Genomic DNA, 112643 nt, shown 5'->3' on the forward strand with positions numbered 1-112643 from the left:
GCTCGGCCGCCGCGCGCGCCGGCACCGGCCCCCGCGCGATCACCGCGGCCACCGGCTCGCCGACGTAGCGCACCTTGCCCACCGCCAGGCAGGGCTGGTCGGCGAACGCCGGGCCGGTCATCAGCGCGTCGCCGAACCGCTCGTAGAGCTGCGCCCCGGTGACCACCGCGACGACGCCGTCCACCGCCAGCGCGTCCTCGACGTCCACCGATTCGAGGAGCGCATGCGGCCGGGTCGCCCGGTGTAGGACCACGTCCAGACTCGGCCGAAGGGGTTGGTCGGCGGCGTAGCGCAGCTCGCCGCGCACCTTGGCCCGCGCGTCCGTGCGCGCCCACCGCTCACCGACCGCGCCACCAGCGCCGCTGTGAAGTCCGTTGAACATCTGAGTCCTCCTCTCGCGTCGATCCCGGTACCGATCCCCGGGTTGACCCCGCCGTCGGCTGCGCTGCCAGGTCCCATGCCGCACGTACGGCGTCGCGGACCGCGACCAGCCCGAGCCGGCGTTTGAACTCCACCCCGCCCCGCACGTCCGGGATCGGGTCGATGATCTGGTCGGCGGCGCGCTGGGCGGCTTCGAGTACCTCGTCGACCGCGGCCCCGACCGGCACCGAAAGGCTCAGGTACTCGGGTTTTGCGGCCAGTGCGCCGAGCCCCATCCGCAGCTCCCAGCGTTCCCGCCGTCGGCCGGTCGGGACCAGCAGCGCGGCGGCCGAGGCGCATGGCCAGTCGTTCACCGACAGGCTGCTCAGCTTGGCGAACGCCGCCGCCGGGCTCGGCTGTGCCGGGATCCGCACGGCGGTGACCAGCTCGCCCTGGGCCAGCGCGGTCTCCTGGAAGCCGGTGAAGAACTCCCGCACCGGGACCAGTCGGGTGCCACCGGCGGAGGTCAGTTCGACCCGTGCGTCCAGGGTCAACAGTGCGGTCGGTGGGTCCAGCCGATAGTCACCGTGGGCCAGGTTGCCGCCCACGCTCGCGGTGTTGCGCACCCTGGGGTTGGCCACCCGGGCGTACACCTGGGCCGCCAGTGGCGCGAGTCGCCGCACCACCGGGTCGGTCTCCATCCGGCGCAGCGTGACCATGGCTCCGACGCGCAGGCCCTCGGGCGTCTCCTCGATCCGGTCCAGGCCGGGCACCCGGGCGATGTCGACCAGGTCGGAGGCGAACAGCACGCCCTGTTTCAGCAGGATCTGGACCGCGGTGCCGCCGCCGTACACCATCGGCTGGTCCAGCTCCGCCAGCAGCGCGCACACCTCGGCCAGCGTGCCCGGCCGGTGCAGCACCGGGGTGTCCAGTTCCAGCGCGCTCACCGCCGGACCGCCGCGCGCCGGCCGCGCAACAGCGCGAGCAGCCGCCGCCACCAGCCACGCCTCACCGGTCCGGCCGCGTCGGTTGCCGCCGTGTGCTCGGCCGGCGGCGCGCTCAGCTCGCGCACCACGGGGTTGTCCGGCCCGGGCGGCCCCGCGGCGCAGACCCGGGAGAAGTCGGCGACGAACTGTCGCTGCACCTCCTCGGATCGCCGCCGGACGATGGACTCGCCCATTCGGCCGATCTTGCCCCACAGCGCGAGGTCCAGGCCGAACTCCACCAGCGAGGATGCCTGCCCCTGGTCCGTGACGACCAGGGTCGCGTCGACCTTGATCGAGCTGCCCAGCTTCCGGTCCTCACCGCGCAGCAGGGCCCGCACCTCGGCCGGGGCGCTCAGCTCGGTGATCTCGGCGGTGAAGCCCGCGCTGAACCGCACGTGGGAGATCTCGTTGACCAGCCGCCCCTCGTAGTGCTTGTCGTCGACCCTCATCAACTCGACGCAGCCGGGTACGCAGGCGCGCATCGAGTCGGGATCCAGGAAGTGCGCGAACACCCGGTCGCGTGCCGCCGGTACCGGGAAGGACGAAGCTAGTTTCATCAATGACCACCAGGGAGGACGATGTATCTCGTATAGAGGACATTAACATGAGAAACTCGGGCGTCAACCCATGTCGGAGCCCGTCGGATACCGTGATCACGACTGGTGGAATGAGGGAGGAGCGTTCGTGGCGAGCGATGTGCCCGCGGTGATGAACGCGGTGCGACTGCTGGAACGGATCGCGCGCGAGTGGCCCGACCCTGTGTCCACCGGCGTGTTGATCGAGGACCTCCAGCTCAACCGCAGCACCTGCTACAACATCCTGGGCACCCTGCAGCGCGCCGGCTGGGCGGCCACCCGGGGAGACCGGGGCGGCTGGTGGCTGGGGCCGCGACTGCTGACTATCGCCGGTGCCTCCGAGGACTGGACCAGTGATGTCGTCCAGGCGGAGCTCGACGAGCTCGGCAAGCGGCTTGGCTTCGTCACGTTCGCGCTCCGCCGGCACGGGTCGGCCGAGTACTCGGTGCTGGCCAAGGCGGACCACGGTCAGGGCGTGCGGATCACCGTCGGACTGGGCGACACCTTCCAGTTCTCCGCGCCGGCGATCATGCGGGCATTCCTGGCCTGGTCCGACCCTGTCGAGGTGGACCGACTGATCGACCGGCACGGGCTGACCGCGTTCACGCCGGAGACGATCGTGGACCGGGCGGCACTACGCGGCGCACTGGCCGATACCCGACAGCGCGGCTACGGCATCAGTATTCGGGAGTACGACCTCGGGCAGTCCGGGGTCTCCGCGCCGGTGTTCGACGACCAGGGCCGGGTAACCATGGCGCTCTGCTCGCTGGCGTTTGCCTCCGAGCTCAACGAGTCCACCGTGGCGGATGCCGGCGAGCTGATCAAGGAGAGCGGTCTGCGCATCACCGAGCGCATCGGCGGCGCGGCCCCTGTCCGCTAACGCGGGCTCATAGCCCTGTTTAACGCGCATCCACGGACCGAGGCCAGCTCGTCCTTGACGCCGTGTCGAGCGCTGTTTTAACGTTCGGCGCTGCCATCGACTGTCCTGCATGGAGGACAATATGTCCCGTGGACAGGTTTGTTGGCTCGGAAGGCGAACTCGAGGAGGGCCGGTGCACGACACCGCTGTCGCACGTAGTTCCTGGCGCCAGGGAGTGAGCCGCGACCAGTGGCGCTCGCTGATCGCGGCCAACCTCGGCTGGCTGTTCGACGGGTTCGAGACCTACGCGCTGATCCTGACCGCGAGCACGGTGCTGCGCCGACTCGACCCCGGCGCGCCCGCCGGCTCGATCGCCTTCCTCACTGGCGTCACCATCGCGGTGACGCTGCTGGGCTGGGGAATGGGCGGCATCCTGGGCGGCATCTTCGCCGACTACTTCGGCCGTAGACGCACCCTGCTCACCGCGATCGTGCTCTACGCCGCGTTCACCGGTTTCAGCGCGCTGTCCTGGTCCTGGGCGTCGTTCCTGGTGCTGCGATTCGTCACCGGATTCGCCCTTGGCTCAGAATGGGGCACCGGCACGTCCCTGGTCGCCGAGATCTGGCCGAGCAAGGCCAGGGCAAAGGCCGCCGGGCTCATGCAGTGCGGCCTTGGCCTGGGCTTTTTCATCGCATCGGCGTGCTGGTACTTCATAGCGCCGCTCGGCCCAGACTCATGGCGGTTGATGTTCGCACTCGGCGTGCTGCCGGCACTGTTCGCGCTCTGGCTGCGCCGCTCGGTGCCGGAGTCCGAGCAGTGGGCAACAGCCCAGCGCCGCCGTGCCCAGCTGCGCGATCACGCCGCCAAGTCCCCTGGCCAGCTGTCCGCCGAGGACGAGGCGTACACCCGGTTCACTCTGCGGCAGATCTTCGCGGACCCGAAGCTGCGCAGGCTGACCATCCTCGGCTCGGTGATGTCCCTGGTCACCACCCTCGGCTGGTGGGGCATCTCCACCTGGGTGCCGCTGTACGTCGCCGATGTCGCCGCCCGGTCCGGACACAGTGCCTCGCGCTGGGCCAGCGGAGCAGGAATGATCTACAACGTCGGAGCCATCGCCGGGTACATCGCCTTCGGCTTCCTCGCTGACCGGTTCGGCCGCAAACGCACCGTGCTGTTCTACTTCGCCGGCTCGCTGGTACTGACGCCGGTGCTGTTCCTGTGGACCCACGACCTGCGCCTGATCGTCGCGGTACTCATCGTCAACGGCTTCTTCACACTGGGCCAGTACACCTGGATGCCGGTATGGCTGCCGGAGTTCTACCCGACCCACCTGCGCGGCACCGGGGTGGCATTCGTGTTCAACGCCGCCAGGTTCGTCGCGTTCCTCGGTCCGTTGCTCTCCGGCGTGATCATCTCCAAGCTCGGCGGCTACGGCATCGCCGCGACCGTGGTCGGCTCGATCTACCTGGTCGGACTGGTTGTCGCGCCACTGTGCCCGGAGACCCGGGGCCGTCCGCTGCCGGAGTGACCCTCTCGGCATCACCGAGTGCCGCGGCTCGACACGGGGCCCGGAATGCCCGACGCTGCGCGAGGTCCGTCGCAGGCTAGTTGACTGGCGCGTACAGGTGCCATCAGGGAGCCACCGGGACGGACACCGGCATCAGTGCCGGATGCTCATTGACGTTGCTGGCAGTGACGGGCCTGCGTCGGGACAGACCGAACATGCCCAGCGCCACCACTGCCGCCACCGCGGCGACGGCCGTCATACCTGCCGTGCCGCTGGAGGCGACTCGGGCCGCCAGCGCGCCCACGACGGCCGCGGCGGGCAGGGTGAGCAACCAGGCCAGCGCCATGTTTCGGGCCACACCCCACTGGACGGTGGCCCGACGCCCGGCGCCGGCGCCGAAGATGGACCCAGTGGCCACCTGTGTGGTCGACAGCGCGAACCCCAGGTGGGTCGAGGTCAGGATCACCGCGGCGCTGCTGGTCTCGGCGGCGAAACCCTGCGGGCTCTCGATCTCGCTGATCCGCTTGCCAAGGGTCTGGATAATCCGCCAGCCACCCAGCGCGGTGCCCAGTGCGATAGCCAACCCGCAGCTGGCGATCACCCACAGCGGCGGCCCCGCGTCGGCCGGCAACACGCCGACGGTGATCAGCGTCAGGGTGATCACACCCATTGTCTTCTGCGCGTCGTTGGTGCCATGGGCCAGCGCCACCATCGAGGCCGACACGATCTGCGCGTGCCGGAAGCCCTTCCCCAAAATGCGCTGGTTGCCGCGGGAAGTGATTCGATACAGCACATAGGTGGCTGCCAGCGCGACCGCCCCCGCCAAAATCGGCGAGATCACCAGCGGCAGGAGGACCTTGCTCACCACGCTGGAGAACTTGATCGCATCCGACCCGGCGAACACCCAGGTCGCTCCGATCAGCCCGCCGAACAAGGCGTGCGAGGAACTCGACGGCAAACCCAGCAGCCACGTCAGCAGGTTCCACAAGATCGCCCCGACCAGCCCGCCGAAAATCACCACCGGAGTTATCTTGGATTCATCCACCAGACCGCTGGAGATGGTCTTGGCGACCTGCACCGACAGGAACGCCCCAACGAGGTTCAACACCCCGGCCAGCAGCACTGCAACCTTGGGCCGCAACGCGCCCGTGGCGATCGAGGTCGCCATCGCGTTCGCCGTGTCGTGGAAACCGTTCGTGAAGTCGAACAGCAGCGCAGTCACCAGTACGGCGAGCACGATGACAGACATGCTGATCCTCCAAGAACCTGAGCGTGATCTCGGGCACGCTAATCGACACCCTGCTCAGAGGACCCCGCTTGGCCGCGGTGGCGGGTCGGCCGCTGCGATCAACGTCTTGGTCTACTGGTCTAGAGCCGCGGCGAGCGACCTCCCGAAAAGGCCTGACTCGTCGCATGGCCAACTGTCGTCCAACCAGGCGCCCCTCGCACCCGGGTAAGGGACGGGCATACCCCCGGGGCGCACGGCCAGACACACCCGTAGAAATGCACGGGTGCAGCGCAGGTGGAGATCGTCCAATATCGGTGGGCGGCGACCCGATCTGGCCTAGTCGTCGGGGTTCCGGCTGCTTGTTCCTGCTGTCGCGTTGTTGTTCCGTTGGTTGTCGGCGTTCCAGCTGGCCAGGAGGCGGATCGCGTCGGCTTCGGGGGTGCCGGGCTGGGGGGTATAGACGTTGAGTACCTGGCCGGAGGCGGCGTCGACGCGGAAGTTCTCGTAGGGCAGCGTGACCTCGCCGATGAGTGGGTGCCGGAAGGTCTTCGTGCCGGCTCGGTGGGCTCGCACGTCGTTGGTCGCCCAGCGCGTCCGGAATTCACTGCTGCGGGTCGCGAGTTGTCCGATCAGCTCAGTCAGGGCGGGGTCGTCGGGGTGGCGGCCGGCCTCGATCCGCAGCATCGCCACGGTGTCCGCCGCGATCCGGTCCCACTCGGGGAACAGGTCCCGGGCCCTGGGCTCGTCGAGGAACAGGAAGCGGGCGCTGTTCGGCCGTCCGGGCAGGTCGTACATCGGTGCGAGGAGTGCGTGCCCCAGTGTGTTGACCGCGAGGATGTCGAACCGGCCGTTGAAGACCACCGCGGGTAGGTGGTCCATCGAGTCCAGCAGCACCCGGATTCCGGGGGTGACCAGGTCCTTCGCCGCGCGCCGGCTCCGTTTGCGGGCCGCGGGGGTCAGAGCGGCGAGCAGCCGGTCGAGGTGAGCGCGTTCGTCCTCGTCCAGACGCAGGACCTCGGCGACGGCGTCGACGACTCCGGCGGAGGGCCCTGTTGCCTGACCGCGTTCGAGCCGCACGTAGTACTCCGGGCTGACCCCGGCCAGCAACGCGACCTCCTCCCTGCGCAGGCCTTTCACCCGACGGCGGGTGCCCTGGTGAGGAAGGCCGGCGTCGCTTGGGGTGACCCGAGCGCGGCGGGTGGTGAGGAACTCGCGGACCGCCGCCCGCGCGGCCTCCTTCTCGTCCATGAGATCGAGGGTAGGCCCGGCCCACCTCCCGGACGGGGTCCCTGTGAGTACCCCTTTTCGCAGTGCCTGCCCAGTCGTGGTGAACCGATGTTGGCTGGACGTCGGCGAGATCGAGATCGAGAACCGCCCTCGCCGCTCACCTCTGATGCACCGTCCTTCGACACCCTCGAGAAAGAAACGAGTTCTCCGATGCAGCACGCCACACTCGGGAGCCTGCGGGTTTCCCGGATCGGCCTGGGCGCCATGACCATGGCCGGGACCTACACCTCCGGCGGCGGCCTCGACGACGCCGAATCCATCCGCACCATCCATCGCGCGCTCGACCTGGGCGTCACCCACATCGACACCGCTGAAAGCTACGGCCCGTTCCACAGCGAGGAGATCGTCGGCCAGGCGCTGCAGGGCCGGCGCGACCAGGTCGTTCTCGCCACGAAGTTCGGCATCCTGTCCCATTCCGGTGCCGGCCTGTTCGACAGCAGCCCGGCCAACATCCGAACTGCCGTCGAGGGCTCCCTAAAGCGTCTGCGCACCGACCGGATCGACCTCTACTACCAGCACCGGGTCGACCAGAACACCCCCATCGAGGACGTCATCGGCACCGTGACCGAACTGATCGCCGAAGGTAAGGTCCTGCACATCGGCCTGTCCGAGGCCTCGCCGGACACGATCCGCCGCGCCCGCGCCGTGCACCCGATTGCTGCGTTGCAGACCGAATATTCGCTGTGGACCCGCGACCCCGAGACCGAGTTGCTGCCCCTGCTGCGTAAGTGGGGCATCGGCTTCGTTCCCTATGCGCCACTCGGGCACGGGTTCCTGACCGGCCAGATCCGCACCCCGGACGACATCCCCGACGACGACTGGCGCAAGACCAATCCGCGCTTCCTCGGCGAGGCCTTCGCCGAGAACCTGCGGATCGTGGAGGAAGTACGGAACATCGCGACCGAAACCGGCGCCACCCCGGCACAGATCGCCCTGGCCTGGCTACTGCCCCAGGGTGGGGACATCGCCCCCATCCCCGGCACCCGGCGAGTCGCTCGCGTCGAGGAGAACACCGCCGCCGACGGCGTCGTCCTGACCGTCGACCAGTTGCGGCGGCTCGACACCCTCACACCGGCCACCGGGGCCCGACACGACGAGTTCAACGAGGCCACGATCGACCGCTGAACCCAGCATCGACCAGTGCACCGCAGGATGAACGCGTACTACCGGGCATTGCCACTCTGCGATCCGGGCAAGCCGCAACCGAATCGCCACCCGGGAGACGCGAACGCATGAACACGCCACCATCGCCACCCGGAGCGGAGAGGACTGACGGATCATCCGTCCAGATCGGCGCTCTCGTTCCGCTGACTCGGCCTGGCTGGGTCGAGGCGGGCCAGCACTTGCTCGCTGGACTCGAGCTGGCCGTCAGCGAGGTCAATGACGCCGGCGGGATCGTCGGAAGCCATTTCTTTTGGCGGGTCGCGGGTATTCTTGACTGATCCGTCCAGAACCGGCTATGTTCTGGGCGAATCAGTCAAGAGGCCTCGCAGCTACCGCTGCGGCACATGGGCCGTCCCGAGGAGGTCGCGGTGAGCAGCAATATTCGAGCGATGATCGCGGACGTCGAAGTCGACAACCTTGACGCCGCCATTCCCTTCTATCGCGAGTTGGCCGGGGACGTCGAAGTCAGGCGATTCCCCTACCTCGAGCTGGAGTTGGCATTGGTGGGCCCGTTTCTGCTGTACTCCGGCCCGCTGGAAAAGTACGTGTCACAGACTGCGACCGTCGTCGTCGAAACTTTGAATCCTGTGCTCGAAGCGCTGAGCAAGGCGGGCGGCGAGGTACTGGAAGCCCCGAACGAAGTACCCAACGGGACGCGGATCGTGGCTCGCCACCCTGACGGCTCCGTCTTCGAGTACATGCAACCGCACACATGAACACCGTGGTCACGCCGCCGGGGAACTGAACGGCAATCATTCGTACCGCAGCGCCTCGATGGGTTCGAGCCGCGCGGCGCGCCAGGCCGGGTAGCCGCCGGCGATCAGGCCGATGAACAGGCTGATGGTGAACGCGACCGCGACCGGTGGGACGGACAGCACCGGGTCGAATGTGCTGAGGAACCCGCGGGTGCCCAGCATCGGGATGAGCACCTTGGTGGTAAAGATCAACCCGACGCCCAGCACCGCACCGAGAACGCCGCCGAGGCCGGCCAGAGCGATCGCCTCCATGACGAACTGGGTGAGGATCGCGGAATCGCTCGCGCCGATCGCCTTGCGGGTGCCGATCTCCCGAGTCCGGTCGGTCACCGAGACCAGCATGATGTTCAGCACGCCGATACCGCCGACCAGCAGGGAGATCGCTGCGATCGCCGGCACGAAGTTGGTGATCAGGTTGATCAGGTCGACGAACGTCTTCATCCGGGAGCCCTGGTCCTGCACCTGGAAGTCGGCGTACTTGGGGTCACCGATCTGGTGCCGGTCCATCATCAGCTGGGTGATCTGCGCCTCGACGCCCTTCACCGCGGGTACGTCGGTGCACTTCACCACGATCGAGCTGATCTCATCGCCGCCGTCGCCGTAGCCGAACACGCCGGAGCGGGCAGCCTTCATCGGCATCACGATGGCGTTGTCGCCGGCCTTGCCGTAGGACGGCATCAGCCCGATGACCGTGAACAATGCATGGCTGAGCCGCAGCGTCCCGCCCAGTGCCGCGGTCGGGTCCGGGCCGAAGAGCGCGGTCGCGATGTCCGGGCCGAGCACCGCCACCTTCGCGCCGGATCGCGCCTCCTGCGGGCTGAAGAACCGTCCGACGGACACCGCCTTCTGATTTGCGGACAGGAAGTTCGCTGTGGTCCCGGTGACCGAGGCCGAGGTGAAGTGCGCGGACGGGACGGACGCGGTGACCGCCTTGGAGATCTGGCCGGCCGCCCCGGTGGATGCCCCGGTGACCTGCGGGACCAGCTCGGACACCCCCGGAACCTTGGCGATGGCCAACTCGTCGCGGTCGGTCAGCGGCTTCGCCGGTGGGCCGCCGGGGATCGGTGACACCTTGGGCACCACTGTGATGCTGTTCGCGATCGGTGCGATGGCCGCGTTGACCGAGTTGCCGACGCCCTGACCGAACGAGGTCAGCAGGATGACGGCGGCCACCCCGATGATCAGTCCGAGCATGGTCAAGCCGGAACGCAGCTTGTTCGAGCGTAATGCTCGGAACGCGATGGACACGATGTCTCGCATGATCACTTTACTGGGGCCCTCCCGGTCCGGTGTGGCGGCGACCATATTGATGTCCGCTGTCCGCAACCTGTGAACCGGCTGGGAGCTGCCTGCCCCCGCCTACCGCGTTCCCGCCTGCACCTCATCGCCCGCGACTTTCGATACATCAGTCGGGCGGCTCGCGATAGTCAGGCGCCCGACCTGCGTACACGACGTTGCGGGCGCCGATTTCGCGGGGTGCGGTCTGTGATTGAGACAACCTGTGCGCGACTCATAAGTAATTCCTAGTTTTTCTTACGCGCGACACTCTTTCTCATTGTCTCAGCAATTTCTCAGCGCCGAAACGCACAGGTAGTTCTTAAGTACGCGCATCAGTCCCGGTGATCCCAGTGATCTCTCAGTGGCGATCACCTATTGTCGTACTTGGATGCGGTGAGCAATGACGTGGATGCGGTGAGTGACGGCACTTCGACCGAGGAGTGGGATGATCCAGCTTGAGGGCCTGACCAAGTCCTTTCGCATGGCCGAGGGTGAGATGACGATCTTGCACGGCATCGACCTCACCATCGCGGCCGGGGAGATGGTCGCCATCATGGGCCCTTCCGGTTCCGGCAAGAGCACGCTGATGAACATCCTGGGCTGTCTGGATGCCCCGAGTTCCGGCCGGTACATGCTGGAGGGCACCGATGTGACCAAGCTGTCGAAGAGCAAGCTGGCCAAGACGCGGGGTCAGCGGATCGGGTTCGTGTTCCAGTCGTTCAACCTCATCCCGCGCACCGACGCGATGCGCAACGTCGAGCTGCCGTTGGTCTACAACGGGGTGCGCAGCCGGCGGGCGAAGGCGAAGGCCGCGTTGGAGCGGGTGGGGCTCGGGAGCAGGCTGCGTCATGTGCCCAGTGAGCTCTCGGGTGGCCAGAAGCAGCGCGTCGCCATCGCCCGGGCGCTGATCAACGACCCTTCGATCATTCTGGCGGACGAGCCGACCGGTGCGCTGGATACGAAGTCGACCGTCGAGATCATGGAGCTGTTCACCGAGCTGAACGCCGCGGGCTGCACCATCGTGGTGATCACCCACGAGGATGAGGTCGCGGAGTACTGCACCCGGCGGGTGTGGTTGCGCGACGGGCTGATCCGCAGCGACGACAAGGTCCAGAACCGGCGGACGAAGCTCACCACGGTCGGTGCTTGAGTGGGTCCGTCGCGCGCGTAGGCGGCGGGTCGAGACGCAGGGAGGGATCAACGGATGATCCGACTTGAGAAGGTCAGCAAGGTCTATCGCACCACTGACCACGACACCATTGCCGCGCTGCAGGGCGTCGACCTGACCGTCGAGCCCGGAGAGATGGTCGCCGTCACCGGGCCCTGCGGGTCCGGTACCAGCACGCTGATGAACGTCCTGAGTTGCCTGGACCTGCCCAGCGACGGACGCTACCTGCTCGACGGCGCCGACGTGGCCAGGCTGTCGAAGCGTGCACTGGCCAAGATCCGCGGTCGCAAGATCGGGTTCGTGTTCCAGTCGTTCAAGCTCATCCCCAACTCGAACGTGCAGCACAACGCTGAGCTCCCGCTGCTCTACACGCGGGCGAAGGTCCGCCGCCAGCGCGCTCGGGTCGCGCTCGACCGGGTCGGGCTCCGGGGCCACTACGACGACAATCCGGTCGAACTCTTCGCGGCCCAGCAGCAGAAGGCTGTGATCGCCCGAGCTCTGATCAACGACCCGGCGATTCTGCTGGACGATGAACCCACCGGTGACCTCGATGCCGACTCAGCACGCCAGGTCATGGAGCTGTTCGTCGAGCTGAACGAGGCGGGCTGCACGGTGATCTATTCCACCCACGATGAGGACACGGTGGCCTACGCGAAACGGGTGGTGCGGTTGCGCGCGGGACGCGTTGTGAGCGATCAGGCAAACAGGGCACGGCGTCGGCCACGCCACAATCCACCGCAACTCCGAGCAGTGTAGTACCGGACAGGCACAGCTCTGCCGTATGTCGATTGGCGCGTCGATTCCGCGCCTCGCTGTCGGCCATGTCGATCTCAGGTAACTCAAAGCCGTGAGTGGCACCTATCGGATTTTAGATTAGCATCGCTAATTAGAGCGGGAAGTGAAGCGCGATAAGGATCGGAGTGGGGGTGGGCTGCCGTGTCAGATGATCCCGATTCCGCGGTGAGTGCGCTTCGTCACCTCAAGGAGGACTTGGTCCGGACAGTAAGGTTGCCCCCGGTTGACAGCGTGGTCGCTCGGGCCGCGGGTATGAACCGAGCTAATACCGCGGCGACCGCCGCTGTTCTGACAGTTGGCGCGCTCGGTGCGGTCACGGTTATTGCCCAGTCTGCCCTGTCGGGGGGTGTTCCGTTACCTGCCGCGGAGGCGTTCGCGCCCGCTCTTACCTCGCCGGCGATATCTCGCCCCGGCTCGCCCCTGGCGGCTCGGATCCTTGAGCCGAATCAACGTCTGGTTCGACTCAAACCGGGCACGCCGACACCGTCGGGGGCCTCATCAACTGTTCAAGGGCTCCTGGCCGTCCCGGACGACGACCACATCAATCCCGCCGACGAACTGCCGTGGTCGGCCCCGAAGTTTGAGGATGGTGATGACAGGAGTCAGAACCGAGACGACCCCGACCGCCATCACCACGGGGACCGAACAGGGGGCGGGGGCGCACGTCCCAACCGGCTACCCGACAGTCGCCTCATACCCTCGGCGAAGCAACACTCCGACCCGCGTCGCGGGAATCGATCCCCGCGACCAGGGGGTGAGCACGCTGGTAGTGGGCACGATGGCGGCGGGCACAGCGGTGGTGGCGGACACGGCGGCGGACACGGCGGCGGTGGCGGGCACAGCGGTGGCGGTGGACACGGCGGCGGCGCACACGGCGGCGGGCACAGCGGTGGTGGCGCACACGGCGGCGGGCACAGCGGCGGCGGTGGGCACGGCGGCGGCGGTGGGCACGGCGGCGGCGGACACGGCGGCGGCGGGCATAGCGGTGGCGGCGGGCACGGCGGCGGCGGCGGACACAGATGAGTCCGTGATCGTCACTGAAAGATCACCGGGGACCACGCGACGGATGTGCATTCTTTACAATTTCCTGATGGCTTCGCCGCTGAGAAATTATTGGGATCGAGATGTCTCGATCATCACATCATTAAGATCCACCTATGAATCACCTATTAATCGCGCGCGCGCCTGACCATCGTATCGCCAGGCGGCTGGCACTTCGGCCTCGGGCGCGCCTGCTACCGGGCACTACATGCCTGGTTTTGAGCGAAGTTCTCAGTGAGTTCATCTGGATCAGAGATTTCTCAGAGTCTCCCTTTACGGCCTGCCAATCGTCCTTCAGTGTGTACAGGTAGGTGCGCCTAAGCGCGCCGGAGTCGGGGGCCACGCCGGTCTCGCTAATCTGTTCGACGAGGTACCGTCCCATGATTCTGCGTGAGATATTAGTTATCGCACTTCGCGGGTTGCGCGCGCACAAGATGCGTTCGGGTCTGACGATGCTCGGGCTGATCATCGGTGTCGCCGCCGTCATCTTGCTGACTTCGTTCGGGCAGGGAGTTGCGGGCTCGTTTTCCGGCGCGTACTCGACGGTCTTCCGCCACGCTGATTTCCGATCAGCGGCGGTCAAGATCGCGACCACCGAGTACGCCGCCCCCGTGTTGTCGTCGCTAAGGTGTGCACGAGGTCTCCGGTACTGCTGATCTTCTCGGTCGATGATGAGGAAGATAATGACTCGTGACTCCGAGACCCGGGCCCGGATAGAGGAGCACTGGAAGGCCTCCGAGCTCGGGGACATCGACACTGAGCACGCGATCTACGCCGCGGACGCGATCTTGGACTACCCCCAGTCCGGGGAGCGCTTCCGGGGCCGCTCGAAGATCCAGGCGCAACGTGGCGGACACCCGGCCGAGCGCCATTTCACCATCGCCCGGATCTCGGGCAGCGGTGACCTCTGGGTGAGTGAATGCGTGATCACCTATGACGGCGCAACCACCCACTCGGTGAGCATCATGGAGTTCACCGACGGTCTCGTGACGCACGAGACCCAGTACTTCGCCGACCCCTTCCAGGCGGCTCCCTCGCGAGCGGCTCTGGCCGAGCCGATCCCGGCGAGTGTGGCTACCGATAAGCGCTGACGAGCCCGGCGAACGCGTCGAGCGTGCGCAAGGTCTCGCCCTCGGGCTGGGTCGAACGGCGCGGTGATCGTCTACGAGATGCTGATCGACGACGTGGTCGGTCCGGAGTCCATGGTCGTCGGCCTGAAGTAGCTGCTCGCACAGCACGCTCGGTTCGATCGCGGCGGTCGCGACGACCGCGCACTCCCCCACCCCCCGGGCCCGAGATTTGCGCCGCTCCCGCCGCGCTCGGGCGATGCCGTGAGTTGCGCAATATGCACCTGTTGCGCCCCTTGTTACTGTCGTCGCAAATTGGCTCCGCGGGGGGTACGGGATGCGCGACGTCCGACGAACAACCATGGCCGCCGTCGTCTCGCTCCTCGCAGCAATGGCGCTTGCCGGCTGTGGCGGTGGCAGTGGCGCCAAGCCGGACGGGACTCAATGTCGCAAGTTGGACCCGGGCCTGACCTGGTACGGAGACGTTCGGCAGAAGTTGCAGACCGCGATCGACGCCCATAGTTCTTGTACCGGGACGTTTTCCGCCGCCGGCTCCGGTAGCAATCTTCGACTGGGACAACACGGTCGTGAAGAACGACATCGGCTACGGCACCAATTACTGGATGCTGCGCAATGACAAGATTCTGCAGCCGGCAAATCAGGACTGGAAGACGACCGACCGCTATATGACGGACGCGGCGGCAGCGGCCCTGAAGGCGGCATGCGGCACCGATGTGCCCGCCGGCGAACCGCTGAAGACGAGCACCAACACCGCGTGTGCCGACGAGATCGTCGCGATCCTCGATGACAAGACTCGCGCCGGCCAGCCCGCATTTGCCGGCTACGACGCGCGCCGGCTGATCGGCTCGTACTCGTGGGGCACCGCGTTGTCGGCGGGCTATACGGCCGATCAGCTCGCCGAGTTCGCCGACGCCACGAAGAAGGAGAACCTCGGCGCGGTCGAGGGTGCGACGCAGACTGTCGGATCGCAGCAGGTCGACGGCTACATCCGGGTGTACCCGCAGATCAAGGACCTGATCGGCACGTTGCAGGCGAACGGCATCGACACCTGGGTCGTGTCGGCTTCCCCGGAGCCGATCGTGAAGGTATGGGCCGGCGAGGTCGGCGTCGACGCGAACCACGTCGTCGGCGTCCGCAGCGTGTACGAGAACGGCAAGCAGACCACTCATCTGCAGGGCTGCGGCGGTGTTCCCGACGGCGACGACTCGGTCATGACCTACGTCGACGGCAAGCGTTGCTGGGCCAACCAGGCGATATTCGGGGTCAAGGGTCCGGCGGCGTTCGAGCGGCTCCCCATCGAGCGGCGCCAGATCCTGGCGGCCGGCGACTCGGTCACCGATGTCACATTCGTCGGCGATGCCACCGCCGTGCACCTCGTGATCAACCGCAACAAGCCGGAACTGATGTGCCGTGCCTACGACAACGCCGACGGCAAATGGCTGATCAATCCGATGTTCATTGCCCCGAAGAAACAGGTCACGGACCCTTATCCGTGCTCGACGACGGCATTGACGAAGTCGGACGGCACTTCGGCTCCGCTGCTGCGCGACGATGGCAGCGTGGTACCGGACCTGAAGGACACTGTCAGCTGAACCGCGCCCATCTTGACGTGCGCGGCTCTATTCCGGCGCGCCAACTCCGCGTCAGCCGAGGTCGATCTCCGGGTACAGCGGGAAGTCGGTGAGCAGCTCGGCGGCGCGGTGGGAGATCTCGTCCGCGATCTTCGGGTCCAGGATGTGCTGGGCCTTGGACGGCGCGCCCTTCGAGGTGGTGCCGGGCTCGGTGGTGGTCAGCACGCGGTCGATCAGGCCGGCGATCTCGTCCATCTCGGTGGTGCCGAGGCCACGGGTGGTCAGCGCGGGCGTGCCGATGCGGATGCCGGAGGTGTACCAGGCGCCGTTGGGGTCGGCCGGGATGGAGTTGCGGTTGGTGACAATGCCCGAGTCGAGCAGGGCGGACTCGGCCTGGCGGCCGGTGAGGCCGTAGGAGCTGCCGACGTCGATCAGGTTGAGGTGGTTGTCGGTGCCGCCGGTGACCAGGGTGGCACCGCGTCGGATCAGGCCCTCGGCGAGGGCGCGGGCGTTGTCGACGACAGCCTGGGCGTAGTCGCGGAACTCGGGGCGGCGGGCCTCGGCGAGCGCGACCGCCTTGGCGGCCATGACATGCGGGAGCGGGCCGCCGAGGACCATCGGACAGCCGCGATCGACCTGGTCTTTGAGGGAGTCGTCGCACAGAACCATGCCGCCGCGCGGGCCGCGCAGCGACTTATGGGTGGTCGTGGTGACGATCTGGGCGTGCGGGACCGGATCGAAGTCGCCGGTGAGTACCTTGCCGGCGACCAGACCGGCGAAGTGCGCCATGTCCACCATGAGCGTGGCGCCGACCTCATCGGCGATCTCACGCATGATCCGGAAGTTCACCAGGCGGGGGTAGGCGGAGTAGCCGCCGACGATGATCAGCGGCTGGAACTCGCGGGCGGAGTTGCGCAGGGCCTCGTAGTCGATGAGGCCGGTGCCGGGGTCGGTGCCGTAGGAGCGCTGGTCGAACATCTTGCCGGAGATGTTCGGGCGGAAGCCGTGGGTGAGGTGGCCGCCGGCGTCCAGGGACATGCCGAGCATGCGCTGGTTGCCGAAAGCCTGCCGCAGCTCGGCCCAGTCGGCGTCGGAAAGGTCGTTGACCTGGCGGACGCCGGCCTTCTCCAGAGCCGGGGCCTCGACGCGCTGGGCGAGGACGGCCCAGAAGGCGACGAGGTTGGCGTCGATGCCGGAGTGTGGCTGGGCGTAGGCGTGCTGGGCGCCGAAGAGTTCGCGGGCGTGCTCGGCGGCGAGGGCCTCGACGGTGTCGACATTGCGGCAGCCGGCGTAGAAGCGGCGGCCGACCGTCCCCTCGGCGTACTTGTCGCTGAACCAGTTGCCCATGGCCAGGAGAGTGGCCGGGGAGGCGTAGTTCTCGGAGGCGATGAGCTTGAGCATCTCGCGCTGGTCGGCGACTTCCTGGCCGATGGCGTCGGCGACGCGCGGCTCGACGGCGCGGATCACGGCGAGGGCGCTGCGGAACGCGGTGGATTCGGTGGAGAGGGACTGCTCTGACATGTCGGCCTCCGGACGGCGTGTCGTACATGGCGTCACGATTCACGGTTCGGCCCAGGCGCACGGCACAGATTCGCACTCCGGGCCGCTCCCCGATGGTCGATCCCATCCCAGCGCGCCAGTCACGGCCCGCCCGGCAGCCTACCTTGAGCCGGTTGCCACCCGATCAGTCGAGATCTGCTGCCCCGTGCACGTGGGCGTCCGACCTGATGAATTACTCGCTGGTGGCCAGGTGCGGAGCCTTGAACGGCCAGGTGACGCCGCCGTCCACCGGCAGCGCGACGCCACTGACATAGCGGGCTTCGTCCGAGACCAGCCAGGCGACGGCGTCGGCGATGTCGCGCGGCTCGACCCACGGGGGATCACCGCGGCGAGCATCGTCGACCTCCACCCCCGCCCGGACCTCGCCTTCCGCCTTCAGGTCGACACCGGCGGAGCAGCTGACAGGACGCAGAGTGTCAATCCGGGTCCTCGCTGGCAGCGCCCTCAGCCCTCACCAGCTTCCGCCGCCAGACTTGTTAGGTTTGATAATGAACCCAACGGGGAGAAGTAGCTGATGAGAGGTGCGTGACGAGATGCGACGCTTGCTCGCTGGACTGGCCGCCGGAGTTGCCACACTGTCACTGGTGGTGCTGGGCGCCACTGCCGCCGCACCGACCCCCGTCGCCGCTCCCGCCGCCGCCGCCGGCGCATGCCCCAGCGGCACAACGTCGACGCCTGACGGGACCGGCTGTATCCCAACCCAGTAATCCAGTTGTTCCGCGGATCCACGGATACGACGAGTCTCCGGTTCGCCGGATGATCCGTGACGATCGCGGCCTGGTCGTCAAGGACTCCGCGCGCTCGCGTGTCCGTCGGCCCGATCTGGGCGGACGAGCGGCCCGGCACGACAGCCCGACAGCCGTCACGGCTATCACTATGAACCGCTGACCAGCGCAACATCGGTGCCAGGCCGGTAACCGCGGCACGCCCATGCGACAGAGCATCGACCGGATCCGGGACTGCTCAGCCAAGGTGCACGCCGAACCGCTGGCCGACCGACCCTGGCCCACATGCTGGCCGAGGACTACCGGTGACTGCGGGTACCGACGCTGAGGGTACGGCTTGTCCGGGGCCCAGCCGCTCGAGGCGTTCCTGTCCGCGCTGCGTACGACCCCCGAGCGCGTAGACGCACAAACATGGATTCGAGAAATTCAGCGATGGTCCGTCTCGTCTAGTGCGGCTTGACTGAGTCTCATGCCAACGGACGCGCACACCCACGAACTCGCCCTAACACTGGGCGCGTATTCGTAGGTTGACACTTACGTAAGCGCTGACCTACATTGCTGGTCATGCTCGCCGCACCGGACACCGTGGTCGAGCCACGCCGGCGGGAGACCCAGCCGGACCCCGGAGAGCCGCGGCGCAGGAGCGGGACCGAGCCAGCACACGACTTTGGATCTGAACCGGAAGGTGGACAACTCGCAGTGAAAACACCGCCGATCGTGTCGTCGCAGGAGTGGGACGCCGCCCACCTGCAGCTACTGGCGAAGGAGAAGGAGTTGACCCGCGCCCGGGACGCGTTGGCCGCCGAGCGCCGGCGGATGCCGTGGCTTGCCGTGGAGAAGGAGTACGAGTTCGACGGACCGAAGGGCAGAGCGAGCCTGCTCGACCTGTTCGAGGGTCGTCGACAGCTGGTGGTCTACCGCGCCTTCTTCGAACCCGGCGTGTTCGGCTGGCCCGACCACGCCTGCCCAGGTTGTTCCATGATCGCCGACCAGGTCGCCGACGTCGCTCACCTGAACGCCCGCGACACCACCCTCGTCTTCGCCTCACGCGCGCCGCAGCCAGACATCGAGCGGGTCAAGGCACGGATGGGCTGGACGATGCCCTGGTACACGATGACCGGTGACCCTGACAATGCCACCGACAGCGCCTTCGACGCCGACTTCGGTGTCAACGAATGGCACGGTACGAACGCGTTCTTCCGCGACGGCGACAGCGTGTTCCGCACCTACTTCATCAACAACCGAGGCGACGAGGCACTGGGGACCGCCTGGAGCTACCTCGACATGACCGCGCTCGGCCGCCAGGAGGAGTGGGAGGACTCGCCCGAGGGCTACCCCCAGACCGCACCGTACGTGTGGTGGAACTGGCACGACGAGTACGCCAAGGCCAGCGGCCCGTCGGATGAGTACCTCAGCCAGGTGGAGCGCGGCGTGCAGGCGTTCCAATGATCGGGCCGGGTACCGGGAGGTAGCAGGATGCCTGGCTGGCTCGGCGTCGGACTGGCCGCCGCATTCGGGCTGGTGGCGGTGCACCGCGGCCTCCGCCGTGACCTTCCCGGCTCCGTGGCCGCGGCGGGCATGGCCGTGATGTCACTCGGCATGGCTGGCATCGGCACGGCCGTCGTGCACGGGCCGTGGTGGGCCGCCTGGTTCGCGGCGGTGGCGGTCTGGCCGCTGGTCATACCGCCCAGTGCCGGCGTGTGCGGCGGACCGCTGGCCCATCTGCTCGGCGGCGTCGCGATGATCTACATGTGTGCGCAGCCCTTGATGCGGACGATGGGTGGCACCGGGCCCGGGCCGACCGCTGAGACGGTCACGCTGGTCCATGCCGGCCACCACGCGATGGCCGGCATGGGCCCGATCGACCTGCCAGGAGGGCCGATGACCGCCCCCGGCCCTCTCGGCGAAGCGCTGGCCCTGCTCGGCTGGGCACTGGCCTGCTACTTCCTGCTCGGCACGGTCACAGCGCTGACCCGCCGCGATGGCGGCGGCGCATTGATCGCACCCCGGCTCGCGGTACTGGGCGAGGCCATCATGGGTCTCGGGACCGTGGTCATGCTCGTCGCTTCCACCTAGCGTCCTGAGTCCCAGCGGTCCTTGGCCCCCTCGGCTGCAGTGAATCGGCGCGCGGCCAGCCCACACACTCCGAGCGGTGTCCGGAGCCGCACGCGGGCCGGGCTCATCTGCTGGGCATGCCGCCGAGGGTGACGTTGACCCCCAGCCAGGCTGACAGCAGGTTGATGAGCCCGGGGTCTGTCTCCTTGAGCTGCTTGGCGCGAGGCGAGGACTGGGTCCGCTTGATGACCTTTGCGTGGTAGTCGCGGACGAGTTGGACAGCCAGGGCTGAATCCCGGTGCGCGATGGCCTCGACGATGTCCATCCGCGCCCCGTGCAGGGATCCGGCGACCCGCCGCCAATCCTCCGTGCTACCGCCGGAGAGTTCGACGGCGAGCCCGATCTGCATGTCCGTGATGAATCGGCACAGGGCGGCGAGCAGCGGGTTGTGCGAGATCGCGGAGAGGGTCACGAAGTAGTGCTTCAGGGCCGCCGCGGCCGACTCCACATCGACGATCTCCGCCGCCTGATCGGCCGCTGCCCGCAGTCCGGCTATGTCTTCGTCGGAGGCGCGCTCCACGGCCTGCTCGACCGCATAGGCGTTGAGCGCTCCCAACAGACCCAGGACGTCGCCCGCCCCGGTCTTCTCGAACTGGACGACGGAGGCGATGGACATCGCAAGCATGGCGTCACCACGTGCGGTGACGGTGGTTCTACTGCCGTTACGGGTGTTGAGCAGCCCCATGGCGGTCAACACCCGAACAGCTTCCCGGACGGTCGGACCGCTCACGTCGTAGTGGCTCGCCAGCTCACGTTCGGAAGGCAGCTGGACGCCATCAGGCAGTGCGCCGCTCAGAATCTGGCCTCGCAGATCGTCCACGATCTGGTCGGCCACCCGGCCGCGGTACAGCTTCACGGATGGCTGCGACATCGGCATGGTTCGCATCTCCTCGGCTCCCTGCCCCGGACTCGAAGGGCCCACCGCGGCGGTCGTCGCGTCGTCGCGAGCAACTCCGACCGGTGATTCTCAATCGTAAAGCTACTTGGTAGGTAGCGCCAAGCTGACACACAGCTGCAACCGACACCCTTCCTCTCAGTATGAGCTCATCACTCATCTTGTTGCAAACCTACCAAGTAGGTAGGCTCGAACGAAGATCGAAAGCCATGGCGCGGCGGTTCCCGCGTCCGAACGGCAGACACAAACCGAGAACCCAGACGGAGGACTGACATGAAGGTCGCACCATTCGATGAATCCGCGTTTCACCTGGACCACCCGAAGGGCACGGTGTCCTTCAACTACCTGCTCATGGGAGGTTCGCCCGAGTCACTGGAGAACTACCGCTACATCCTCGGCCGCCAGGAAGGGGACTTCCACATGCCCCGGCACCGGCACACCTTCGAGCAGATCCGCCTGCCGCTGGTGGGCGACATGAACCTGGGTGAGCAGGGCATCCTGCACGAAGGTGAGATCGGCTACTTCCCGGAGGGCCAGACCTATGGCCCCCAGGACGACCCTCTGGGCGACGCCAAGCCGGGCGAGCGGCTGCAGTTGGTCCTGCAGTTCGGTGGAGCTTCCGGTTTGGGAATGTCCGGCGGTCGCGGCCGAGGACCGGCCTCGCGGCGCCCGGCGGACGAACGACCGGAACGTCGGTCGATCAAGTTCCCGAGGCCCCGCTACCGGAATGTGGTCGTCATCGACCCCGAGCAGTTCAACTGGCTGCCGCTGCCGGACGTGTCCGGCGTGGAGCGGAAGTACGTCGGAGCGTTCACCGAGCGCGCCTTCTGGATCGAGATGATCAAGATCGACGCCGGAGCGGAGTGGGTCTCCACCTGCGAGGACGCCCGCCGCCTGATCGTCGCTCTCTCCGGCGCCGCCACGGTGGACGACACACCGATCGGCCGGCTCGCCGCGATCCAGGCCGACGCTGGTGACAAGCTGCGCGTCGCCGCCACCGAGGAGACCGTGCTGTACCTGGTCGGTCTGCCCCCGGTCCAGCTGCCGAGCGCTCCGTCGGAACAGTTCGACGTCATCGAGAGCCAGGGCGCGATCCAGTTCGAGAACCCGAAGGACGCCGACTGACCGAATTCACTGTGGACTCGACGCGGAAATAGTGGTGCCCATGGAAAAATCGGTGGAAAAATCGGTGGGAAAATCGACCGAAAGGCTCTCTCAGAACGTCGATCCCGGACGGCGAAACGCACTACTGATCTGCCTCGTCGCCGGATTCATGACCCTACTCGACGTAAGTATCGTCAACGTCGCACTGCCATCGATGGAACACAGCCTGGACATGTCCACCACCGACGTGACCTGGGCCGTCGCCGGCTACGCGCTGACTTTCGGGTTGACACTCGTGCCAGCCGGTCGCCTGGGAGACGTATATGGGCGCAGGAAGCTGTTCCTCACCGGGCTCGCGCTGTTCGCCGCCACCGCGGTGATCTGCGGGGCCGCGCCGAACGCCACCGTGCTGATCGTCGGCCGGCTCTGCCGGGGCGTCTCGGCCGGCCTGCTCGCGCCGCAGGTCATCGGCCTGATGCAACAGATGTACACCGGCCCGAGGCGGGGCAAGGCCCTCGGCTACTACGGCGCGACGGTCGGCCTGTCCACCGCGATCGGACCACTGCTCGGAGGCATCGTCCTGCAGGTTTTCGGAGTGGCTGAGGGATGGCGGTACGTGTTCTACCTGTCGATACCGGTCGTCCTGGTGACTCTCGCCTTCGGGTACCAGGTGCTTCCCGCGGATCAGCGGGGCGGCGTCCGCCACACGCTCGACCTCTTGGGCGCGCTCCTACTCGGGCTCGGCGTACTGACCATCATGCTGCCACTGCTACAGGCGACCGGAGTCGATGCGCAGCCCCGATTCTGGCTGTTCGTCGTGGGGGCCGTATTGCTGGTTGTCTTTGCCTTCCGGGAGCAACGTCTCAGCGCGCGCGGCGGACACCCGCTGGTGGACCTGAAACTGTTCACCATACGCAGTTTCTCCATCGGCACCGTGGTCGCGGCGGCATTCTTCTCCGGGTTCACCAGCATATTTCTGGTCATCTCACTGTTCCTCCAACAAGGGCTCGACTACTCGGCGCTACAGGCCGCGCTGTCGATGTTGATCTTCACGGTCGGCTCCACCGGCTCGGCGATCATCGGTGGTCGAATCGTGCACCGCGTCGGGCGGCGGCCGGTGCTGATCGGCAGCGCGGCGGCAACACTCGGGCTGACCGCGTTGGCCTTGCTGGCGCACAGCTGGACCGGCCCGAACGCCGCGCTAGTACTTGCCGCGCCGCTCCTGGTCGCCGGCTGCGGATGCGGTTTCGTCATCGCGGCGAACCAGACACTCACCCTGCGCGGGATAACCCGCCATGCCGGTGTGGCCGCCGGGGTCTACGAAACCGGCCAGCGGATCGGCACGGCACTCGGCACCGCACTGTCGGGAGCGCTGTTCTTCGGCGAGCTGGCCCGAACGGGCGGGGACTACCACGCCGCGGCCGGGCTCGGCCTGACCAGCTCGGCGGTACTGGTCGGGATCGCTTTCCTCATCACCCTGGTCGACATCCTGCGGCCGGTGCGCCGTGCCACCTCGGCTGATCTCGAAGTCGGTCCCAGATAGTCCCTACTCGCCCCCAAGCTCCCCGGCTAACTTCCTTCAGACGCCGCGGCTCTCCCCCGGGCGCACGACGTCAGGCAGCCGGCTGTTCCCCCTTCTCGGAAGGAGACTCGATGCGGGCCAGCGCTCGGCCGCTGATCCAGGAAATCCCGGTGTCGGGACCTGAGTCCGGGCCCTACAGCATCACGGGTGCCGTGACCACACAGGCAAACGTCGGATTTCAAACCGCTCGGCCCCCGCGACCGCGGCCTCCAGTTCCCAACCAACCGTCACCGAACTACATCGTTGTAACTCTTCAGCGAACGCCGCGAGGTCACCGAATGGGTGAACTGTTGCACGCGTAGTGATCTTTTTGGTGTTATCCACGAGCTGTGGGGTACACCGGAACTACAGATACTTCCCGTTGGTCGCTGGGGAGCGGATCAAACGGACGCGAAGCCGGGCCCGGTCGTCTCGGGGGACGATCCGGGCCCGGCTTGTCTCCACCTCACGCCTGGCCGCTGACCTAGCGACCGCAACCATTGGCGTACGCGCTGGGGAACAGTGCGTTCTGTTCTAGTGACCATCAGGGGTCCACCGCCATCGCACGGTCGGGTCGACCCGCCCAGTGGGACAACGAAGACGTTCGCCGGCACCCGCGACTTCGCCCGTCGCCCGTTCCGAACCGTTGAGCGCGGCCCGTCCTTCCAGCCGAGCGGATCGACCTCTCGCCGGACCTGGCGCAATTCGGCTTGACCCCGCGGATACGCAACGCGCTTCAGGATTGAACATCTAGGGATCCTCGGCGTGGAACGTTGGTAACGCCGCGTCACCGACAAGGCGGCCTGGTGTCGCCCCCGGCGCGTCCATTGTCACCGAGACCAACCTCAGTCCGGTATTTTTCGCCACAATCCAGCCTCAGGTCGACCTCGGCGCATCCCTCACCCCAGTCAGCAGCCTGAGGCAAATCGGCTCCGTCACCGACTGTGACTGTCGCGGCGTTTGCGGCGGGCGGCGGTCTGTCGATCATGACCACGAGCGGTGATCCAGTCGGCTGCATCGCAAGGCTCTGTCGAGGCGGGGCTGACAGGGCCGCCGCGCAGCAGAGCATGCATCATTCAGGACCCTCCTAGGGGGACTCGGGGAGTTCGCCGGTCTCTTTGATCAGGCGGGCCAGGTCGCGGACCTTGATGTTGTTGTTCTGCGACGCCTTGACGATCCGGTCGAAGGCATCCCCTCTGGTGAGGTTGTAGCGGGCCATCACGAAGCCGGTCGCTTCGCCGATGTGCTGGCGGGTAGCGAGCGCTTCGTGCAGGTCCGCGTCGTGGCGGGCACTCGACAGCGCGACCGCCGCGTGGGAGGCGAGGAGCCAGCCGGTGTACTCGGAGGTCTCGGTGAACGCGTTGGTCTGGGAGGAGTAGAGGTTCAGGGCCCCGAGGTCGGCGTGCCCGTGGGTGTAGAGCAGGAACCCCATCATCGAACCGATGCCCACCTCACAGGCCTTCGGCGCGTAGCGGACCCACCGGTCCCCGACGGAGCTCATGTCCGCGATCCGGTACACCGGCTTGCGGTCCTGCTCGGCGTCGAGGCACGGACCCTCGCCGAGCTCGCCCTGGATCCGGTCCGACACCCGGACCACGCCGTCGGTGGCCACCACCGTCTCGACGTGGCCGTCCTGTACGGCCAGGATTCCGGCGGCCTCGCAGCCGTCCACCAGTTCGACCGCATAGGCCACGATGCGTTCGAGGGTGTCGTCCACCGTGGGCTGGGCGAGCAGGTTGCGCGCCATGTCAGCCAGGTCCATCGCGAGCTTCCCAACACCACCGGTATCCAACACCGCACCCCCTTCGCTCTTTGGTTCGGAGGTGAATTATCACCACGCTCGAGCCGCCGACAAGGGGCCTGTGTCGACCGACTCGCCGCCCGCGCTATAAGCCCGCCGCAACCGGTTTCGTCCACGTGGGGGTCGGGGGTCGGTCGTGGGTGCGGTTGACCTGCCCGGCGGAGCAGAGGAGGTCGACGTTTCCCCGGACGGGAGGTGGATCTTCGCCGCCACGCCCCACCAGACGGCGCCCGCACCGGAGACGCACAGCCCCTCCCGGTTGGTCAAGATCGACGCCACCACACTCGAAGTGGTCGGGGACATCGAGCTTCCGTCGGCGAACTCAGCGCTTCGCGTCGGTAACCACGGCAATGTGTACGTCTCCCAGATGACTCCGGTCTGGGGAAAGATGGGCGATTCGAGAGGCGCTCTTCACATTGTCGACTCGGATTCGATGTCCCTCACCGCGAGCGTGCAGCTCGATCTCGAGTCGTTCACGATACGGGAAGCACCGGATGGCGCCACTGTCTGCGTCGCCAACCTTGTTTCCGGCACAATCACTGTCGTCGACCTCGCGGAATCCCGGGTGATACGCACGCTCGAGTGCAGCCGCGACAAAGAATCTCCGCTCGGCGGCACCCACGGACTGTCCTTCGTGTCCTGAGATCGCCCTCGACAGGTAGTCGGTGTCGCGGGACGGGTAGCCGGGTACGCGTGACGCGCCCAGCGGCGTGCTCGACCATGACGGTCCACGCGCACGCGCACCTTCGGCTCGGAGGAGGACCGCCATGCCCATGGTCGTGATGTCGATGTCGATACCCGACGACAAGTTCGACTCCTGGCGAGCGGCGGTCACCGAGATGGCTGGCCGGCGGCGCGACGAGTTCGATGCCGCGCGGCGCCGGCAGGGTATTACCCGACAGGGCGTGTGGGTCCAGCGGACTCCCGAGGGAGCGAGAGAGATCCTCGTGCTGGAAACCGAGGACCCTCGGCGCGCTTTCGAGGAGATGGCCACGTCCGACCAGCCCTTCGACGTGTGGTTGCGGGAGATGCTGATGGACACCTACAAGCTCGATCTGACCGCTCCCGGGGGTCCCTTGCCTGAACAGATCCTGGATTGGTCGGCGAACCGCGACTGATCGCTCCCAGGTCTGCAGGGTGCAGGGCACTCCGGCCCGGGCCAGCCGCCGGGCCAGGTCCTCGGAGTCGCAGTAGAGCACCTCGGCGGAACTGGCCACGAGCAGTGTCGGAGGCAGCCAGGACAGGTCCGCGCGCACCGGGGAGACCGCGGGATCACTGGTGTCCAGATGCCCCGCGAACGACTCCAGTACGAGCTGCAACACCGCCAGCGCCCCCACCGGGTCACGCTTCGCGTTCTCGTGCGCCTGTTTGCCGGTCAGATCCAGGTCGAAGCAGCCGGACAGGGCCACCAGCACGGCGGGCATGGGCAGGCCGTCCGCGCGGGCCCGCAGCGCCGTGGCGAAGGTCAGGTAGCCGCCCGCCGAGTCGCCCATGATCGTGATGTCCCGAGCTTCGGTCCCCCGCTCGAGCAGCCACCGGTAGGCGGTGAGACAGTCCTCGACCTCCTCCTCGAAGGGCACGGCCGGGCCATCCGGTAGTCGACGGACAGGGCGGGGATACCGGCGGCGGCGGAAATCCGCGAGGTCAGCGCGCGGTGGGTGTTGAGCCCGCAGCACAGCCAACCACCGCCGTGCAGGTAGAGGATGACGCGGTCGCGGGGCCGTGCGACACCCGCTCCGTGGACCCATTCGGCGTCGAAGCCCTCGAAGGCGACGGCTTCGGTATGCGTCCCCCTCGGTGGTCGGACAAAGCCGAGCAGCCGCTCGAACCTGGCGGCTCGGTCCAGCAGGTGGGCCAGGCCGACTCACCGGCCAGGAACTGCCGGACGAACGGGTCCTCGGAGGCGAACGCCTCCTCGGCGTCGCCGTAGTGCACGACCTTGCCCTTCCAGATCAGCCCCACGTGGTCGCTGACCTTGCGGGCGTCCGGATGTCGTGCGTCACCAACAGATACGTGCCCTTGTGCTCGCTGTGCATGTCCAGAATCAGATCGTTGAGCAGGCTGGTCCGCACCGGGTCCAGACCGGAGTCCGGCTCGTCGAAGAACACGATCGACGGGTCCATCACCAACGCCCTGGCGAACCCGGCGCGCTTACGCATACCGCCGGAGATTTCGTTCGGCAACTTGCGCTCGGCGGCCTCGAGCCCGACCTCCGACAAACGGCGCATGACGATCTCGCGGATCTCATCCTCCGGTTTGTCGGTGTGTTTGCGCAGCGGGAACGCGGTGTTGTCGTAGACATTCAGCGAACCGCAAAGGGCGCCATCCTGGAACAGCACGCCCATCCGGGTCCGCAGCTCATAGCGTTCTTTTCCGAGATCCCCCACATGTTCCGGCCGAAGACGAGCACATCGCCCTCATCAGGCTCCAGCAGGCAAGAAACGGGCTCAGCCCGACGCGGTTCGGTAATGGGCACGGCTACTCTCAGGCAAGGCGAGCACCCGGTCGCGGTGCTCCCGACTCGACGGGAGAAACGCCCACGTTGCCCGAGGACATCCAGCTCGCGAGCCGTCCACCCGATGGACTGGAGCGCCTGCGGGCGGACTGTGCACGCTGTTTCGGGCTGTGTTGCGTGGCCCCCGCCTTCTCCGCCTCTGCCGACTTCGCCGTCGACAAAGCCGCTGGTCAGGCATGTGAGAACCTGCTGGCGGACTTCCGCTGCGGCATCCACGACAAGCTCCGTGAGCGAGGGTTCGCGGGCTGCACCGTGTTCGACTGCTTCGGCGCCGGCCAGCAGGTCGCCCAGGTCACCTTCCGGGGCGAGGACTGGCGGCAGGCACCCGGCACCGCGGCCACGATGTTCAACTCGTTCACCGTCATGCGCCAGCTGCACGAGCTGCTCTGGTACCTCACCGAGGCACTGACCCGGCACGTCCCCAGCCCGTTGTACACGGAGCTGGGGCGTGCGCTGACCGAGACCGAGCGCCTCACCGAACAGGCTCCCGACGATCTCGTGGCACTGGACGTGGGCGCCCACCGGCAGAAGGTCAACGTCCTGCTGCTGCCGGTCAGCGAGCTCGTCCGAGCCGGAGCTCCCGGCCGCCGGCCCGACCGCGGCGGCGCCGACCTGATCGGGAAGGACTTCCGCGGCGCCGATCTGCGGGGCGCGAACCTGCGCGGCACCTACCTCATCGGGGCCGACCTCAGCAACGCCGACCTGCGACTGGCCGACCTCATCGGGGCCGACCTCCGGGGCGCCGACCTCAGCGGGGCCGACCTCACCGGGAGCATCTTTCTCACCCAGTTCCAGCTGAACGCGGCCCGAGGCAACTCCGACACCACGCTGCCGCCCACACTGCGCCGCCCGTCCCAATGGTCCACCTCGGCAACGGGACCAGCACCGGGACGCCCAGCCGTGTGAACCCGTCGGTTTCTCAAAGGTTCGACGGTTAACCTGGAGCAGGACCTGGACGTAGCGGCCGAGACAGGGCGTGCGCGGTTCCCCAGGGCCAGATCGTCGACCGCGGCCGGCTGGGGTGAGCATGACCGATCTCGCGGGCCCCGCGGCGCTGGACGCGACGATCGCCGGTTTCATCGTCTGGCTCGCCCGCCAGCACTCGCCGCTGCCGGGGCGCAGCCACAGCCCCAACACCGTGGAGCGGTTCCTGCGTTGGCAGCACTCCCAACGCGCCCGGGACGCCGAGTACACCGAGGACGCCTACTGCGCCGAGCTCCGCCGCCGCGGTGCGAGCGACGCGGAGGTGGCCAGGATCCGCGAGACGATCGGCAAGTTCCGGCGCTATCTGCTGGCCACCGACTGATCCTGCCCGCCACGCACCGTAATCGACGGCGTTGCGGAAAGTCACCAATGATCACTCCTCTAGGTGTGATCCTTTAACCGCTCACCCGTGATCGCGGACCGCTCATCGACTCTCCGACACATTTTCAGTCCGAAACCGTCACTCCACACCCAATGAGGTGTTGAGCACCAAAAGCAACATGGACCACATCCTCAACCAGAAGGCGCGGGTTCCCCAATGCTGATGGCCACGATGCTCGCCCGAATGCCAGACCTGCGTCAGCGCGTTCAGGCCGACCACGTCCCGGACTCGACCGGGCGTTGCCGCGAGTGCCGCGACGACACCCGGTGGCCCTGCGAGCTCTACTGGATCGCCAGCGAAGCGGAGAACCTCGGGTCCGGGCAGTCGCACCAGCCCGATGGATCGACGCTGCCCGCGCCGCGCTCGCACCGCGCCGGATAACGCGTCAGTACACCGACGACCGACCTGACCCTTCCCCAACAGACAACACCAGCACGACCAGCAGCATTGCCGCGGTAGCGCTGACCAGCGGTGCCCACCGCCACCAACGCGGCAACAGCCAGCCGGCAGCGACTCCCCCGCCCCACCGCCGGACACCCGACCTGCGCGGACGTCACGCCACCCGGTCCCACCCTCCGGCGTGCTCCGCAACCGGCGTCGCTCTCAGTTCCGCACAGCGACCTCCAACGGATCGTCCGTGCGCAGCAACGCCGCGGGCTCGGCCTCGAGCTCGACGCCGGGCGCGCTGAACGGCACCACCCGCTCCCCCGGGGTCTTGTTCAACAGTAGCCGGGTCACGTCCGGTCGGGAGTAGTGCCCGGCCGGGTCGGCAGCGGCCTTGGCCAGCGAGATCAGCCCGAGATCCAGGTCGGCGTAGACGATGCCCTCCGCGTCCTCCGCGAGCGGCTCGTGCATCAGCTGCCCGTCCGGCGCGAAGATCCGGGCGAACCCGCCGCCGGGCAGGAGCAACGCCCGCTTGGTGTCATCGGTGCACAGCAGCTCGATCACCTCCGGCGACACGGTGGCGCACGGCCCCACCACGAAGCAGCTCCCCTCCACCGCGTAGATCCGGCTCGCCGCGGTGTTGACCTCGGGACCGAGCGCGTACGCGCCGCCGCGGTAGAGCGAGAAGCTGGGCCAGGCAGCCACGTGGACCTGCTCGTCCTGGGCGTACATCGCGTACTTGGACAGTGGCTGCAGGTGCTCCCAGCAGCACAGTCCGCCGAGGCGCCCCAGTGCCGTCGGGTAGACGGACAGGTCGCTGCCGTCGCCCTCGCCGAAGACGGTCCGCTCGACGTGCGTCGGCTTGAGCTTGCGGCGCCGGGCGATGGTCTCGCCGTCCGGACCGATGATCCACTGCGCGATGTACAGGCTGCCGCCCTTGCGCTCGGACAGTCCCAGCACCACCGTCACGCCGTGCTCGCGGGCGGCCGCGGCCAGCCGGTCGGCCTGCGGCGTGCCGTAGGCCAGCGAGTTGTCGTGGTAGCGCTGGAAGAACTGCAGGCCCCAGGCCGGCGAGTCCAGCCAGATGAACCAGGGGTAGCCGGGCAGCCAGGTCTCCGGGAAGGCGACGAGCGCGGCACCGTTCCCGGCTGCCTCGGCGATCAGGGCGATCGCCTTGTCGATCCCGGCGTCCAGGTCGAGGAAGGCGGGCGCGGCCTGGATCGCGGCGGCCCGGAAGCGGGGGTGGTCGACGGACATTCGGGTTCCTTCCGCACGGTTGCTCCGGCCAGCCTCACCGAGCGCGGCGGCGCGGGCTGGTCTGAGCGTGGCGAGTTCGTTGACTCTGCGGTGCAGCTGTCTTGCCTGGTCATCACGCCGTCACTACGGTCGTTGCATGTCGCGGGTGCTCAGCACGGCGGACGTCGATGAGCGCGACCGCCTCGCCTACTGGACCGACGCGGTATGCGACGCCTACGTCCAGCTGGACTGCGCGGCGCCCGCGCCGGCCCGGGACGTGGTCGGTGAGATCCGGATCGACACGCTGGCCACCCTGGAGCTGTCCCGGGTGACCGCCACCGCGCAGCGGGTACGGCGCACCCCGTCCCTGATCGCCCGTGCCGCCGAGGACTACTTCCTGGTCAGCATCCAGACGCAGGGGGTGGGTGTGGTGCGCCAGGACGACCGGGAGGCGGTGCTGCACCCCGGCGACTTCGCGCTGTACGACAGCACCCGGCCCTACGAGCTGGAGTTCACCGACAAGTTCCAGCAGTACGTGCTCATGCTGCCCGGCCCGACGCTGCGCTCCGAACTGCGCGGTACCCGGGGCCTCACCGCGAGGCCGGTGCGGGGTTCCCGCGGCGCCGGCCACCTGACCATCGAGATGATCCGGACCCTGGCGAGCACACTGGGCGAGCTGGAACCAACCTCGGCCGCCGCCGTGGCGCAGAGTGTCGAGCACATCGTGGTGGCCGGCCTGAGCACCCTGGGCGGGGACGGGCGGGCACCCGAGCCGGAGCTGGCCGCGCGGCGCGAGGAGGTCAAGGCCTGCGCCAGAGCCCGGCTACGCGACCCGGGTCTGACCGTGTCCACGCTGGCCGCGGCACTGCACACCTCGGTCAGCACGCTGCACCGTGCCTTCGCCGGTGAGCCGTACACGATCTCGGAGTGGATCTGGGCGCAGCGCCTCGACGGGGTCCGCGGCGATCTGTGCAACCCCGCGCTGCGCCAGCGCACCCTCACCGAGCTGGCGTTCTCCTGGGGATTTGTCGACGCGTCGCACTTCAGCCGGGCATTCCGGGCCCGGTTCGGGTGCTCCCCGCGTGAGCTGCGGGCCGCCCAGGCTTGCTAGGGCGCGATCCGGCGCAGCAGGCGCAGTACGGTGTCCCGCTCCGCCGGGGTCAGCTCGGAGAGCAGGTCCTCGTCCACAGACCTGGCCAGCGCCAGGGTCTGTGCCAGCCGGGCCCGACCGGCCTCGGTGGCGACCACGAGGCGGGTGCGCCGGTCGTCGGGATGCGGCTCGCGCCGGACCAGGCCGTCCCGCTCCAGGTCGTCGACCAGGGCCACCACCGCGCTCGGATCGATGCCGAGCACCTCCCCCAGCTCCCGTTGGGACCGTCCGCCGGAGTCGGCCGCCACCAGTAGCACGGTGTGGTGGCGGGTGCGCATGCCGAGCGGCTGCAGACCCCGGTTGAGCTCACGGATCGCCTGCCCGCCCGCCCTGGCCAGCAGGTATCCCAGGCCGGTCGCCAGCTCCGGGGGCAGCTCGCCGCCGCCCGCCTCGATCCGCGCAGCTGCGATGACTCCCCCTCGAAGGCCGGTCGATGCTGCAGCGTACCTGCTTCACAATGATTGCCGACCTCAATGATTAAGTTCGACAACGGCCTCGCGGAGTTCAGGCCCGGAAGCCCGGCGAGCGGTGCCGGGCAGTCTCCAGGTGTGCGCGCATCGCGCCGGCCGCGGCGTGCGGGTCGCCCCGGTGCAGCGCCTCGACGATCACCGCGTGCTCCGCCCGGGTGCAGTCGCCGCTGCGGTTGCCGCCGTGCAGCCGGAACGCGTGCAGGTGCGCATGCAGCCGCCGCAGCGCCTGGCGGGCGACCTCGTTGCCGGCGATCCGGGCGACCAGGTCGTGCAGCCGGACGTCGTGCTCGTAGAGCGCCCGGTAGGTGCGGTAGTCCCCGCGCTCCGCCGGGGCGTCCGGACAGCGGGCCATCTCCTCGGTGAGCTCACGGCGGTCCACCAGTGCGACCCGCCCGGCCGCGGCGGCCGCCAGCGCGGGCTCGACGAGCAGCCGCAACTCGTAGAGGTCGTCGAACTCGGCACGGCTGAGCAGCGGCGTCGTCGAGTACCCGCGCAGCGGCTCCTTGCTCACCAGCCCCTCCGACTCCAACCGCGCCAGCGCCTCGCGCAACGGGGTCGCCGAGACCTCCAGGGCGCGGGCCAGCTGGTCCATGTTCACCCGCGTGGACGGCGGGATGCGGCCGTTCATGATCAGCGTCTTGACCGCCTCGTACACCCCGTCGGTGAGGATCTGGCGCGGCGCGGGGACGAGGCGCTCACCCCCCAGGTGACCACCCAGCGAGCCGCTCACCGGGCCGCTCACCGGGCCGCTCACCGGGCCGCTCACCGGGCCGCTCACCGGGCCGCTCACCGGGGCGCCGCCGACGGGGCCGCCCGTCTCGGAGGCTGTCATGACAGGTCCAGGCCGTACCAGCGCGCCGCCGTGCCGCCGAACACCGCCGCCTGCTCGGCCGGGGACAGCGCGGCGGTCTGGTCGCGGGCCAGCTCGACGACACCCGGGTAGTCGGCGGCCAGCAGGCAGACCGGCCAGTCGGAGCCGAACATCGCCCGGCCCGGCCCGAAGGCGGCGAGCACGTGCTCGGCGTAGGGCCGGATGTCCGCCGGCTTCCACCCGCCGTGGTCGGCCTCGGTGACCAGCCCGGACAGCTTCACCGCGACGTTGTCGTGGACGGCGAGGGCGAGGATGTCGGCCGACCACGGCTCGCGGCTGCCCTCGGCGATCCTCGGCTTGCCGGCGTGGTCGAGCACGAAGCGCAGGCCGGGCAGCGCGCGCACGGTGTCGACGGCCGCCGGTAGCTGGCCGGGGATCACCAGCAGGTCGTAGACCAGGCCGGCGTCGGCGACGGCGGCCAGCCCCCGGCGTACGTCGGGGCGGCAGAGCCAGCGGGGGTCCGGCTCGCTCTGCACCCCGTGCCGGATGCCGACCAGGTGCCGCCCGCCGGGTGCGGCCGCCGCGGCGGCGAGCTGGTCGGCCACGTCGGGCGCGGTGAGGTCCACCCAGCCGACCACGCCGGCGACCACCGGGTGCGCCTCGGCGATGGCCAGGAACTCCGGGGTCTCCTCGGGCAGGTCGACGGTCTGCACCAGGACGGTGGCGTCGATGCCCGCGCCGCGCAGTGCGGGTTCGAGCTCGGCGAGGTCGAACGAACGGCGCAGCGCCGGCAGCCCGGCCGTCCACGGCTGGTCGCGCACGGTGAGGTCCCAGACGTGGTGATGCGCGTCAACGCGAGGGGTCATCGGTGAAAACCTCCTGGTCAATGCGTTACGCTCGTTGGCCGGACGAGCCGGAGGGACGCATGGAGGCAGGTGTCGAGCGAGTCGGGCCCGCGCCTCGCCAGATCCTCACCGACAGCGTCTACGACGCCGTCAAGGCCCTGATCATGGATGATGCGGTGCCGCCAGGCGCCAAGCTCAACATGGATGCGCTGGCCCGCGATCTCGCCGTCTCGCAGACCCCGATCCGGGAGGCGCTGGCCCGGCTGGAATCCGAACGCCTGGTGCTGAAGGAACCGCTGCGCGGCTATACCTCGGCCCCGCTGTTGGACCGGCGGGCGTTCGAGGACCTCTACGAGTTCCGGCTGCACCTGGAGCCGTGGGCGGCCGGGCGGGCGGCGGAGCGCGCCGACGACGGGTCGCGGCTGGAGCTGACCGCCGAGCTCGCCACCGGCACCGAGGTGCCGACCAGCGGCCGGTTCCGGGAGTACCAACCGCTCACCACCCACGACGCCCGCTTCCACGATCTGGTCATGCGGTTGGCCGACAACACCACGGCCCGCGCTGCGCTCGCCGACACCCACTGCCACCTGCACATCTTCCGGCTGTTCTACAGCAGCGGCACCGGTGCCACGGTGCACGCCGAGCACGGGGCGGTGGGGGCGGCGATCAGCGCCGGCGACCCGGCTGGGGCCGAGGCGGCGATGCGCGCACACCTGGAGGCCGCCCGGGACCGGCTGCGCCCGCACGTGCACTGACCCGACGGCCCGGACGCGCGCCGGCACCTGCGCCGAGGCCGGATCGGGCAGGCTGTCGGCATGCCCCCACGCCGTGTCGGATCTGTCATCCGGCTGCGCCCCGAGCACGAGGCGACCTACCGCGAGCTGCACGCCGCGGTGTGGCCCGACGTGCTCGAGCAGATCGCGCGCAGCAACATCCGCAACTACACGATCTTCCTGCGGGACGGCCTGCTGTTCGCCTACTTCGAGTACACCGGTACCGACTATCGGGCGGACCTGGCCGCGATGGCCGCCGACCCGCGCACCCGGGCGTGGTGGGAGCTCACCGACCCGTGCCAGCAGGCGGTGCCCAGCGCGGCCGAGGGCGAGTGGTGGGCACCGCTCGAAGAGGTCTTCCATACCGACTGAGACACCGAGTGAGATACCGACTGACATGTCGACCGACCTCACGCGTGGATCAGTGACATGACCGCGCGGCTGGTCGGGTCGTACTCGTGCGCGTCGTTGGCCACCTCGCCCTGCACCCGAAAGGCGCGCATCACCACCACCCGGTCGGCCAGCGCGACCATCTCGGGGAGGTCACTGGTGATCAGCAGCACCGCCAGGCCGGCCACCGCCAGCTCGCCGATGAGCTCGTGGAACGCGGCCTTGGTGCGCACGTCGATGCCCACCGTCGGCTCGTCGATGATCAGGATCTCGGTGCGCGCCGCGAGCCACTTCGCCAGGCTGACCTTCTGCTGGTTGCCGCCGGACAGCTCGCCGACCAACTGCTCGGAGGACGCCAGCCGGATGCCCAGCTGCTCGACGTAGCCGGCCGCCAGCTCCTCCTCGCGGCGCTGCGACACCCCGGTGAACCGGGAGGCGATCCGGTCCCAGACGGTGACCGCGATGTTGCGGGTGACCGGTTGGTCCAGGAACAGCCCCTCGGCCTTGCGGTCCTCCGGTACGTAGCCGATCCGGTGGGTGCGCAGGGCGTCCCGGACATCTCGGATGCGCACCGCCCGCCCGCGCACCCGAACCTGCCCCGCCGTCACCTTGGACAGCCCGAGCAGCGCCTTGGCCAGCTCACTGCGCCCGGCCCCGACCAGCCCGTACAGCCCCACGATCTCCCCGGGCCGCACCGAGAGGCTGAGGTCCCGGTGGCCGGCGTCGGTGGCCACCGCGACCAGCTCCAGCACCGGCTCGGCCGCCGGCGCGGGGCGCGCGGGCAGCGGCTCGGCCAGGTGCGACCGGCCGACCATCCGGTCCACCAGCTCCTCCCGGTTCGTCCCGGCCAGCGGCGCGGCCTCCAGTACCGAGGCACCGTCGCGCAGCACCGTCACGGTGTCGCAGAGCTCGAACACCTCTTCCAGCTTGTGGCTGACGAACACCACCGCGGTGCCGGCGTCGCGCAGCCGGCGCACCACGGTGAACAGCCGCTCCACCTCGCTGGGCGTGCTCGCCGTGGTGGGCTCGTCGAGCAGGAGTACCTGGCTGTTGGTGTGCAGTGCCTTGGCCACCTCGACCAGCTGCAGCTGGGCCACGGAGAGTCCTGCGGTCGGCGTGTCCGGGTCGAGGTCGAGGTCCAGCTGATCGAGGCAACGGCGGGCCTCGGCGCGGATCGCCGCCCGGTCCACCAGGCCGCGGCGGGCCGGGATGCCCTGCAGCACGATGTTCTCCCCGATGCTGAACCCGGGCACCAGGTTGCGTTCCTGGTGCACCACGCCGATGCCGGCGCGGGCGGCGTCGCGCGGCGAGGACGGCGCGATCTCCCGGCCGTCCAGCACCATCCGCCCGGAGTCCGCCCGGTGCACGCCGGTCAGGATCTTGATCAGGGTGGACTTGCCGGCGCCGTTCTCACCGAGCAGTGCGTGCACGGTGCCGGCGTGCAGCCGCAGGGTGGCCTTGTCCAGCGCACGCACCCCCGGGAAGGTCTTGACCAGGCTCTCCGCGACGAACAGGGGCTCAGCCACGCCGACTCCTCCGCTGGGTGAGTACCACGGTGCCGAGGACCACAACGCCGACGACCAGGCTGACCCAGCTCGGGTCCAGCGAGAACTGGGCCCTGGCCACGTCGACCAGCCGGACCACGAATGCGGCTAGCACGGTGCCGAGCACGGCGACCGAGCCGCCGGTCAGCGCCACCCCGCCGATGATCGGGGCGGCGAAGCTGGGCAGCAGCCAGTCCCCGCCGATGCTGGAATTGACGCCCGGCGCGGAGGCCACGGTGACCATGGCCGCGATACCGATGATCAGCCCGGACAGGGTGTGCGCGAGCACCAGGATCCGGTCGTTGGAGATGCCGGACAGCCGCGCGGCCAGCGGGTTGCCGCCGCTGGCCAGCAGCCACCGACCAGGCACGGACCGGCGGACGAACACCGCGACGGCCACCGCCACGACGACCGCGACCAGCAGGATCACCGGCACGTAGGCCACCGAGGCGGCACCCAGCGCCTTCAGTCCCGGCGAGTAGTTGGCGATCGTGCGGGTGCCGACCACCCGGTACTGCAGCCCGATCAGCACCGTCATGGTGGCCAGCGTGACCACGAAGCCGTTGATCCTGGTGAACACCACCAGCAGCCCGTTGACCGCGCCGATCGCGGTGGCCAGCGCGATCCCGGCGAGCACCGCGAGCCACGCCGGCCAGCCGGCGTCGCCCATCATCGAGCCCATCAGCACGGCGGTGAACCCGCCCAGCGCGCCCACCGACAGGTTCATCTGCCCGACGGCGAGCACCACCATCTGGGCCAGGCCGATGAGCACCGGCACGGCCACATAGGTGAGCACGGTCTGGATCGCCGGCCCGCGCAGCAGGTCGCCGCCGGAGGTCACCGCGAGCGCGGCGAAGCCGACCACGACGACCGCCAGCAGGGTGGCCTCGGTCGACCTCAGGCGGGCCGGGGTGATCCGCCGCGCCCTCGGCTTGGCAGCGGTGTCGGTCATGACGACCTCCGGCGGGCGAACAGCTGGCGGATGCGGACGGTGGACAGCGCGACAAGCAGGATCAGGCCCAGGTAGATGTTCAGGCTCTCCAGCCCGACGCCGAGCATGGTGAGCCCCTGCTGGATGACCTGGGTGAGCGAGATACCCATGAACGTGCCGATCACCGACACCGCCCCGCCGGTCAGTGCGGTACCGCCGAGTACCGGGCCGAGGAACGACGGGATGAGGAACGCCGAGCCGATGCCGGCGGTGAACGACCCGGCGGTGACCGCGAGCATGAAGCCGGCGAGCCCGGAGAGCAGCCCGGACAGCGTGTGCGCCCCGATCACCCTGCGATTGGTCGGGACCCCGGACAGCTCCGCCGCGGTGGCGTTGGAGCCGGTCAGCAGCATCTCCCGGCCGGTGCGGGCCCGGGCGAACAGGTACCCCACGCCGGCCATCGCCACCACGGTGAGCAGCAGCAGCTGGGGCACCGCCGGCGAGCCGCACAGGTCGCCGGCGCACAGGTCGGCCAGGGAGAACGACCGCAGCTCCTCCATCCCCGGCGGCTTCACGGTGAACGCCGCCAGCGTGGTGAACTGGCCGTACACCAGGGTGACCAGCCCGAGCAGCGCGAAGTCCAACCCCAGGGTGACCACGAACGAGTTCACCCCGGTACTGGTGATGATCAGCCCGGCGAGTGCGCCGACCGCCGCCCCGGCCAGTAGTCCCAACAGCAGGCCGAGCACCAGGTTCAGCCCCAGCACCTGGTAGGAGAACCCGGACACCAGCGCGCCGAAGGCGGCCATCCGGCCCACCGCAAGGTTGAGGTGCCCGATGGACAGCACCGCGAGCTGCGCGAGCCCGACCACGGTGAGCGTCGCGATGTCGCGCAGCAGCGGGAAGACCACCAGCCGGGAGTCGTAGAACGCCGGGCGCAGCGTCCCGAACACGATGATCAGGACCACGACCACCACGGCGAGCCCGGCGCGCTGGCCGGTGAGCGCACGAAGCACCCACCGACCCCGCCGGGCGGCCGGCGGTCGGCGTCCGGTCTGGGGTTCCGGATCGGTCAGGACCGTCACGCCGCCCTCAGCCACTTACCCTCCGTCACTTGCAGTGCAGGACGCTGTTCTGGAACTGGGCCTGGAGTGCCTTCGTCTTGTCCTGCCGCTGGGTGTCGTAGGTGGCGACGTTCTTCGAGTCGACGACGAACGAGCCGGAGTCGATCGAAACGCCGGGGTCGGCCACCGTGCACTGGCCCGCGACCAGCTTGGTCAGCGCCCAGGTGCCCACGTAGGCCTGGCCCACCGGGTTCTGCGCCACGGTGGCCGCGACGGAGCCGTCCCGGATGCCGGCCAGGATGGTCGGGTCGTCGTCGATCGCCACGTCCTTGATCGGCAGCTTGCTGGCCTTCACCGCGGCAGCGGCGGCGACGGCCGGGTTGTAGGCCGTGCTGACGATCCCGTTGATCTGGCCGCCCTGCGCGGAGAGCAGGTCGGAGACGGCCTTCTGCGCGGTCTGCAGGTCGGTATCGATGTCGGTGACGGTGGTGAGCAGCCGGACCTTGCCGCCGGTGGCGTCGATGACCTTCTTCACGCCGGCGATCCGCCGCTGGGTGTTGGAGTCGACGTTGTTGCCGGTCAGGTGCACCAGCACGCCCTGCCCGCCCATCGCGTCGATGGCGGCCTGGGTGGCCTTCTCGGCCGCCTGCTGCACGTCGGTGGACAGGCAGAACGAGGCCTGGTCCGCTTCGCCGGCCGGGCAGGAACCCAGCGACGCGACGGTGATCCCCTTGCTCTTGAGGTCGGAGAAGGTGCTGTTGATGTCGGTGGGCGAGACCCCGAAGATGCCCATGGCGTTGTACCCCTGGGCGGCCAGCGAGTTGATTGCCGCGTTCTGCTTGGCCTGGTCCCACTGGCCGGTCTCGTCGAACGTCATACCGCCCAGCCCGAGGTCGGTCTTGGCCTGCTCGCCGGCCGTCTTCCAGGGTTGGAAGTAGGGGTGCGCCCCACCGGGCACCAGTGCCACCTTGACCTGGGCGGCGGAGGTGACCGCCGGGGCCGCGGCACCGGAACCGCCCGACCCGCCGGACCCGCCGCCGGAACCACGGGTGCTGCAGCCGGCGGTGACGACGAGGGCCGCGATGCCCAGTGCGGACAGGCCTACCCGTACCGCGCGCATCGTGTTCATCATGGGCTCCAGGATCTCGTTTCCTATAGGATGCTTCCTGCTTCCTACGGGAGTAACCCGATCGGGTCAAGTGGTGGGGCGACCTTGGGTGGCCCCGGCGGCAGGAACTTCGATCCCCGCAGACGGCGCGCCGCGCCGCGCACCGGGCCGCGCCTCCCGCCGCGCCCGCCGCCGCGGTCCGCTACTCCCGCGCCAGCAGGGACTCGCGCAGCCGGAACTTCTGCACCTTGCCGGACGGCGTCATCGGGAACTCGTTCACGACCACGACCCGGGACGGGATTTTGAACTTCGCCAGGCCGGCCCTGGCGTGCTCGATCAGCTCGGCGGCCGCGTCCGGCAGCGGCGAGCGCAGCCGGACCACCGCCACCACCACCTCGCCCCAGCGCTCGTCCGGCATGCCGATCACCGAGGCCTCCAGCACGGCGGGATGAGTGACCAGGCAGTTCTCGACCTCCGCCGGCGCGATGTTCTCGCCGCCCCGGATGATCAGGTCCTTGAGCCGGCCGGTCAGCCGGACCATGCCCCGCTCATCCATCGCTCCCAGGTCGCCCAGGTGCAGCCAGCCGTCCGCGTCGACGGCCCGCCCGGTTGCGTCCGGGTCCCGGTAGTACTCGATGAGCTGTTGGAAGCCGCGCGCGCAGATCTCACCGGACTCGCCGAGCGGCACCGTCTCGCCGGTCACCGGGTCGACGATGCGGCACTCGGTGTGCGCGATCGGCCGGCCGATGGTGCTGACCAGGTCGGCCCTGGTGTCCGAGCGCCTGGTCAGGGTGAGCACCGGGCCCAGCTCGGTCTGGCCGAACAGGTTGTGCACCGAGGCCCCGAACAGCTGTTCCACCGTCTCGATCATGCTGCCGGGCACATTGGACGCCCCGACCAGCACGGTGCCCAGCTTCGGTGGCGCCTCACCGTCGGCCCGGGCGGCCTCGACCACCGCACCCAGCACCGTCGGCACGCTCATCAGCACGCTGACCTGCTCCGCGCGGATCGCGGCCAGCGCGGTCACCGGGTCGAACCGGTTCATCAGCACCATGGTGCCGCCCAGCCACAGCGGGCCGAGGGTGCTGACCACGCAGGACGCGGTGTGGAACAGCGGCAGCGGGTTCAGGCAGACCGCGCCGTCGGCGAGCTCGGCGGCGCGCATGGTCAGCATGGCGACGTTCACCAGTGCGCGGTGGTGCAGCAGCACGCCCTTCGGGGTGCCGGTGGTGCCCGAGGTGTACTGCAGCATCACCGGGCTGAGCTGGTCGACCTCGGGCAGCTCGGCACGGGCCGGCGCGGTGAACCGCTCCGGCTCGGACAGGCTGATCACGTGCCGCAGCGCCGGACACTCCGGCGCGACCTCGGCGGCCACGGCGGCCAGGTCGTAGTCCCGGCTGAGGTCGGCGTGCAGCAGGGCGACGGCGCCGGAATGTTGCAGCGCGTAGCGGAGCTCCTCCGGTCGCAGCACCGGGTTGAGCGCGACCAGGACCACGCCGGCCAGCGCCGCGCCGTACTCGATGACCGGCCACTCGGCCAGGTTCGGCGCCCACAGTGCGACGAACTCCCCGGGCTCGGCCAGCTCCAGCAGACCCGCCGCGATCCGCCGCGCCTGCTCGTACAGCTCGGCATAGCTGTAGCGCCTGGGCTGCCCGTCGTGCCCGGTGGCGACCAGTGCGACGGTGTCCGGCAGCTGCCCGGCTCGCTCGGCCAGCAGCGAGCCGACCGTGTGCCCGGTCAGCGGGATGCTCCGGTCGGCCGGCCACCACGACGTGGTCAGCGGCGGTTGTGCGCCAGTCATGGGCCCATCCTGCCGGAAGAATGCTAGCCTCGGCCAGAGCGTCCGGACACTATGTCCAGTCAGATCCGCAGTCGGATGTGTACGGCCCTGACCGGGTATCCGCCGCCCGAGCCCGGTCCCTGCCCTGGAGTGAGCCATGACCGTCACCGATCCGGCCACCGTCTCGACCGGCCACGTCGTGTTCAACGAGGAGCACGACGCGCTGCGGGCCTCGATCCGCGCGTTCGTGGACCGCGAGATCGTGCCGCACGTGGCCGAGTGGGAGGAGAACACCTTCCCGGACTCGATCGTGCGCCGGATGGGCGATCTGGGTCTGCTCGGCCTGTCCGTCCCGGAGGAGTACGGCGGCCAGGGCGGCGACTATTTCACCAACCTCGTGCTGGCCGAGGAGATCGCCCGCGGCGGCAGCGGCGGGTTCCTGATGGGCCTGTCGGTGCACACCGACATGGTGATGCCGCCGATCCTGGAGTTCGGCACCGAGGAGCAGAAGCAGCGCTGGGTGCGCCCCGGTGTGGCCGGCGAGCAGATGTACTCCCTCGGCATCACCGAGCCCGACGCCGGCTCCGACGTGGCCGGCACGAAGACCCGCGCGGTCCGCCACGACGGCGGCTGGCTGATCAACGGCTCCAAGACCTTCATCACCAACGGCCACCGCAACAGCATGATCCTGCTGGTCACCAAGACCGACCCGGACGCCGGGCACCGCGGCTTCAGCCTGTTCCTGGTGCCGATGGACACGCCGGGGGTGAGCAGGGCGCAGAAGCTGCGCAAGATGGGCATGCACGCCTCGGACACCGCGCTGCTGTCGTTCGAAGACGTCTGGGTGGACGACTCCGCGCTGCTGGGGACCGTCGGCAAGGGCTTCGAGCAGATCATGTGGGAGCTGCAGGCCGAGCGGCTGATCGGCGCCGCCGGGTGCCTCGCCTACGGGCAGTACGCGTTCGACAAGACGCTCACCTACGCGCGCGAGCGGCACACCTTCGGCCGCCCGCTCGGCCAGCACCAGGCGATCCGGCACAAGTTCGCGGACATGGCCACGAAGCTCGAGGGCGCCCGGGCACTGATCTACCAGACCGCCAGGTCCTACGCCGCCGGCGAGTACCCGGTGCGGGCGATCTCGATGAGCAAGCTGCTGGCCACCCAGACCGCCTGGGAGGTCGCCGACCAGTGCGTGCAGATCCACGGCGGCGCCGGTTACATGGACGAGTACGACGTGTCCAGGGTGCTGCGCGACATCCGCCTGTACCGCATCGGCGCCGGCGCGGATGAGATCATGCTGGACGTGATCGGCAAGTCGTTCGGGTTCTGAGCGTCTGAATGGATACCGCCTGATGCCCTCCGTGACCCGCAAGACACAGGGCAGTCGCGCCGAGCGCCGAGACCAGATCAAGGCGCGGCTGCTGGCCGCCGTCGAGTCGCTGCTCGCCGACGGTGAGAACTTCACCGAGCTGTCGGTGGAGCGGCTGGTGTCGATGGCCGGGGTGTCCCGCTCCACCTTCTACGTCTACTTCGAGGACAAGGGCGAGCTGATCAGGGCCTGGCTGGCCGAGATCATCTCCGAGCTGGACGTGGCGGCGCAGGCCTGGTGGGCGCTCGACGGCGACGCCACCTGGGACGACCTGCGGGCCGCGCTGAACCGGGTGGTGACCGTGTACCGGCCGCACACCACGCTGATGGCCGCCGCGTTCGACGCCGCCGCGTACGACACCGGGGTCCGTGGTCAGGTCGACGAGATGATGCAGCGCAACATCGCCGGCCTGCGCAAACACATCCGGACCGGGCAGCGCACCGGCTCGGTGGACGAGCGGCTGCCCGCCGCGCAGACCGCAGCCTGGCTGACCTGGATGGCGGAGCGGGGGCTGCACCGGCTGGTCCGCGACGCCGCCGACGACGAGCTGAACATGCTGGTGGACGCCTACGCCAGCATCGTCTGGAACACCCTCTACGCCGGCGCCCGCAACGGCCACGCCGACAAACCCGGACGCTAGCCACTCACGAGGGTCAGGCGAGGCGGGCGGCGGCCAGGCGCACCAGTTCGAACTTGCGAACCTTGCCGGTCGGCGTGGTGGGCAGTTCGTCGGCGGTCAGGAACAGCACGTGCTTGGGCACCTTGAACCTGGCCAGCTTGCCCCGGCACAGCTCGAGGATCTCCTCCACCGTCACCGCGGCGCCGGCCTCGGGCACCACCCAGACGCAGCCGACCTCGCCCCACCTGTCGTCCGGCACGCCGACCGCGTACGCCTGGCTGATGCCGGGGTGTTGGCTGAGCAGCTCCTCGATCTCCTTGGGCATCACCAGCTCGCCGCCGCTCTTGTACAGCTCCTTGCTGCGCCCGGTCAGCTGCAGGTAGCCGTCGTCGCGGACCCGGCCCAGGTCGCCGGAGCGCAGCCGCCCGCCGGACAGCGCCGCCTCGGTCTCCACCGGCTTCTCCCAGAACCCGAGCATGATCGTCGGCCCGTGCGCGACCAGCTCACCTTCGCTGCCGGCTGGCAGGTCCTCCCCGGTCATCGGATCGATCACCTCGTAGGCGCACAGCGCACCGTCATGTTCGGCCAGCCCCGCCGCGCCGGCCATCTTGACCGCGCCGACCGTCGTGGAGTGCAGCTCCAGCGAGTCCTCGGGCCTGCTCAGCGTCATCGCGCCACCGGCCTCGGTCATCCCGTATCCGGTGGTGATCTCGGTGATCCCGAGGTCGGCGCGCACCCGCTCCCACAGCCAGATCGGCGCCGGGGCGGCCCCGGACAGGATGCCGAACACCGACGACAGGTCGTGCCGGGTGCGCGCCGGGTGTTCGAGCAGCGCAACGGTCATGGTCGGCACACAGAGGATGTCGGTGGCCCGGTGCCGCTCGATGCCGGCGAAGTAGCGGGCCGGGTCGAACGCGGTCTGCGGCACGATCGCCCCGCCCACGAACATCGCGGACAGCAGCCCCTCCACGTAGCCGAACATGTGGTAGCAGGGCAGCGAGAACAGGATGCGCCGGCCGTCCTCGTACGCCCTGGTCAACGCGGAGGCGTAGCCGGTGCGCAGCACCGCGTCGTGGGTCACCATCACGCCCTTGGGCGAGCCGGTGGTGCCCGAGGTGTAGAGGATGTCGCCGACGTCGTGCGGCTGGCCGGGGGCTCCGTCGGCCGCGCCGGGGTTCGCCCCGCCGAGCGCGGTCAGGCTGTCCACGGTGGCCACGCCGTCCCGGCCCCGGCCGTCAGTGGGCAGCAACGCGACCTGGCGCAGCTCGGGCAGCGCCTCCGTCGGCCCGTGTTCCCAGCCGGGCGCGATGCCGTCCAGCATGGCCAGGTAGTCCAGCCCGGCGAACCCGGTCATGGTGACCAACAGGGTGCACCGGGACTGCGCCAGCACGTAGGCCAACTCGTCGGCCCGGTACAGGTAGTTGAACGGGATGGCCACCGCGCCGGCCGCCGCGATGGCGAACTTCACCGGCACGAACTCCAGGTAGTTGGCCATCAGCACACCGACCCGGTCCCCCGGCCGCACCCCCGCCGTGGCCAGCCCGTCGGCCAGCCGGCGAGCCCAGTCGGCGGCCTCGGCGTAGCTCAGCGTGCGGTCGTCGGTGAGCACCAGCGGCCGGTCGCCGTACTGCTCGGCCGTCTCCCGCAGCGCCCGGTCCAGCGTCCGGGGTCGCCACGCCGGGTGCGCGGCGCGCAGGTCCGCACGCCGCTGCTCGATGCTCGGGCGCATCCGCCGGGTCCTCTCTCGGGTCGGTCCTGCTCAGTCCTCGGCCGGCTGGGGGCCGTCCCCGCGACTGGCGTACGGGTCGAGCAGCGCGTTCAACCGGTCGGTCGGCAGCCACGCCAGGCTCTCCAGCTGGAGCGCGTCGAGGTACGCCACCCGGTTGCCCCGGAGGTCCTCGATGCGCAGCCGGGGGCCGTTCGCGGCGTTGTCGATGCTCAGCTCCACGGCGGCGAACTCGCTGGACACCACGCCGACCCGCTGGTCCTCGCGGCTGCCCGTCACCGGAGCCTGCTGTCGAGATCGGTCATGCCCACTGCCTCCGCGCCCGAACCTAGATCGGACAGTGTGTCTGGACAGGATGTTAACATCTCGGTCCGTGTCCATGGACGACGAAACGATCCGCTACCACCAGGACGGCGGGGTCGCTCTCCTCGAGCTGAACCGGCCGGAGGCGCTGAACGCCTGGACCCCTGAGATGGGGCTGGCGCTGCTCGCGGCGCTGCGCCGGGCCGCCGCGGACCCCTCGGTGCGCGCCGTGCTGATCACCGGCGCGGGCCGGGCGTTCTGCGCCGGGGCGGACGTGAAGAACGCCCGCGAGCTGATGCCGAACGGCGATCCGGACGTGTCAGGTCGACTGCGCGACATCTACAACCCGATCGTGCTGGAGATCCGGTCCGCGCCGAAACCGGTGATCGCGGCGGTGCACGGGGCGTGTGCGGGCATCGGCGCCTCGCTGGCGCTGGCCTGCGATCTGATCCTGGCCGCCGAGGACGCGTACCTGATGATGGCGTTCGTCCGCATCGGCGTGATGCCGGACGGCGGTATCTCCTACTTCCTCGCCGAGCGGGTCGGGCTGGCTAGGGCGGCCCAGCTGACCATGCTGGGCGAGCGGCTGCCGGCGGCGACCGCGCTGAGCTGGGGGCTGGTGAACGAGCTGCACCCGGCGGCGGAGCTGCTGCCGGCCGCCCGCGCACTGGCCGCCCGGCTGGCGGCCGGCCCGACGGTGGCACTGGCGAACGTCAAGCGGACGCTGAACGAGGCGGCACAGGCCGGGCTGGCGGCGCACCTGGCCCGGGAGGCCGACCGGCAGCAGGAGCACGGCGGCACGTTCGACTACGCCGAGGGCCGGGCGGCGTTCATCGAGAAGCGCCCGGTCCGCTTCGAAGGACGCTGACAAAATCCCCGACTCACCCTGACGAAAACCCCGACTCGCTGTGTCGAGAGCCCCGACTCGCGGGAACGTGCGGTGACAACAGGCGGGGGTCAGGCGCCGAGGCCCATGCCGCCCGAGACGCCGAGGGTCTCGCCGGTGACGAAGCCGGCCTCCGGCGAGGCCAGGAACGCGGCGCCGGCGGCGACCTCCGCCGTGCTGCCGAGCCGGCCCAGCTGGGTACCGGCGATCATCGCGGCGATCTGCCGGTCCCCGATCTCGCCCTGCGCCCGCACCTTGTCCAGCAGCGGGGTGTCGATCGGGCCGGGCACCAGCGTGTTCGCGGTGATGCCGAACCGGGCGTTCTCCCTGGCGATGGACTTGCTGAAGCCGACCGCCGCCGCCTTGGTCGCCGCGTACACCGCGTTGCCCTTGGAGCCGATCCGGCCGGCCTCCGAGGACACCGTGACGATCCGGCCGTAGCGGGCCCGCTGCATCGCCGGCAGCACCGCCTGGGTGCAGGCGAAGACACCCTCCAGGTTCACCGCCAGCATCCGCCGCCACTGCTCCGGGGTGACCTCGGTGAACCAGCAGAACTGGTCGTAGCCGGCGTTGTTCACCAGTATCTCGAAGGTCCGGTCACCGCCCAGCGCGGCGCGCACCGCGGCCGGGTCGGCCACATCCAGCGCAACCGCCTCGCCGCCGATCTCCCCGGCCACCGCACGGGCCGCTTCCAGGTCGATGTCGGCCACCGTGACGTGCGCGCCCTCGGCGGCGAGCCGGCGGGCGATCCCGGCGCCGATGCCCCGCCCGCCCCCGGTGACCACCGCACGCTGGCCGGCCAGCCGAGCCACCGCGTCGCTCATTTCCCGGTGAACACGGGCCGGCGGCGCTCGATCACGGCGGCCAGCCCCTCCCTGGCGTCCGCGGTACCGGACAGCTCGGAGACCGTGCGCGCCTCGTCCGGCAGTCCGGTCTCCACCGACCGGCCCACCCCGTCCCAGAGCAGCCGCTTGCTCGCGGCCAGCGCCAGCGGGGCACCGGCGGCCAGGGTGGCCGCCAGCCTGTCGGCGGCCTCGGCCAGCTCGGCGTCCGGCACGACCTGGTTGACCAGCCCGATGTCGAGGGCCTCCTCGGCGCTCAGGATGGGGTTCGTCAGCACCAGGTTCATCGCCCTGCGCAACCCGACCAGCCGGGGCAGCGTCACCGACACACCGGCGTCCGGGGCCATCCCGGCGCGGGTCGCACCGGGCAGGAACTTCGCCGACTCGGCGGCCACCACGAGGTCGGCGGCGCACACCAGGCCGAACCCGCCGCCGCCGGCCGCGAAGCCGTGCACGGCGGCGATCACCGGTGCGTTCAGCCGCATCAGCGCGCTCACCGAGATCTGCAGCCAGGAGGTCGCCTCGCGCAGGTAGTCCGGCAGCCCCTCACCCTTCGAGGCGAAGTCCTTGATGTCCCCGCCGGCACAGAAGTTCGGCCCGGCGCCAGACACCACGAGTACCCGCAGCCTCGGCTCGCTGTGACAGCGCATCAACGCGTCGTAGAGCGCCCGCAGGAACGGCACGCTCATCCCGTTGGCCGCCTCCGGCCGGTTCAGGGTGAGCCGGCCGACCCCGGAGTCGTCCAGGTCGAGCAGCACCATGCCGCTATCGATGAGCTTCTCCGTCATCTCTGCCCTTCACGTTCGCTGAACGCGGCCACCGCGGCGTCCCCGGCCGGCCCGACCAGATGGTCCAGCACGGCTTCCAACTCCAGGTCCAACCCCTGCTCCAGGGACACCTCGGCACTGGCCCGCACGAGCCGCTTGCTCGCCGCCAGTGCCGCCCGGGAGCCACTGGCCAACCGGGTCACCAGGTCGGCGACCGCCTGCTCCAGGTTCGCCGGCGGCACCGCGCGGTAGACCAGACCCCAGCTCGCGGCGTCCGAGCCACTGATCCGGTCGCCGGTCAGGATCAGGCCGAGTGCCCGGTTCATGCCGACGATCTTGGCCAGCCGCTGGGTGCTGCCGCCGCCGGGCACCTGGCCGAACCGGGAGTGGATGTCGGCCAGCCGGGCGTCGGCGGCGGCCACCGCGATGTCGCAGGCCTGGATCAGCTCGAAGCCGCCGGCGACGGCGTTGCCCTCGACCATGGCGACCACCGGCACCGGTGCCTCGGCGATCGCGGCCAGCGCGCGGCGGAAGGACAGGAAGAGCTCGGCGAGCGCGTCCCGCCCCTCCTCCCGCAGCCGGGCCAGCTCGGGCACGTCCCCGCCGACGCAGAAGTTGTGGCCGGCGCCGCGGATGATGATCACGTCGACCAGCACGGCGAGGTCGCGGACACCCGCTTCCAGCTCCCGGCCGAGCCGGACGGTGATCGCGTTCATCGCGGCGGGGCGGTTGAGGGTCAGGTAGCCGACCCGGCCGTCCCGGTCGACCAGGACCTCTTCGCGACCGTCGCTCACCCGCCCACCCTCCTCAGTGCCCACCGGACGATCATACTGTCTGGACACACTGTCCGGCACCGCCCGTCACTCTGGCCTGGACCGCACCGCGCGTCAAGCGCCGACCAGACCGACACTCTGAGCACGCCGAGCCGCCGACTGTGAGAGTCTGCCGGCATGAGCGATCCGGGATCGCGGCCACTGGTGGTCGTGATCGTCGATGACCACGAGCTGTTCGCGCAGGGCCTGGCACTGCTGCTGGAGTCCAAGGCCGGCGACCGGTTCGTGGTCGGCGGGCTGACCACCCGGGTCGAGGAGGCCGCGACCGTGGTCGAGTCCTGCTCCGCCGACCTGGCCATCATCGACCTGGCCATGCCACCGCTCGGCGGTGCGGTCGCGGTCCGCCAGGTGAAGCAGCGCCGCCCGGCCACCCGGGTACTGGCACTGTCCGGCTCGGACAACCTGGCGCTCGCGGAGCGGGCCCTGCGCGCCGGCGCGGACGGCTACCTGCCGAAGTCGGCCGACCCGGATGTGCTGCTGGCCCCACTACTCACCGTGGCCGCCGGGCTGCGGGTGATGCACGGAGAGCTGCTGGACGCACTGCTGGCCTCGGCGCGCAAACCGCCGGACGAACTGCTGGAGCGCCTGGACAGCCAGGACCGCACGCTCTGGGTGCTGATCGCCCGCGGCCTGGAGACCGCCGACATCGCCACCCGGATGTTCGTCTCCGAGCGCACCGCGAAGCGGATGGTCGCGGCACTGCTGCACAAGCTCAGGCTGCCGAACCGGATCGAGGCCGCCGGGATGGCCGGCCACTACGGCCTGCTCGACGAGTCGGGCCTCGGCGACCCGCACTGACCGGGCCGAAAGGCCCACACACCCCGGACGCCTCCCCCGTCCGGTGCCGCCACGCGCGCCCCGGCCGCCGGTTCTCAGCCACCGTGCGCAGCGACACATACCCCTCGGCCGAAACGGGGACGCAGTGCTACGGTCGTCCAACAGGTAGGACCGTCTTCCCACAGAATGGGACAGCCATGGAAGACCAGGAGCAGCCCGGGGACATCAACCCGGCGTGGCGGCGGAACCTGTTCGTCTGCTTCGCGGGTTCGTTCACGACGATCGTTTCGATGACGTTGCTGCTCCCCTACCTACCGCTCTACGTCCACGAGCTGGGCGTGCGCGATCCGGCTGCCGTCGTGCAGTGGTCCGGCATCGCCTACGGCGCCACCTTCTTCACCGCCGCGCTCACCGCACCGCTGTGGGGCGCGCTGGGCGACCGCTACGGGCGGAAGTCGATGCTGATCAGGGCCAGCCTGGGGATGGCGGTCGCGATGTCGCTCATCGGGCTGGCGCAGAACGTGTGGCAGCTGGTGGCGCTGCGGCTGCTGACCGGCCTGCTGGGCGGTTACGCCTCGGGCTCCACGGTGCTGGTCGCGGCGCAGACCCCGAGGAACCGCGGCGCGTGGGCGCTGGGTGTGCTGTCGGCCGGGATCATGGCCGGCAACGTGGTCGGCCCGCTGCTCGGCGGGATCGCGCCGGACCTGATCGGGATCCGGCTGACCTTCTTCGTCGCCGGTGCGGTCATCTTCTGCGCGTTCCTGGCGACCGCGTTCGGGATCAAGGAGCAGAAGCGGGTCCACCCGGCCGGGACGGTCTCCACCGTCGCGCCGAAACCCCGGGTCAGCGCCTGGTCGAACGTCGAGCACAAGGGGCGGGTCGCCGCGCTGCTGCTGACCGCGACGCTGCTGATGTTCGCCACGATGTCGATCGAACCGATCATCACGGTCTACGTCAGCCAGCTCGCCCACGGCGCGACGGCCATCTCCTCCATCGCCGGCGTGGTGATGGCGGCGGGCGCGCTCGGGACCATCCTCTCCGCGCCCCGGCTGGGCAAGCTCGCCGACCGCATCGGGCACGCCCCGGTCATCTGCGTCTGCCTGCTGGTCTCGGCGGCGTTGCTGGCGCTGCAGGCCGCCGCCGTGAACAACGTCGAGCTGGGCGTCCTGCGCTTCCTGATGGGCCTGAGCCTCGGCGGGTTGCTGCCGGCGATCACCGCCTCGATCCGGCACACCGTCGCGCGCCCCAGCGTCGGCCAGATCCTGGGTTACGCGATCAGCGCCCAGTACGTCGGGCAGGTCGCCGGCCCCGCGGTGGGCGGCTTCATCGGGGGGCATCTCGGCATGAAGGCGGTGTTCCTGTGCACCAGCTCCGCGCTGGTCATCGGGGCCGCGATCACCTGGCGGACCCGCGAGTCAGCGGTCCGCCAGGTGACCCATGCCCCGGACGCGGTCTAGCCGGGGTACCGCCTCAGGCGCCGGCCGCGCCGACCAGTGCCCGGCGGTGCGTCTCCGCGTCCTCGTCGCCGAAGCGGTCCTCGAGGTCCATCGGCGAGTAGTCCTCGTCGATCTCCCGGGGGTCGCGGCCGCGGGCACCCTGGATGGACTCCAGCCGCCGGCTCAGCTTCTCCGTCGCGTACCCGAGCATCTCCTCCTGCTTGATGCCGAACGGGATCTCCTTGCCCTGCTCCTCGAACCGCCCGTACAGCCCGGCGATGAGGTCCAGGGCCGGCTGCATGAGCTCGCCCATCCGCTCCTCCACCACGTTCCAGACCGCGTCGTCGGCGGCCACGTGGCGGCGGCAGGTGAAGGTGCCCCAGGCCATGTGGCGGCGCTCGTCGTCGCCGATGTGCTTGATCAGCTTCTGCATGCCCGGCAGGATGTCGCGGCTGGCGCACATCTTCGACCAGGCGAAGTAGCCGGTCAGCGCCAGGCAGCCCTCGACGATGTGGTTGTAGGTGACCGAGGCACGGACCTGCGCGGCCGGCGACGGGTCGTCCAGCAGCGCGTACATCGACTTCGGCTGCTCGACCTTGAAGATGACGTCGTAGGCCGGCCCGTACTCGGTGAACTGGTGCAGGTCACCGGTCAGCCCGACGGCGTCGAACCACATCCGGAAGCCCTGCATGTGCTTGGCCTCCTCGAACGCGAACTGCGCCAGGTACGCCTCGTCGGCGAGGCGCCCCTCGGCGGCCATCGCGTGCATGAACGGCTGGATGTCCTGGGTCACCGACTCCTCGCCGGCCATGAACTGGGCGGCGAGTACGCAGGTGGTCAGCTTCTCGTCCTCGTTCATCGCCGCGAAGTCGCCGGCGTCCTGGGAGAAGTCGATGTCCTCGGGGTTCCAGAACTTCTTGTTGCCCTTGCGGAACAGCTTCATCGGGAACGAGTCCATCCGGAGCCCACCGGGGCTCAGGCTGGCGAAGCCGTCGCGTTTGTTGTGTTCGATGCTGCGGTCGATCGCCATCGGTGTGCACTCCTCGGTGAGTTCGGGTGGTCGGCGCGTCACGGGTTGTGCTGATGATCACACGGGCCAGGCCGGTGTGTCTCTGGCCGGACGCGCCACGGATGGCCCTGGCGGGCCAATCCGGTGCACCATTCGCGGCATGAGCGCCCGGCCGCAGCTGGACATCAACAACCTGGACGAACCCCGGGAACAGCGGGTCGTGGTGTTCGTGCGCGCCGCGGTGGTCGCATCCTGGGCGCTGCTGCTGTTCCTGGACCCCCGGCTCGTCGCGCCGCACCCGATCACCACCTGGACACTGCTCGCGGCCAGTGCCGCCTGGGCCGCCCTGCTGACCTTCAGCCGGCTGCGCGAGCTCCGGAGCCCGCCGACCTGGGCGATCTCGCTGGTCGACTCGGCGCTCACCCTCGTCGGCTGTGCGCTCACCGGCGGCGCGCACACGCTGCTGGTCGCGGTGTTGCCGCTGATCGTCATCGCGGCCGGGCTGGGCGGCCGGCGGGGCTACGTCGTCGCGGTCGGACTGGGCGCCGGGTACACCGTCGCGGTGCGGGTCGGCGACGCGAGCACGCCGGTGCCGGACCGCTGGCTGCACGGCGTCTGGTGGACCGGCTACCTGCTCGGGACCGCGGTGCTGGTGGAGGTGTTCAGCCGGCTGCTGGAGCGGCAGTTCGACGTGGCCGCGCGGTCGCGGGCCGAGGCGATGGCCGAGCACGAGGCGCTGCTCGAGGAACGGGACCTGCGGGAGCGGCTGCTGGAGTCGCAGCACGCCAGGCAGGACGGGCTGCGGGTGATCCTGCACGAGTTCCGCACCCCGGTCGCCTCGATGACCGCGCTCAGCCGCGACCTGGCCGCCGGGGCACTGGCCGAGCCGGCGGCGGCCACCGCACTGTCGCTGATCTCCGCACACACCGAGCACCTGCGCGACATGCTGGACAACCTCGCCGACCTGGCCCTCGCGGACGGCAGCCCGGTCGGCCGTCCCCGGGAACGCCCGGTGGTACTGGCCGAGCTGGCCGAGGCGGTGCTGGACGCCGCCGGGATCCCGCCGGAGCGGCGCAGCGCCACCGTCGACCCCCCCGGCGCGACGGTGTGGAGCGACCCGCAGCGGCTGCGCCGGATCCTGACCAACCTGGCCGAGAACGCTGCTCGGCACAGCATCCGGGGGCCGGTTGAGCTCAACCTGACCGGCCACCCGGACCGGCTGGTGGCCGAGGTGCGCGACCGCGGCCCCGGGCTGCCGCCGGACCAGCTCGGCGAGGTCTCCCGCAAGTACGTCAGCCTCGGCGACCGGCGCGGCACCGCCGGCCTGGGGCTGTGGATCGTCGCGCAGCTGGTCAGCGGGATGAGCGGGCAGCTCACCCTGTCCGCGCGCGAGGGCGGCGGGCTGACCGCGCACCTGGAGGTGCCGGTGCACGACCCCGGCTAGCGACCACCCCCGTGCCGGCTCGCTCAGGCCGGGGTCAGCTCGAATCCGCTGTAGCCGTCGGCCACCACCTTCTCGCAGGCCTCCCGGTAGGCCGGCACCCCACCGATATACGGCATGAACACGCGGGCCTTGCCGGGCACGTTGCTGCCGGTGTACCAGGACGCGCCGCGCGGGAACACCGTCGGCTCGGCGACCTCGGCGGCGTGCGCCACCCAGGACTCCTGGGCCGCCTCGGTGGCCTCGATGCTGGCTATCCCCCGGCTGGTCAGGTACCGGATGCAGTCGGTGATCCAGACGACGTGCTGCTCGATGGACAGCCGCATGTTGCTGAGCACCGAGGGGCTGCCCGGCCCGGTGACGGTGAACAGGTTCGGGAACCCCGCGATGCTCAGCCCCAGGTAGCTGCGCGGGCCGTCCGCCCACCGCTGGGCCAGCTCGACGCCGCCCCGGCCCCGGATGTCGATCGCGGTCAGCGCCCCGGTCATCGCGTCGAAACCGGTGGCCATCACCAGGGCGTCCAGCTCGATCTCGGCGTCGCCGGTCCGCACCCCGGCCGGGGTGACCTCCTCGATCGGTGACGCGGTGAGGTCCACCAGGGTGACGTTGTCCCGGTTGAACGTCTCGTAGTAGTTCGTATCCACACAGAGCCGCTTCGCGCCGACCGGGTAGCCCCTCGGCGTCAGGATCTCCGCCACGGCCGGGTCCGCCACCCGCTCCCTGATCTTCTTCGCCAGGAACTCGGCGGCGGCCCGGTTCCCCTCGCCCTCGAGCAACAGGTCCGGGAAGGCCAGCATCATCACCAGCCCGCCGCGCCGCCACAGCCGCTCGAACTCCGCGTCCCGCTGCTCGGGAGTGAGGTCGGTGGACAGCTGTTGGTTCGTCTCGGTGGCTGCGAATGCCACGCCGAGCGGGCAGTCCAGCGCGTTCGACCGGCGCTGGGCGAGCTCCTCGGCACGCTGGTGATCCTCGGTCAGGTCGTGGTTGTGCGCCGGCACGATGTAGTTCGCGGTGCGTTGGAAGACGTGCAGGTGGTCGGCCTGTTCGGCGATCAGCGGGATGGCCTGCACCCCGGAGGACCCGGTGCCGATCACGCCGACCCGCTGGCCGGTGAAGTCGACGCCCTCGTGCGGCCAGCTGGAGGTGTAGTACGTCGGTCCGGCGAACGAGCCCAGGCCCGCGATGTCCGGGGACTTCGGCTTGGACAGGCACCCGGTCGCCATCACGCAGAACTGGGCGGACAGCTCCGTCCCGGCCCCCGAGGCGTCCCGGGTGCGCACCCGCCAGCGGTGGCTGGGCTCGTCGTAGGTCGCTGAGGTCACGGTGGTGTTGAGCTGGATGTCCGGGCGCAGGTCGAACTTGTCGGCCACGGTGTTCAGGTAGGCCAGGATGTCCGGCTGCGCGGAGTACCGCTCGTTCCAGCGCCACTCCCGGTCCAGCTCCTCGGAGAACGAGAAGCCGTACTCGAGGCTCTCCACATCGCAGCGGGCGCCCGGGTAGCGGTTCCAGAACCAGGTACCGCCGACCCCGTCCGCCGCCTCCACGACCCGGACCGAGCGGCCCTGGGAACGCAGCAGGTGCAGCAGGTAGAGACCCGAGTAGCCGGCGCCGACCACGATCACGTCGAAGTCGGTGCGGTCCGGTGCGGTGGTCATGCCTACCTCCACGTCGATGTGGTTCACCGTTCGTGTGCAGCGTGCTGGGCGTTCACTGTGCGGGGTGCCCGCCGGCCCCGACAATGCCTCAATCGGTGGAGGCGCGGCTACCGACCGAGGTACCTCGGCCCCCGGCGGGCGATGAAGGCGGCGAGGCCCTCCTTCGCGTCCTCGGTGCGGGCGCAGTCCACGATCGCGGTCCGCTCGGCGGCGAGCTGCTCGGGGTAGCTGTGCGCCCAGCTCTCCGACAGCAGCCGCTTCATCCGGCCCAGCGAGTAGGTCGGCCCGGCGGCCAGCGCCCGGGCCTGGGCCAGCGCCTCTCCAGCCAGCTCGGCGGCCGGCACGACCCGGGTCACCAGGCCCCAGTCCAGTGCCTCCTCGGCGCCGAGCACCCGGCCACCCATGATCAGCTCCTGCGCGCGGCGCAGCCCGACCAGCCGCGGCAGGTGCCACGAGCTGCCGCCGTCACCGGACAGCCCGAGGTGCACGAAGCCGGTGGCGATCCGCAGGTCGTCGGCGGCGATCACCAGGTCGGCGCACCAGAGCAGGCCCAGCCCGCCGCCGGCCACCGCGCCGTGCGCGGCCACCAGCACCGGGATCGGCAGCGCGGCCAACCGGCCCAGGGTGCGGTGGTAGAGCGAGATCATCTCGTCCAGCTCGGCGGGCAGTCGTTCGGCCTGGCCGCCCAGGTGGCGCAGGTCCCCGCCCACGGTGAACGCCGGGCCGTCGGCGCCGATCAGCAGGGCCCGCACCCCCGGGTCCGAGGCCACCGTGTCGAACCGGGCGGTGAGCGCCCGGACCATGGCCATGTCGATCCCGTTGCGACCCTCGGGACGGGCCAGCCGCAGGTGGGCGAGGCCATCGGTGATCTCCAGGGTGACCCGGTCGTCCCACTCGACCCTGCCCCCGGTGGGCGGGGTGCCGTCGGCCAGTTCGGTCGCCACCACGGGTTCGGTCATCTCGCTGCCTCCTCGAGCGCGGCCTGCCACGCGGCGGTGTCGGTGTACTGGTGCAGCGTGCGCAGCCGGTCGCCGTCGCCGGTCCAGAGGTGCGCGAAGGGTGCCCGAAACTCGCCGCCGCCGCGCCGCGCGCGTCCCTGGTACGTGCCCAGCACGAGCAGCTCGGTCGGCCCGCAGGCCAGCCAGCGCTCCGGCTGTGCGCGGACCGCGAACGCCGCCCCGATGGCCCACCAGCCCTTGTCGATCGCGGCGCCGGCGCCGGCATGGTGGCCACCGATGGGGGCCGGCATGCCGGGGCTGAAGTAGCCGTCGAACTCGGGGTGCAGCACGGCCTCGAGCTCGGCCCGATCGCCGGCGGCCAGCGCGCGGTAGACCCGCTCGACCAGCTCGCGCGGCCCGCCGGCGGTCATCGCCGCACCCGGGCGATGATCTGGGTCATAGCGCTCTCCCCCGTGGTCGCGGCGAGACCGGGCGGCCGTTCGACCGGTCTGTCAACCATGACGTCTGGACAGTGTGTCCGACCACCTTCGCCGGACGCGGCCCCACCGTCAAGGGACGAGCCGCCGCCGTCGCTGAGGGTGCGGCTCGAACGAGCGATCAGGCGGACACTAAATTCCTTCCATGGACTACGAGGCCGCCGTCGCCACGTTCTTCACCCGTGCGCCCGAGGGCACCACCTCGCCCCCGGCCGTCGCCACGGGTGGACCGGCCCGCCAGCTGCGCGATGCGCTGGAGCCGCTCGCCATGCACGCGGTGTGGGCCCAGGAGGTCTACGACGCGCTCGCCGCGCACGGGCTGGACTTCCTGTCCGGCTACGTCTGCGGGCGGGCCGCCGCGCTCGGCGACGTGCCCTCCTCCGTGGTGGCCGCCGCGTTCGCGGTGTTCCCGCCGGACATGATCGACCAGTTGTGGACCGACGGCCTCGGCAAGCTCCCGCGCACCGAGCTGATCGCGCTGCGCGACGAGGGTGTTGCGGTGAGCCTGCGCAAGGTGCTCGGCGACGTGACGACCGAGGACGAGGTACTGGAGGTCGCCCAGACCCTGGAGGCGGCCATTGCGGTCGCCGACGGCGCCGGCCGCCCGCTGTTCTCCGCGCTGCGCTCGGCGCCCACCCTGGCCGACCCGTACGCCCGGCTGTGGCGGGCGGCCGACCTGGTGCGCGAGCACCGCGGTGACGGCCACGTGGCGACCTGTGTGGCGGCCGGGCTCGGCGGCTGCGAGATGAACATCGTGACCGAGCTCTGGCTGGGCTACGGGCTCGGCGAGTACAGCAACACCCGGGGCTGGTCGCGGGAGGCGCACGAGCAGGCCGTGGCCAGCCTGACGGTGTCCGGCCTGCTCGCCCACTGGGAGCTCACCGAGATCGGCCGGTCGTTCCGAACCAGGGTCGAGGACCGCACCGACGCCAGCCAGCGCACCCTGATCAGGGCACTCGGCCACCAGCTGGCACCGGTTCTGGAGAAGGTGTCCGCGTGGTCGGACCGGTGCATCCTGGCCGGGGACTTCCCGTCCGACCCGCGCAAGCGCGCCGCCGGCTGAGCCGATGACCTCACCGGTGCACGCGTTCACCGACGACGTGCTGGCCGACCACGACGCGATGGCGCTCGCCGGGCTGATCCGCTCGGGCGAGATCAGCGCGGCGGAGGCCGCGAAGGCCGCCGTGGCCCGGGCCCAACAGGTCGACCCGACACTGCGCGCGGTCCAGTTCGCGGCCGACGAGGTGAGTCAGCCCTCGACGGAGGGCCCGTTCGCCGGCGTGCCGACCTACATCAAGGACAACACCGACGTGCGCGGTCTGCCCACCGGCCACGGCTCGGCCGCGTTCGTGCCGAAGCCGGCGCCCAGGACCGGGCCGTTCGCCGCGCAGTTGTTGAGCACCGGCCTCGCCGTCCTGGGCAAGAGCAGGCTGCCGGAGTTCGGCTTCAACGCGAGCACCGAGTTCATGTCCGCCGAGCCGACCCGCAACCCGTGGCACCCCGACTACTCCAGCGGGGCGTCCTCCGGTGGCGCCGCGGCGCTGGTCGCGGCCGGCGTGGTGCCGATCGCGCACGCCAACGACGGCGGCGGCTCGATCCGGATCCCCGCCGCGTGCTGCGGCCTGGTCGGACTGAAGCCGAGTCGTGGCCGCCACCTGGACGGCGACCAGGCCCGGGCGCTGCCGATCAACATCATCTCCGAGGGTGTGGTCACCCGGTCGGTGCGCGACACCGCCACGTTCTTCGCCGCCGCCGAGCGGTACTGGCGCAATCCCGCGCTGCCCCCGTTGGGCCTGGTCCAGGGCCCCGCCGAGCGCCGACTGCGCATCGGCCTGCTGACCGAGTCGGTCGGTGGCATCCGCACCGACGCCGAGACGCGCGCGGCGGTTGAGGCCACCGCGGCGGCGTTGACCGGCATGGGCCATGAGGTCGAGCCGGTGGCGCTGCCGATCGACGAGCGGTTCATCCGGGACTTCTCGCTCTACTGGGGATTGCTGGCGTTCCTGGCCAGCGCGTTCGGGAAACGGACGTTCGGCCCGTCGTTCGACCCCGGCAAGCTCGACGGGCTCAGCTCCGGTCTGCGCCGGCTCTACCGGCGCGAGCTGCTCCGCACGCCGTAGACGCTGCTGCGGCTCTCCCGGGTGAAGCAGGCCTACGCAACGATGTTCCTGCGGCACGAGGTGGTGCTCTCGCCGGTGCTGGCGCACGTCACGCCGGCGATCGGCGTGCTGAGCCCCCGGCAGCCCTTCGACGAGCTGCTCGACCGGCTCACCAGGTACGTGGCCTTCACCCCGCTGAACAACGTGGCCGGCTCGCCGGCGATCTCGCTGCCGACCGGGGCCACGGCCGGCGGGCTGCCGATCGGCGTGCAGCTCTCGGCCGCGTACGGCGACGAGCGGACGCTGCTGGAGCTGGCGTTCGCGCTCGAGCAGGCCCGGCCCTGGCGGCGCATCCAGGACTGACGGCGGTCCTTTGCTCTGCGTAGGCATACGCAACAGCCCCATCGCAGGCCCCTGCCGGAGCCCGCCCGAGCCCGGGAGCACTGCCGGAGCGCGCCAGTGCCGCCGGAGCACACCAGTGCCGCGGCCCCGACCGCGCCCAGGTCGAGCTACTTGCCGCTGACCAGCCCCGCCACCGGGCCGATCACGATGATCGCCGGCGGCCGCATGCCCTCGCGCGCCATCTCGTCGGCGACCTTCGCCAGTGTGCTGCGCAGCGTGCGCTGGCCGCGCAGGGTGCCGTCCTGGATCACCGCAACCGGGGTGTCGGCCGGCCGGCCGTGCTCGATGAGCACCTCGGCGAACACGGCGGCCCGCTGCACGCCCATCAGGAGCACCAGGGTGCCGCGCAGCCGCCCCAGCGCCGACCAGTCGATCAGCGAGGTCGGGTCGTGCGGCGCGACGTGCCCGGAGACCACCACGATCTCGTGCGCGACGCCTCGGTGGCTGACCGGCACATCAGCGGCGGCCGGGGCGGCGAACGCGCTGGTCACACCCGGAACAACGGTGACCGGCACGCCGGCCTCGACGCAGGCGAGCAGTTCCTCGAACCCCCGGCCGAAGACGAACGGGTCGCCACCCTTGAGCCGCACCACGAACTTGCCGGCCTTCGCCGCATCGATCAGCGCGGCGTTGATCGCCTCCTGCTGCATGGCCCGGCCGTACGGGATCTTGGACGCGTCGATCACCTCGACGTGCGAGGGCAGTTCCTCCAGCAGCCCCTGCGGGGCCAACCGGTCGGCCACCACCACGTCAGCCCTGGACAACAGTCGCCGGCCCCGCACGGTGATCAGCCCGGGGTCGCCCGGTCCACCACCGACCAGCGCCACCCCGGGCGCGGCAGGCGCCGCCGAGTCGTCGATCAGCCCCGCGGCCAGCGCCTCGATCAGCGCTGTCCGCACCGCGGCGGACCGGCGGGGCTCGCCACCGGACAGCACGCCCAGGGTGAGCCCTTCGTGCTCGCCGACCGCCGGGGTCACCGCGGAGCCGAGCTCACCGGCGTCGGCCCGCACGCAGAACACCCGGCGGCGCACCGCCTCGGCGACCACCGCCGCGTTGGCGTCCGGGTCGTCGGTACAGGCCAGCGCGTACCAGGCTCCGTCCAGGTCGCCGTCCGTGTAGCGCCGGCGTACCCAGTCCACGTCCCCGGAGCCGACCAGGCCCTCCACCACGGCGGTGACCGACGGGGAGATCACCCTCACCCGGGCGCCGGCGGCCAGCAGCCGAGGCGCCCGGCGCTGCACCACGGAGCCGCCGCCGATGATCACTACCAGCCGGTCGCGGAGGTCCAGGCCGACCAGATAATGCTGGTCAGCCATGCTCTGCTCCTCGGCGGGAGATCGGGTGCCCGAGGGTCAGCACCGGCTGTGAGGTCTGGGTATGCACGGTGCATCCTCCCCACCGGTGTCGAACTCGGTCAACGTGATGCGGGCCGCCACACTCTCGCGGCCAGTGCGGCCAATGCGCTCAGTGGTCCCGGTGTTTGCGGGCCGCCCGGCGCAGCTGCAGGATCCGCAGGTAGCCCGGGATCGCGACGAGCAGCACACCGAGCACCGCGGCGAACAGCAGTGCGACCCCCACCGGGAGGGTGCCCTCGATGCCCAGGAAGCGGACCGGGGTGGGGTCGTTGTTCTGCAGAATGAAGATCAGCAGGAAGAGAAGCACGACGGCGGACAGGGTGACGCCGACCCAGAGTCCGCTGACCCGGGTGCGCTTGATCGCCCGCGCGGCCGGTTTCAGTGGTTCCGGGACGGTCACGTCACCACCCGTCCTCGCCCCCGCGCCCGGGCCTCGGGTGCGGCCGGACGGCGCGAGCACCCCGCTGCCGCCGTCAGTGCCGTTGCCGTTCGGGCCCGCCCTCGGCGGTTCGGTACCCGGTGTCACCGGGCCGCCGTTGCCCTCTTCGGCCGGTCCGTGGCGTCGATCGTCGGCCATCTCCCGGGTTCCCTTCGCCGCGGCCGCGCCCCCGCCGACGCCGCCTCGCGCCGGAGTATCCCGCGGTACGACCGGTTCGGCGCCATTCGTGGCCCAGCCGGGTGTCCGAGGGCGTGTCCCCAATCAGCCCGCCGGGTACGCGGCGCCCGGGTGGATCCGCGCCACCGCGGCGGTGACCCCGACGCCGGCCAACTTCGCCGCGACCAGCCGCGCACCACCGCCGGCCGGGGCGAGCACGCCGGCCGCATGCAGGGCGGCCGCTTCGGCCACTCCGGGGATGCCGACGGCGGCGGCCACCCGCTCACTCGGGTTCGGAACCCGGACGAGCGCGAGCACCTCCGCCGGGTAGGCCAGCAGCTCCGACCCGGTCACCGCGCGCAGCCCGGGCTCGCCGGCCCTGGCCGCCAACGTCGCGTAGGCCCGGACCGCGGCCGGATCCAGGGCGGAGCGGTCCAGCACCGCCCGCACGGTGGCGCGGACATCGGCGGCGAGCACCCCGGGGCGGCAGCCGAGGCCCACCACCAGGTCGCCGGTCATCGGCCGGGGGCGCCGACCGGTGAGCCGGCCCGGGGCGGACCGCCGGCCGGGGTGCCCACCGCGGCGAACCGTGCGCAGCCGGCCACGAAGCGGGCCACCGCACCGGGCTGACCGGCCGGGTGGGTGTGCAGGTAGGAGGCGTGAATGCCGCCCCGCACGTATCCCTCGGGGCCCGCCGGCGCACCCTGCACCGACCATTGCCAGGCCGGTGCGCCGCCGTCGCCCGCCGAGCCCGCCGCCGGGGTGACCGTGGTGCGGTGGAACTCGTGCCCGGTGACCCGCTGCCCGGCCTCGAACAGCGGCGAAACGGTCATCGCCACCGCATCCCGGTAGCCCAGCCGCAGCTGGCGGGTCATCCGGCCGACGCCGGCCAGCACGCCGCACATCGGCTGGCCGTCCAACTCGGTGGCCAGGTACAGCAGGCCGCCGCACTCGGCGTGCACCGGGGCGCCGGCCCTGGCGAGCGCGGCCACCTCAGCGCGCAGCTCGGCGTTGGCCGCCAGTCCCGGCCCGTGTTCCTCGGGGAATCCGCCCGGCAGCACCAGGCCGGCGGTTCCGGCCGGCAGCCGCCGTGCCCGCAGCGGGTCGAACACCACGACCTCGGCGCCGGCGGCGGCCAACAGCTCCGCGTGCTCGGCGTACCCGAAGCTGAACGCCGACCCACCGGCGATCGCCACCACCGGCCGGATCCCGCCCGGCTTCGCCGCCGGCCGACCGGACGGCTCGACCCTGGACGACTCGGCTCCGGACGACTCGGCTCCGGACGACTCGGCTCCGGACGACAGGGCCCCGGACGACTCGGCCCCGGGCGACGGGGCCACCTCGGCGGCGGCCTCCCAGGGCGGTACGTCGGCCAGCACCGGGGTGGCGGCGGCCAGCACCGCGTCCAGGTCCACGTGGCGGGCGACCAGCTCGGCCATCGCGTCCACCGCGGCGGTCGCGGCCGCGCCGTGCTCGGCGGCGGTGACCAGCCCCAGATGGCGCGAGGGCACCGCGAGCTCGTCGCGGCGCGGCAGCGCGCCGAGCACCGGCAGTCCCACCTCGGCGCACGCGTCCCGCAGCACCTGCTCGTGCCGGGGGCTGCCGACCTGGTTGAGCACCACGCCGGCGAGCCGGGTGCCCGGCCGGTAGGTGACGAACCCGTGCAGCAGCGCGGCCAGGCTGCGGCTCTGCCCCCTGGTGTCCACCACGAGCAGCACCGGGGCGCCGAGCAGCCGGGCCACGTGCGCGGTGGAGCCGTCGGCGACGTGGTCGGCGGGCTGCCCGGGGTACCGGTCGGCGCTGGGCCCGATCCGGCCGTCGAACAGCCCCATCACGCCCTCGACCACGGCGATCTCCGCACCGCCCGCACCGTGGCGGAACAACCCCGGCACCCGGTGCTCGCCGACCAGCACCGGGTCCAGGTTGCGGCCGGGGCGCCCGGTGGCCAGCGCGTGATAGCCGGGATCGATGTAGTCCGGGCCGACCTTGAACGGGGCCACCGAGGTGCCCCGCCGGCGCAGCGCGGCCATCAGACCCGTGGCCACCGTGGTCTTGCCGGTGCCGGACGCGACGCCGGCGATCACGATTGCCCTGCTCATGACCGGCACGCTACGCGGCCGACCGGGCGCGCTGGCACGTCGGAGGCGCGCGCCGAGCGGATCGGGGGCCTCAACTCACGCCGACCGACACTCCCCCGACCGTGAACGGTTCACTCAATCTGATGTAATTTGTCCGCCTGACAGTCATCGCACCACACCGACCGGACGGCGGCAGCCCTCTTTTGGAGGACTACGAGCGAGATCATCTTCGTGCGACAGTGAGCATCGACGGATCCCCCCGGCCGTCGCGCTCCCCACTACAAGCAGCCCTCCGAGGAGTAACCGTGCGGGTACGTGCCCTGGTCATCGCGCTGGCCGCTGCAGCGACCTGTGTGGTCACCGGAGCGGTCGGCGGGTCACCCGCCGCGCAGGCCCGCGACTGCGCCCACCCGCACGGCCCGCTGGTGGCCTACGGGCACAGCTACCTGCTCTCCCCCCAGCTCGGTGGTGCACCGGCCAGCTACGTGACCCTGGCCGCCACCGCGATGCGGGTCAAGCCGGTGATCCGGGCGGTCAACGGCGGCACCACACTGAACGTCGAGAACCTGGTGTTCAACGGCAAGACCCGCTGGGTGTCCGGCACGTCCGACCTGGTGGTGATCGACTCCGCGATCAACGACATCAAGAACAAGCTGCCCACCGACGAGTGGACCGGTGCGTTGCGGCACGTGCTGAGTGCCTTCGCGACCGGGCCGGTACCGGCGGTCCTGCTGGTCCGACCGCTGCAGGTGGCCGCGCCGTCGCACCCGGGGCACAACCCCAAGGTCATCGCCGCGTACGCGGCCGCACAGCGCGAGGTGGCCGCGCAGTTCGCCGCGGTGCAGATCGTGGACGCGGCCAGTGGCTGGAACCCGAGGCTGGATCTCTCGACCGACGGCATCCACCCGACCGCGCTCGGCGAGGTGCACATCGCCACGGCCGTGCAGAGGGTCGCCCAGCGCGCGCTCTGCTCCCCGTGACAACGCTCCCGTGACAGCGCTCCCGTGACAGCGCGGCCGGCTCACCACTCGATGCCGCGCTGACCCTTCTGGCCGGCGTCCATCGGGTGCTTGACCTTGGTCGTGCTCAGCACCAGGTCGGCCGCCTCGATCAGTTCGGCCGGCGCGTCCCGCCCGGTGATCACCACATGCTGCCTGCCGTCCCGCGCGGTGAGCACCTCGACCACCTCCGCGACGTCGATCCACCCCCACTTCAGCGGGTAGGTGAACTCGTCGAGCACGTACATCTCGTGCGCCTGCGTCTCGATCCGCCGCCGGATCTCCTGCCAGCCCTCCACGGCGGCCGCCGCATGGTCGGTCTCGGTGCCCTGCTTGCGCGCCCAGGACCAGCCCTCGCCCATCTTGTGCCACTCCACCGGGCCGCCCTCGCCGGTCTCGTCGTGCACCCGGCCCAGCGCGCGGAACGCGGCCTCCTCGCCGACCTTCCACTTCGCCGACTTCACGAACTGGAACACACCCACCGACCAGCCCTGGTTCCAGGCCCGCAGCGCCATGCCGAACGCGGCGGTGGACTTTCCCTTCATCTCACCGGTGTGCACCATCAGCAGCGGGCGATTGCGCCGCTGGCGGGTGCTCAGCCCGTCCTGGGGAACCTCAACGACCTGGCCCTGTGGCACTCCCACCGTCTCCCTTCAGCCCCGGGAGCTACGGCCTGGCGACCGTCAACCACCCGAGGTGCATCCTCGTCGCGTCAATTCTCACGCTTCGCGCGGTCTGGAACCCAGCGGCCGCGAAAAGGCCCCGGACCTGCGAGTCGACCTCGTAGAGCAGGTGGCCTTCCTTCGGGAAGCCACGCCGGGCCGGCGGGGGCATGTCCTGGCGGCAGCGGTAGCCGAGCCCCACCAGCCCCTCCTCGGTCACCGCGCGGCGCAGCCAGCTGAGCACCTCGACCGGCTGATGCCAGAAGTAGAGCACGTGCACCGCCACGATGAGGTCCACCGGGGTGTCGAGCTGCTCCACGCCGCCCCGGCGCAGGGCGAGCCGCCCGGACCGGACGGCGGCGGCGTTGCGTGACCTGCTCTGCGCCAGCATCTCCGGGGACAGGTCGATACCGAGCACCTCCGCCTCGGGGAACCGCCGCAGCAGCGCCGCCAGCCCCACCCCGGGGCCACACCCGACCTCGGCGATCCGCCGCGCCCCGCCGTGCAGCGCGCCCAGCCGGTCCGCCACCTCGATGTTGAAGGCCCGGTTGCCGCGCGCCATCAGCCCGCCGACCAGCCGACCCGCCACGCCGGAGGGACGGCTGAACTGGCGGCCGGTGAATCCCATAGCCGCACAGCATGATGGCTGGCCCGGTCCGCGGATACCCCAATTGGGGTACCAGCCGACCGCCTCGGCCGGGGCGGCTCAGGCCGCGCGAGCGGCCCGCACCACGCCGGTGACCCGCTCGGCGGACAGCTCGCCCATCGTCACCACCGGGCCTCCGGCGGCCGCCGCCAACCGGCCGGCCAGCCCCAGCCGAACCGGGCCGGACTCGCAGTCCACCACGATCGTCGCCACCCCGTCACCGGCGAGCAGCGCGGCCGCGCGCAGCGCGTCGGTCAACGGGTCGCCGCCGGGGCGCACCGCGACCGTGGCACGCCCGTCGGTGAGCAGCACCAGCAGTGCGCGGCGCCGGGGGTCGCGCAGCCGTTCCGCGGCCAGCACCCGGCGGGCCCGCAGCAGCCCGTCGGCCAGCGGCGTCCGGCCGCCGGTGCGCAGCCTGTTGAGCCGGGTCACCGCCGCCGGCACGGACGAGGTGGGCGGCAGCAGGAGCTCCGCTCCACCGGCCCGGAAGGTCACCAGGCCGACCTTGTCCCGGCGCTGGTAGGCGTCCCGCAGCAGGGACAGCACCGCGCCGCTGACCGCCGCCATCCGCCGCCGGGCGGCCATCGAGCCGGACGCGTCCACCACGAACAGCACGAGGTTGCCCTCGCGGCCTTCGCGGACCGCGTGCCGCAGGTCATCGCGGCGCACCCGCAGCCCCGGCCCCCGGTGCCCCCGCGCGCGCTGGTGCGGTGCGGCGGCCAGCACGGTGGCCGGCAGGTGCAGGTCAGCGGCCCGGTGCGGGTTGTCGGAGGCGGCGCGGACCACCCGGCCCTGGTCGGTGCGGGCCCGCGACCGCCGCCCGGGAGCGCCCTCGCCGACCCCGGGCACGGTCAGCAGCCGGGCCCGGAACGCCGGCGCCGGGGCCGGCGCCGGTCGGGTCGGGCCGTCGCCGGCGGCGGAACCCGGGCCGCGGGGCGCCGGCTCGGTGGGTGGCGGCGCACCGCCCCCGTCCGGGCCCTCCGGCCCGCCGTCATCCGGGCCGTCCGGGCCGTCCGGGCCGTCCGGGCCAGCGCTGTCCGGGCCGTCCGGTGGGCCCTGCGGGGGCGCCGGCGGCTGGGTCTGCTGGGCGGCCTGGTCCAGCGCGTCGTCCAACGCACCCTCGTCCAGCCCCGGCTCGTCGAACGGGTCCCGCCGCCGGCGGTGCGGCAGGGCCAGCCGGGCCGCCACCCGGACGTCCTGCTCGGTCACCTCGGCCGCGCCACGCCAGGCCGCGTGCGCCACCGCGGTCCGTGCGGTCACCAGGTCTGCCCGCATGCCGTCCACCTCGAACGCCGCGCAGAGCGCCGCGATCCGGCGCAGCTCGGTGTCCGGCAGCAGGACACCGGCCAGTCGCTGCCTGGCCGCGACGATCTGGCCGGCGAGCTCCTCCTCGGCCGCCCGCCAGCCGGCCGCGAACCCGGCGGGATCGGCTTCGAAGGCCAGCCGGCGCCGGATCACCTCGACCCGCAGCTCCACATCCCGCGCGGCGGTGACCTCCACGGTCAGCCCGAACCGGTCGAGCAGCTGCGGGCGCAGCTCGCCCTCCTCCGGGTTCATGGTGCCCACCAGCAGGAATGTGGAGGCATGCGACAGCGACACGCCGTCCCGCTCCACATGGGCCCGGCCCATCGCGGCGGCGTCCAGCAGCAGGTCGACCAGGTGGTCGTGCAGCAGGTTGACCTCGTCGACGTAGAGCACGCCCCGGTGCGCGGCGGCCAGCAGTCCCGGCTGGTAGGCGCGCACCCCCTCGGACAGGGCCCGTTCCAGGTCGAGCGAGCCGATCAGCCGGTCCTCGGTGGCGCCGACCGGGAGCTCGATCAGCCGGGAGCGGCGTCGCTCGGTGGGCGTGCCGGACGGGTGCGGGCCGTCCGGGCAGCCCGGGTCGGGGTCCGCCGGGTCGCAGCCGAACCGGCAGTCCAGCACGCAGTCGCGCGAGGGCAGCAAACCGGCCAGTGCGCGCACCACGGTGGACTTGGCGGTGCCCTTCTCGCCCCGGACCAGGACCCCGCCGATCGTCGGGTGCACCGCCGTGAGCAGCAGCGCCAGCCGCATGTCGTCGTGGCCGACGACGGCCGAGAAGGGGAACAGGGGACGAGCGGGACCACCGAGCTCGACGCTCACCAAGCCTCCCGGCCCGGACCGCCGCGGTGGCTCATCTGGCGTGCTCGCGCTTGACCCGGCGCATCGACACGTGCTCGACACCCTCGGTGTCGAACGACTCCCCGGTGCGGACGAAGCCGTAGCGCTCGTAGAAGTCGACCAGGTAGAGCTGCGAGTCCGCGACGCACTGGCCGTCGCCCACCTCGGCGAGCACCGCGTCCATCAGTCGGCGGCCGAGCCCGTGCCCACGCACGTCCTCGGCCAGGCACAGCCGGCCGATCCGGTAGCTGCCGTCGGGCTCCTTGAGCAGCCGCACACAGCCGAGGACCGGCTCCGGCTGGGCGTGCCCACCCAGCCAGTAGTGCCGCGCTCGGGGCTCGAGGTCGCGCCCGTCCAACTCGGCGTAGGCGCACTTCTGCTCGACGACGAACACGTCGACGCGGAGCCGGAGCAGCGCGTAGAGCGTGGCCGGGTCGAGGTCCGCGGCCCAGGACCGATGCACCGTGGCGGAATACTGTTCGCTGCTCACAGCCCCTTGCTACCAGACTGTGAAGCACCTATGCGAGATCGGGGGCGGCAGACCGGATGGATCTCACTCCGCACAGCGCGCCAGGGCCGCCCGGCCGGGTGGTGCCCCGGAGCGGCGGGGCCCCACCCAGCAGGGCGGAGCCGAGGAACGGCTCCGCCGTCTGCGACCGCGACCTGACCATCCCCCACGGTGGTCAGTCGCAACGCATCCGGGATGTCGCCACCGGTACAAGGGCTGTTACCGGTTCGGCGAAATCGTCAGCGTTCGGCCGACCGTTTCACCCCTTCGGCCCACTCCGGCGGCCCCGAGTGCCGGCGGCGGCTCAGGCTAATGTCGGTTCGTGCGCCACTTCGACCTAGTGATCATCGGTTCCGGCTCGGGAAACACGCTGCCTGACGAGCGGTTTGCCGCGCTGGACATCGCCATCGTCGAGGAGGGCGTGTTCGGTGGTACCTGCCTGAACGTCGGCTGCATCCCGACGAAGATGTACGTCTACGCCGCCGACATCGCCCGCAAGATCACCACCGCGGACCGGTTCGGCATCGACGCGACGGTGGACAAGGTCCGCTGGGTGGACATCCGGGACCGGATCTTCAACCGGATCGACCCGATCTCCGAGGGCGGCCGCAGCTACCGGGAGAGCGGCTCGCCGAACATCACGCTCTACTCCGGGCACGCCGAGTTCACCGGTCCGAAGCAGCTGGTCGTGGCCTTCCCGGACGGCCGGCGTGAGGAGATCAGCGCCGACCGGTTCGTGCTCGCCGCCGGCTCCCGGCCGGTCATCCCGAGCGCGATCGCCGAGTCCGGCGCCCCGTACTGCACCTCCGACACGGTGCTGCGGATGGCCGAGCTGCCCGGCCGGATGGTGATCGTGGGCGGCGGCTATATCAGCGCGGAGTTCGCCCACGTGTTCTCCGCGCTGGGCGTTGAGGTGACGATCGTCACGCGCGGGCCGGCGCTGCTGCGGCACCTGGACGAGACGCTGTCCGAACGGTTCACCGAGCTGGCCGCGGCGCGCTGGGACGTCCGGACCAACGTGGAGCCGGTGGGCTGCCTGGAGCGCACCGACACCGGGATCCAGCTGGCGCTGTCCGACGGCAGCACCGCCGACGGCGACGTGCTGCTGGTGGCGGCCGGGCGGATGCCGAACGGCGACCGGCTCGGCCTGGCGGCGGCCGGGGTGGCGGTGGAGCCGGGCGGCCGGGTGGTCGTCGACGAGTACCAGCGCACGTCCGTCGAGGGCATCTACGCGCTCGGCGACCTGAGCTCGCCGCACCTGCTCAAGCACGTGGCCAACCACGAGGCGAAGGTCGTCGCGCACAACCTGCTGCACCCGGACGCGCCCAGGCGCACCGACCACCGATTTGTGCCGTCCGCCGTGTTCACGTCCCCGACGCTGGCCTCGGTGGGGTTGACCGAGGCGGAGTGCCGGGAGCGGGGCATCCGCTACGTCCGGGCCATCCAGGACTACAGCTCGGTGGCCTTCGGCTGGGCGATGGAGGACACCACCGGGTTCTGCAAGCTGCTCGCCGACCCGGCGACCGGACAGCTGCTCGGGGCACACCTGCTCGGCCCCGAGGCGTCGACGGTCATCCAGCCGCTGATCCAGGCGATGTCGTTCGGCCTGCCGGCCAGGGAGATGGCGGACGGGCAGTACTGGATCCACCCGGCGCTGCCAGAACTGATCGAGAACGCGCTGCTCAGCCTGCCGCTGGACTAGTCGCCGGCGCACCGGGCGGGACGAACGGCAGGCCGGGCGGGGCGCCGTGCTCGATCAGCCGCCAGAGGGCGTCGGTGTCCAGGTGCCGCTCGACCAGGTCGCCGAGCAGGTCCAGCTGGGCGGCGCGGACGTCGGCGAAGCAGGTGTCGGCGGCCGGGGTGAAGCCGGCCGGTGCCACCCGGTGCAGCAGTGCGCGGCGGAAGCCGTCGTTCTCCAGCAGGCCGTGCCAGTGGGTGCCGAGCACGCCGCCGGCGTCGGCCCCCTCCCCCACGCCGTCCGCCCCGGTGACCAGCGGCGACTCACCGCTGTGCAGCACCCGGCCGTGGTGGATCTCGTAACCGTGCACCGGGTGGCCGAGCGCGTGGCCGACCGGCCGGGCCAGCCGCTTGCGTTCCTCGAAGTGGATCTCCACGTCGAGCAGCCCGAGGCCGGCCACCGCCCCCCGCCCCGACTCGACGTCGTCCACCAACCCCCGCGCCAGCATCTGGTAGCCACCGCAGATGCCCAGCACCGGACCCCCGCCGCGGGCGTGCGCGACCACCGCGTCGGCCAGCCCGGTGCGGCGCAGCCAGTCCAGGTCGGCCACCGTGGACTTCGAGCCGGGCAGCACGACCAGGTCGGCGTCGGCCAGCCGCGACGGCTCGGTCACGTAGCGCACCGCGACCCCGGGCTCGCAGGCCAGCGCCTCCACGTCGGTGGCGTTGGAGATCCGGGGCAGCCGGGGCACGGCCACCCGCAGCCAGCGCGCGCCGACCGGCGGCGGCGGCCGGCCAACCACGCCGTCCGCGACGTAGGACAGCGAGTCCTCGGCGTCCAGCCAGAGCCGGTCGTCGAACGGCAGCACGCCGTAGCTGGGCCGCCCGGTGAGCGCGCGGAGCTGGCGCAGCCCGGGTTCCAGCAGGCTCTGGTCGCCGCGGAACTTGTTGATCACGAACCCGGCGACGAGTGCCTGGTCGGCGGCGTCCAGCAGTGCGAGGGTGCCGAACAGGTGCGCCAGCACGCCGCCGCGGTCGATGTCGCCGACCACCAGCACCGGCAGCCCGGCGGCGCGCGCCAGCCCCATGTTGGCGATGTCGTTGACCCGCAGGTTGATCTCGGCGGGCGAGCCGGCGCCCTCGCAGACCACGACGTCGTAGTCCCGGCGCAGCCCGGCCAGGGTGTCCACCACCGTGCTCAGCAGCGCGCCTTTGCGCTCGGCGTAGGACCGCGCGCTCACCGTACCGTCCACCTGACCGAGCACCACGACCTGCGAGGAGCGGTCGCTGCCCGGTTTGAGCAGCACCGGGTTGAACCGGACCGACGGCTCGAGCCCGCACGCGGCGGCCTGCATGGCCTGCGCCCGGCCGATCTCACCGCCGTCCGGGGTGACCACCGAGTTGTTCGACATGTTCTGTGCCTTGAACGGCGCCACCTTGACGCCGGTGCGCGCCAACCAGCGGCACAGCCCGGTGACCAGCACGCTCTTGCCGGCGTCGGAGGTCGTCCCAGCGACCAGCAGGGCTCCCCGGCTCACTGGGAGGTGCTCACGGCAGGGTGAGGATCTCCGAGCCGGTGTCGGTGACCAGGATGGTGTGCTCGAACTGGGCGGTGCGCTTGCGGTCCTTGGTGACCACGGTCCAGCCGTCGTCCCAGATGTCGTAGTCGATGGTGCCGAGGTTGATCATCGGCTCGATGGTGAACGTCATGCCCGGCTCGAGCAGCGTGTCCACGTCCGGTGCGTCGTAGTGCAGCACAACGAGCCCGGAGTGGAAGCTGCGCCCGATGCCGTGCCCGGTGAAGTCGCGCACCGTGCCGTAGCCGAAGCGCTTGGCGTAGGACTCGATGACCCGGCCCACCACGTTGAGCGGGCGACCCGGCCGCACCGCCTTGATCGAGCGCATCATCGCCTCGTGGGTGCGCTCCACCAGCAGCCGGTCCTCCTCGGCGACGTCGCCGGCCAGGAAGGTGGCGTTGGTGTCGCCGTGCACCCCGCCGATGTAGGCGGTCACGTCGATGTTCACGATGTCGCCGTCCGCGATCACCGTGGTGTCCGGGATGCCGTGGCAGATGACCTCGTTGAGGCTCGTGCAGCAGCTCTTCGGGAAGCCCCGGTAGCCCAGCGTGGACGGGTAGGCGCCGTGGTCGACCAGGTACTCGTGGACCACCCGGTCGACCTCGTCGGTGGTCACCCCGGGTGCCACCACCTCACCGCCGGCGGCCAGCGCCCGCGCCGCGATCTTCGAGGCCACCCGCATCGCCTCGATCACCTCGGGGGTCTGCACCCAGGGGTCCTTACTCAGAGTCGGCGCCGGCTTGCCGACGTACTCCGGGCGGACGATCTCCGCCGGGACCGGGCGCATCGGTGAGATGCGCCCCGGGGTCAGGGCTTCGCGCACGGGCATGGTCTCCACCTTAATTGCTGTGGTGCCCGGCGCGTTTCGCGCGGGTTACCAGCAGCGCCACCGCCCGCCAGCCGAGCAGGAACACCGCCAGGCTCACCGCCGCGACCAGCACGAACGACACCGGCAGCCGATGGGTGAACGCGGCGCGCACGGCCAGCCCGACGACCATCGTGCCGGCCCACCCGAGCACCCCGAGCGGCAGCGCCAGCGGCGCCCGCCACAGCCGGCCGGCCAGCCAGCCGACGAGCAGCCCGAGCAGGAACGGCGCGGCGGTCTCCAGCACCCCCGCCGCCGTCACCCCCTCGGCGTGCGAGCTTCGCCCCACCGCCGCGAAGACCAGCACCGCGGCCACGTCGGCGACGGCGGCCAGCGTGACGGCGCGGCGGACGGGGCGGGTCGGGGTGCGCGTATCGGCCACGGCACCAGTCTAGGAGCGCCCCGTACACCGCTCGTACCCCCACGGCACACACCGTGGTAGCGCCGCACACATAGCTAGACGTGTGTGCGGCGGTACGACGGTATGTGCGGTGCTGTCGAGTCGACAGCGTCGACAGCGTCGACAGCGTCGACGGCGGCGGCGGGGGCGCGGCGCCACCGGCCGGGCAGCCAGGCGGCGGCCGCGAGCAGGGCGAGGGTCAGCCAGACGTAGGCGTTCTGGTACCCGGCCAGCAGCACCGCGCCGACCGGACCCGCGACACTCGGCGCAACGCCGGCGAACCAGGCGAAGAACCAGTGGCAGCCGACCGCCGAGGCGACCCCGCAGGCCAACCAGGCCGACCACGCCGACCGGCCGCGCCGGGGCAGCGCCCGATCCAGCAGCACGATCAGCAGCGGCACGAACCAGACCCAATGGTGTACCCAGCTGAACGGCGAGACCACCACCGCCGTCAGGCCGCAGAGCACCGCGGCGGTGAGCTCCCGGCCGCTGGCGGTGAACCGCGCGGCCAGCCAGAGCCCGGCAGCGGCCAGCGCGGCCGCCGAGACCAACCAGAGCAGCTGCGCCCACGAGCCCAAACCGAGCACCCGGGCGATCAGGCCGCGCAGCGACTGATTGCCGGGGTGGTCCGGCACCCCGACCCGCGCGGGGTCGGCGAACGCGCCCGCCCAGAACACGCGGGAGTCGCCCGGCAGGGTCACCGCGCCGACCAGTGCCGTCGCCAGGAACGCGCCGACCGCGGCCGCCGCCGCCCGGAACTGCCGGGTGACCAGCAGGTACACCACGAAGAACGCCGGCGTGAGCTTGATCCCCGCCGCCATCCCGATCAGTGCGCCCCGGCCCCACACCGACTTATCGCGCCCCAGGTCGGCCAGCACCAGTACCGCCAGCAGCAGGTTGACCTGGCCGAAGGTGACCGTCTCCCAGACCGGCTCGCACCACAGCAGCAGACCGGACAGCCCGAGGCAGAGCGCCAGCAGCCGGCGGCTCGGCGGCTGGCCGAGGCCGATCAGGCTCAGCCACACCACGCCGACGAGCAGGCCACCGCCGACGACGAGCGCGACCGGCAGCAGTGCCCAGGCGGGCAGCAGCGCGAGCGGGCCGAACAGCAGCGCCGCGAACGGGGTGTAGACGAACTCGAACACGCCCCAGGTCGTGCCGACCAGCGGGCTGCCGTACAGCGACCCGCCGCCCAGCACCCGTTCACCGGCGACCCGGTAGGCGCCGAGGTCGAACAGTGGCAACGTGGCGTGCGCGTCCCGGACCAGCCAGCCGGCGAACACCAGCGCGGCCACCGCCCCGAGCGCGGCGATCAGCCGGGTGATCCCGGGTGAGTCGAGCCCCCGGCCCCACAACAGAGGCGGCCCGGCCGGGCGACGGGCGATCACGCCGCCAGCCTAGAGCGCCACCCACGGCGGCCCTCTCGCCGGGCAGCCGTCCCGCCAAGCAACCCGAGCCCGGCAGAACCGCGCCGGCACCGTGTTACCGAACTGCACACCAGGCCGGTTCCAGCGCCGAAAAACATGCCTCTTGTGCAGTTCGGTAACAACAGGCCGGCCACACACGCCCGGCCGACGGGCCGCTCAGGGGGACGGGCTCAGAAAACAGCGCCGGTCAGAACAGCACCGGTCAGAACAGCACCGTGGCGAAGCTGGCGATCTGGCTGAAGCCGACCCGGGCGTAGGCCGCGCGGGCCGGTGAGTTGTAGCCGTTGACGTAGAGGCTGGCGACCCGGCCCATCCCGATCAGCCGGTCGACCACGGCGGCGGTACCGGCGGCCCCGTGGCCCCGGCCTCGGCGGTCCGGGTGCACCCAGACGCCCTGGATCTGGCCGACCCGGGAGGACAGCGCGCCGATCTCCGCCTTGAACACCACCTCGCCGTCCTCGAACCGGGCGAACGCGCGGCCGCTGGCGATCTGCTCGGCCACCCGGGCGCGGTAGCCGACGCCGCCGTCGCCGAGCCGGGGGTCGATGCCGACCTCCTCGGTGAACATCGCGACGGCCGCCGGCAGATAGCGGTCCAGCTCGCCGGGGCGCACCGGGCGGACCAGTGGGTCCGGGGCCTGCGCCGGCCGGGTCGTCAGCACCATCAGCGGCTGGTCCGCCCGCACCTCCCGGGCCGGCGACCAGTGCGCGGAGAGCTCGTCCCACAGCGGCAGCACGAGCTCGGCCCGCCCGACCATCGAGGAACAGGACCGCCCGACCCGGCGGGCCCGGTCCGCGAAGGCGCGCAGCGCGAGCCGCTCGCCGCGCAGCGGCACCAGGTTAGCGCCGGCGAAACAGAGCCCCTCGAGCTTGTTCCCGACGCCCCAGAGTTCCCCGCCGAGGCGCCACGAGTCGACCCCGGCCAGCTCGACCCGCGAGGCGACCATGCAGGCGGCGACCGGGTCCGCGTCCAGCGCGAGCTGCACACCGGACCGGTCCCGCTCATCGAGCAGGCGCGGACCGGCGACTCTCAGCACAGTGTCTAGATTGCCAGACGGCACCGGTGCGTTCACCTGCGAGTCGCCAGCCGATCAGGTGACGGTGACCTGGGGCGCGCCGGACGGCTGTCCGGATTTCTCGAGTTCCTCAGCCATCCGCATGGCCTCCTCGATCAGTGTTTCCACGATCAGGTGTTCGGGCACGGTCTTGATGACCTCACCCTTGACGAAGATCTGGCCCTTGCCGTTGCCGGAGGCGACGCCGAGATCGGCCTCGCGCGCCTCGCCCGGACCGTTCACCACGCAGCCCATCACGGCGACCCGCAGCGGCACCTCCATGCCGGTGAGCCCCGCCGTGACCTCGTCGGCCAGCTTGTAGACGTCCACCTGGGCCCGCCCGCAGGACGGGCAGGACACGATCTCCAGCCGGCGCGGGCGCAGGTTCAGCGACTCCAGGATCTGCAGGCCGACCTTGATCTCCTCGACCGGCGGCGCGGACAGCGAGACGCGGATGGTGTCGCCGATGCCCCGGGAGAGCAGGGCGCCGAACGCGACACCGGACTTGATGGTGCCCTGGAACGCCGGGCCGGCCTCGGTGACGCCGAGGTGCAGCGGGTAGTCGCAGGCCTGCGCGAGCAGCTCGTAGGCACGCACCATGACCACCGGGTCGTTGTGCTTGACCGAGATCTTGATGTCGTGGAAGTCGTGCTCGGCGAACAGGCTGGCCTCCCAGAGCGCGGACTCGACCAGCGCCTCCGGGGTCGCCTTGCCGTACTTCTCCAGCAGCCGCTTGTCCAGCGAACCGGCGTTGACCCCGATCCGGATCGGGGTGCCCCGGTCCTTGGCGGCCTGCGCGATCTGCTTCACCTGGTCGTCGAACTTGCGGATGTTGCCCGGGTTGACCCGGACGGCCGCGCAGCCGGCATCGATCGCGGCGAACACATACTTCGGCTGGAAGTGGATGTCGGCGATCACCGGGATCTGCGACTTCCTGGCGATCGCCGGCAGCGCCTCGGCGTCGTCCTGCGACGGGCACGCCACCCGGACGATGTCGCAGCCGGCGGCGGTGAGCTCGGCGATCTGCTGCAGGGTGGCGTTGACGTCGGCGGTGAGGGTGGTCGTCATCGACTGCACCGAGATCGGGTACTCGCTGCCGACGCCGACCTTGCCGACGTGCAACTGGCGGGTGGCCCGGCGGGCGGCGAGCGTCGGCGGCGGAGGTGCGGGCATCCCGAGACTGACGCTGGTGGCACTCACGGTTGCCAGTATCGCGCACCCGGTGCCCTGATGCCCGGGCTCGTGGTCAGTCCCACCCTCAGCCGCATTCTCAGTGCACCAGCCGGATCGTCAGCGGGTAGCGGTACGGCTCGCCGTTGCTGACCTTGACGGTGGCGATGATGGTGAACAGCAGCCAGAAGACGAACAGCGCGGCCACCATCAGGAACCCGATCAGCACGAAGACCAGGATCCAGGCGATGATCGAGTAGATCAGCACGCTGATGTTGAAGTTCAGCGCCTCGATCGCCTGCGCCCGCACGTACGGCGAGCGCTGGCCCGGGGCCAGCAGTACCACCAGCGGCCCCAGCGCGCCGAGGAAGAACACCCAGATGCCGAGCACGCTGGACAGGTGCGCGGCCATCGCCCAGGTGCGTTCCTCGGTGGGGCTCAGCGGAGCCTGGCCGGTCGCCCCGGTCGGGTAGCCGCCCTGGTAGGGCTGCTGGCCGCCGCCGGCGAACGGCTGACCGGCCGGCGGCGGGTAGTTCGGCGCGGTGTATCCCTCGGTCCCGGGCGCCGAGTAGTTCGGCGCCGCGTAACCCCCACCCTCGGCGCCCGGCGGCGGGTAACCGCCGGCCGGCGGCGGGTACCCGGTGCCGGACGGCGGCTGGTACCCGCCGCCCTGTGACGGCGACTGACCCGGCTCCGGCGTGGCCGGCTCACCTGTGCTCATGGCGGGTAGCGTAGCCAGCCGCCGACCCGATGACCTGGATTTATTCGCCCCCGTCGCCGGATGGTGTCGCCGCCAGGTCGGTTCGGGGTACCTACTGCGGCAGCCGGATGGGGTTGACGATGTCCGCGGTGATGGTGAGCAGGCTGATCGCACCGAGCACCAGGATGAACGCGTAGGTCACCGGTAGCAGCCTGGTGTAGTCCACCGGCGGCATGGCCACCTTGCCCAGCCGCCTGCGCACCGTGTCGCGCACCCGCTCGTAGAGGTTCACCGCGATGTGCCCCCCGTCCAGCGGCAACAGCGGGACCAGGTTGAACACGCCGACGAAGAAGTTCAGCGCGGCCAGCAGCAGCAGGAAGAACGACCACTGCCCGCTCTCCGCCGCGTCACCGCCGATGATGCTCGCGCCCACCACGCTGACCGGGCGGTTGAGGTCCGGCGGTGCGCCGCCGATGGCCTTGAGCACGGCCGGCACCTTCTCCGGGAACATCAGCAGGCCCTGCCAGGTCGCGGCGAACATCTGGCCGGTGAACGCGAACGTCGCCGGCACCGCCGTGACCGGGTTCAGGGTTTGGTAGAACGGGAAGCTCACCCCGATCCGACCCGTGGTGGTGCTGACCTTGGTGGTCGGGTCGACGGCGGTCATCGGCACCACGTCGATGGTCAGTGCCAGGGGCTTGCCGGCCCGCTCGACGACGATCGGCACCGGGCCGCGCTTGGACTGGATGATCGTCTGGGCCTGTTCGGTGGTGCTCACCGGCGTGCCGGCGACCGAGGTGATGACGTCCCCGGCCCGCACACCGGCCGCCTTGGCCGGCGCGGGCTCGCCCGGCTGGCACGGCGGCAGCGCGCCCGCTGCGGTGGACGCGGGCGGCACGCAGTCCGCCACCTGGGCCACCACCGGGCTGCTGTTGGGCAGCGAGCCGGCCACCGCGAGGACGTAGAGCAGCACGATCCCGATCAGGAAGTGCATCGCCGAGCCGGCGGACAGCACGACGACCCGCTGCCAGGTCTTGCGGCGGAAGAACGCCCTCGGCGCCTCCTCGGTGGTGACCGGGTCCAGCGCGGTCATGCCGGCGATGTCGCAGAAGCCGCCGGCCGGGATCCACTTGAGCCCGTACTCGGTCTCACCGCGCTGGAACGAGAAGACCTTCGGGCCGAAGCCGATGTAGTACCGGCGCACCTTCATCCCGAACGCCTTGGCCGACCACATGTGGCCGGCCTCGTGCAACGCGATCGAGAGACCGATGCCGACCGCGAACAGCACCACACCCACTACGAAGCTCACGCAATCGATCCTCTCGCCACCACGGCGTCCACCAGCTCGCCGGCGCGGGCCCGCGCCCACTCCTCGGCTGTCAGTACGTCATCCACGGTAGCCGGATCGGCGTTACATCCGTGCGCGGTCGAGATGACCTCCTCCACCAGATCGGTGATATCGGTGAACCGGAGCTTGCCGGCCACGAACGCGGCCACCGCCTCCTCGTTCGCCGCGTTGAACACCGCGGGCAGGCAGCCGCCGGCCTGACCGGCCGCCCTGGCCAGCGCCACGCCGCGGAAGGCGTGCTCGTCGAGCGGCTCGAACGTCCAGCTCGTCGGCTCGTCGAAGCCACAGGCCGGCGCCGCGTCGGCGACCCGGTCCGGCCAGCCCAGGGCCAGTGCGATGGGCAGCCGCATGTCCGGCGGGCTGGCCTGGGCGATCGTCGCGCCGTCGAAGAAAGTGACCATCGAGTGGATCACCGACTGCGGGTGCACCACCACGTCGATCCGGTCGTAGGGCACGTCGAAGAGCAGGTGCGCCTCGATCAGCTCCAGTCCCTTGTTGACCAGGGTGGCCGAGTTGATGGTGACCACCGGGCCCATCGCCCAGGTCGGGTGCTTGAGCGTCTCGTCCAGGGTGACGTAGGTCAGCTCCTCGCGCCGCCGGCCGCGGAACGGGCCGCCGGAGGCGGTCAGCACCAGCTTGGCCACCTCCTCGGCGCGGCCGCCGCGCAGGCACTGGGCCAGCGCGGAGTGCTCGGAGTCCACCGGGACGATCTGCCCGGGTGCCGCCGCCCTGGTCACCAGCGGCCCGCCGGCCACCAGCGACTCCTTGTTCGCCAGCGCAAGGGTGGCCCCGGTGGCCAGCGCGGCCAGGGTCGGGCGCAGCCCGCGCGAGCCGGTGATGCCGTTGAGCACCACGTCGGACGGGGTGGACTCGACCAGGTCGGTCACCGCGTCGGCGCCGCTGAGCACCTCGGCGGCCACCGACCGGGCCCTCAGCACCCCCCGCAGCTCGGCGGCCGCCGCCTCGCTGGCCACCGCCACCCGGGGCACCGCGAACTCGGCCACCTGCTCGGCGAGCAGCGCCACGCCGGCCGCCGTGGACCCGCCGGCGGCCAGGCCGGTGACCCGGAACCGCTCCGGGTTGGCCCGGACAACGTCCAGCGCCTGGGTTCCGATCGAGCCGGTGGAACCCAGCAGCAACACCCCGCGAGTCGTCATTACGTCACATTGTCCCGGACACGCCGGCAGACCGCCCGTGTGCCACCATGGTCATCGTGTTGCCTGTCCCAGGTGCCAGCCGGCATCGGGCTCCGGGCGGCTGACGCGGCGGCACAACAGCAGGTGGAGGCGTGGTGGCAGGCACCGGGCAGGATCTGGCCAAGTCGAACGGGCGGGCGCCGGCGACGGTGGACCCCGAGGACGAGCCCTCGGCGGCCTGGGGCTGGCACGGCGGCTTCCCGCGCGGCACCGTCATCGCCGGCTGGTTCTCCGTGGCGCTTCTGCTGCTGATGACCATCGGCAACCACGAGGGCCACATCGAGGACATCTACCTGGTCGGCATCGCCCTCGGCACGGCCTACGGCCTGGTCCGGCACTCCCGGCAGCAGAAGAACTCCTGGCGCCGCTGAGCCGGCGCCGGGTTCGGCACGGCTAGGTCGAGCGGCGTACCCGTGGCGGGCGCGGTGGAGCTGGAGGTCGGCGACCGCACGGTCCGGATCAGTAACCCGGACCGGGTGTACTTCCCCGCGCGCGGGGAGACCAAGCTGGACCTCGCCCGCTACTACCTGGCGGTGAGCGAGGGCGTGGTGCGCGCCCTGTACGAGCGCCCCTGCATGCTGCACCGCTTCCCCACCGGCGTCACCGGCGAGAAGGTGCACCAGAAGCGGCTGCCCCGGGGTGCCCCGGACTGGGTGCAGACCGTGCGGGTGGAGTTCCCCCGCTACAACCGGCACGCCTACGAGCTGTGCGTGACCCACCCGGCGGACGTGATCTGGGCGGTGCAGATGTCCACCGTGGAGTTCCACCCCTGGAACTCCCGCCGCGCCGACGTCGAGAAGCCGGACGAGTGGCGCATCGACCTGGACCCGATGCCCCAGGCCGGCTTCGCCGACGTACGCCGGGTTGCCGAGGTGACGCACGAGGTGCTCGACGAGCTTGGCGCGGTGGGCTGGCCGAAGACCTCGGGCGGCAAGGGTATGCACATCTACGTGCGGATCGAGCCGGACCACGGCTTCTCCGACGTGCGCCGCGCGGCACACGCCTTCGCCCGCGAGGTGGAGCGCCGGGCCGGTGAGCTGGTCGACCTGACCTGGTGGCGCAAGGACCGCGACCCCGCCTCGGTGTTCGTCGACTACAACCAGAACGCGCGCGACCACACCATCGCCTGCGCCTACTCGGTGCGCGGCGTGCCCGAGGCCGTGGTGTCCGCCCCGATCACCTGGGACGAGATCCCGGACGCCGAGCCGAGCGACTTCACCATCGCCACGATGCCGGCCCGGTTCGCCGAGCTGGGCGACCTGCACGCCGGCATCGACGACGCGGTGTACTCGCTGGACGAGCTCCTGGAGTGGGCGGAGCGGGACGAGCGGGCGGGCGCCGAGTCGCCACCACCGCCGGACGAGGACTCCTGACCGGGTCTCCCCCGATATCGACCTCGACCACCGGCCGGCCTGCGGGCAGGATGTCCGGATGCAGCTGCCCGTGATGCCGCCGATCAAGCCGATGCTGGCCAAGCCGACCGGTTCCATCCCAGCCGGGCAGCACTACGAGCCCAAGTGGGACGGCTTCCGGTCGATCATCTTCCGGGACGGCGACGACGTCGAGATCGGCAGCCGCAACGAGCGGCCGATGACCCGGTACTTCCCCGAGGTCGTCGAGGCGGTCAAGGCCAACTTCCCGGACCGCGCGGTGATCGACGGCGAGATCGTGATCGCCGACACCGAGGCCAACCGGCTGGACTTCGAGGCACTGCAACAGCGGATCCACCCCGCCGCCAGCCGGGTGAAGCTGCTGGCCGGGCAGACGCCGGCCAGCTTCATCGCCTTCGACCTGCTCGCCCTCGGCGACCGGGACCTGATGCGCGAGCCACTGGCCCAGCGCCGCGCCGCGCTCGAGGAGGCACTGGTCAAGGCCGAGCCGCCGATCTACCTCACGCCGGCCACCCAGGACATCGAGCTGGCCGGCCGATGGTTCGAGCAGTTCGAGGGCGCGGGTCTCGACGGGCTGATCGCCAAGTCGCTGGAGCTGACCTACCAGCCGGACAAGCGGGTGATGGCCAAGATCAAGCACGAGCGCACGGCGGACTGCGTGCTCGCCGGCTACCGGGTGCACAAGTCCGGGCCGGACGCGATCGGCTCGCTGCTGCTGGGGCTGTTCGACGAGACCGACCCGGACCGGGGCCTGGTCTCGGTGGGCGTGGTCGGGGCGTTCCCGATGACCCGGCGCCGGGAGCTGTTCACCGAGCTGCAGCCGCTGGTCACCACCTTCGACGACCACCCGTGGGCGTGGGCGCGGCAGGAGGAGGGGCACCGCACCCCGCGCAAGAGCGAGACCAGCCGGTGGAACGCCGGCAAGGACCTGTCGTTCGTGCCACTGCGCCCGGAGCGGGTGGTCGAGGTGCGCTACGACTACATGGAGGGCCCCCGGTTCCGGCATACCACCCAGTTCGTGCGCTGGCGCCCGGACCGCGAGCCGGCCTCCTGCACCTACGGCCAGCTGCAGCGACCGGTGCGTTTCGACCTGGACCAGGTGCTCAGCGGCGGCGAGTGACCCGGCGCAACTCGCACAGTTCCGGCGCTGCGACCACAGCGCCGAACGTTTCCGCTGGTCAACGCCGCACAGCTGCGCCGAATCCGGCGTAACGGGGCGCAACGGGCACCGTTACGCGCAGGAAACACTCGATTTTTAGCGTCCCGCCGTACTCATCGGACGGCGAAGGGACGCGCGATGGCGCTGGCCGACAACCCGCAACTGGAGGACTACTCGCTGCGGTACACCCCCAGCGAGTCCGTACCTGGTCGCCGTGGATGATCTTCCTGAGCTGCCTGGTCGGGCTGTCCGCGATGGCCGGTTACGCCCTGGACGCGGCGGTGGTACATCTCCCGCACCAGCGACTTCCCGGCCGGCGCCGAGCGGCTCACCTGCGGGGTCTCGGTGCGTGCAAGGACCGGTGCAAGCCGAACGCCTGGCGTCCCGCCGGCTCCGTCACCTCGCTCGGGATGCCCGCGATGAGCCCGCGTCCCGTCCGCCGCCCTGTCCGCACCGAACGCCGTGTCCGCACCGAGCGCCCTGTCCGCATCGAAAGCCCTGTCCGCACCGAACGCCCTGTCCGCACCGAGCGCCCTGTCCGCATCGAAACCGGAGGTGACCCGATGACCGCACGCCCCACCCGCTCCGCCCTGATCGTCGTCGACATGCAGAACGGCTTCTGCCATCCGGACGGCTCGCTGCCCGGCCTCGGCATGTCACTGGCCGACGTGGACCGCTCGGTGCGCCAGAGCGCGCTCGCCGTCGAGCAGGCCCGTGCGGCCGACCTGCCGGTGATCTTCACCAGGCACGTCTACCGGCCGGGCCGGGCCGACGAGGGCCAGAACCTGAGCCAGCTCTCCGCCAGCCTGGCCGACGTCGGCGGGCTGGCGGCCGGCAGCTGGGACGGCGGTGTGGTCGACGAGCTGGGCTGGACCCCGGCCGACCTGACCGTGGACAAGGTGCGGTTCGACGCCTTCCTGTGGACCTCGCTGGACCCGCTGCTGCAGGGCCTCGGAGTGACCCACCTGCAGGTCTGCGGCGTGGTCACCAACATCTGCGTCGAGTCCACCGTGCGGGCGGCGTTCATGCGGGACTACCCGGTGACCCTGCTCGGTGACGCCTGCGCCGCGCAGACGCCACGGCTGCACGACCTCGGGCTCGAGGTGATGGGGACGGTCGGGTTGGCCACCGTGGTGTCACTGGCCGACGGCTACCAGGTGGGCGACCCGACCGGGGTGCCCGCCGAAGCCGCAGCATGACGGTCACCGACGTCGACCCCGGGACGGTGACATTCCCCGGGACGGTGACATTGATGTCACGCGGGGGTAACAACTGCTTCCTAGCGTCACCCGGGATGGTGAATGTCCCGATCCGACAGCGGGTGCCGATGCGGGAGCGTGAGTTCCGCCGGCGGGGGTCCGAGCGCGAGCACGAGGTGCGCCGGCTGCGGGATCTGATCCGCTCCGCGGTGCTCGCCGGCGCCTACCCGGGCGGCCACCTACCCAGCGAGGCCGAGCTGATGACCGGGCACGGCGCGACCCGGGCCACGGTTCGCACGGCGCTGGCCATGCTGCGCGCCGAGGGGCTCATCGAACGCACCCAGGGCATCGGAACGCACGCCGTGATGGCCCCGGTGCGGGCGGACATGGAGGAGGCGCTCGGGGTGCTCCGGCCGGCCAACCCGGCGCTGTTCACGACCGGCACCCGGCCCCAGCTGCTGGACCGGTCCACCGTCCCGGTGCCGGAGACGCTGACCGGCTGGCTGCGGGTGCCGCCGGGCACCCCGTGCCTGCGGCTGGAGTACGTCTCGGTGATCGGGGAGCAGCCGTTCGCCATCGCCACCAACTACGTGCTGTTCCCGGAGGCCGGCCGGCTGTTGGACGTGCCGTTCCGGGTGGACTGGTACACCCTGCTGGCCGAGGCCGGCGTGGTGCTCGGCGAGTCCGAGTTCGTGATGGACAGCGTGCTGGCCGATGAGCTGTCGGCGAGCCTGCTGAGTGTCGCGGTGGGCAGCGCGCTGCTGGCCATGGACCAGACCATCACCAGCCCGGACGGCCGGGTGTTCAACGTGGCGTTCATCCGGATGCGCACGGACCGGTACCGCTTCGTCACGCACGCCCGCGCGCCGCTCTGACCAGCTGGTCCGCCCGAATCCGACCGTCCGAACCCGACCGCCCGGCAGCTGCCCGGTGGTCTCCCGAACGACCCGGTGATCTTCAGATCCTCCGACCCCTCAGCGACCGAGGAGCCCGCATGCCCGAGCTACCCTTGACCCCGCCCCGGACCCTGACCGAGGCCGCCGCCGCGCTGCGCACCGGCACCGTGACCAGCCGCCAACTCACCGAGCGGTCCATCGCCACCGCCGACCGGGCGGACCCCGTCCTGGGCGTCTACCTGCACCGGTTCGACGAGCTCGCACTCGCCTCGGCTGACACCGCCGACGCCGAGCTGGCCACCGGGGTGGACCGGGGCCCGCTGCACGGCGTCCCGTTCGCGGTGAAGGACATCCTGGCCATGGCGGACGGCCCGACGACCGCGCAGAGCGTCGTGCTCGACCCGAACTGGGGTGCCGGCAAGGACGCCCCGGTGGTGGCCCGGCTCAAGCAGGCCGGGGCGGTGATCACCGGCAAGACCTCCACCATGGAGTTCGCCATCGGGATGCCGGACGAGAGCAAGGAGTTCCCGGTGCCGCGCAACCCGTGGGACCCGGCAACCTGGCCGGGCGGGTCCAGCTCGGGCACCGGTGCCGGGGTGGCCGCCGGATTGTTCTACGCCGGGATCGGCACCGACACCGGCGGCAGCATCCGGATCCCGGCGGCGTTCTGCGGGATCACCGGGCTGATGCCCACCTTCGGCCGGGTGCCCAAGTCTGGTTGTGTACCGCTGGGTTACAGCCTCGACCACATCGGCCCGATGGCCCGCAGCGCCGAGGACTGCGCGGCCGTGCTGGCAGCCATCGCCGGGCCGCACGCCAGCGACCCGGACTGCGTGGACGCCCCGTTCGCCGAACCCGCCTGGCTCGAGGACCTGTCCGGCCTGCGGATCGGCGTGGTGCGCGACCAGCACTTCCCGGCCGGCAGCGACCCAGCGTTGGCGGATGCGTTCGACAACACCGTCGCCGAACTGGCCGACGCCGGCGCCGGCCTCACCCCCATCGTGCTGCCCTACTGGTCCGAGATGGTCACCGCGAACATGCTCACGCTGGCCTGCGAGGCGCTGGCGTACCACCGCACCGACACCCAGCACCGGTGGGCGGACTACTACCCGGCGACCCGCGCGATGTTGGCCAGGGGCGCCCTGGTGTCCGGCGCGGACTACGTACAGGCACAGCGGATGCGCCGGGTGGCCCAGGACGCGCTGCACCGGATCCTGCCCGATATCGACGTGCTGATCTGCCCGACCGTGTCGGTGGCCGCACCCGCGCTGGCCGGTTTCTTCACCGGCGAGACCAGCATCATGTCGCTGTTCGGCCACATCCACACCGGCTACTGGGACAGCGTGGGCAACCCGGTGCTGGCGCTGCCGATGGGCTTCACCGCGAACGGCATGCCGTTGTCCGTGCAGCTCGCCGGGCGGCCGTTCGACGAGGCTGGGCTGCTGCGGGTCGGCCAGCTGTTGCAGCGGCGCACCGACTGGCACCTGCGCCAGCCCGCACCGGTCGGCGCCGCCGAACTGGTCGCCTGAGCCACCGCCCTGACCACCCGGACCCCCTGATCACCGGAGGAACCGATGAGCACCACACCTGAGAAGATCGCCGAACAGATCGCCGAGCCGCCTCTGACGGAGCTGCGGATGCTGCTGGACGCCGCCGGCCTGCCCGCCTCGGACGACGAGATCGCGGCGCTGGCGGCGCAGTATCCGGCCATGCGCGCGGCCACCGACGCGCTGTACGCACCGGCCGCGGTGCGCTACGCCGACCCGGCGCTGCGGTTCCGCGCCGACGCCCGGATCACCGACTGGGCCTGACCCGGCGGCGGGCGCGCGGCGCACGGCCCCTGGCCTCAGCCGACCGGGCCGCGCTCCGCCGTCAGGGGTGCCCCGCCGTCGCTTTGCTCTGCGTAGGTATACGCAACAGCGGGCCCGGGTCGGTGCGGGGCTTCGGTCGTGCAGGGTGGCGTCGGCGCCGTGAGTGGTACACCAAGGGGGTCTGATCATGCTGCTGACCCCGCTGGTGTGCCCCTCGGCGTCCCTGTTGCGCACCCCTACGCAGAGCAAGAGACTACCGAACGGTCGGTTGTTGCGTATTCCTACGCAGAGCAAAGGGCCCGCACCCGACCGGGCCCGGGACCGCCTCGGCCGAGGGCCGGGTCACGCGCCCCTCGGCCCAAGGCCGGGTCACGCGGCCCGCCGCCCGGTCACGACATCAGCGCACTGACCTGGTCGACCGTTGCGGCCAGCGCCGGCTGGTAGCCGACGAGCTGCTCGCGCGGCGTGGTGTAGGTCAGGGTCGAGATGGAGATCCCGCCGCCGGGCACGCCGTCGCGCGACAGCGCCATGCCGAGGCAGCGGATGCCCACCTCGTTCTCCTCGTCGTCCAGCGCGTAGCCCCGGGCGCGGACCTCGGCCAGTGCCGCACCCAGCGCGGCCACGTCGGTGAGCGTGTTCGCGGTGCGCACCGGCAGCCCGGTATCAGCGATCAGCTCGCGCACCTGGTCCTCGCCCATCGCGGCCAGGACGGCCTTGCCGATCGCGGTGCAGTGCAGCGGGATGTGCGTGCCCACCGAGGACGCCATCCGGACCGGGCCCGGCCCGTCGATCTTGTGCACGTAGACCGCCTGCGAACCGCTGCGCAGCGCCAGGTGAACGGTGGCGCCGACCTTCTCCCCCAGCTGGCGCAGCGCCTCCCCGACGCCCCTCGGCGCGGCCAGCCCGAGCGCGGCGCCCAGCGCGGCGGACCGGGGAGCCAAGCGGTAGGAGCCGCCGCCGACCGGCTGTACGTACCCGGCGTCGGTGAGCACGCCCAGGATGCGGTGCGCGTTGGTGCGGGTGACGCCGGCCGCCTCGGCGATCTCGGCGAGTTTGCGGGTACCGGGCCCGAGCGCCTCCAGCACCCGCAGCGCACGGGTCACCGCGCCATCCGACTGTTCACCGACCGCCATGGCGCTCCCTGCCGTTCCCGGGTGCGGGCCGACCGGTTGACGGCGGCTTCACGAGCATCGTACCGTTTGATTCATCCCAAGTGAACGGCGTTGCTTGAGAATGAATTTTGACGAGGAAATGGGCATCCCGTGACCGAGTTCGATGTGGTCGTGCTCGGCGAGCCGATGGTCGAGCGGCACCTGAGCCCGCAGAACAGCCCGGGCAGCCCCCACAGCGCTGACGGCTCGGTGGCCCCGGAGTCCGTCTCCGGGGACGCGTTCAACGCCGCCTGCGCGGCCGTACTCGCCGGCGCCCGGGTCGCGCTGCTCACCGTGCTGGGTACCGACGACGCCGGTGACCTGGTGCTGGACGAGCTGGCCCGGCGCGGGGTGGATTCGAGCCTGGTGCTGCGCGGCCCCGAACCGACCGGCGCCTACATGGTGGCCCCGGACGCGCACGGCCAGCCCCGGTTCAGCTACCAGCGCGCCGGTTCGGCGGCCAGCACGCTGTCGCCGGCGCACCTGGAGCGGTGGGGGCCGGTACTGGAGGCCACCCCGGTACTGCTCACCAGCGGCATCACCGCGGCGCTCTCGGCCGGCGCGGCCCAACTGGTCATCGCTGCCGTGGCCAGGGTGGCCGGAGCGGGCGGCGCGGCCTGCTACGACGTGAACTTCCGGCCCGAGCTCACCGACGCCGACCCGGCGCGGCGGGTGTTGCGGGCGGTCGCCCGCACTGCCGGCTGGTCAAGATCGCCAGCCCTGGCGACTCGGCGCCGCTGCTCGGCGTGACCGACCCCGCCGCCGTGACCGCCGCGCTCGGCGCGCACACCGGGGCGGCGGTCGCGGTGACCAGGGGCGCCGCGCCGCTGCTCGTCACCGACGGCGGGCGCGTCAGCCGGCATCCGGCCATCGTGCTGCCCACCCCGGTGGACAGCACCGGCGCCGGCGACACGCTGCTCGGCACACTGGCCGCCGGCCTGGCCCGGGGCGAGCGGCTCGCGGACGCGGCGCCGCTGGCGGTGGTCGCCGCCGGGCTGTCCACCCAGCACCGGGGCGGCGCGCCGACGGCCACACTCGACCAGCTCCGCACGGCACAACGAGCGGCAACCCGGACCGAACCAGCCCACGTTCTCATCGAGGAGGCGCGGCCATGAACGAACGCGGCGAGCGATCATGAACCGGCCCGGGCGCGCCAGCACCGAGCTCGCGGCCGTCCTGCACGGCCCGAAGGACATCCGGGTCGAGCAGCTGCCGCGCGCCGAGCTGCCCGCCGGGCGGGTCCGGGTCGCCCTGGAGGCCACCGGGCTGTGCGGCAGCGACCTGCACTACTACGCCGACGGCCGCAACGGGCCCAACGTGGTGCGGGCGCCGCTGGTACTGGGCCACGAGGGCGCCGGCCGGGTGGTCGAGGTCGGCTCCGGGGTGGAGCCGGAGCTGATCGGGCTCCGCGTCGCGATCGAGCCGGCGATGGTCTGCGGGCAGTGCCAGCTGTGCCGGGCCGGCCGATACAACCTGTGCCTGAACGGCACCTGCCTCGGCTCGCCGCCGACCCACGGCACGCTGCGCCAGAGCGTGGTGATGCCCAGGGCCAACGTGCACCCGGTGCGACACCTGGGCCCGGGCACGGCCGCCCTGGTGGAGCCGCTCGCGGTGGCAACCTGGGCGGTCCGCCGCGCCCAGCTCGGCCTCGGCGACCGCGTGCTGATCACCGGCGCCGGCCCGATCGGGCAACTCGCCGCGACCGCCGCCCGCTTCGCCGGAGTGAGCTGGATCGGCCTGGTCGACACCGCGGCGGCCCGGCTGAGCAGCGCGGACGGTCTCGCCGACGCCTACTTCGACGCGATGCCGACCGGGCCGGTCGAGGGTGCCGGCGCGGATGCGCTGCTGGAGTGCTCCGGCGCCCCGGAGGTGCTGGCGGAGCTCGGCGCGCTCCGGCCCGGCGCCCGGATCGCGCTGGTCGGCATCCCGGCCCGCCGCCCGGTCGCCGAGGAGTTCCTGATCATGGCGCAGCGCTACGAGTACGACGTACTGGGCTGCTTCCGGTACGGCCCCGGCGCGTTCACCGCCGCCGCCGCGCTGGCCGACAGCGGCCGCATCGACCTGCAACGGTTGATCACCGCCAGCCATCCGCTCGCGGACACCGCCACCGCACTGCACACCGCACTGACCGACCGCACCCAGCTCAAGACGCTCGTGACCAGCCCCGGAGTACAGCTCTGAAGATCACTGGGGACGGCGTCACCCCCGGACGGCGGCACACACCCACTCCGGTCGCCGCACACCCGCCACAGTGGGTGCGCGGCGACGAAAGTGGGTGCGCGGCTAGCCGCGGCCGGGACGGCGTCACCCCCGGGACGGCGTCACCCCCGGGACGGCGTCACCCCCGGGACGGCGTCACCCCCGGGACGGCGTCACCCCCGGGACGGCGTCACCCCCGGGACGGCGTCACCCCCGGGACGGCGTCAGCCCCGGACGGCGGCGTAGCCGGCCCGCACGGCGGCGGCACTGTCCACCGCGCCCTCGGGCAGCGCCACGCTGGCCTCCTCGGGCCGGGGCCAGCTGGGCGCGGTACCGGTGAGCGCCCAGGCGGCCTGGCGGGCGGCGCCGAGTGCCACGTACTCCGCCGGGGCCAGCACCGTGACCGGCACACCGAACACCCACGGCGCCAACGCCTGCACGGCGGCCGAGCGGCTGCCCCCGCCGAGCAGCAGCACCCGGCGCACCGGCACTCCCTGCGCCACCAACCCGTCCAAGCCGTCGGCCAGGCCGCACAGCATGCCTTCCACCACGGCCCTGGCCAGGTTCGCCGGCGTGGCGTTCGCCCCGGTCAGCCCGGCCAGGGCACCCCGGGCGTCCGGTCGGTTCGGGGTGCGCTCACCCTCCAGGTACGGCAGCAGCACCAGCCCGCCCGCGCCCGGCTCGGCGGACAGCGCGAGCCGGTCCAGCTCGGCCAGCTCCACGCCGAGCAGGTCGGCGCCGGCCCGCAGGACCCGGGCCGCGTTGAGCGTCGCGACCAGCGGCAGGTAACCACCCGCGGCGTCGGCGAACCCGGCCACCACACCGGACGCGTCGGCGCTCGGCCGGTCGTGCGCGGCAAACACGGTGCCACTGGTCCCGATGGACACCAACACGTCACCGGGCTCGGCCCCGGCGCCCAGCGCCGCGCCCATGTTGTCCCCGGTGCCGGCAGCCAGCAGCAGCGCGCCGCCCAGCTCCGTCGCGGTGCCGGCCCGCTCCCCCGGCTCGCAGACCCGGGGCACCTCGAGGTCCCGGCCGAACGCCATCCGCAGCAGATCCGGCCGGTACTGCCCGGAGACGGTCGACCAGTACCCGGTGCCGGACGCCTCGCCCCGGTCGGTGACCGCCTCCGCCGGGCGGCCGGCCAGGCGCCAGGTCAGCCAGTCGTGCGGCAGCAGCACCCGCCGGGCCCGGTCGGCCACCTCGGGCTCGGCGCGCGCGGTCCAGCGCAGCTTGGTGGCGGTGATGCTGGCGACCGGGACGGTGCCGACCTCGGTGGCCCATTTCTCCGCGCCGCCCAGCTCGTCGATCAGGTCGGTGGCCGCGCCGGCCGAGCGGGTGTCGTTCCACAGCAGCGCGTCCCGGACCGGCTCGCCGTCGCCGTCCAGCAACACCATGCCGTGCTGCTGGCCGGCCACCGAGATCGCCTCAACGCCGTCCAACAGGTTGCCCTCAGCGGCCTTGACCAGCGCGGACCACCACTCACCCGGGTTTATCTCGGTGCCGGCCGGGTGGGCGCAGCGACCCTCCCCACGGGTCTCGCCGGTCTCCAGATCCACCACAACGATCTTGGTCGCCTGGGTAGAGGAGTCCACTCCGGCCACCAGCCGCGCGTTCGTCATGCCCAGCAGTATCGGATCCCGCGCAGCCCGGAACAACGCGCTTGCGCACCCAATCCGTTCAGCGTGCCCCTCGGCCCATCCGGCCGGCTTCGGCACAGCACGGTGGGCCCCGTTCCAGGACCCCGCGCTAGGCCCCCGCTATCGGCCGCCGGCGGAGCCGGTCCGGGCAACCGCAGGAGTCCCGGTGCACGAACGCCGGCGGCAGCCGCACGGTCACCTGGGGCGCCGCCGGGTCGGCCATCCGCGCCAACAGCAGCTCGACCGCCCGGCGGCCCATCTCGACGAACGGCTGGGCGATCGCGGTCAGGCCGGGCTGGAACAGATCGGCCCACGGGAAGTCGTCGAACCCGGCCAACGCCATGCCGCCCGGCACCGGGACCGACGCCTCGCGCAGCGCGGACAGCGCGCCGATGGTCATCGTGTTGTTGCCGGCGATGATCGCGGTGGGCGGCCTGGTCAGCCGGAGCAGCCGGTGCACCGCCAGGCGGGCCGCCTCGGTCTCGGAGTTGCCGTCGACGATCAGCTCCTGGTCGGCCGCCAGTCCGGACCGCCGCAGCCCGAGCAGGTAGCCGTCCCTGCGCTCCACCGTCGTGGCCAGTCCCCGGTGCCCGGCGATCAGCCCGATCCGCCGGTGTCCCCGCTCGGCGAAGTGCTGGACGAGCTCGGCGACCGGGCGGATGTTCTCCGAGCCGACCTGGTCCAGTCCCGCGTCGATCAGCCGGTCCACCAGCACGGTCGGCAGCCGGTGTTCGGTGAGGTAGTCCAGCGCGGCGGTGGGCTCGCCGGACGGGGCCAGTACCAGTCCGTCGACCCGGCGCTGCTGCAGTCGCTGGACCACGGTCAGCTCGTAGTCCGGCTCGTCCCTCGGGTCCGCCAGCAGCACCGTGTACCCGGCGGCCGAGGCGGTGTTCTCGATCGAACGCAGCAGGTCGCCGAAGTACGGGTTGGAGATTGCGGACAGCGCCAGCCCGATCGTCGTGGTGCGGGCGGTGGCGAGCGAGCGGGCCACCGTGTTCGGGGTGTAGTTGGCGCTGCGCACCGCCTCGAGCACCTGGTCCCGGGTATTCGGGCGCACCGCCCGGGTCCCGTTGAGCACATGTGACACGGTCGCCACCGATACACCGGCGAGGCGTGCCACGTCCGCCATCGTCGCGATGGGCCACCTCCAGCCGTCCGCGCACACGATCGCGACTAGTCCGACCGTGGCGTATGTCACAACACTACTCCGCAAGCGGTTGCGCAAGCGCTTACGCCGCCCGTATCTTACTTTTGGCTGTGACTCACACCACGGCCGGACGTCAAGCGCGACCGCCGGCGTCAAACCCTGAGGAGGGCAACGTGGCCCCAGCGCGAGAGCTGCTACCTCGACCGGACCTTGAGCGTAGACCGCGGCGGTGGCGGGTGTTCTTGATCGCCGCACTTCTGTTACCTGCGCTCGCGATGGCCGGCTGCGCCGGCGCGGGCGCGCTGGGCGGAGGCGGCGGTAACACCAAGACCGTGACCGTGGCGATCGTGTCCAACTCGCAGATGCAGGACGCGATCAAACTGGTCCCGGAGTTCGAGAAGACCCACCCCGGCGTCCAGGTGAGGTTCGTCAGCCTGTCGGAGAACCAGGCCCGGGCCAAGATCACCGCCTCGGTGGCGACCGGCGGCAACGAGTTCGACGTCGTGATGATCAGCAACTACGAGACCCCGCAGTGGGCGGCCGACGGCTGGCTGGTCAACCTGCAGCCCTATGCGGACAAGACCCCGGGCTACGACCCGCAGGACTTCCTGCCCAAGGTCCGCGACGCGCTGTCCTACCAGGGCAACCTGTACTCGGTGCCGTTCTACGGCGAGTCCTCGTTCCTGGCCTACCGCAAGGACCTGTTCGCCCAGGCCGGGCTGACCATGCCCGACCACCCGACCTGGACCCAGGTCCACGACTTCGCGGCCAAGCTGGACAACAAGCAGACCGGCATGTCCGGCATCTGCCTGCGCGGCCTACCCGGCTGGGGTGAGGTGATGGCCCCGCTGGACACCGTGATCAACACCTTCGGTGGCAGCTGGTACAACATGAACTGGGACGCCCAGCTGAACTCGCCGGAGACCAGCAAGGCGGTCGACTTCTACGTCAACCTGGTGCGCGACTACGGCGAGCCCGGCCCCGCGGTGTCCAGCTTCGGTGAGTGCGCGACGCTGATGGGCCAGGGCAACGTGGCCATGTGGTACGACGCGACATCGGTGGTCACAGCGCTGGAGGACCCGAGCTCGAGCAAGGTCGTCGGCAAGATCGGCTACGTGCCCGCCCCGGTGGAGAAGACCCAGCACTCCGGCTGGCTCTACACCTGGTCGCTCGCCATCCCGAAGACGTCCGAGAACAAGGACGAGGCCTGGGACTTCATGGCCTGGATGACCTCCAAGGACTACATGCACCTGGTCGGCTCCAGGCTCGGCTGGGGACACGTGCCGCCGGGCTCGCGGAACTCCACCTACCAGATCCCGGAGTACCGCCAGGCCGCCGCCGCGTACCTGCAGCCCACCCTGGACGCGATGAACAACGCCGACGAGGTGCACCCGACCGCGATGCCGGTGCCTTATACCGGGATCCAGTTCGTCTCCATCCCGGAGTTCCAGGACATGGGCACCCGGGTGAGCCAGCAGATCAGCGCCGCGATCGCCGGCCAGACCAGCGTGGCTGATGCGCTGCAGGAGTCCCAGAAGTACGCCCAGACCGTCGGCGACACCTACAAGGGGGCGGCGAAGTGACTACCACCATCGAAGCGGCAACCGCTCCGAAGCGGGCGGCCAAGCGGCCCGAGCACGGGCCTGGCTCCAAGGCCGACGGCTGGTCCCGGCGGATTCCGCTGCTCCCGGCCCTGGTGTTCACGTTCATCGTCACCCAGCTGCCGTTCGTGGTGACGATCTACTACTCGCTGGAGTCGTGGAACCTGGTGCGCCCTGGCTCCCGGCACTTCGTCGGGCTGTCGAACTATGCGCAGGTCTTCACCGACAGCCAGTTCCGCCGGGTCACCCTGAACACCGTGGTGCTCACCGTGGGCTCGGTGCTGATCGCGGTGGCCCTCGGGCTGCTGCTGGCGCTGATGCTGAACCGGGCCTTCCCCGGTCGCGGCTTGGTCCGCACCCTGCTGATCACACCGTTCCTGATCACCCCGGTGGCCGCCGCGCTGCTGTGGAAGACCACCCTGCTGGACCCGACCTACGGCCTGGTGAACTTCGTCCTGAGCCCGTTCGGAGCGGGGAAAACGGACTGGATCTCCTCATTCCCGCTCACCGCGGTGATGATGGCGATCGTCTGGCAGTGGACACCGTTCATGATGCTGCTCATCCTGGCCGGGTTGCAGAGCCAGCCGGCCGACGTGCTGGAGGCGGCGGCCGTGGACGGCGCGTCCAATCTCGGCATCTTCCGCGAGATCACCATCCCGCACCTGCGCCGGTTCATCGAGCTGGGCATCGTGCTGGGCACCATCTACCTGATCAACGTCTTCGACCAGATCTACATGATGACCCAGGGCGGCCCCGGCATCGCCAGCTCGAACCTGCCGTTCTACATCTACCAGCGGGCCTTCCTGGGCTTCGACATCGGTCAGGCAGCCGCGATGGGCGTGGTGGTAGCCATCCTGACCACCATCGTGGCGACGTTCGCCCTCCGGCTGATCTTCCGCACCTTCAGTGGAAACGAGGCGTCAGCCTGATGAGCACCTCGACAACGGCCCCCGCGGGCCCCGGCGCGACCGCCCGCGACTCCGAGCCCCGGCCGAAGAAGAGCTCGACCGGCCCCGTGATCATGGCCATCGTGTCCTGGGTGGTCGGCATCGTGTTCTTCTTCCCGGTGCTGTGGATGGTGCTGACCGCGTTCAAGCAGGAGGCGGACGCCTACACCAGCCCGCCCAAGCTGTTCTTCGCCCCCACCCTGGAACAGTTCAAGGAGGTGTTCGCCGCCGGGGTCGGGCCGTCGCTGCTCAACTCGCTGTTCGCCACGGTGGTGTCCACCCTGCTGGTGCTGCTGATGGCCATCCCGGCCGCGTTCGCGCTGTCCCTGCGCCCGGTGGCCAAGACCCGCGACGTACTGTTCTTCTTCATCAGCACCAAGATGCTGCCGGTGGTCGCGGCCATCGTGCCGATCTACGTGGTGGTCAACGACATCCACATGGTGGACAACATCTGGACGCTGGTGGTGCTCTACACCGCGCTGAACCTGCCGATCGCGATCTGGATGATGCGCTCGTTCTTCCTGGAGGTGCCGGGAGCGCTGCTCGAGGCGGCCAGCATCGACGGGGCATCGCTGCAGCGCACCATGCGCGAAGTCGTGCTGCCGGTGGTCTCCCCCGGCATCGCGGCAACCGCGCTGATCTGCGTGATCTTCGCCTGGAACGAGTTCTTCATCGCGGTGAACCTGACCGCCGCCCGGGCCGGCACCGTGCCGGTGTTCCTGGTCGGCTTCATCACCAGCGAGGGACTGTACTTCGCCAAGCTCTGCGCGGCCGCCGTGCTGGCCGCGCTGCCGGTGGTCATCGCCGGCTGGGTCGCGCAGAACAAGCTGGTCCAGGGCCTGTCCTTCGGAGCGGTCAAATGACCCGGCTCCCGGGCACCACAACAACCAACACGCCCAACGTGCGACAGGAAGAGGTGTAACCGTGGCTGAGGTCGTCTACGACTCCGCGTCGCGCATCTACACGCCGGGCGCGAAGCCCGCGGTCAACAAACTCAGCCTCGACATCGAGGACGGCGAGTTCGTGGTGTTCGTCGGGCCGTCCGGCTGCGGCAAGTCCACCGCGCTGCGAATGCTCGCTGGCCTCGAGGAGATCGACCAGGGCGCCATCCGCATCGGTGGCAAGAACATGGTCGGCGTGCCGTCGCGGGACCGGGACATCGCCATGGTGTTCCAGAACTACGCGCTGTACCCGAACAAGACCGTCGGCGAGAACATGGACTTCCCGCTGAAGATGCGTGGCATGTCCAAGGAGGAGCGGGACAAGAAGGTCCGCGCGGCCGGCGAGGTGCTCGGGCTCACCGAGTTCCTGGACCGCAAGCCGCGCGCCCTGTCCGGCGGGCAGCGGCAGCGGGTCGCGATGGGCCGGGCCATCGTGCGCGAGCCGCAGGTGTTCCTGATGGATGAGCCGCTGTCCAACCTGGACGCCAAGATGCGGGTCGGCACCCGGGCGGAGATCGCCGCGCTGCAGCAGCGACTCGGGGTCACCACCATCTACGTCACCCACGACCAGGTCGAGGCGATGACCATGGGCAACCGGGTGGCGGTGCTGAAGCTGGGCGAGCTGCAGCAGTTCGCCACGCCGGCGGAGCTGTACGACATCCCGCGCAACGCGTTCGTCGCCGGCTTCATCGGTTCACCGGCGATGAACCTCTACACCGTGCCGGTGGAGGAGGAGGGCGCCCGCCTCGGCGGACAGGTGGTCCGGTTGACCGCCGCCCAGCGGTCGGCGATCAGCGCGGCCGGGACCAAGACGGTCACCCTCGGCATCCGCCCGGAGCAGTGGACGTCGAACGCCACCAACGGCTCCGATCAGGGCATCGCGGCCGAGATCACCGTGGTCGAGGAACTGGGCAGTGACGCGTTCATCTACGGCAAGCTGGTGACCGATCCGTCGGAGTCGATCGTCGTACGGGGCTCCGGCCGCTCCGGTGCGCGGATCGGCGACAAGATCAGCCTGCACACCACCAGCGACGAGCTGCACCTGTTCCACCCGGACACCGGCGAGCGCCTGTAGCCGACACCCCGGGATTGGCGAGTTGGGTCAGGACCTAACTCGCCAATCCCGGGTGTCAGGACTGGGTGGCGGCGAGCTGGCCGCAGGCGGCGGCGATCTCCCGGCCCCGGGTGTCGCGGACCGTGCAGGCCACCCCGGCCGCGCGCACCCGGTCCACGAACTCGTCCTGGACCGGGCGGGGGCTCGCGTCCCACTCACTGCCCGGCGTCGGGTTCAGCGGGATCAGGTTCACGTGCACCAGTCGGGTGGTCAGCCGCTCGCGGAGCAGCTTGCCGAGCAGGTCGGCCCGCCACGGTTGGTCGTTCACGTCGCGGATCAGGGCGTACTCGATGGACACCCGGCGGCCGGTGGCGTCGGCGTAGCGGCGGGCCGCGGCCAGCACCTCGGCGACCTTCCAGCGGTTGTTCACCGGCACCAGGGTGTCCCGCAGTTCGTCGTCGGGCGTGTGCAGGGACACGGCGAGCGTCACCGGCAGCCCCTCGGCGGTCAGCTTGTCGATCGCCGGTACCAGCCCGACCGTGGACACGGTCACCCCGCGCGCCGAGATGCCGAGGCCGGCCGGAGCGGGCTCGATGATCCGACGCAGCGCGCCGACCACCCGCTTGTAGTTGGCCAGCGGCTCGCCCATGCCCATGAACACCACGTTGGACAGTCGGGTCGGCTCGCCGAGCGCACCGTCACGGGCCGCCGCGGCGGCCTGGCGGACCTGCTCGACGATCTCACCCGTGGACAGGTTGCGGCTCAGGCCGCCCTGACCGGTGGCGCAGAACGGGCAGGCCATCCCGCAGCCGGCCTGGCTGGACACGCACACCGTGGCGCGGTCCGGGTAGCCCATCAGCACGCTCTCCGCGCGGATGCCGTCGTGGGCCTTCCACAGCGTCTTGCGGGTGGTGCCGTCGTCACAGCTCAGCTCGGTCACCGAGGTGACCAGCGAGGGCAGCAGCGCGTCCCGCAACCTGTCCCGCACGGTTGCCGGTAGATCGGTCATCGCCGCCGGGTCGGCCTCGAAGCGGCCGAAGTAGTGCCGGGACAGCTGGTCGGCACGGAAGGCCGGCAGCCCGAGCTCGGTCACCGCGACGCGGCGCTGCTCGGGGCTGAGGTCGGCCAGGTGGGTAGGTGGCATCGCCCGCCGGGGCGCGTCGAACACCAGGGGTAGGCCGACCGGGCCGGTCCCCTGCCCGGCCTCGGTGGCGGTACCGGCTGGTCCGCCGGCGGTCTTGGACGTACTCATCGACTCCCGATCTTGGTCCGCAGCTCGTGGTGCAGGCCGACCTCAACGGCTACCGCCGCCAAGAGCAACGCGCCGGCGCCCAGCCCTACCAGGCCCGTCGGATACAGCTGGCCGACGGAGCGCAGCGCGAGCACCGCGCCGCAGGCACCCAGCACCATCATCGCGGCACCCAGCGGCAGGCAGCCCCGGCGATCCAGCAACGCGGCCGCCGGCACCAGGCAACCGCCCACGACCATGCACGCAATTGGGGTGGTCAGCTCCCTATAGCCTAACCCGCCCAGCGCCAGCACGACGCCCACCACCAGCACAACGCCGATCACCACCAGTCGACGGACCCCTCGACGGGCCGAGGGCGGCACCGGGACACCGGCATCCGGCCGGCGCCGCGCCGCCGAGTACAGCCCGCCCGCGACCAACAGCCCGAACGCCAGCACCAGGGTGCCGAAGCCGGACGGGAACGCCAGCGAGCCGATCGCCCACCACAACGCGCCGCCCACCAGAGCAACCCGCAACGGGGTCACCACGGGTCGCCGTATCTGGTCACGCATACACACACGGTAACCCTGAGCCCGGAAGAAAATTCACCCGAGCCAGTGAACCGATTGCCCGCCGGACCCGTGTAGAGGCCTGACCGTAACTCCCTGAGACTCCCCGAGACCGACTTTGGAGACCGATCACGATGAGGACCCGAGGCCCCATCCTCACGCTGCTGGCCATCGTCGGCCTGGCGTTCGTCCTGCTGGCGGTCAACATGAACGCCAGCCGTGAGGAGGCCACCGACGCGAACGCCAGCGCCGCCGGGACCACGTCCGTTCCCCCCGCCGTTCCCCCTCCTGTGGCACCCGCGGCTCCCCCACCCGCGGCTCCCCCACCCGCGGTGTCCTCGGACTTCCCCCGGCAGGCCAGCTACGCCGGCCGCACCTCCGGCCGCAAAGCTGGCGAGGCCACCGTGGAAATCGTTATCCGGAACGGCGCCGCGACGGCGTACCTGTGCGACGGCAAGAAACTGGAATCCTGGCTGAACGGCGACGTGTCGGGGTCCACGATGACCCTGCGCGGCAAGGGCACCAACGAGCTGACCGCCACGCTGCGGTCCGGCACGGTGTCCGGAACCGTCTCGGTCAGCGGCGTGCAGTGGCAGTTCAACGCCGAGCCGGGCAAGGCGCCGACGGCCGAGAAGCGGGCCGACAAGGCCGCCTCGGTCACCGCGCCGAACCCCGCCCGGTCCGCCCCTGCCCAGTCCAACCCCGCCCCGACCGACCCCAGCCCGAAGGACCCGGCCCCGACCGGGTACTCGGACCCGTACTCGGTCACCGCCACCTCGGCGGCGGGCGCGGGCACCTCGGGAGCTGGCCAATGACCAGCGGAGGAGTTCCCAGATGAACACCGAGCCAGATCCGCCAACCGCCCCGCTCCGCACCGCCCGGTCCAACACCGGGGCTCCAGCCGACCTGGGGGCTCCATCGCGGCCCGAGTCCGGTGCGCGCCCGGCGGGTACCACCACCCTGGACAGCCGGTCCGGCCCGGGGCGGACCGACGGCCCGGACCTCTCCGAGGCACCGACCGGCGCGATCCCGATCCAACGGGGCCCGCGGTCGCTGTTGGATCGGGATCCCGCCCAGCCAGCCGAGGACACCGCCCGATCCGCTGAGCCGACCGGCGTTCGGACCGGCGTTCGGACCGGCGCCACCCAGACCATCGACCGGGCTACCGGCCGGGCCGGCGCAGACCGGGCGGGCACAACCACCGCCCCGGCGGGCTCAGCCGCCGGCCGGGCGGGCGCAGCCGCCGACCGGGCCGGCCCGACGCCGGAACCGAGGGCCCGGCTGCTGTTGGTCCCGGTGCTGGTCGGCGCGGCGGTGGCGGTTGCTCTGGGTGCCTACGGGCGGCTGCACGAGCCGACCGGGTTGGCGGTGAGCGTGGCCGGGTTCTCCAGCATCGGCTACGTCAAGGCCTGGTTGGCCACCGCGACGGTGCTGTTCGGCCTCCTGCAGTTGGGCAGCGCGATGGTCCTGTACGGCCGGGTGGTGGTCCGGCCGCCGACCTGGATCGGCGGGTTGCACCGGTGGTCCGGACGGATCGCGGTGCTGGCCAGCGTTCCGGTCGCGGTGCAGTGCCTGTACGCGCTCGGCTTCCAGTCCGACAGCACCCGGGTCTGGGTCCACTCGATCCTGGGCTGCCTGTTCTACGGCGCGTTCGCCACCAAAATGCTGTCGCTGAGCCGTCCCGGGGCGCCACGCTGGGCGATGCCACTGCTCGGCGGTCTGGTGTTCGCTGGTCTGATCGGTCTGTGGCTGACCTCGGCGCTTTGGCTGTTCAGCGCCCGAGGAGTACACCTGTGATCGCCTGATCGAGGCGGCTCGACCCGAGCGACCACCACTCACCACAGGAATCGAGGCTCGACGTGAGCGACAACAACGCGAACCCGGTGCGGCCGCGCGGGCCGTTGAACCGCCGAACGGTGTTGGCGGCGGGCGGTGCGGCCACCGCATCGGCCGCGATGCTCGCCGTCGCCGGCTGCGCCACCTACTCCTCGTCGTCCCCCGGCCCCGCTCCGGCCAACCCGAACACGACCGGGGCGGCCGGCCCACCGGCACAGGGCGCCGGTGACACCGCCGAGGCCCCGGCAGCCGAGGGCGGCACCGTGCTGGGAGCGGCCAGCGGGGTTCCGGTGGGTGGCGGGAAGATCTTCGAGGACCAGGCGGTGGTGGTCACCCAGCCGACGGCCGGGACCTTCCACGCGTTCTCCGCGATCTGCACCCACCAGGGCTGCACGGTCGATTCGGTGGCCGGCGGCACCATCAACTGCCCGTGCCACGGCAGCAAGTTCAGCGTCACCGACGGTTCGGTGGCGAAGGGGCCGGCGAAGAAACCGCTGCCAGCCAAGCAGGTCAGCGCCGACGGCGGTCAGCTGCGGGTCACCTAGTCCCGACCGGTTGAGCCGCGGGCGGTGCAGCCGGCCCGGCGGGCGCGCCGGAGTTCGAACGCGGTGCCGCGCGTTCAACGACTCCGGTGCGCCCGGCGGGCCGGGTGCACTCACCCCCGGCGCCCGGCCCAGTGTCTGGTCTCAGCCTGGGCGCGGGCCAAGCGCCTGGGCTCGACCTGGGCACCGGGCGGGGTACGCGCCGTTGTCGAGCGCTCAGCGCCGACGCGTGCCCCGGCCCGGGAGAAGCAGGCCGCCGGCCCTGCGTCGGGTGTGCACCCGGTAACTGACCGGCAGGGTCAGCCCGTCGGTGGCCGCGATGGCGCGCCGGGCCACCGGCGCGGAGAACTCGATGCCCAGCGAGGCCTCCAGGCTGGCCCGGTCCGGGAACCGCCACTCGGTGTCCACCCTGCGCAGAGCGAAGCCCTGGCGGTCGAAGAACCGCTCGACGGCGGCCGGGTCGTAGTGCGGCACGTCGGCGCGCAGCCAGTCTCCGTAGGGCGGCCTACTCACATCCAGGTCGACGATCGCGAGCAGCCCGTTCGGGCGCAACAGGCGGTCCGCCTCCACCAACCCGGGTTCGCAGCCCGGTCCGAAGAAGTACGCGGTGCGCGCGTGCACCAGGTCGGCGCTGGCGTCCGGCAGTGGGACCTGCTCCGCGCCGGCCTCGACCACCCGCACGCCAGGCAGCTCAGCGACCCGGTCGCGGGCCCGCCGCACCAGGGGCGGGTGCGGCTCCACCCCGACCACGGCGCGCGCGGTCGCGGCGAACATCGGCAGGTGGAACCCGGTACCGCAGCCGATGTCGATCACGTCGGCGCCAGCCCAGTCGATCGCCTCGCGCAGCGCGGCCCAGATGGCGCCGGTCACGTCCTGCGCGCGGTTCTCCTGCTCGTAGACGTCCGGCCAGTGCCAGATGTTCGGGCTGGGCACGATGCTCAAGTGCCGGCCTCCGGGGCGGTCGTCCGCGTGCGGGGGTGCGCGCGGGTCAGCTGAGCGGCACGAACACGCTGAGCAGCAGCCAGGACACCATCGCGGTCGGCAGCAGCGAGTCCAGCCGGTCCATCAGGCCGCCGTGCCCGGGCAGCAGCGAGCCCATGTCCTTGACGCCGAGGTCGCGCTTGATCAACGACTCGATCAGGTCACCCGCGGTGGCCACCGCCACCAGCAGCGCACCCATCAGCACACCCAGCCACCACCGGCCGTGCAGCAGCTCGGCCAGGCAGACCGCCCCGACGATCATGCCGCCGGCCATCGAACCGGCGAAGCCCTCCCAGGACTTCTTCGGGCTGATCGTGGGCGCCATCGGGTGCTTGCCGGCGACGACACCGGCGGCGAAGCCACCGATGTCCGAGGCCACGACGCAGAGCATCCAGGTCAGCACCCGGCCGGCGCCGTCGGCCGGCACCACCAGCAGCGCGGCGAAGGCGGCGAAGAACGGCACGTAGACCACGGTGAACAGTGATGCGCTGACGTCGCGCAGGTAGCCGTCCGGCCCCTCGCGCATCCGCCACAGCAGGCACACCAGCACGGTGATCGCGGCGGCGGACAGCAGCCCGGTGGTGCCGTAGGGCCAGGCGAGCCAGATCGTCGCCTGGCCGCCGACGCAGGCCGGGATCAGCGCAACCTTGATCCCGCCGCCCCGGCGGAGCGCGCCGGCCAGCTCGCAGGTGGCCACCAGGATGGAGATCGCGACCACCGCGATGAATGCCTGGCGCACCAGGAACAGGCTGGCCAGGATGACCGCACCGAGAGCGGCACCGACCAGGATCGCCGCCCGCAGGTCCCGGCCCAGTCGGGAGGGCGGTCGGCCCGCCGCGGCCGTCACGTTACTCACACCTCGAGCAGCTCGGCTTCCTTGTTCTTCATGAGCTCCTCGACCTGCGTGACGTAGCGGTCGACCGCGCTCTGCAGCTCCTTCTCCGCGCGGGCCACCTCGTCCTCGCCGGCTTCGCCCTCCTTCGAGATCCGGTGCAGTTCTTCCATCGCCTTGCGCCGGATGCTGCGAATGGAGACCTTGCCGTCCTCGCCCTTGCCCCGGGCGACCTTGACCAGGTCGCGGCGGCGCTCCTCGGACAGCTGGGGGATCAGCACGCGGATGATCGTGCCGTCGTTGGTCGGGTTGACGCCGAGGTCGGAGTCGCGGATCGCCTTCTCCATCGCCTTGAGCTGGCTGGCGTCGTAGGGCTTGACCACCGCCATCCGGGCCTCCGGGACGCTCACCCCCGCGAGCTGGTTCAGCGGCGTCGGCGACCCGTAGTAGTCGACCACGATCCGGGAGAACATCGAAGGGTTCGCCCGCCCGGTGCGCACCGTATTGAGGTCCTCACGCGTGACCGCGACGGCCTTCTCCATCTTCTCCTCGGCTTCGAAGAGGGTCTCGTCGATCACGGCTGCTCCAGTGCTGTTCGTTACTCAGGCTGTCTTAGCCCACGGGGGTGCTGACCAATGTGCCGATCCTCTCACCCCGCACCGCCCGACCGATGTTGCCCTCGGTCAACAGGTTGAACACGATGATCGGCATATTGTTGTCCATGCACAGACTGAACGCCGTAGCGTCCGCCACCTTGAGCCCACGCTCCAGCACCTCGCGGTGGGTGATCTCGTGGAACATCTCGGCGTCGGGGTCTGTCTTGGGGTCGGCGGTGTAGACGCCGTCGACGCCCTTGGCGAGCAGCACCACCTCCGAGCCGATCTCCAGCGCGCGCTGGGCGCCCGCCGTGTCGGTGGAGAAGTAGGGCATCCCGACGCCGGCGCCGAAGATCACCACGCGGCCCTTCTCCAGGTGCCGCATGGCACGACGGGGAATGTAGGGCTCGGCCACCTGACCCATGGTGATCGCGGTCTGCACCCGGGTGTCGATGCCGTGCTCACGCTCCAGGAAGTCCTGCAGCGCGAGACAGTTCATCACGGTGGCCAGCATGCCCATGTAGTCCGCGCGGGAGCGTTCCATCCCGCCCTCGGTGAGCTGCGCGCCCCGGAAGAAGTTGCCGCCGCCGATCACCACGGCGACCTGCACCCCGCTGGCGACCACGTCGGCGATCTGCCGGGCGACGCCCTGCACCACCGTCGGGTCGACCCCGACCGAACCACCGCCGAACATCTCGCCGCCCAGTTTGAGCAGCACGCGGCGGTAGCCGCCGGTTCGGCTACCGCCATCGACATCGGTGAGGGGCATCGCCACGCTAGGCCTGGCCAACCTCGAAGCGGGCGAACTTGGTCACGGTGACGCCGGCCTCCTCGAGGGCGACCTTCACCGTCTTCTTGCTGTCGTGCACCGAAGCCTGCTCGAGCAGCACGACGTCCTTGAAGAAGCCATTCACCCGGCCCTCGATGATGCGGGGCAGCGCCTGCTCCGGCTTGCCCTCCTCGCGCGCGGTCGCCTCGGCGATGCGGCGCTCGGCGGCCACCACGTCCTCCGGCACCTCGTCGCGGGTGACGTAGCGCGGCCGGGAGGCGGCGATGTGCATGGCCACGCCGCGGGCGACCTCGGCCGCGTCGGCGCCGTCACCGGTGTAGGAGACGAGGATGCCGATGGCCGGCGGCAGGTCGGTGGCGCGGCGGTGCAGGTAGACCGCGACCGGGCCGTCGAAGTGCACGTAGCGCGACAGCTGCAGCTTCTCGCCGATGCGGGCGGAGAGCCCCTGCACAGCGTCGTCCACGGACCCACCATCGGAGGCGGCCGAACGCAGCTCGTCGATGTCCGCCGGGCTGCTCGCGGTGGCCGCCGCGAGAACCTTGCTGGCCAGCGCCTGGAAGTCGGCGCTCTTGGCGACGAAGTCGGTCTCGCAGAGCAGCTCGACCATGGTGCCGCCCTCGGCGACCACGAGGCCGGCCGACGTGGTGCGCTCCGCGCGCTTGCCGACATCCTTGGCGCCCTTGATGCGGAGCACCTCGACGGCCTTCTCGAGGTCGCCGTCGGAGTCCTCCAGGGCCTTCTTGCAGTCCATCATCCCGGAGCCGGTCAGCTCGCGGAGCCGCTTCACGTCCGCGGCCGTGTAATTCGCCATCGTGGTGCAACCGTCCTTGCTGTGTGGCTGTGTGAAGTTCTTCAGTAGCGGTGGAAAACGGCGCCCGCCGCCTTGAGCGGCGGCGGGCGCCGGGGCACCAGACCTATTCGGCGGTCTGCGGGGTGCCGTTGCTCGTGCTGGCCGGGGCGACGCCGGCCGACACCGTCTCGGCCGGTTCGGCCGCGGCGACCGGGGCGGCCACCGGTGCGGCCAGCTCAGCGCCGTCCGAACCGCCGGTCAGCAGTTCCTTCTCCCACTCGGCGAGCGGCTCGTCGGTGGCCGGGCCGGCCTCCGGCTTGTCGTCGCCGTCGGTGCCGCGGCCCCGTGCGGAGCGGGCCATCAGGCCGTCGGCTGCCGCCCGGGCGATCACCTTGGTGAGCAGCGCGGCGGACCGGATGGCGTCGTCGTTACCCGGAATCGGGTAGTCGACCTCGTCGGGGTCGCAGTTGGTGTCCAGGATGGCCACCACCGGGATGCCCAGCTTGCGGGCCTCGCCGACCGCGATGTGTTCCTTCTTGGTGTCCACGATCCAGACGGCGCTGGGCACCTTGGCCATGTCGCGGATACCGCCGAGGGTGCGCTCGAGCTTGATCTTCTCGCGGGTCAGCATCAAGATTTCCTTCTTGGTGCGACCCTCGAAGCCCCCGCCCTGCTCCATCGACTCCAGCTCCTTGAGGCGCTGCAGCCGCTTGTGCACGGTCTGGAAGTTCGTGAGCATGCCGCCCAGCCAGCGCTGGTTGACGTACGGCATGTTGACCCGCTGGGCCTCGTCCGCGATGGCTTCCTGGGCCTGCTTCTTGGTGCCGATGAACAGCACCGAGCCGCCGTGGGCCACTGTCTCGCGGACGAACTCGTAGGCGCGGTCGATGTAGGACAGCGTCTGCTGGAGGTCGATGATGTAGATGCCATTGCGCTCGGTGAAGATGTAGCGCTTCATCTTGGGGTTCCAGCGGCGGGTCTGGTGCCCGAAGTGCACGCCGGAGTCGAGCAGTTGTTTCATCGTGACGACGGCCATGGCCTGTGTCACACCTCTTTCGTCGAGCACCGCCGCAATCCCTGCGGTGGCGCGGGCGGTTTCTGCGCGGCACCGGGTGGCGCCGCCCTAGCGTCCGCACCGCCGCCCGGACCCGCCAGCCGTCGTACCCTGGCCAACGGGACCGCCCGGACGCCGTTCCCGCCCGATCCGCCCGAGGGTGGACCGAACACGAGATGCGCGGACGCGCGAAGTCATCTCGTGACACACGAGATGCAGGTCCAGTGTACGCCGGGTGTGAGGTGGGGCCGAGCCGGGTGGCCCGCCGCGGGCCGGGTTGTCCACCGGTGGGTCAGCAGTGCACAGGCGGGCCGGCCGGGCCGCGCTGCTGCCCCGCCGGCAGGGATCCTCGGGACATGGGCAATCGGAGGCGCACGGCTCGATCGGCGCTGGTGAGAGTGCTGGTGAGGGTGCTGGTCGCCGGGTTCGGCTCGACGCTGCTGGCGGTCTCGGCGCCCGGGGCCGTGCCGGCGGCGGTGGCCCGGGTCGATCAGCTCCCGCCCGGGGCGCGGCCGGCGACCGCCGCGCCCGGCCCGCGGCCGGCTACCGCCGCGCCGGGTCCCGAGCCCACGCCGGGGACCGCCGCGCCCGGTCCCCAGCCGGCGACCGCCGCGCCCGGTCGCGGGCCGACCCCGCCGCCACGGACTGAGGGCACCGGCGGGTACGTCGAACCGGCGGCCCGGTTCGGCTGGCCGCTCGCGCCCGCGCCGACGGTGAGCCGCCCGTTCCAGCCGCCGTCCGAGCCGTACGGTCCCGGCCACCGCGGCGTCGACCTGATCGGTACCGAGGGCCAGCCCGTGCTGGCGGCCGGCGACGGGGCGGTCGTCTACGCGGGTCCGCTGGCCGACCGCGGCGTGGTGTCGATCGACCACCCCAACGGACTGCGGACCAGCTACGAGCCGGTGCGGGCGAGCGTGCGTGCCGGCCAACTGGTGCGCCGGGGCGAACCGGTGGGCACACTCGCCGCCGGCCACCTCGGCTGCCGGGCCGAGGCCTGCCTGCACTGGGGACTCCGCCGAGACGGTCAGTACCTGGATCCGCTGCTCCTGGTCCGCCGGGCGCACGTGCGCCTGCTGCCATGGCCCTCGGACACGGATCCGGGCAGCTGAGCCCGGCGCGGGACCAGGCAGGGGCAGCGGGGGCACTGCCCGCGGGGTCAGCGCGGCACGGACCGGGTACCGAGGGGGCTCAGCCCAGCTGGGCCGTGGTGCCGGCCAGCTCGGCGAACTTCTCTCGCAATCTGGAGACGGCGCGGCCGCGCAGCTGGCACACCCTGGACTCGGTCACGCCGAGCCGCCTGCCGATCTCGGCCAGGGTCAGGTTCTCCACGTAGTAACACCACAGCACCTGGTGGTCGCGCTCAGGCAGCCGGGAGAAGCTCAGCGCGAGCAACCGGCTGGTCTCCCGGGCCTCCAGCACCGTGACCGGGTCGGAGTCCTCCTGCGCCAGCGTCTCGGCGAGGGTGACAGTGGCGCCGCGCGCGGTGGCCCACTCGTCGAGCGCCTCCATGCTGATCATGCGAATCTGGCTGAGGATGCCGCGGACCTCGGTCGGGCCGACGCCCAGCTCCCCGGCGAGCTCGGCCGGGCTGGCGGAGCGCTGCAGCCGGGCCTCCATGTTCTCCCGGACCTTCGCCAGCTCGCGGGCACGGTTGCGGATGATCCGGGGCACCCAGTCCTGGGCCCGCAGCTCGTCCAGGATGGCGCCCCGGATGCGCTGCGCCGCGTAGGTCTCGAACCGGATCCCGAGGGCCGGGTCGAACCGCTCGATCGCGTCGATCAGCCCGAAGACGCCGGCCTGGATCAGATCAGCGATCTCGACGTGCGCCGGCAGTCGGATACCGACCCGGCCGGCCACCTGCCGGACCAGCGGCTCGTAGTGCAGGACCAGGCGATCACGGTGGTCCCGCGCCCCGCACCGTACGTACTCACCCCACAGGGCGCCCGGTTCGGTCGGGGCGTTCTCTAACCCGCTACCCGGCGCACGCCGCTCACCCATAAAGCTCTCACGCTCGAGGGTGAGCTTGGTCATGTATCGCCTTCAGACGCTCGACTGTGACGTGTGTATATAGCTGAGTCGTAGAGAGCGTAGCGTGACCAAGCAACTCCTGGACGCTACGGAGGTCCGCCCCGCCGACAAGCAGGTGTGTGGCGGCGCTGTGCCGCAGTCCGTGGGGGGATATTCCGGGGTGTCCGGGCACCGTTTGCGAGGCCGCGTTGACCACCGCGCGGGCCACCCGGGGGTCGAGCCGGCCGCCGCGGGCACCGAGCAACAGCGCGGGTGGCGACGCCGGCCCCGCCAGCCCCGAACGCGCCCCGTCGAGCCAGCGCCGCATGGCCCGCTCGGCCGGCACCCCGTACACGACCGTCCGTTCCCGATCACCCTTACCGATCACCCGCAGGGTGCGGCGCCGCTGGTCGATGGACGACAGGTCCAACCCGCAGAGCTCGGAAACCCGCACGCCGGTGGCGTAGAGCAGCTCGAGCAGCAGCAGATCACGCACCGCGAGCGGATCGCCCTCGGCCGCACCGGAGGTGGCCGCGGTGAGCATCGTCGCGGCCTGCTCGACGCTCAACACCGCTGGCAGCGTCCGATGTGGCCGCGGCGCCACCAACCGCGGCCCAGGGTCCTCCGGGAGCCGACCGGTACGGGCGGCCCACGCGGTGAACACGCGCGCGGCCGACCCGCGGCGTGCCAACGTGCTCCGGCTGGCTCCCCCAGCGCGCTGTTCGGCCAGCCAGCGCCGCAGGGCCGCCAGGTCGAGCCCGGCGAGTGCACCGCTGTCGCGGGCCACCGTGCCCAGCAGCCCGTCCACATCGCCGAGGTAGGCACGGACCGTGTGCGGGGACAGCGCCCGCTCAAGCGCCAGGTGGCGTTCGAACGCCGTGCGCGCTTCCGCCAGGTCGCCAGGCAGCGCGTCACTGACCCCCAGCGAGTCGCCAGGCTGCGAGTTGCCGGGCCGCGAGGCACTGGGCTCCAGCGAGTTGCCGGGCTGCGAGTCGCCGGCCTCCAGCGGTTTGCAGGGCTGCGCCGCACCGGTGGTTGTGGCCTCGGCGGACCCGCCGCGCGCACGGGCCTCCGCCCAGGGGCGATCATGCCGAGGGCTCATGGTTGGCACGGTGCGCGCGCCGACCGGCCAGGTCAAGCACCGCCACGCCTCGGCTCCCGTTCGGGGCGGCGCCAACCCCCGTCGAGGCGCTCGACCAGCCCTGCCCTGGCCAGCGTGGGCAGCGCGGCCCGCACGATTTCCAGCGGCAGACCGGATTCGAAGGACAGCCGCGTCGCGTCGCGGACGATCCGGCCGGAGAGCGCGTCGTGGACCCGCAACACGGTGTCCGGCAGACCGTCGGTGGCCCGTGCCGGCATCTCGGGCTGACTGGCCGGGGCCAGGTCTATCCCGATGCGCCCCACCTCCTCCAGCACTTCTTCCGCGGTGGTCACCGCGATCGTTCCCGGCTCGCGCAGCAGGCGGTGGCAGCCGACCGACAACGCCGAGGTCACCGGTCCGGGCACCGCCATCACAGGGCGGCCCAGTAGCGCGGCGTCGGAGGCGGTGCGTCGCGCGCCGCTGCGCGAGCCCGCCTCGACCACCACCGTGCCCCCCGCCAGCCCCGCGATGATGCGGTTGCGGACCAGGAAACGGTGCCGAGCCGGTACCGCTCCGGGTGGATACTCGCTCACCACCAAACCCTCGCGGGCGATGTGCCCCAGCAACCCGGAATGTCCGGCCGGGTAGGAGCGGTCGACCCCGCAGGCCAGCACGGCGACAGTGACGCCTTCGGCGGCGAGGGTGCCGCGGTGGGCCGCCCCGTCGATCCCGTAGGCCGCCCCCGAGACGACAGCACATCCCAGCTCGGCCACGCCGTAGGCCAGTGAGTTGGCGACGTGGTTGCCGTAGCCGGTGGAGGCCCGCGATCCGACGATGGCGACGGACCGTTCGGTCAACTCGGCCAGCCGCGCCGGCCCGCGCACCCACAGAGCCAGCGGAGCGGCCAGGTGATCAAGGCTGGACCGGTCGAAAGCCAGGAAGGGCAGGGCCGGCCAGTCCTCGTCCTCCGGGATCAGCAACCGCGCGCCAGCTTTATCAGCGGCCAACAGGTGCTCACCCGACCGATCCCATTCGCGGCGGGCACTGGTCACCTTCCCCACCGGGTCGGGTACCTCGCCCCGCCGGACCCGTGCCGCGGCCTCGACCGGGCCCAATGCCGCGACGAAGACGGCCAGCGCCGGTGCGGGCGGCTCCGCCACCGCGGACAGGTAGGCCCTGGCCAGCCGAATCTCGCTGGACCCTGTCATGCCGCCCGCTGCTCCTTGAACTGGATGGCCCGTTCGACCATCGCGTGGTCGGGCCGATCACGCCCGGCCAGGTCCGCCAGCGTCCAGGCCACCCCGAGAACGGTTTGGTAGCGCAGGTAAGGCCGAGCTACCGAACCGCCCACCTAGGTCACGCGGATAAGGCGCCCCCGGCGCGGCGAGCCTGGCACGGTGCCGCGGCCGAGGGCTTGATCCACTAACGAGGAGTGGACCCGTGACAAGCATGAACTTCTACGCACAGCGCCCGGCGGATATCCCCGAGGAGACGTCGGTCACCGACCTGGCCGCTGAGCTGGTCGGTCACTCGCTCGCGTTGCTGGCGCATCAGCACGTACTCGCCGAGCGGATGCTGACCGCGCGGTGGCCAATCGCTCGGGACGCGCTGCTTAATGGGGCGAGCACGGAGGACGTCGCCGAGGCGGTGGGGTTGCTTCCGGAGGACTTGGCGGCCGGCTTGCGCGGCTGGGCCGACTACCAGCGGAGCGCCCGACTGCTGACCGACGCCGCGCACGCCGAGGTAGTGACGCTGCTCGGCGGTGCCCGTTGATCGCCGCGTTCACCTCGCGCCGGGCCGAGCCCGGGGAGCTGTGCTCTTGCGGCCGGCCGGCTGTTGTGATCTACGTCAGCGATGCTCACGGCGAGGTCGGCTGGTGTGGCCGCAGTGACGGGGGTGCGCCGGCTCTTGTGCCGTGCCCGTGGTGCGGTGCAGGCCCTCACTGGACCGCGTGGGGCGACCCGAGCAAGTGCCCGGACTACACCCCCCGCCTACCAGCACAGCCCCACACAGAGCCCGGTGAGAGGAACGCAGACGTCTCGGAGCAGCGGAGCTGGGGTGAGGACTGGCCGGAGTGTCGGGAGTGCCGCTCGTTTTCCGCTCCTGACTCCTCACCTCGGCTCGATCTGTGTTGGGCGTGCGCCGAGTTGGACGAGATCGGCGGGTGCGGCCGGTGACCAACGAGGACGAGATGGTGCGCGTTGCCGCGAAGCTGAACGAACTAGACGACCAGCTCTCGGCCGCCGAGATCGCCGGGAACGTCAGCGAGCAGGTGGCTGTGTTGCGCGAGCGGGCCGGGGTTTGGCGCAGCTGGGCTAACCGGCTGTTGGCGGACGGGCGGGAGGCGACCCCGGCGATCCTTGCGAGCCAGCGGGATGAAGCCAGCGCCGATCGGCTTGCCGGGGGTGCCCTGTGAACGCCCAATGGGTCCGGCGGACCGCCGTCGCCAGCGTGCTACTCGTCGGTCTGGTCGCCGCGATCATCTCCTACGCGCATATCTACGCGCTGGCCTCGCGCTCCGGAGAAGGCTGGCGTGCGTCTCTGCTCCCGTTGTCGGTCGACGGGATGCTGGTCGCCGCCAGCCTGGCGATTGTCGACCGGCGCCGGGTGAATGCCCCCGCCGGCTGGGTGCCGTGGTTGGGCCTCGCCCTCGGTATCGCCGCCAGCCTGGCGGGCAACGTCGCCGCCGCTCGGGCGGACCTGGTGAGTCAGATCGTCGCCGCGTGGCCGCCAGTGGCTTTGGCGGTGTCCATCGAGACCCTGGTGGTGATCCTGCGCCGGTCGCCCGGTCCGCTGGCGTCGGTCGCCGAGGACAGGTGTGTTGCCGACGGGCTGCACGAGGACGAGGAGACTCCGTCGGCAACCGACCCGCTGCTCGATCAGGCCCGCCAGGTCATCACCGAGAACGCGGGCAACGTCGGGCGTAGTCGGCTGGCCGGCGCACTCGGGGTGTCCGAGCACCGGGCGCGGACGTTGCTGGTTGAGTTGGCCAGCTCGAACGGTCACGGGGGGTAACTGTTCGCTGTTCGCTGTTCGGCCCCCGAATCTCCGGACCGGATGCCCAAGGCGCAGGCGCGCGTGCGCGCGAGGCACCACGAATGGTAACCGACGGTGACGGGGCTGCTCGGGGTACCTAGCACGGTTCGCGCGTCGGCCGACTGATCACCTGGTCGGCAACACCCCCGAACACAGCCCTGCACGTTTGCCCGCCAGGTCCGCACAGGGGCCGAACGCGTGCAGGGCTGTGTTCGGGGGTCCGCCTGCCTCGTGGGTAACCGTCAAACACCTGGTCAGGCGGTACGCCAGGAGACGGGCCGCTGGGTGTTCGGGCCTGGCGGGAGCGAGCACCGAAAGTCGGCATTCCCCGGGGAACGCTGCCGGGGGCGGGCCTGGCGGGGCGACCCTGGCACAGCGTCG

General features: G+C 71.0%; 114 protein-coding genes, 2 pseudogenes and 1 riboswitch (1 of these 117 running past the window's edge). Of the genes and pseudogenes, 54 read left to right on the forward strand and 62 right to left on the reverse strand.

What is annotated here, in order from left to right:
* The 3 genes in view from ACTXG6_RS39765 to ACTXG6_RS39775 are tightly spaced (each overlapping or abutting the next) and all read right to left on the reverse strand, a layout consistent with a single transcriptional unit that may run on beyond the window.
* On the reverse strand, positions 1–382 hold the 5' portion of the coding sequence (locus ACTXG6_RS39765; RefSeq protein WP_445184461.1) for a xanthine dehydrogenase family protein molybdopterin-binding subunit. 1952 nt of this gene lie to the left of the window's left edge; only the first 382 of its 2334 coding nucleotides appear in the window; it begins with the start codon at positions 380–382; its stop codon lies off the left edge, out of view.
* A complete protein-coding gene (locus tag ACTXG6_RS39770) occupies positions 339–1307 on the reverse strand; it encodes an FAD binding domain-containing protein (RefSeq protein ID WP_445184462.1) in 969 nt (322 codons plus the stop codon). Before ACTXG6_RS39770 ends, ACTXG6_RS39765 begins: the two co-directional genes overlap by 44 nt.
* Positions 1304–1903 (reverse strand): CoxG family protein, encoded by a 600-nt coding sequence (locus tag ACTXG6_RS39775; RefSeq protein WP_445184463.1) that lies wholly within the window; start codon positions 1901–1903, stop codon positions 1304–1306. Before ACTXG6_RS39775 ends, ACTXG6_RS39770 begins: the two co-directional genes overlap by 4 nt.
* Positions 1904–2030: 127 nt before the next feature.
* Here ACTXG6_RS39775 and ACTXG6_RS39780 point away from each other — a divergent pair, with 127 nt between their 5' ends.
* Together ACTXG6_RS39780 and ACTXG6_RS39785 are read left to right on the forward strand one after the other, a co-directional pair.
* Positions 2031–2801 (forward strand): IclR family transcriptional regulator, encoded by a 771-nt coding sequence (locus ACTXG6_RS39780; RefSeq protein ID WP_445184464.1) that lies wholly within the window; start codon positions 2031–2033, stop codon positions 2799–2801.
* Positions 2802–2973: 172 nt separating this feature from the next.
* Positions 2974–4308 (forward strand): MFS transporter, encoded by a 1335-nt coding sequence (locus ACTXG6_RS39785; RefSeq protein WP_445184465.1) that lies wholly within the window; start codon positions 2974–2976, stop codon positions 4306–4308.
* Between the two features lie 103 nt (positions 4309–4411).
* On the opposite strand, the gene ACTXG6_RS39790 is transcribed toward ACTXG6_RS39785, so the two are convergent.
* Positions 4412–5542: an anion permease gene (locus ACTXG6_RS39790; protein WP_445190243.1), complete on the reverse strand. Its 1131-nt coding sequence runs from the start codon at positions 5540–5542 to the stop codon at positions 4412–4414.
* A gap of 309 nt (positions 5543–5851) precedes the next feature.
* A complete protein-coding gene (locus ACTXG6_RS39795) occupies positions 5852–6763 on the reverse strand; it encodes a helix-turn-helix transcriptional regulator (protein ID WP_445184466.1) in 912 nt (303 codons plus the stop codon).
* A gap of 189 nt (positions 6764–6952) precedes the next feature.
* Between ACTXG6_RS39795 and ACTXG6_RS39800 the strand changes: the two genes are divergently transcribed.
* Both ACTXG6_RS39800 and ACTXG6_RS39805 read left to right on the forward strand, forming a co-directional pair.
* The gene (locus tag ACTXG6_RS39800) at positions 6953–7927 is read left to right on the forward strand and encodes an aldo/keto reductase (RefSeq protein WP_445184467.1); all 975 of its coding nucleotides are present in this window, start codon (positions 6953–6955) and stop codon (positions 7925–7927) included.
* 407 nt (positions 7928–8334) lie between these two features.
* The gene (locus ACTXG6_RS39805) at positions 8335–8682 is read left to right on the forward strand and encodes a VOC family protein (protein ID WP_445184468.1); all 348 of its coding nucleotides are present in this window, start codon (positions 8335–8337) and stop codon (positions 8680–8682) included.
* Positions 8683–8718: 36 nt separating this feature from the next.
* On the opposite strand, the gene ACTXG6_RS39810 is transcribed toward ACTXG6_RS39805, so the two are convergent.
* Positions 8719–10026 carry an ABC transporter permease gene (locus ACTXG6_RS39810; protein WP_445184469.1) on the reverse strand — a complete coding sequence of 436 codons (1308 nt, stop codon included), beginning with the start codon at positions 10024–10026 and terminating at the stop codon, positions 8719–8721.
* Positions 10027–10444: 418 nt separating this feature from the next.
* On the opposite strand from ACTXG6_RS39810, the gene ACTXG6_RS39815 reads away from it, so the two are divergent.
* The 6 genes from ACTXG6_RS39815 to ACTXG6_RS39840 all read left to right on the forward strand — a co-directional run bounded on the left by ACTXG6_RS39815 (position 10445) and on the right by ACTXG6_RS39840 (position 15683).
* Positions 10445–11149 (forward strand): ABC transporter ATP-binding protein, encoded by a 705-nt coding sequence (locus ACTXG6_RS39815; protein ID WP_445184470.1) that lies wholly within the window; start codon positions 10445–10447, stop codon positions 11147–11149.
* A 54-nt stretch (positions 11150–11203) separates the two neighbouring features.
* Positions 11204–11923 carry an ABC transporter ATP-binding protein gene (locus ACTXG6_RS39820; RefSeq protein WP_445184471.1) on the forward strand — a complete coding sequence of 240 codons (720 nt, stop codon included), beginning with the start codon at positions 11204–11206 and terminating at the stop codon, positions 11921–11923.
* Positions 11924–12716: 793 nt separating this feature from the next.
* Positions 12717–13151: a hypothetical protein gene (locus ACTXG6_RS39825; protein WP_445184472.1), complete on the forward strand. Its 435-nt coding sequence runs from the start codon at positions 12717–12719 to the stop codon at positions 13149–13151.
* Between the two features lie 232 nt (positions 13152–13383).
* On the forward strand, positions 13384–13659 hold the full coding sequence (locus ACTXG6_RS39830) for an ABC transporter permease (protein ID WP_445184473.1): 276 nt from the start codon (positions 13384–13386) through the stop codon (positions 13657–13659).
* 27 nt (positions 13660–13686) lie between these two features.
* Entirely contained in the window at positions 13687–14094 is a 408-nt protein-coding gene (locus ACTXG6_RS39835; RefSeq protein WP_445184474.1) for a nuclear transport factor 2 family protein, read from the forward strand.
* A 563-nt stretch (positions 14095–14657) separates the two neighbouring features.
* The gene (locus ACTXG6_RS39840; protein WP_445184475.1) at positions 14658–15683 is read left to right on the forward strand and encodes an HAD family hydrolase; all 1026 of its coding nucleotides are present in this window, start codon (positions 14658–14660) and stop codon (positions 15681–15683) included.
* A gap of 51 nt (positions 15684–15734) precedes the next feature.
* Here ACTXG6_RS39840 and ACTXG6_RS39845 read toward each other — a convergent pair whose 3' ends face one another.
* Positions 15735–17183, reverse strand: coding sequence for a glycine hydroxymethyltransferase (locus tag ACTXG6_RS39845; protein WP_445184476.1), 1449 nt, complete (start codon positions 17181–17183; stop codon positions 15735–15737).
* A gap of 42 nt (positions 17184–17225) precedes the next feature.
* Positions 17226–17316, reverse strand: a riboswitch (ZMP/ZTP riboswitch).
* 78 nt (positions 17317–17394) lie between these two features.
* Positions 17395–17571, reverse strand: coding sequence for an SDR family oxidoreductase (locus ACTXG6_RS39850; RefSeq protein ID WP_445184477.1), 177 nt, complete (start codon positions 17569–17571; stop codon positions 17395–17397).
* A gap of 1075 nt (positions 17572–18646) precedes the next feature.
* On the opposite strand from ACTXG6_RS39850, the gene ACTXG6_RS39855 reads away from it, so the two are divergent.
* Together ACTXG6_RS39855 and ACTXG6_RS39860 are read left to right on the forward strand one after the other, a co-directional pair.
* Positions 18647–19396, forward strand: a complete 750-nt coding sequence (locus tag ACTXG6_RS39855; protein ID WP_445184478.1) for a DUF899 domain-containing protein — start codon at positions 18647–18649, stop codon at positions 19394–19396.
* A gap of 27 nt (positions 19397–19423) precedes the next feature.
* Complete coding sequence (locus ACTXG6_RS39860) at positions 19424–20023, forward strand: DUF5134 domain-containing protein (RefSeq protein ID WP_445184479.1); 600 nt, start codon at positions 19424–19426, stop codon at positions 20021–20023.
* 103 nt (positions 20024–20126) lie between these two features.
* On the opposite strand, the gene ACTXG6_RS39865 is transcribed toward ACTXG6_RS39860, so the two are convergent.
* Positions 20127–20948: a FadR/GntR family transcriptional regulator gene (locus ACTXG6_RS39865; RefSeq protein WP_445184480.1), complete on the reverse strand. Its 822-nt coding sequence runs from the start codon at positions 20946–20948 to the stop codon at positions 20127–20129.
* A 282-nt stretch (positions 20949–21230) separates the two neighbouring features.
* On the opposite strand from ACTXG6_RS39865, the gene ACTXG6_RS39870 reads away from it, so the two are divergent.
* Together ACTXG6_RS39870 and ACTXG6_RS39875 are read left to right on the forward strand one after the other, a co-directional pair.
* Positions 21231–22082, forward strand: a complete 852-nt coding sequence (locus tag ACTXG6_RS39870) for a hypothetical protein (protein ID WP_445184481.1) — start codon at positions 21231–21233, stop codon at positions 22080–22082.
* A 64-nt stretch (positions 22083–22146) separates the two neighbouring features.
* Positions 22147–23604, forward strand: a complete 1458-nt coding sequence (locus ACTXG6_RS39875) for an MFS transporter (RefSeq protein ID WP_445184482.1) — start codon at positions 22147–22149, stop codon at positions 23602–23604.
* Positions 23605–24709: 1105 nt separating this feature from the next.
* Here the strand turns inward: ACTXG6_RS39875 and ACTXG6_RS39880 are convergent.
* The gene (locus tag ACTXG6_RS39880; RefSeq protein WP_445184483.1) at positions 24710–25384 is read right to left on the reverse strand and encodes a GAF and ANTAR domain-containing protein; all 675 of its coding nucleotides are present in this window, start codon (positions 25382–25384) and stop codon (positions 24710–24712) included.
* Between the two features lie 175 nt (positions 25385–25559).
* Between ACTXG6_RS39880 and ACTXG6_RS39885 the strand changes: the two genes are divergently transcribed.
* Positions 25560–26066 (forward strand): YncE family protein, encoded by a 507-nt coding sequence (locus ACTXG6_RS39885; protein WP_445184484.1) that lies wholly within the window; start codon positions 25560–25562, stop codon positions 26064–26066.
* Between the two features lie 124 nt (positions 26067–26190).
* On the forward strand, positions 26191–26541 hold the full coding sequence (locus ACTXG6_RS39890) for a hypothetical protein (RefSeq protein WP_445184485.1): 351 nt from the start codon (positions 26191–26193) through the stop codon (positions 26539–26541).
* A 12-nt stretch (positions 26542–26553) separates the two neighbouring features.
* Here the strand turns inward: ACTXG6_RS39890 and ACTXG6_RS39895 are convergent.
* Positions 26554–27281, reverse strand: a pseudogene (locus ACTXG6_RS39895) (alpha/beta hydrolase); the annotation flags it as partial.
* Positions 27275–27857: pseudogene (locus ACTXG6_RS39900) on the reverse strand (ABC transporter ATP-binding protein); the annotation flags it as partial. The pseudogenes ACTXG6_RS39895 and ACTXG6_RS39900, both read right to left, overlap by 7 nt.
* A 198-nt stretch (positions 27858–28055) precedes the next feature.
* On the opposite strand from ACTXG6_RS39900, the gene ACTXG6_RS39905 reads away from it, so the two are divergent.
* The 3 genes from ACTXG6_RS39905 to ACTXG6_RS39915 all read left to right on the forward strand — a co-directional run bounded on the left by ACTXG6_RS39905 (position 28056) and on the right by ACTXG6_RS39915 (position 29685).
* A complete protein-coding gene (locus ACTXG6_RS39905; protein WP_445184486.1) occupies positions 28056–28844 on the forward strand; it encodes a pentapeptide repeat-containing protein in 789 nt (262 codons plus the stop codon).
* A 121-nt stretch (positions 28845–28965) separates the two neighbouring features.
* On the forward strand, positions 28966–29244 hold the full coding sequence (locus ACTXG6_RS39910) for a hypothetical protein (protein WP_445184487.1): 279 nt from the start codon (positions 28966–28968) through the stop codon (positions 29242–29244).
* Between the two features lie 216 nt (positions 29245–29460).
* Positions 29461–29685 (forward strand): hypothetical protein, encoded by a 225-nt coding sequence (locus ACTXG6_RS39915; protein ID WP_445184488.1) that lies wholly within the window; start codon positions 29461–29463, stop codon positions 29683–29685.
* A gap of 222 nt (positions 29686–29907) precedes the next feature.
* Here the strand turns inward: ACTXG6_RS39915 and ACTXG6_RS39920 are convergent, their stop codons facing one another.
* Positions 29908–30945, reverse strand: coding sequence for a carbon-nitrogen hydrolase family protein (locus ACTXG6_RS39920; protein WP_445184489.1), 1038 nt, complete (start codon positions 30943–30945; stop codon positions 29908–29910).
* Positions 30946–31081: 136 nt separating this feature from the next.
* Between ACTXG6_RS39920 and ACTXG6_RS39925 the strand changes: the two genes are divergently transcribed.
* Entirely contained in the window at positions 31082–32035 is a 954-nt protein-coding gene (locus tag ACTXG6_RS39925) for an AraC-like ligand-binding domain-containing protein (protein ID WP_445184490.1), read from the forward strand.
* Here the strand turns inward: ACTXG6_RS39925 and ACTXG6_RS39930 are convergent.
* From ACTXG6_RS39930 to ACTXG6_RS39940, 3 genes are all read right to left on the reverse strand, one after another.
* The gene (locus ACTXG6_RS39930) at positions 32032–32352 is read right to left on the reverse strand and encodes a MarR family winged helix-turn-helix transcriptional regulator (RefSeq protein WP_445184491.1); all 321 of its coding nucleotides are present in this window, start codon (positions 32350–32352) and stop codon (positions 32032–32034) included. The two genes, ACTXG6_RS39925 and ACTXG6_RS39930, sit on opposite strands and share 4 nt — an antisense overlap.
* Positions 32353–32578: 226 nt before the next feature.
* Positions 32579–33376, reverse strand: a complete 798-nt coding sequence (locus tag ACTXG6_RS39935) for a GntR family transcriptional regulator (RefSeq protein ID WP_445184492.1) — start codon at positions 33374–33376, stop codon at positions 32579–32581.
* A complete protein-coding gene (locus tag ACTXG6_RS39940; RefSeq protein WP_445184493.1) occupies positions 33373–34221 on the reverse strand; it encodes an amidohydrolase family protein in 849 nt (282 codons plus the stop codon). The genes ACTXG6_RS39935 and ACTXG6_RS39940 overlap by 4 nt, the downstream gene beginning before the upstream one ends.
* A gap of 59 nt (positions 34222–34280) precedes the next feature.
* On the opposite strand from ACTXG6_RS39940, the gene ACTXG6_RS39945 reads away from it, so the two are divergent.
* Both ACTXG6_RS39945 and ACTXG6_RS39950 read left to right on the forward strand, forming a co-directional pair.
* Positions 34281–34955, forward strand: coding sequence for a GntR family transcriptional regulator (locus tag ACTXG6_RS39945; protein ID WP_445184494.1), 675 nt, complete (start codon positions 34281–34283; stop codon positions 34953–34955).
* A 60-nt stretch (positions 34956–35015) separates the two neighbouring features.
* Positions 35016–35345, forward strand: coding sequence for an L-rhamnose mutarotase (locus tag ACTXG6_RS39950; RefSeq protein ID WP_445184495.1), 330 nt, complete (start codon positions 35016–35018; stop codon positions 35343–35345).
* 38 nt (positions 35346–35383) lie between these two features.
* Here ACTXG6_RS39950 and ACTXG6_RS39955 read toward each other — a convergent pair whose 3' ends face one another.
* The 5 genes from ACTXG6_RS39955 to ACTXG6_RS39975 all read right to left on the reverse strand — a co-directional run bounded on the left by ACTXG6_RS39955 (position 35384) and on the right by ACTXG6_RS39975 (position 41811).
* Positions 35384–36889, reverse strand: a complete 1506-nt coding sequence (locus ACTXG6_RS39955; RefSeq protein WP_445184496.1) for a sugar ABC transporter ATP-binding protein — start codon at positions 36887–36889, stop codon at positions 35384–35386.
* The gene (locus ACTXG6_RS39960; protein WP_445184497.1) at positions 36882–37859 is read right to left on the reverse strand and encodes an ABC transporter permease; all 978 of its coding nucleotides are present in this window, start codon (positions 37857–37859) and stop codon (positions 36882–36884) included. Before ACTXG6_RS39960 ends, ACTXG6_RS39955 begins: the two co-directional genes overlap by 8 nt.
* Entirely contained in the window at positions 37856–38938 is a 1083-nt protein-coding gene (locus tag ACTXG6_RS39965; RefSeq protein WP_445184498.1) for an ABC transporter permease, read from the reverse strand. Before ACTXG6_RS39965 ends, ACTXG6_RS39960 begins: the two co-directional genes overlap by 4 nt.
* A gap of 10 nt (positions 38939–38948) precedes the next feature.
* Positions 38949–40031, reverse strand: a complete 1083-nt coding sequence (locus ACTXG6_RS39970; protein WP_445184499.1) for a sugar ABC transporter substrate-binding protein — start codon at positions 40029–40031, stop codon at positions 38949–38951.
* Between the two features lie 181 nt (positions 40032–40212).
* Complete coding sequence (locus ACTXG6_RS39975; RefSeq protein ID WP_445184500.1) at positions 40213–41811, reverse strand: class I adenylate-forming enzyme family protein; 1599 nt, start codon at positions 41809–41811, stop codon at positions 40213–40215.
* Between the two features lie 136 nt (positions 41812–41947).
* Between ACTXG6_RS39975 and ACTXG6_RS39980 the strand changes: the two genes are divergently transcribed.
* Complete coding sequence (locus ACTXG6_RS39980) at positions 41948–43120, forward strand: acyl-CoA dehydrogenase family protein (protein WP_445184501.1); 1173 nt, start codon at positions 41948–41950, stop codon at positions 43118–43120.
* Between the two features lie 22 nt (positions 43121–43142).
* Positions 43143–43799 carry a TetR/AcrR family transcriptional regulator gene (locus tag ACTXG6_RS39985; protein WP_445184502.1) on the forward strand — a complete coding sequence of 219 codons (657 nt, stop codon included), beginning with the start codon at positions 43143–43145 and terminating at the stop codon, positions 43797–43799.
* A 13-nt stretch (positions 43800–43812) separates the two neighbouring features.
* On the opposite strand, the gene ACTXG6_RS39990 is transcribed toward ACTXG6_RS39985, so the two are convergent.
* Both ACTXG6_RS39990 and ACTXG6_RS39995 read right to left on the reverse strand, forming a co-directional pair.
* Positions 43813–45507 carry a class I adenylate-forming enzyme family protein gene (locus ACTXG6_RS39990; protein ID WP_445184503.1) on the reverse strand — a complete coding sequence of 565 codons (1695 nt, stop codon included), beginning with the start codon at positions 45505–45507 and terminating at the stop codon, positions 43813–43815.
* Between the two features lie 30 nt (positions 45508–45537).
* Complete coding sequence (locus tag ACTXG6_RS39995; RefSeq protein WP_445184504.1) at positions 45538–45783, reverse strand: hypothetical protein; 246 nt, start codon at positions 45781–45783, stop codon at positions 45538–45540.
* Between the two features lie 100 nt (positions 45784–45883).
* Here ACTXG6_RS39995 and ACTXG6_RS40000 point away from each other — a divergent pair, with 100 nt between their 5' ends.
* Positions 45884–46675, forward strand: a complete 792-nt coding sequence (locus tag ACTXG6_RS40000; protein WP_445184505.1) for an enoyl-CoA hydratase-related protein — start codon at positions 45884–45886, stop codon at positions 46673–46675.
* 89 nt (positions 46676–46764) lie between these two features.
* On the opposite strand, the gene ACTXG6_RS40005 is transcribed toward ACTXG6_RS40000, so the two are convergent.
* Genes ACTXG6_RS40005 through ACTXG6_RS40015 form a run of 3 tightly spaced genes read right to left on the reverse strand, consistent with a single transcriptional unit; the run spans position 46765 to position 49096 of the window.
* A complete protein-coding gene (locus ACTXG6_RS40005) occupies positions 46765–47505 on the reverse strand; it encodes an SDR family NAD(P)-dependent oxidoreductase (protein ID WP_445184506.1) in 741 nt (246 codons plus the stop codon).
* 8 nt (positions 47506–47513) lie between these two features.
* Positions 47514–48323, reverse strand: coding sequence for an enoyl-CoA hydratase/isomerase family protein (locus tag ACTXG6_RS40010; protein ID WP_445184507.1), 810 nt, complete (start codon positions 48321–48323; stop codon positions 47514–47516).
* Entirely contained in the window at positions 48320–49096 is a 777-nt protein-coding gene (locus ACTXG6_RS40015; protein WP_445184508.1) for an enoyl-CoA hydratase/isomerase family protein, read from the reverse strand. Before ACTXG6_RS40015 ends, ACTXG6_RS40010 begins: the two co-directional genes overlap by 4 nt.
* A 156-nt stretch (positions 49097–49252) precedes the next feature.
* Here ACTXG6_RS40015 and ACTXG6_RS40020 point away from each other — a divergent pair, with 156 nt between their 5' ends.
* Entirely contained in the window at positions 49253–49933 is a 681-nt protein-coding gene (locus ACTXG6_RS40020) for a response regulator (protein ID WP_445184509.1), read from the forward strand.
* Positions 49934–50109: 176 nt separating this feature from the next.
* Entirely contained in the window at positions 50110–51369 is a 1260-nt protein-coding gene (locus ACTXG6_RS40025; RefSeq protein ID WP_445184510.1) for an MFS transporter, read from the forward strand.
* 13 nt (positions 51370–51382) lie between these two features.
* Here ACTXG6_RS40025 and ACTXG6_RS40030 read toward each other — a convergent pair whose 3' ends face one another.
* Complete coding sequence (locus ACTXG6_RS40030) at positions 51383–52378, reverse strand: R2-like ligand-binding oxidase (protein WP_445184511.1); 996 nt, start codon at positions 52376–52378, stop codon at positions 51383–51385.
* A 139-nt stretch (positions 52379–52517) separates the two neighbouring features.
* Here ACTXG6_RS40030 and ACTXG6_RS40035 point away from each other — a divergent pair, with 139 nt between their 5' ends.
* Positions 52518–53801 (forward strand): sensor histidine kinase, encoded by a 1284-nt coding sequence (locus tag ACTXG6_RS40035; RefSeq protein ID WP_445184512.1) that lies wholly within the window; start codon positions 52518–52520, stop codon positions 53799–53801.
* 23 nt (positions 53802–53824) lie between these two features.
* On the opposite strand, the gene ACTXG6_RS40040 is transcribed toward ACTXG6_RS40035, so the two are convergent.
* The 3 genes from ACTXG6_RS40040 to ACTXG6_RS40050 form a co-directional block, all read right to left on the reverse strand.
* On the reverse strand, positions 53825–55453 hold the full coding sequence (locus tag ACTXG6_RS40040) for a flavin-containing monooxygenase (protein WP_445184513.1): 1629 nt from the start codon (positions 55451–55453) through the stop codon (positions 53825–53827).
* 107 nt (positions 55454–55560) lie between these two features.
* Positions 55561–56412: an enoyl-CoA hydratase/isomerase family protein gene (locus ACTXG6_RS40045; protein ID WP_445184514.1), complete on the reverse strand. Its 852-nt coding sequence runs from the start codon at positions 56410–56412 to the stop codon at positions 55561–55563.
* A complete protein-coding gene (locus tag ACTXG6_RS40050; protein WP_445184515.1) occupies positions 56409–56822 on the reverse strand; it encodes a nuclear transport factor 2 family protein in 414 nt (137 codons plus the stop codon). The genes ACTXG6_RS40045 and ACTXG6_RS40050 overlap by 4 nt, the downstream gene beginning before the upstream one ends.
* A 211-nt stretch (positions 56823–57033) precedes the next feature.
* Between ACTXG6_RS40050 and ACTXG6_RS40055 the strand changes: the two genes are divergently transcribed.
* Genes ACTXG6_RS40055 through ACTXG6_RS40065 form a run of 3 tightly spaced genes read left to right on the forward strand, consistent with a single transcriptional unit; the run spans position 57034 to position 59350 of the window.
* Entirely contained in the window at positions 57034–57951 is a 918-nt protein-coding gene (locus tag ACTXG6_RS40055; RefSeq protein ID WP_445184516.1) for an SCO6745 family protein, read from the forward strand.
* 4 nt (positions 57952–57955) lie between these two features.
* Complete coding sequence (locus ACTXG6_RS40060; RefSeq protein ID WP_445184517.1) at positions 57956–59008, forward strand: amidase; 1053 nt, start codon at positions 57956–57958, stop codon at positions 59006–59008.
* A gap of 21 nt (positions 59009–59029) precedes the next feature.
* Positions 59030–59350, forward strand: coding sequence for an amidase family protein (locus ACTXG6_RS40065; protein ID WP_445184518.1), 321 nt, complete (start codon positions 59030–59032; stop codon positions 59348–59350).
* Between the two features lie 146 nt (positions 59351–59496).
* Here ACTXG6_RS40065 and cobA read toward each other — a convergent pair whose 3' ends face one another.
* From cobA to ACTXG6_RS40085, 4 genes are all read right to left on the reverse strand, one after another.
* A complete protein-coding gene (gene cobA, locus ACTXG6_RS40070; protein ID WP_445184519.1) occupies positions 59497–60705 on the reverse strand; it encodes a uroporphyrinogen-III C-methyltransferase in 1209 nt (402 codons plus the stop codon).
* A gap of 148 nt (positions 60706–60853) precedes the next feature.
* Positions 60854–61321, reverse strand: a complete 468-nt coding sequence (locus tag ACTXG6_RS40075; RefSeq protein WP_445184520.1) for a LapA family protein — start codon at positions 61319–61321, stop codon at positions 60854–60856.
* Between the two features lie 123 nt (positions 61322–61444).
* Positions 61445–61858 carry a cobalamin biosynthesis protein gene (locus tag ACTXG6_RS40080; RefSeq protein ID WP_445184521.1) on the reverse strand — a complete coding sequence of 138 codons (414 nt, stop codon included), beginning with the start codon at positions 61856–61858 and terminating at the stop codon, positions 61445–61447.
* The gene (locus ACTXG6_RS40085) at positions 61855–63438 is read right to left on the reverse strand and encodes a cobyrinate a,c-diamide synthase (protein WP_445184522.1); all 1584 of its coding nucleotides are present in this window, start codon (positions 63436–63438) and stop codon (positions 61855–61857) included. Before ACTXG6_RS40085 ends, ACTXG6_RS40080 begins: the two co-directional genes overlap by 4 nt.
* 284 nt (positions 63439–63722) lie before the next feature.
* On the opposite strand from ACTXG6_RS40085, the gene ACTXG6_RS40090 reads away from it, so the two are divergent.
* Positions 63723–64397 carry an SGNH/GDSL hydrolase family protein gene (locus ACTXG6_RS40090; RefSeq protein WP_445184523.1) on the forward strand — a complete coding sequence of 225 codons (675 nt, stop codon included), beginning with the start codon at positions 63723–63725 and terminating at the stop codon, positions 64395–64397.
* A gap of 41 nt (positions 64398–64438) precedes the next feature.
* On the opposite strand, the gene cobO is transcribed toward ACTXG6_RS40090, so the two are convergent.
* From cobO to ACTXG6_RS40110, 4 genes are all read right to left on the reverse strand, one after another.
* Positions 64439–65053 carry a cob(I)yrinic acid a,c-diamide adenosyltransferase gene (gene cobO, locus ACTXG6_RS40095; RefSeq protein WP_445190244.1) on the reverse strand — a complete coding sequence of 205 codons (615 nt, stop codon included), beginning with the start codon at positions 65051–65053 and terminating at the stop codon, positions 64439–64441.
* A 28-nt stretch (positions 65054–65081) separates the two neighbouring features.
* Positions 65082–65705 (reverse strand): class I SAM-dependent methyltransferase, encoded by a 624-nt coding sequence (locus ACTXG6_RS40100; RefSeq protein ID WP_445184524.1) that lies wholly within the window; start codon positions 65703–65705, stop codon positions 65082–65084.
* Positions 65706–65783: 78 nt separating this feature from the next.
* Complete coding sequence (locus ACTXG6_RS40105) at positions 65784–67775, reverse strand: VWA domain-containing protein (RefSeq protein WP_445190245.1); 1992 nt, start codon at positions 67773–67775, stop codon at positions 65784–65786.
* Positions 67776–67875: 100 nt separating this feature from the next.
* Complete coding sequence (locus ACTXG6_RS40110; protein WP_445184525.1) at positions 67876–68352, reverse strand: GNAT family N-acetyltransferase; 477 nt, start codon at positions 68350–68352, stop codon at positions 67876–67878.
* 340 nt (positions 68353–68692) lie between these two features.
* Here ACTXG6_RS40110 and ACTXG6_RS40115 point away from each other — a divergent pair, with 340 nt between their 5' ends.
* Positions 68693–70072, forward strand: a complete 1380-nt coding sequence (locus tag ACTXG6_RS40115; protein ID WP_445184526.1) for a mycothione reductase — start codon at positions 68693–68695, stop codon at positions 70070–70072.
* Here ACTXG6_RS40115 and ACTXG6_RS40120 read toward each other — a convergent pair.
* The 9 genes from ACTXG6_RS40120 to dxr form a co-directional block, all read right to left on the reverse strand.
* Positions 70053–71585 (reverse strand): cobyric acid synthase, encoded by a 1533-nt coding sequence (locus tag ACTXG6_RS40120; protein WP_445184527.1) that lies wholly within the window; start codon positions 71583–71585, stop codon positions 70053–70055. The genes ACTXG6_RS40115 and ACTXG6_RS40120 overlap by 20 nt on opposite strands.
* Before the next feature lie 10 nt (positions 71586–71595).
* The gene (map, locus tag ACTXG6_RS40125) at positions 71596–72453 is read right to left on the reverse strand and encodes a type I methionyl aminopeptidase (protein WP_445184528.1); all 858 of its coding nucleotides are present in this window, start codon (positions 72451–72453) and stop codon (positions 71596–71598) included.
* Between the two features lie 10 nt (positions 72454–72463).
* Positions 72464–72871, reverse strand: a complete 408-nt coding sequence (locus ACTXG6_RS40130) for a DUF3054 domain-containing protein (RefSeq protein WP_445184529.1) — start codon at positions 72869–72871, stop codon at positions 72464–72466.
* 74 nt (positions 72872–72945) lie between these two features.
* Positions 72946–74277, reverse strand: coding sequence for a glycosyltransferase 87 family protein (locus tag ACTXG6_RS40135; RefSeq protein ID WP_445184530.1), 1332 nt, complete (start codon positions 74275–74277; stop codon positions 72946–72948).
* 241 nt (positions 74278–74518) lie between these two features.
* Positions 74519–75352 (reverse strand): GNAT family N-acetyltransferase, encoded by an 834-nt coding sequence (locus tag ACTXG6_RS40140; protein ID WP_445184531.1) that lies wholly within the window; start codon positions 75350–75352, stop codon positions 74519–74521.
* A 54-nt stretch (positions 75353–75406) separates the two neighbouring features.
* Positions 75407–76543: a flavodoxin-dependent (E)-4-hydroxy-3-methylbut-2-enyl-diphosphate synthase gene (gene ispG, locus ACTXG6_RS40145; RefSeq protein WP_445190246.1), complete on the reverse strand. Its 1137-nt coding sequence runs from the start codon at positions 76541–76543 to the stop codon at positions 75407–75409.
* Positions 76544–76640: 97 nt separating this feature from the next.
* Positions 76641–77261 carry a DUF4870 domain-containing protein gene (locus ACTXG6_RS40150; RefSeq protein ID WP_445184532.1) on the reverse strand — a complete coding sequence of 207 codons (621 nt, stop codon included), beginning with the start codon at positions 77259–77261 and terminating at the stop codon, positions 76641–76643.
* A gap of 91 nt (positions 77262–77352) precedes the next feature.
* Positions 77353–78549, reverse strand: coding sequence for a M50 family metallopeptidase (locus ACTXG6_RS40155; protein WP_445184533.1), 1197 nt, complete (start codon positions 78547–78549; stop codon positions 77353–77355).
* Complete coding sequence (gene dxr, locus ACTXG6_RS40160) at positions 78546–79745, reverse strand: 1-deoxy-D-xylulose-5-phosphate reductoisomerase (RefSeq protein ID WP_445184534.1); 1200 nt, start codon at positions 79743–79745, stop codon at positions 78546–78548. Before dxr ends, ACTXG6_RS40155 begins: the two co-directional genes overlap by 4 nt.
* 131 nt (positions 79746–79876) lie before the next feature.
* Between dxr and ACTXG6_RS40165 the strand changes: the two genes are divergently transcribed.
* From ACTXG6_RS40165 to ACTXG6_RS40195, 7 genes are all read left to right on the forward strand, one after another.
* Complete coding sequence (locus tag ACTXG6_RS40165) at positions 79877–80155, forward strand: DUF2631 domain-containing protein (protein WP_445184535.1); 279 nt, start codon at positions 79877–79879, stop codon at positions 80153–80155.
* Between the two features lie 54 nt (positions 80156–80209).
* Positions 80210–81157, forward strand: coding sequence for a non-homologous end-joining DNA ligase (gene ligD, locus ACTXG6_RS40170; protein WP_445190247.1), 948 nt, complete (start codon positions 80210–80212; stop codon positions 81155–81157).
* 58 nt (positions 81158–81215) lie between these two features.
* A complete protein-coding gene (locus ACTXG6_RS40175) occupies positions 81216–82295 on the forward strand; it encodes an ATP-dependent DNA ligase (protein ID WP_445184536.1) in 1080 nt (359 codons plus the stop codon).
* Positions 82296–82552: 257 nt separating this feature from the next.
* A complete protein-coding gene (locus tag ACTXG6_RS40180) occupies positions 82553–83533 on the forward strand; it encodes a cysteine hydrolase family protein (RefSeq protein WP_445184537.1) in 981 nt (326 codons plus the stop codon).
* 53 nt (positions 83534–83586) lie between these two features.
* Positions 83587–84408, forward strand: coding sequence for a GntR family transcriptional regulator (locus ACTXG6_RS40185; protein WP_445184538.1), 822 nt, complete (start codon positions 83587–83589; stop codon positions 84406–84408).
* A gap of 119 nt (positions 84409–84527) precedes the next feature.
* A complete protein-coding gene (locus tag ACTXG6_RS40190; RefSeq protein ID WP_445184539.1) occupies positions 84528–85958 on the forward strand; it encodes an amidase in 1431 nt (476 codons plus the stop codon).
* 45 nt (positions 85959–86003) lie between these two features.
* A complete protein-coding gene (locus ACTXG6_RS40195) occupies positions 86004–86240 on the forward strand; it encodes a hypothetical protein (RefSeq protein WP_445184540.1) in 237 nt (78 codons plus the stop codon).
* Between the two features lie 389 nt (positions 86241–86629).
* On the opposite strand, the gene ACTXG6_RS40200 is transcribed toward ACTXG6_RS40195, so the two are convergent.
* Positions 86630–87373, reverse strand: a complete 744-nt coding sequence (locus tag ACTXG6_RS40200) for an IclR family transcriptional regulator (RefSeq protein ID WP_445184541.1) — start codon at positions 87371–87373, stop codon at positions 86630–86632.
* A 129-nt stretch (positions 87374–87502) separates the two neighbouring features.
* Here ACTXG6_RS40200 and ACTXG6_RS40205 point away from each other — a divergent pair, with 129 nt between their 5' ends.
* The 3 genes from ACTXG6_RS40205 to ACTXG6_RS40215 are packed head-to-tail and all read left to right on the forward strand — an operon-like array spanning position 87503 to position 89572.
* Positions 87503–88141, forward strand: coding sequence for a PfkB family carbohydrate kinase (locus ACTXG6_RS40205; RefSeq protein ID WP_445184542.1), 639 nt, complete (start codon positions 87503–87505; stop codon positions 88139–88141).
* Complete coding sequence (locus tag ACTXG6_RS40210) at positions 88138–88506, forward strand: PfkB family carbohydrate kinase (RefSeq protein ID WP_445184543.1); 369 nt, start codon at positions 88138–88140, stop codon at positions 88504–88506. Before ACTXG6_RS40205 ends, ACTXG6_RS40210 begins: the two co-directional genes overlap by 4 nt.
* Before the next feature lie 19 nt (positions 88507–88525).
* On the forward strand, positions 88526–89572 hold the full coding sequence (locus ACTXG6_RS40215) for an alcohol dehydrogenase catalytic domain-containing protein (RefSeq protein ID WP_445184544.1): 1047 nt from the start codon (positions 88526–88528) through the stop codon (positions 89570–89572).
* Positions 89573–89814: 242 nt separating this feature from the next.
* Here ACTXG6_RS40215 and xylB read toward each other — a convergent pair whose 3' ends face one another.
* Both xylB and ACTXG6_RS40225 read right to left on the reverse strand, forming a co-directional pair.
* Positions 89815–91212 (reverse strand): xylulokinase, encoded by a 1398-nt coding sequence (xylB, locus tag ACTXG6_RS40220; protein WP_445184545.1) that lies wholly within the window; start codon positions 91210–91212, stop codon positions 89815–89817.
* A gap of 127 nt (positions 91213–91339) precedes the next feature.
* Positions 91340–92428 (reverse strand): LacI family DNA-binding transcriptional regulator, encoded by a 1089-nt coding sequence (locus tag ACTXG6_RS40225; protein WP_445184546.1) that lies wholly within the window; start codon positions 92426–92428, stop codon positions 91340–91342.
* 224 nt (positions 92429–92652) lie between these two features.
* Between ACTXG6_RS40225 and ACTXG6_RS40230 the strand changes: the two genes are divergently transcribed.
* The 4 genes from ACTXG6_RS40230 (at position 92653) to ACTXG6_RS40245 (ending at position 96941) form a co-directional block, all read left to right on the forward strand.
* A complete protein-coding gene (locus tag ACTXG6_RS40230) occupies positions 92653–93960 on the forward strand; it encodes an ABC transporter substrate-binding protein (protein WP_445190248.1) in 1308 nt (435 codons plus the stop codon).
* Positions 93957–94907, forward strand: a complete 951-nt coding sequence (locus ACTXG6_RS40235; protein WP_445184547.1) for a carbohydrate ABC transporter permease — start codon at positions 93957–93959, stop codon at positions 94905–94907. The genes ACTXG6_RS40230 and ACTXG6_RS40235 overlap by 4 nt, the downstream gene beginning before the upstream one ends.
* A 92-nt stretch (positions 94908–94999) precedes the next feature.
* Positions 95000–95788 carry a carbohydrate ABC transporter permease gene (locus ACTXG6_RS40240; protein ID WP_445190249.1) on the forward strand — a complete coding sequence of 263 codons (789 nt, stop codon included), beginning with the start codon at positions 95000–95002 and terminating at the stop codon, positions 95786–95788.
* A 61-nt stretch (positions 95789–95849) separates the two neighbouring features.
* On the forward strand, positions 95850–96941 hold the full coding sequence (locus ACTXG6_RS40245; RefSeq protein WP_445184548.1) for an ABC transporter ATP-binding protein: 1092 nt from the start codon (positions 95850–95852) through the stop codon (positions 96939–96941).
* A gap of 55 nt (positions 96942–96996) precedes the next feature.
* Here the strand turns inward: ACTXG6_RS40245 and rlmN are convergent, their stop codons facing one another.
* Both rlmN and ACTXG6_RS40255 read right to left on the reverse strand, forming a co-directional pair.
* The gene (gene rlmN, locus ACTXG6_RS40250) at positions 96997–98064 is read right to left on the reverse strand and encodes a 23S rRNA (adenine(2503)-C(2))-methyltransferase RlmN (RefSeq protein ID WP_445190250.1); all 1068 of its coding nucleotides are present in this window, start codon (positions 98062–98064) and stop codon (positions 96997–96999) included.
* A gap of 104 nt (positions 98065–98168) precedes the next feature.
* Positions 98169–98684, reverse strand: a complete 516-nt coding sequence (locus ACTXG6_RS40255) for a hypothetical protein (protein ID WP_445184549.1) — start codon at positions 98682–98684, stop codon at positions 98169–98171.
* A 167-nt stretch (positions 98685–98851) separates the two neighbouring features.
* Here ACTXG6_RS40255 and ACTXG6_RS40260 point away from each other — a divergent pair, with 167 nt between their 5' ends.
* The 3 genes from ACTXG6_RS40260 (at position 98852) to ACTXG6_RS40270 (ending at position 101098) form a co-directional block, all read left to right on the forward strand.
* Positions 98852–99532, forward strand: coding sequence for a hypothetical protein (locus ACTXG6_RS40260; RefSeq protein WP_445184550.1), 681 nt, complete (start codon positions 98852–98854; stop codon positions 99530–99532).
* 19 nt (positions 99533–99551) lie between these two features.
* Positions 99552–100514, forward strand: coding sequence for a DUF6529 family protein (locus ACTXG6_RS40265; RefSeq protein WP_445184551.1), 963 nt, complete (start codon positions 99552–99554; stop codon positions 100512–100514).
* Between the two features lie 62 nt (positions 100515–100576).
* The gene (locus tag ACTXG6_RS40270; protein WP_445184552.1) at positions 100577–101098 is read left to right on the forward strand and encodes a Rieske (2Fe-2S) protein; all 522 of its coding nucleotides are present in this window, start codon (positions 100577–100579) and stop codon (positions 101096–101098) included.
* Between the two features lie 213 nt (positions 101099–101311).
* On the opposite strand, the gene ACTXG6_RS40275 is transcribed toward ACTXG6_RS40270, so the two are convergent.
* The 6 genes from ACTXG6_RS40275 to rpsB form a co-directional block, all read right to left on the reverse strand.
* Positions 101312–102037 carry a class I SAM-dependent methyltransferase gene (locus ACTXG6_RS40275; protein ID WP_445184553.1) on the reverse strand — a complete coding sequence of 242 codons (726 nt, stop codon included), beginning with the start codon at positions 102035–102037 and terminating at the stop codon, positions 101312–101314.
* Positions 102038–102083: 46 nt separating this feature from the next.
* Positions 102084–102932 (reverse strand): phosphatidate cytidylyltransferase, encoded by an 849-nt coding sequence (locus ACTXG6_RS40280; RefSeq protein ID WP_445184554.1) that lies wholly within the window; start codon positions 102930–102932, stop codon positions 102084–102086.
* Complete coding sequence (gene frr, locus ACTXG6_RS40285) at positions 102929–103486, reverse strand: ribosome recycling factor (protein ID WP_445184555.1); 558 nt, start codon at positions 103484–103486, stop codon at positions 102929–102931. Before frr ends, ACTXG6_RS40280 begins: the two co-directional genes overlap by 4 nt.
* Positions 103487–103520: 34 nt before the next feature.
* Positions 103521–104273, reverse strand: coding sequence for a UMP kinase (gene pyrH / locus ACTXG6_RS40290; RefSeq protein ID WP_445184556.1), 753 nt, complete (start codon positions 104271–104273; stop codon positions 103521–103523).
* Positions 104274–104280: 7 nt separating this feature from the next.
* Positions 104281–105105: a translation elongation factor Ts gene (gene tsf / locus ACTXG6_RS40295; RefSeq protein ID WP_445184557.1), complete on the reverse strand. Its 825-nt coding sequence runs from the start codon at positions 105103–105105 to the stop codon at positions 104281–104283.
* A 103-nt stretch (positions 105106–105208) separates the two neighbouring features.
* Positions 105209–106120 carry a 30S ribosomal protein S2 gene (gene rpsB / locus ACTXG6_RS40300; protein WP_445184558.1) on the reverse strand — a complete coding sequence of 304 codons (912 nt, stop codon included), beginning with the start codon at positions 106118–106120 and terminating at the stop codon, positions 105209–105211.
* 410 nt (positions 106121–106530) lie between these two features.
* Here rpsB and ACTXG6_RS40305 point away from each other — a divergent pair, with 410 nt between their 5' ends.
* Positions 106531–107247 (forward strand): M23 family metallopeptidase, encoded by a 717-nt coding sequence (locus ACTXG6_RS40305; RefSeq protein ID WP_445184559.1) that lies wholly within the window; start codon positions 106531–106533, stop codon positions 107245–107247.
* Between the two features lie 79 nt (positions 107248–107326).
* Here ACTXG6_RS40305 and ACTXG6_RS40310 read toward each other — a convergent pair whose 3' ends face one another.
* Genes ACTXG6_RS40310 through ACTXG6_RS40325 form a run of 4 tightly spaced genes read right to left on the reverse strand, consistent with a single transcriptional unit; the run spans position 107327 to position 110577 of the window.
* The gene (locus ACTXG6_RS40310) at positions 107327–108169 is read right to left on the reverse strand and encodes a FliA/WhiG family RNA polymerase sigma factor (RefSeq protein ID WP_445184560.1); all 843 of its coding nucleotides are present in this window, start codon (positions 108167–108169) and stop codon (positions 107327–107329) included.
* Positions 108144–109247 carry a tyrosine recombinase XerC gene (locus ACTXG6_RS40315; RefSeq protein WP_445184561.1) on the reverse strand — a complete coding sequence of 368 codons (1104 nt, stop codon included), beginning with the start codon at positions 109245–109247 and terminating at the stop codon, positions 108144–108146. The genes ACTXG6_RS40310 and ACTXG6_RS40315 overlap by 26 nt, the downstream gene beginning before the upstream one ends.
* A 32-nt stretch (positions 109248–109279) precedes the next feature.
* Positions 109280–110434, reverse strand: a complete 1155-nt coding sequence (gene dprA, locus ACTXG6_RS40320; protein WP_445184562.1) for a DNA-processing protein DprA — start codon at positions 110432–110434, stop codon at positions 109280–109282.
* A complete protein-coding gene (locus ACTXG6_RS40325; protein WP_445184563.1) occupies positions 110431–110577 on the reverse strand; it encodes a hypothetical protein in 147 nt (48 codons plus the stop codon). The genes dprA and ACTXG6_RS40325 overlap by 4 nt, the downstream gene beginning before the upstream one ends.
* 89 nt (positions 110578–110666) lie before the next feature.
* Between ACTXG6_RS40325 and ACTXG6_RS40330 the strand changes: the two genes are divergently transcribed.
* The 3 genes from ACTXG6_RS40330 to ACTXG6_RS40340 all read left to right on the forward strand — a co-directional run bounded on the left by ACTXG6_RS40330 (position 110667) and on the right by ACTXG6_RS40340 (position 112241).
* Positions 110667–110999: a hypothetical protein gene (locus ACTXG6_RS40330; RefSeq protein WP_445184564.1), complete on the forward strand. Its 333-nt coding sequence runs from the start codon at positions 110667–110669 to the stop codon at positions 110997–110999.
* 400 nt (positions 111000–111399) lie between these two features.
* Positions 111400–111642 (forward strand): hypothetical protein, encoded by a 243-nt coding sequence (locus ACTXG6_RS40335; RefSeq protein WP_445184565.1) that lies wholly within the window; start codon positions 111400–111402, stop codon positions 111640–111642.
* Positions 111639–112241 (forward strand): DUF2637 domain-containing protein, encoded by a 603-nt coding sequence (locus ACTXG6_RS40340; protein WP_445184566.1) that lies wholly within the window; start codon positions 111639–111641, stop codon positions 112239–112241. The genes ACTXG6_RS40335 and ACTXG6_RS40340 overlap by 4 nt, the downstream gene beginning before the upstream one ends.
* Positions 112242–112643 lie beyond the last annotated feature (402 nt).

This window comes from Pseudonocardia sp. Cha107L01, assembly GCF_052566575.1.

Coding starts and splice junctions, on each gene's coding strand:
- ACTXG6_RS39775 (WP_445184463.1), bottom strand. CDS start 1,903: ATGAAACTAGCTTCGTCCTTCCCGGTACCGGCGGCACGCGACCGGGTG.
- ACTXG6_RS39795 (WP_445184466.1), bottom strand. CDS start 6,763: ATGGACGAGAAGGAGGCCGCGCGGGCGGCGGTCCGCGAGTTCCTCACC.
- ACTXG6_RS39800 (WP_445184467.1), top strand. CDS start 6,953: ATGCAGCACGCCACACTCGGGAGCCTGCGGGTTTCCCGGATCGGCCTG.
- ACTXG6_RS39810 (WP_445184469.1), bottom strand. CDS start 10,026: ATGGTCGCCGCCACACCGGACCGGGAGGGCCCCAGTAAAGTGATCATG.
- ACTXG6_RS39815 (WP_445184470.1), top strand. CDS start 10,445: ATGATCCAGCTTGAGGGCCTGACCAAGTCCTTTCGCATGGCCGAGGGT.
- ACTXG6_RS39820 (WP_445184471.1), top strand. CDS start 11,204: ATGATCCGACTTGAGAAGGTCAGCAAGGTCTATCGCACCACTGACCAC.
- ACTXG6_RS39830 (WP_445184473.1), top strand. CDS start 13,384: ATGATTCTGCGTGAGATATTAGTTATCGCACTTCGCGGGTTGCGCGCG.
- ACTXG6_RS39835 (WP_445184474.1), top strand. CDS start 13,687: ATGACTCGTGACTCCGAGACCCGGGCCCGGATAGAGGAGCACTGGAAG.
- ACTXG6_RS39845 (WP_445184476.1), bottom strand. CDS start 17,183: ATGTCAGAGCAGTCCCTCTCCACCGAATCCACCGCGTTCCGCAGCGCC.
- ACTXG6_RS39860 (WP_445184479.1), top strand. CDS start 19,424: ATGCCTGGCTGGCTCGGCGTCGGACTGGCCGCCGCATTCGGGCTGGTG.
- ACTXG6_RS39865 (WP_445184480.1), bottom strand. CDS start 20,948: ATGCGAACCATGCCGATGTCGCAGCCATCCGTGAAGCTGTACCGCGGC.
- ACTXG6_RS39870 (WP_445184481.1), top strand. CDS start 21,231: ATGAAGGTCGCACCATTCGATGAATCCGCGTTTCACCTGGACCACCCG.
- ACTXG6_RS39880 (WP_445184483.1), bottom strand. CDS start 25,384: ATGGACCTGGCTGACATGGCGCGCAACCTGCTCGCCCAGCCCACGGTG.
- ACTXG6_RS39890 (WP_445184485.1), top strand. CDS start 26,191: ATGCCCATGGTCGTGATGTCGATGTCGATACCCGACGACAAGTTCGAC.
- ACTXG6_RS39910 (WP_445184487.1), top strand. CDS start 28,966: ATGACCGATCTCGCGGGCCCCGCGGCGCTGGACGCGACGATCGCCGGT.
- ACTXG6_RS39915 (WP_445184488.1), top strand. CDS start 29,461: ATGCTGATGGCCACGATGCTCGCCCGAATGCCAGACCTGCGTCAGCGC.
- ACTXG6_RS39920 (WP_445184489.1), bottom strand. CDS start 30,945: ATGTCCGTCGACCACCCCCGCTTCCGGGCCGCCGCGATCCAGGCCGCG.
- ACTXG6_RS39925 (WP_445184490.1), top strand. CDS start 31,082: ATGTCGCGGGTGCTCAGCACGGCGGACGTCGATGAGCGCGACCGCCTC.
- ACTXG6_RS39930 (WP_445184491.1), bottom strand. CDS start 32,352: ATGCGCACCCGCCACCACACCGTGCTACTGGTGGCGGCCGACTCCGGC.
- ACTXG6_RS39935 (WP_445184492.1), bottom strand. CDS start 33,376: ATGACAGCCTCCGAGACGGGCGGCCCCGTCGGCGGCGCCCCGGTGAGC.
- ACTXG6_RS39940 (WP_445184493.1), bottom strand. CDS start 34,221: ATGACCCCTCGCGTTGACGCGCATCACCACGTCTGGGACCTCACCGTG.
- ACTXG6_RS39945 (WP_445184494.1), top strand. CDS start 34,281: ATGGAGGCAGGTGTCGAGCGAGTCGGGCCCGCGCCTCGCCAGATCCTC.
- ACTXG6_RS39950 (WP_445184495.1), top strand. CDS start 35,016: ATGCCCCCACGCCGTGTCGGATCTGTCATCCGGCTGCGCCCCGAGCAC.
- ACTXG6_RS39960 (WP_445184497.1), bottom strand. CDS start 37,859: ATGACCGACACCGCTGCCAAGCCGAGGGCGCGGCGGATCACCCCGGCC.
- ACTXG6_RS39970 (WP_445184499.1), bottom strand. CDS start 40,031: ATGAACACGATGCGCGCGGTACGGGTAGGCCTGTCCGCACTGGGCATC.
- ACTXG6_RS39975 (WP_445184500.1), bottom strand. CDS start 41,811: ATGACTGGCGCACAACCGCCGCTGACCACGTCGTGGTGGCCGGCCGAC.
- ACTXG6_RS39980 (WP_445184501.1), top strand. CDS start 41,948: ATGACCGTCACCGATCCGGCCACCGTCTCGACCGGCCACGTCGTGTTC.
- ACTXG6_RS39985 (WP_445184502.1), top strand. CDS start 43,143: ATGCCCTCCGTGACCCGCAAGACACAGGGCAGTCGCGCCGAGCGCCGA.
- ACTXG6_RS39990 (WP_445184503.1), bottom strand. CDS start 45,507: ATGCGCCCGAGCATCGAGCAGCGGCGTGCGGACCTGCGCGCCGCGCAC.
- ACTXG6_RS40000 (WP_445184505.1), top strand. CDS start 45,884: ATGGACGACGAAACGATCCGCTACCACCAGGACGGCGGGGTCGCTCTC.
- ACTXG6_RS40010 (WP_445184507.1), bottom strand. CDS start 48,323: ATGACGGAGAAGCTCATCGATAGCGGCATGGTGCTGCTCGACCTGGAC.
- ACTXG6_RS40020 (WP_445184509.1), top strand. CDS start 49,253: ATGAGCGATCCGGGATCGCGGCCACTGGTGGTCGTGATCGTCGATGAC.
- ACTXG6_RS40025 (WP_445184510.1), top strand. CDS start 50,110: ATGGAAGACCAGGAGCAGCCCGGGGACATCAACCCGGCGTGGCGGCGG.
- ACTXG6_RS40030 (WP_445184511.1), bottom strand. CDS start 52,378: ATGGCGATCGACCGCAGCATCGAACACAACAAACGCGACGGCTTCGCC.
- ACTXG6_RS40035 (WP_445184512.1), top strand. CDS start 52,518: ATGAGCGCCCGGCCGCAGCTGGACATCAACAACCTGGACGAACCCCGG.
- ACTXG6_RS40040 (WP_445184513.1), bottom strand. CDS start 55,453: ATGACCACCGCACCGGACCGCACCGACTTCGACGTGATCGTGGTCGGC.
- ACTXG6_RS40045 (WP_445184514.1), bottom strand. CDS start 56,412: ATGACCGAACCCGTGGTGGCGACCGAACTGGCCGACGGCACCCCGCCC.
- ACTXG6_RS40050 (WP_445184515.1), bottom strand. CDS start 56,822: ATGACCGCCGGCGGGCCGCGCGAGCTGGTCGAGCGGGTCTACCGCGCG.
- ACTXG6_RS40055 (WP_445184516.1), top strand. CDS start 57,034: ATGGACTACGAGGCCGCCGTCGCCACGTTCTTCACCCGTGCGCCCGAG.
- ACTXG6_RS40060 (WP_445184517.1), top strand. CDS start 57,956: ATGACCTCACCGGTGCACGCGTTCACCGACGACGTGCTGGCCGACCAC.
- cobA (WP_445184519.1), bottom strand. CDS start 60,705: ATGGCTGACCAGCATTATCTGGTCGGCCTGGACCTCCGCGACCGGCTG.
- ACTXG6_RS40075 (WP_445184520.1), bottom strand. CDS start 61,321: ATGGCCGACGATCGACGCCACGGACCGGCCGAAGAGGGCAACGGCGGC.
- ACTXG6_RS40080 (WP_445184521.1), bottom strand. CDS start 61,858: ATGACCGGCGACCTGGTGGTGGGCCTCGGCTGCCGCCCCGGGGTGCTC.
- ACTXG6_RS40085 (WP_445184522.1), bottom strand. CDS start 63,438: ATGAGCAGGGCAATCGTGATCGCCGGCGTCGCGTCCGGCACCGGCAAG.
- ACTXG6_RS40100 (WP_445184524.1), bottom strand. CDS start 65,705: ATGGGATTCACCGGCCGCCAGTTCAGCCGTCCCTCCGGCGTGGCGGGT.
- ACTXG6_RS40105 (WP_445190245.1), bottom strand. CDS start 67,775: ATGCGGCTGGCGCTGCTGCTCACGGCGGTGCACCCGACGATCGGCGGG.
- map (WP_445184528.1), bottom strand. CDS start 72,453: ATGCCCGTGCGCGAAGCCCTGACCCCGGGGCGCATCTCACCGATGCGC.
- ispG (WP_445190246.1), bottom strand. CDS start 76,543: ATGCCCGCACCTCCGCCGCCGACGCTCGCCGCCCGCCGGGCCACCCGC.
- ACTXG6_RS40150 (WP_445184532.1), bottom strand. CDS start 77,261: ATGAGCACAGGTGAGCCGGCCACGCCGGAGCCGGGTCAGTCGCCGTCA.
- dxr (WP_445184534.1), bottom strand. CDS start 79,745: ATGACGACTCGCGGGGTGTTGCTGCTGGGTTCCACCGGCTCGATCGGA.
- ACTXG6_RS40175 (WP_445184536.1), top strand. CDS start 81,216: ATGCAGCTGCCCGTGATGCCGCCGATCAAGCCGATGCTGGCCAAGCCG.
- ACTXG6_RS40180 (WP_445184537.1), top strand. CDS start 82,553: ATGATCTTCCTGAGCTGCCTGGTCGGGCTGTCCGCGATGGCCGGTTAC.
- ACTXG6_RS40185 (WP_445184538.1), top strand. CDS start 83,587: ATGTCACGCGGGGGTAACAACTGCTTCCTAGCGTCACCCGGGATGGTG.
- ACTXG6_RS40190 (WP_445184539.1), top strand. CDS start 84,528: ATGCCCGAGCTACCCTTGACCCCGCCCCGGACCCTGACCGAGGCCGCC.
- ACTXG6_RS40195 (WP_445184540.1), top strand. CDS start 86,004: ATGAGCACCACACCTGAGAAGATCGCCGAACAGATCGCCGAGCCGCCT.
- ACTXG6_RS40200 (WP_445184541.1), bottom strand. CDS start 87,373: ATGGCGGTCGGTGAACAGTCGGATGGCGCGGTGACCCGTGCGCTGCGG.
- ACTXG6_RS40215 (WP_445184544.1), top strand. CDS start 88,526: ATGAACCGGCCCGGGCGCGCCAGCACCGAGCTCGCGGCCGTCCTGCAC.
- xylB (WP_445184545.1), bottom strand. CDS start 91,212: ATGACGAACGCGCGGCTGGTGGCCGGAGTGGACTCCTCTACCCAGGCG.
- ACTXG6_RS40230 (WP_445190248.1), top strand. CDS start 92,653: ATGGCCGGCTGCGCCGGCGCGGGCGCGCTGGGCGGAGGCGGCGGTAAC.
- ACTXG6_RS40240 (WP_445190249.1), top strand. CDS start 95,000: ATGGCCATCGTGTCCTGGGTGGTCGGCATCGTGTTCTTCTTCCCGGTG.
- rlmN (WP_445190250.1), bottom strand. CDS start 98,064: ATGCCACCTACCCACCTGGCCGACCTCAGCCCCGAGCAGCGCCGCGTC.
- ACTXG6_RS40260 (WP_445184550.1), top strand. CDS start 98,852: ATGAGGACCCGAGGCCCCATCCTCACGCTGCTGGCCATCGTCGGCCTG.
- ACTXG6_RS40265 (WP_445184551.1), top strand. CDS start 99,552: ATGAACACCGAGCCAGATCCGCCAACCGCCCCGCTCCGCACCGCCCGG.
- pyrH (WP_445184556.1), bottom strand. CDS start 104,273: ATGCCCCTCACCGATGTCGATGGCGGTAGCCGAACCGGCGGCTACCGC.
- tsf (WP_445184557.1), bottom strand. CDS start 105,105: ATGGCGAATTACACGGCCGCGGACGTGAAGCGGCTCCGCGAGCTGACC.
- rpsB (WP_445184558.1), bottom strand. CDS start 106,120: ATGGCCGTCGTCACGATGAAACAACTGCTCGACTCCGGCGTGCACTTC.
- ACTXG6_RS40310 (WP_445184560.1), bottom strand. CDS start 108,169: ATGACCAAGCTCACCCTCGAGCGTGAGAGCTTTATGGGTGAGCGGCGT.
- ACTXG6_RS40315 (WP_445184561.1), bottom strand. CDS start 109,247: ATGAGCCCTCGGCATGATCGCCCCTGGGCGGAGGCCCGTGCGCGCGGC.
- dprA (WP_445184562.1), bottom strand. CDS start 110,434: ATGACAGGGTCCAGCGAGATTCGGCTGGCCAGGGCCTACCTGTCCGCG.